The sequence below is a fragment of the Streptomyces sp. NPDC001828 genome (assembly GCF_042892175.1).
Classification (GTDB): Bacteria; Actinomycetota; Actinomycetes; order Streptomycetales; family Streptomycetaceae; genus Streptomyces.
In genome coordinates this window covers 465,599-576,447 of sequence record NZ_JBIATV010000002.1, presented here as the reverse complement: position 1 = coordinate 576,447, position 110,849 = coordinate 465,599, and the positions used below count along the sequence as shown (strand labels likewise).

Here is a 110,849-nt window from a genome sequence, read left to right as displayed (position 1 = left end):
CGTGGTGCAGCGGTCATCGCACACCCGGACGGTCCAGGTCGCAGGATCGGCGACGTCGTGGCGCAGACCGTCGGCCGAGTATGAGGCAGGGCTGCTCATTGGCCGCCCTCCGGTGTGGCTGCGAGTACCGCTTCGCCGGTTGCCGCCAGGAGGGTGTGCATGCAGGCAGACCAGAGGTCCGGGTCTTCGGAGTTGTAGACGGCTTGGTATAGCGCCAAGGCTGTCTCTGGGTCGTTGTTGAGGTTGGCGGCGATGAATCGCGCGGCGAACAGATGGTGCGGTGGGATGCCGTCTTCCGGCCGTGATCCGTCCGGTGTCTTGATCGCCCAGAGGCACGCGTGCTCATGGTGTCCGTGCATCTTGGTCAGGGCGGCTTGGGCCACGGTGGCAATGCCGCAGGCGACGCCGTACATCATTGACGGGTCCTGCTTCTGTACCAGCGTGGCAAGGGTCTGGATGGACTCCTCGTGGCGCCCTTCCACCCAGTGGCTCACGGCGCCCCAGACTTGGGCTGCTATCTCGTCGTGCATGAGCGCGCTCTTCCGTTCGTCGGTATGCCGAGGTTGACGGTGGTCACATCTGTTGAACCGGGCACTGTGCGGTGGGAGGTGTCCGGTCATCTGCTGCTCCGCATTGGGCGCCGCCCCGGAGCCCGGGGCGGCGGCACGGCGAGGTTCAGGAGCGCGGCGTCTTGGGGGCCTTCTTGATGGCGCTGCCTTCTTCGGGCAGCTTCTTGGCACCGTCGACCAAGGCCTTGAACGAGGCGCCGGCGCGGAACTGGACCGCACGGGTGGCCTTCACGCGCATTCGTTCACCGGTCTGGGGGTTACGCGCGAATCGGGCCGGTCGCTCCACTGTGGCTATGGAGCCGAAGCCGGTGACGCGGACCCTGTCGCCGTCGGTGACAGCGCGCACGATGGAGTCGAAGACGGCCTCGACTGCCTGCGCCGCAGTGGCCCGGTTGCCAATCTTGGATGCGACCTCGTCGATCAGAAGGTTTTTGTTCATGGCGTGGTCTTCCTTGTCATTTGGTGATGTGCGGCGGGGTCAGGGCATAGGGGCAACGACTGCGAGGTGCCTAGAACTCACGGTCGGAGGTGCGGCAGTGACGGTGGTGGTGGGGACGTAGGCGACGGCTTCCACAGGGATGTCGGCGTAACTGCCGTACGTGCGACGGCACAGGCTGCCCTGAGGCGTGAGCGTCGGGTTGGTGTGCGAGTCCGGGTCATGGCTGCCGATCAGGGAGGCCCACCGCTCGTACACGCCGTCTGCGGGGTTGTTGATGCGCAGCCGGACTCCAAGGCCGTATTCCTCGCCGTCGTGGAATATGGCGGCGAATTCGATGCCTGGAGCGGGCAGGTCGGGGTTGAGTTGGGCGATGAGCGCCACGGCTGCTACAGGGCCGAGCAGTTCACGCATCGGCCGGTTGTGAGGCATTGCGACGGTCTCCTTATGGTTCAGGCAGCGTCTGGGAGTTCGAGCTGCTCTGCGTGGTTTTCGGTATCGAGCGGATTGGGGCCGGGCGTGTGGAACGGCTCGCATCGCGGGCATTGCTGCTCGACGGCGCGTCGGTGGGCGCGGGATCCGGCAGGAGTGCCGCATGCCTTGCGGATCATTGCGGGAGGCAGTTCGGCGGGGTCGGCGTCCGGCAGGGCCTGGATGATGGCGCCGTTGAGCCAGATGCGGCCGCCGCACACTCCGTCGAACGCGCTTTTCGCTGGCAGGACTTGGCGTATGCAGGCGGCTCGGAGGGAGCAATTGCCGCAGACGTACAGGACGGGTTCGCAGATGGCGACCAGGTCCTGGCCGTTCTCCCACCGGTGGTCGGCCACGGCGAAGTCCGGGTCGCCCCAGCAGGGAGCGTGTGTGGTGACATGGGTGCCGGGCGGGGCTTTGCGTGATCCGGTCACAGGACGGACTCCAATCGCTGGCCTATCCACCGCGCGACGTTGACGGAGACCGCATTGCCCGCCTGCATCGTCTGTTCGGCTTGGTTGCCGTAGACGACGTACTTCTCGGGGAACCGCTGTCCTTGGAGCTGTTCTCGGGGCTTGAGCATGCGGAAGTAGCAGTCGTCGATGTCCGGGGCGGAGCGGACCAGGGCCGCCGAGTCGCGGGTGGAGAGAGTGTGGACTGGTTCGGCGGCCGTCTTCACTGCGGCCTTGCGGTACGGCACGACGAGGGTGTTACGTGCCCGTTCGGGTACCCGGCCGGCGTGGGTGACCAGGCCGTGGTGGTTGCCCTGCGCTGTGACCCCGCTCAACGGGTTGCTTGCGGGGCTGGCGGTGGCGTGGTTGCGGAACTCGACGATGAACGGGTCAACCGTTAGGAGGGCTTCGCTCTCGCGGGTGGTGCGGGTGCGCAGCGGCACGTCGACGGGCACCGCATCGCTGTTCCAGGAGCCGCCGGTCGGCACCAGGAGCGCGTCGCCCTGCTTGGCCGTGCGGGTTGGGAGGGGGCGGTCCTCCACGGCGTACGCCCTGTCGCTGCCCTCCCTGCCGTGCGTGAGGGTGATCGAGCTGGGGCGGTACGGGAACCTGATGAGGCCCGCACGGATGCGATCCATCGTGGTGTCTGAGAGTGGCTTCTTGCGGTCGCCGATGCGTGTGCCGAGATCGTCCCAGTTGATGATGTCGCTGGCCGGGCGGACATACGGCTCGACCATGGCATGACGGCAACGCCCGTTGGGGCAGCGATAGATGTAGTCGCGCCGGTACTTGCCGATCCGCACCCCAGCGACGTTCCAGGACTGAATGGCGTGGACGTCCTCGCCACAGTCCGCGCAGGGTGCGAGGGGCCTCGGCTCCAGGTCCGGCTTGCGCATCGTCTTGAGGGTGAAGACCACGTACATCCGGTCGCGCCACTGCGGGGCTCGCAGGTTGGCGTCGTCGCCGACGTGGGCACTGCTCACGCACACGATCTGGTACTGGTAGCCGAGCAGTTCCATCGCTTCGAGCCACTTCGGGAACAGAATCCAGTCGAGTCCGAACTCAACAACGTTCTCCACGACGATGGCCTTGAACCGCTTGGCCTCGGCTGCCCGTACGACACACCAACCGGTGACACGGGTGCGCTCGAAAGCATCCTTCGTCAAGGCCTCCCAGTCCCCGCCCTCGTCGATCAGGTCGAGCAAGTCCAACTGGTTGGTCTGACGCCGGCGTCCGCCCGCTGGGCTGATTTCGGTGCAGATGACCGATGCCCAAAGGAGGTCGGCGTTGGGCAGGTACTTCATGGGGAAGCCGCTGATGTCGATGCAGGCGTGGTCGGCGTTGCGGTGGTTCGCCGCGTGCGTGTCGATCGCCAGTTGCCAGTGGTTGATGCCGAGGAGGAGTTCGTATCCGGCTTCGACGAGGCCGGTGCTGCTGCCCCCTGCTCCGCACAGCAGGTCGATGAGTGTGGCCATGGTGGTGGTACTTCTCCAAGAGGTTCCAATGGCCCGGCCCCGGGATTCGGGGCCGGGCAAGAGCGGTTCAGCGGTGGCTGGCGTGCCGGTGGTGGCGCTCTCCGCACGTGGTGCAGCGCGTGAGCTGGCTGCGGGTCTCCCACCGGATCTCGCCGACCGCGACGGCGATGAGGACGATCCCCGTGCCGACGGCGAAGATGAGGAGCCCGACAATGGCGGTCATCGCGTCACCGTCTCGGCGCGGGCCGGGCAGGGCTGCATGAGTTGCATGCACGCGACGAACACGGCATGGGCGTCGTTGGTCTTGAGAGCGTTGTCCAGCGATGCCTGAACTCGGATTCGTTCCCCCTCGGTCTGCACGTGGGCGAAAACGCAGTGGCATACGGGCTTGGTGTTGTGGTCCTGGTCCCCTCCCTCGCCTGCCATCAGGCGAGGGCTGTGCCGTCGTGGGCGAGGAAGATGATCGCCAGCTCCCCTTGTGCGTCCCATACGGTGACCGGCCATTCCGTGCTGCCTTGCGCGAGGACGAGGCGCCAGCCGTGCTCATGCATCACGTGGTGAGTGATGCAGCCGAACTCCTGGACGGCCTCGGCTCGTTTGGCGAAGGGGCCCGACAGGTGACGGCTCGTGCTCTGGTGCCTGTTGGTCACCAAGATGATCCGGACCGAGAGCAATTCGATGAGCTGCTTGCAGAGCTGCCGTTCGGCGACGAAGGCGGTGATGGCCTGGATGAGGGGGACGATGTTGTTGGCGTGCTCGGCCTGGGCCCCGTCTGGGGTGGAGTCGTAGACGAGCTCGTCGATCGTCGGGTTGTCGACATGGGCCCGCCGAACGAGGAATCCCTCAGCCTCACTCGGCTTCACGGGCAGCACGTCGCTGGAGGCGATCCACAGGTACGAGCCGTCGGTGAGCTCGGCCGTGATGGCGAACATTCCGCCGGAGATCTCGACGTCGGTGACAAGCGGGATCCGCCGCAGTGCAGTGATGACGGGCTCGTAGGCCTCCCACAGCTTCAGCCACAGCGGGTCCGTGGTGTTGCCGTGTACGGGGGCGGGCGCGAGGTCGTTGATCACGGTGTTCTCCAAGAGGTCTTGTGTCCGACACAGTACAGAGTTGGGATCTATTTCGGAATGGTTCGAGGTGTCCGCCACTGGTGAAGTGGCGCCTAGCAGAAGGGGAGTCGGCGTTTGTCGGCCTTCACTCCGCGCACGATGGCGGTGAGCTTGGCGAGCTCGTGGGCGCGCTCATTGGCGGCCGTAGCGATCCGCTGCGCCTCGAAGGCGAGGCTGCGCGCCTGCATGAGGGCGAAGTGGGTGACGCGAGGGTCGAGGTAGGTCTTCGCGCCGCCGATGTCGCCGAGGAGCTCGGCGACGAGTTCGTCGCGGCAGTGCTCGGCGTGCCCCAGTCCGTCGAGGTCGCGCTCCAGTTCGGCCCGGTCCTTCAGGTCGGCGATCTCGATCAGCATGTCGCCCACCACCTCGGGGCCCTCGCGGTACAGGTCGGCGAGGGCGCGGATGCACTCTTCGAGGCTGTCCCTGGCGTCGAGCACGATGGCGCCCAGGTGTTCGCGGCGCAGTGCGGGCAGGTACTTCATGGTGTCCCTTCGGTTCGAGAGGGGGCTCCCCCTCTTCCTAGTTCTATTCTATATGCTTACTCGATGGTGTCCATATTTTCGGGGAAATATCTTTTGCCTGCCTAAGTTCTTTTCGGCCTGGGCCGCTTGGTGGCTCTGACCGCTTCGCGCGCGGCACTGACGGCACGCTCCACCGAGTCACGGCGTACTTCCGCCTGCTGGAGCCGCTCCGCCCTCTCGTCTCGCCACCCCTCCCAGAAACGTTCCTGCTCCTGGCGCTCCTCCTGCTTCGCCACCTCCTGCTGACGCTGGCGTCCCGCTCGCGGGTTGGTACCGCATCCACGGCAAGAGGCGGCAGGACGGCCTCGGTGCCTCCCGCATCCCTGCGCCCCCGGGTCTGCCCTCCGCGCGTCTTCCGGGGCCCCCGCGGGCTCCCCTGCGGCGCCAGCCGCGGGGGTAGGGGGGAGAGGAAGAACAGAGGAAGGAACAAGGAAGGAAGGGGTTCCACCCGTGAAACCCTGAGGGTTCCCCCCGTGGAACTCCTCGGGTTCCACCCGTGGAACCCGCCCCTCCGGGACCTCCGGGTTCCCCCCGTGGAACCCTGCCTCTTCTCCTGGGTTCCCGGCGTGGAACCCTTCCTCCACCTGCAGTTTTGCGGGCGGCTGCTTTCGCTGCGCCGCACGGCTTTCGATGTCCAGGTACGTCATGGCGGCCTTGGCCGGGGCAGACCGCGCTACGCCAGTGCGGGCCTTGCGGGGGTTCTTGGGAGCAGCCTTGCGGGCCTCGGCAGCCGCTTTGAGTTCGGGAGTGGTCGGCGTGGGCGGCACGCCGAGCGGGAAGACGCGATAGACCGCCGCACGGCCCGCCTTACCGGTCTCGACGCGCTCGACAAGGCCCTTGGCGATCAGTTCCGTGACGATGGTGATGGCGCGCTTGTCGGTGACCCCGACCCAGGCGGCAAGGCGGGTGAGACCGGGGCGCGCAAGACGCGTCTCGTCGTCGGCGCTGTCGGCGATCTTCATGAGGGCGAGCTTCTGGCTCTGGCTGAGCACGTCGGGCGGAAGATACGCCGCTGCGATCATGAGTTGGATGGACACGGGTCCCCTTGGGCGGTGCAGGCGTGACGGCAGGACGGGGCGCCCCGCCCGTGACTCACGGGCGGGGCTAAGGAGTTCGGGTCCGCGTCAGGACGGCGCGACATTGATGACCGGAGCCGTTCTCTTTCCGGTCTTCCGCCGCGGGACGGGCAGCCCGGCCGCCGTGAGGTTCTTGACCATGCGGTCCGCGTCCGGCTTCATCGGCACGGGGATACCGGCGGCCTCGTGCAGGGCAGCCATGGCCCCCACGTCGTCCTTCTCCTCGTCGTTCCCGCCACGCCAGGACAGTCGGTTGGGCCCGTAGATCCCAGCTGGGGAGCCGTCCAGCTTCTTGCGTGCAAGCTTCTTGATCCGGTCGCCGTCGCTGGCGAGTTCGTGCCCCTTCACGTAGTCGATGAGTGCCTGCTCACGGTCGGCGTCGTTGTGAATGAGGGCTGTCTGCTCAGGCGTACCCGGGGCCGTTCCCGGCCAGCACAGGGAGCGGAACGGGCAGTAGTCGCAGATCGCGTCGAGTCCTGGCCCGTCGAAGTCGCGCGGCATCTCTTCGGGGGCGGTGGACTCGCGCACGCGCTCCACCCACCACTGGGCCTCGGCAGCACGCTGGGGATCGAATTCGATCTCCTGGATGTGCTCCGCGCCGCTGTCGCGGTTGATGAAGCGGAAGCGGATACGGCCGATGTCCAGGGGCCCCAGGCGTGACAGGTACCGCTGGCCGGGGACGTCCTCGAACCCCTCCTCGTACAGGGCGCCGGCGTAGAGATATACCTGCCGCAGTTCGGCGGCAGTGGCGCCATAGCGCAGCACCCGGTCCCACAGGTAGGTCGACTTCGTCTTCACGTCCTCCACGGTGAGCACGTCGGCGGATACCACGGGTCTGTGCCGGACAGGCAGACGCTCGGCTGTCGTCGCATCGAGCTGGACGACATCGACGTGCCCCCGGATCAAGTGGTCCTGGACACTGCGCTCAACCAGCCACCCGTACTCCGTGCGCGCCGACTCCAGCAGGCCGTGGTGGATGAATGTGCCGAGGATCGCGGCCCGCTTGTCGGCGTGATCAGTCGGCGTGGTGCCGTGCAGTATGTAGGCGGCACGTCGGCCGCACACGGTGTCGGATGCGCCGAGTTGCGTCTGAAGGGAGCGGGGGCGGCGGGCGTCGACGTCATGAGCGGCGTCCCAGATGGAAGGTGCGACGCCGGCAACGATGGTGGCTACGGACATGCGAGTTCTCCAAGAGATGGGTGCGGGCCGGTCACTGCTCGGCGTCCGCGTCCTGCTCGGCGGCCTTCCGCTTGGCGGCGGCACGGAGCTTGTCGGCATCGCTCAGCGGGCCCTCGCCCATCTCCGGGTTCGGGTTGTCCAGTTCGGCCGCCCGTTGCTCGGCAGCCGCACGCACTGTGGCGATCTCTTCCCGGCCGAGGCGATTGGCAGGGTCGGGAACTGAGCGCCACAGTGCGGCGAGAGCTTCCTTGTCTTTCATGTCGGCGACGCGGGCCAGCCATGGCTGGACCCGGTCACCAGTGAGTGCAGGCATGATGCGCGGCTGGGATTCGACCGAGCAGCCGAGCTTGTTGAAGACCAGGTCCTCGATGCTGAAGTCCCGAAGCGTCAGGGGCTTCTTCTGCTCGACACGGACGCGCAGTGACCGCACCTTGATGACCTGTGGGTCGGCACCACGCTTCATCCGCACCCAGCAGGTCGAGTCGAAGCCCAGGTCCTTCTGAGCCGAGACTTTCCACTCGCTCATGTTCCGGATCGGCTGACCGTTGTCGTCCGTCGCGCTGACCTGCTTGCCGCGAGCCAAGACGATGGAAATGCCCGGCAGGGTGCGCAGCAGGTAGATGATCCTGTTCCACCGCTCCAGCGCGTCGTTCCAAAGGTTCCGGCCGATGTCGTACGCCGCGTCCGGGTCATCGCGCAGCAGTGCGCGGTTCTTCTGCGTCCTACGGCCCCGCTCGTAGGTCCAGTTGGTGAGCATGCGCCACAGAGCGGACCCGGAGTCGATGGTGAGCACCACCGGCGGTTCCCCTGCCGCCGCCGCACGCCGAGCTTCAGCGTGCACGGCCTCAACCTGCTCGAGGATGTCCCGGTAAGTTCCGTCGTGCTCGATGATCAAATAGTTGGTGCCCTCGATGGCCGCGTACTCGTCGGCCGAACCCTCGTCGAGGTCGATCCAGTACATCTGGCCGATGCGGTCGCTGCTGGAGAACTGGGCCGCCGAGTAGGTCTTGCCGGCGCCTTCCTCTCCCTCTATGAGGAGGAGGGGCCATGGGACGATGCCAGTCGGCTTGCGGGTCTTGAGCTTGGCGGCGGGCGGCTTTCCGGCGCCCACGGGTGCGTTCACGGTATGGCTCCAAGAGGTCGTGTCAGTCCGCACGCAGGGCGCGGACTTCGAAGAGCGGGGTCCACTCCGGGTGCTCGGCCAGCAGGAGCCGGACGTACCGGGAGCGGTAGTCGTTGTTCAGCGCGAACTCGTCGCCTCGGGTCGCGGCGCCGTATCGGTAGCGCAGGAGCTCGAAGAGCATCCCGATCCCGATGCGGCTGAACCCCTTCTGCGCGCAGTCCGCCGTCATCCCCGTCAGCTCGCGGAGCACCCAGGGATTGAGGGCGTGGAATGCCTCGAACCGCTGCTGGATGGTCAGGTCACGGACGTTTTCGGGATGGCGTACGAGCTGGATGTCTTCGAGGCCGAACAACGGTTGCTGCTGAGTCGGCAAAGTCCCCCCTCAGAGATAGTACGAACACTCTGGAGTGTTGGAATCTATCTCTGGGTGTGGCGAATGTCGATCGACAACAGCAATCGCGAGCACCGGCGGCCCGCGCGAGCGGCACCATCCCGCAATGCCGACTAGCCGCACGACACCCCCAAGGCAATAGCTACGCACCCCCATCGAGTGCACTTCCATTCTATATGCATAAGGGGGTTGGATCAATATCAACTAGCCATAAAACAACGCTACTTGTCCTGCTTCGCGGCGGGTCCGCGCGGGATGATCCTTGCCCCCGGACCGTCGTAAGTCCCCGCACGAAGAGCCGCAAGAACACCCTCATCGAGCGACCAATCGACAGTACGCGCGCCCTGCTGAAGCGCCGGAGCATCTTCGACCACCGACTCCAGCAGCCAGATCGGCGAACCGGAGAGCGTGTAGTCAGAGGGGCGAAGGCGACCGGTGGTCACAGCCTTCCGGAGCAGCGCAGTCGACGGCAGCCCGAACAGAGCCACCAGCTCCGTCTGCCCTACCAGCGGGGGGAGTTGGTCGACTTCACCAACCCAATATCCCGGATCCTGCTCCTTGACCAGGCGGGCGAGTTCAGCCTCGTTGAGGTGCTTTGGGCGGGGCGTGGTCTCGCCGAAGCCCTTCACGAACTGGAGCAGCCAGTAGGGCGAGCCACTGATGATCTTGGAGTATCGGTAGCCGAGCGTCTGATCCCTGCTGATCCACTGGCTGACCTGAAGCCGCTTCACGTTGTAGAGCGCAGCGAACTCCGCCCCACCAGCCAGATACGGCTTCCTCGCCGCCGCCCTGTCCTCGCCTGCCACTCCATCGCCTCCCGGTCGCCACAGTGGTGCACATAGATTGTAACCAAGGAGAGGTTGGGGGTTCGCACCCCCGGCGGATCCTGTTACGGTGAGTGCTCCAAGAGGTCGAAGGCCCCCCGCTGCGAGGCGGGGGGCCTTCTTCCATGTCACGGTCCTAGGCCGTTTCTTTCGGATCATCGGATCGTTGGTCCGGCGTGCCGTTGACCGACGCGCAGTGGGCGCGGATAGAGCCGTTGCTGCCGGACCGGACGCCGAAGCGGGGCGGCCGGTGACGTGACCACCGCGAGGTGATCGACGCGATCGCGTGGAAGTTCCAGAGCGGCTCCCAGTGGGTCCGTCTGCCGGAGAAGTACGGTTCGTGGAAGGGTGTTTACACGCGGCTGCGGACCTGGGCAATCGACGGGACATGGGAGAAGGTGTTCACCGCCCTGCTCGCCCAGGCAGACGCCGAAGGTGACATCGAGTGGGTGGTCGCGGTCGACTCCACCGTTGTACGTGTGCACCAGCACGCGGCCGGGGCCCGTAAAAAGGGGCCCCGGCCGGTGAACCCGCTCACCATGCGATCGGGCGCTCCCGCGGCGGGCTGAGCACGAAGGTCCACCTTGCCTTGCAGCGGACGGGCGTTGCCGCCCGCTGTGCTTCTACCTCACGCCGGGCCAGGCAGGGGACGCGCCCGCGTTCGAGCACGTCATGGCTCGCATACGGGTGCCTCGCCCGGTCGGTCGGCCACGTACCCGTCCGGACATGGTTCTGGCGGACAAGGCCTATTCGTCGAAGGCGATCCGCGAACACCTGCGTCGGCGTGGGATCCGGGCGGTGATCCCGCAGCCCGCCGACCAGGTCGCCCACCGCAAGCGAAAGGGCCGCAACGGCGGCAGGCCACCTGCCTTTGACCGGTACGCCTACAGGCGGCGCAACACCGTCGAACGGTGCATCAACCGCTTGAAGAACTGGCGTGGTCTCGCGACCCGCTACGAGAAGACCGCCACGGTCTTCCAGGCCGGACTCTACATCGCAGGCATCTTCACCTGGTCCGCCCGCTGATCCCTTAAGAGAAGTTCCTAGCCCAGGGGGGCGATGATGTCCTGCGGGACGAGGGCACCGTCGGGGTAGCGGAACTGGATACGCGGGACACTGCTTCGCGGGGCCGGAGCGACCACGCCCTTCTTGGTGACCTTCAGGGAGGAGATCGTGTCGCTGAACTCGCCGAGCGCGGCGGCATCGGCCGTGAAGGTCTTGCTGTCACCCTTCAGGCCGGCGTCCTTGTAGACCGTCACCTCGTAGCCGTCCGCCACCTTCAGCGAGCTGATGGCGTCGTTGCCGACCGCCCCCGCTTGCAGGTGGTTGACGTCGTAGGAGCCCTCGTCAAGGGTCGCGCTGGCGCCCTTGAAGTCGCGGTCGAGGAAGATCTGAACGGCGCCGGAAGCAGGGGACATGAGTTCCTCCAAAGGATCGTCAGTTAGAGACGATCATGGCATGGCCCCAAACATCGCCGACCCCATACCTACAAAATTTCGCGTCCCGGTCAGCCGCCTGTGCTAGGCCTTCGCCTTCGGATCTGACCGGGTGCCCGACCTTCCTCGCCTACCCGACAAGATCCGAAAGACACGCCCTAGAGCAGGTCTCCTTGATTGACTGGAGAATTGATCGGACGTGTCTGTTCGGTTGGTGATCACGGATGAGATGTGGGTGCGGATAGGTCCGTTGATGCCGGCGGACCCGGTGCGGGGACGTCGATGGACTGACCACCGCCGGACGCTGGAAGCCCTCGCCTGGAAGTGCCGAACGGAGGCCGCCGTGGTGCGACCTGAACGGCGGTGCCAGGGCAGGCGACCCTCCCACTTGACCACGCCCTCCTCCACCGGCAGTGCGGGCCGATGCCTCATGATCTTCACTCGAAACGCGATGCTGAAGTCGCTGCTGGCCTGAGGATCGGTCGCACGCGGCCCACTCAGCCTGCACGCCGCCCAGAATCCGCCGACAAGCATGACCGGTCAAAGCCGCGAGCATGCGCCGAACCGCGGTCGGCGTCACCTCGCCATGCGACCTGCCACCGAGATCGTTCGTGGCGGGCGCCATGGCGCGGAACGGCGCGCTGGATCTCGCACGCACCGGACTCCTCCGTGTGGCCGCAAGGACGGATCAGAGCCGGTGGTAGATGCGCGGATGGCCGGCAGGCGGGCCCTGGCACCGATGCCAGTCACCTGTGGGGGGCGCACTCACCATAAGAGGTGACTCTCAGTATCGGATCTAGTGCAACGAGTGACTGCCCCTCTAGGGTCGAGCCGACGTCAACGCCGTATCCATGGAGGATTCGTGGCCCGCTTCCGTACTCGTCTGGCCCTGCTCGGCTCGGCCGCAGCTCTCGCCGCAGGCGCCGTTGTCCCCGCGCAGTTCGCCGGGGCGCACCCCGCCGCCGCGGCCGAGCAGCAAGCGTGGGTCGCCCTGGGTGACTCATACACCGCCGGGGTCATCCGGGCCGCGGGCGACACCTTCGAGGTACCGCGCGACGGATGTGACCGCACCGACCGGTCCTACCCCCAGGTCATCGACCGCGATCTCGGCGGGCTGTTCGAGCTGACCAACGTCAGCTGCGGCGCCGCCACCATCGCCGATGTCACCGACACTCCCCAGAACCCGATCGGCCGCCACCTGCCGCCCATCTCCGAGGACCCCGACTACCCCTTCCCCGCAGTGCCCCCTCAGTCCGAGGCGGTAAGCGCGGACACGGACGTCATCACCGTCGGCGTGGGCGGCAATACCCTCGGCTTCGCCGAGTTCCTCACCAAGTGCGCGCAGCTCGGCGGCGAACACGAAGGTAAGGGCACCCCGTGCAAGGACGCCCTGGCCGCCGGCGTCCCCGCCCGGCTGAAGACGGTCCGTAAACAATATGACCGGATGCTCACCGTGCTTCACGAGCGCGCCCCGAAGGCGAAGATCCTGGCTGTCGGCTATCCCACGGTCATCCCCCAGGACGCCTCCAAGTGCAACTTCGGCGACCTGACCCAGTTCGGCACGATCGCCCAGGGTGACCTGGCCTGGCTGCGCACCGACGTGCTGGAGCCCCTCAACAAGGCCATCGCCGACTCCACCGGCACCCAGGACTCCGCCAGCTTCGTCGACCTCTACGCCTCCTCCCAGGGCCACAGCGTCTGCGACGACACCAAGTGGGTCGAAGGCTTCGTCACCCTCCCCGACCAGCTGTCCGTCGTGCATCCCAACGCCCGCGGCCACCGCAACGCCGCCGACCACGTCGAAGAAGCGATGCTGAACACTCTCAGCTGACCGGCACCCCGCAGACGATCACGCAGCGGACTGGCCTCCGGCACCAGCCGGAGGCCAGTCCTACGTTCCAGACCCAAGTCGCACCCGGCCTCAGCTCTGGGAGACAGGGCCCTAGTTGTTCTCGACCGCTGCGATCAGACGCGAGGCAGCGGATACGGGGCCGCCTCGTACTTCGGCGGTCGCGCGTATCCCAGAAGCCAGCCGAAGCGCGGCGACAGGTGCTCCTCGGCGAGACGGAAGACCGCGTAGTAAGCGAAGGTGACCATGGGCGTGAGGACGCCGGTCACGGCCGTCTCATCGAGGTCGATTCCATGGCGCAGGGCCACGGCGATGAGCCAGCCGACTGCAGCGGGCACCCCCGTGCGCAGCAGTGAGGCGTACACATTCATGCGGTGCTCCTTGTTCAGGGGGTGGGGTCAGTTGAAGAGTCGGCGCCAGGTTTCCGGGCCGGGGTAGCCGTCGGCGTCGGATCCGGTCCAGCCCTGGGCGCGCTGAAAGTCCTCGGTGTTCTGGCGGTCGGCCTCGCCCCAGTCCCGGGAGGGGCCGACCCTGTAGTGGCGGCCGTATCCCTTGCGTACGAGCTGCTGGCCGAGAAGAAGAATCGAGTCGTTGACCTTGCCGTTCCCGAACGCCGAGGCGCCGGGGAACGCAGGAAGGCTCGGGGTCGGCTTTCCGCCGGAGGAGCCGCCGTTGAGGTAGCGCGCGACGCGGGCGCGGAAGTCGTTCATGGAGAAGGAGGGGTCGGGCTTGCCGGGCTGCCATTCCTTGTGGCCGATCACGGACCGCTCGCTCCAGCCGTGGGCCCGGCACAGCGCGGCGGCCCAGCGGGCCGCTGCGTCCACCTGGGTCTCGGGCCACGGATCGTTGCCGTCACCGGAGTTGATCAGTTCGGTGCCGTAGAAGCGGCTGTTGCCGTCGGTGTTCGCCTCGTTGTCGGCGGGCAGGGCTCGTTCGTCGATGACGGCCTGGAGGACGTCATCGTCGCCGAGGCCGGCGTGGTTGGCGCGGCCCCAGCCGACCATGTGGCAGGTGCCCGACTTGTCGATCACGGTGTGGCACAGCGGGCCCGGCAGGCCGGAGTAGCCCGTGTAGCACAGGTCGACCATCTGGGCCTGGCTGGAGTAGTCGCCGGTGTGATGGATCACGACACCGTTCATCGGACCCCAGGCGCCGTGGCCCGCTCGGTTGTGGTTCTTCCAGTCCCTGACTTCGACGATGTTCAGGCCTGCGGCTCGCAGTGCGGACAGAGCCTGACCGGATGTAAGGGGTGTTGCCATGAGGCGCGTTCCTGCTTCTCCCCCGCGCCATATGGGTAGTTACTACCGAGTGAGCTGGCCCACCAGGACCGCGACGAGCACGCCCACGAGGACGGGCGCGATCAATGCCGTGATGGCCAACCGCCGGTTCGCCCGCGTCTCCAGCCGTTCCCGATCCCGATCCCTGCGGACCTCGGCGACTTCACCTTCCAGCGCCTTGAGCCGCAGATCGTCCGTACGCCGGTCGGCGTCGTACTGGATCTTGGTGACCATCTCCGTCAACCGGTCGGTGAAAACCGCGAAGTCGGCGCGTAGGTCATCACGCATCTGCTGCATGGCACGCAGCAGCTCCCATGGGGTGGGGTCCTGGGTCGGCGCGGACACGGCACTCCTCAACACGGTGGCCCCACGCCACCAGCAGTCTACGACTGTCTGGCACCTCGCCAAGTTGTTGATCGCTCGCCCCTTGCGTTGAGGGCCCCGGTCAGTCGAGGGGGTAGCGGATGCTGAGGTTGACGTACCCATTGCCGCTGGCCAACTGGGTTCCGGCGGCTTGAGAGATGTTGGAGAAGGTGACAGCACCGGTCTTCGGGTTGAGGTTGACGCTCACCAGCGCACTCGCCGTTCCTAGAGCACCTGTAGGCATCACAACGAGGGGGAACTGCTGGGTGTAGCCGTTGGCCGGCCAGGCGTCGGCAGGCACGGTGAACAACTCCTCGCCGTTAACCGCCGCCGACTTGGCCGTGCGCTTGAGAATGCCGCGAACCCCGACCGTACGGTCAGGGTAAATGCGGTATGCCACCCGGTCGAACGAGGCTCCCCAGTGAGCCCAGTTGACACCCAAGGACGGCGCCTTCCAACCCTGGTTGTAGAGGCCGATCCAGCCTTCGGGGTCGACGAAGAATCGGTTGTGGAAGTACACGGCTACAGGCTGGTCTTTCCGGTCTCGCGCGTTGATGGAGCCGCCGCTTTTGATGTCGATGCGGTCGAAGGGCAGGGAACCGAAGAGGGTGGATTGGGCGTTGCTGACGATCTCGGTGGCGCTCATCTCCAGCCTGCCCTTGTTGGGTTCTGACCACATGGACAGCGATGCTCCGGGATATACCGGAGGGCCGCTGAAGGAGACTGCGGCGGCGCCCGGTGGCGTTGGAGCCGTCAGCTCGGCGGACTGAAGTCTCAAGGTGGACTTATTGGTGGCGGCGTCGTAGGCGGAGTACAGGGCGGCGGGTGACACTTCGGTAGCCGCCCCGGACAGCAGTCGGACCTGGCCGGTGGTCGGCTGGGTATCGGACGCTGGGACCTGGGTGATTTCGACGCGGCTGCCGGAGTCACCGGTACGCAGGACCGCGCCGTCGATCTGCACGCCGATGATGTGGACACCCTTGATCGTCTTCCCGTTGACGGCGTCTGCGGTGAGCATGTCCGCAGTGACCGACCCTGCGGTGAACAAGCCCGCGCGCAGGGAGTTGACGTCCATCGAGTCGACGGTGAGCGACCCCGCCTTGATCTCTTTGGCGGTCAGGGTGCCTTCGTACATGTCGGTGGCGACCAAGCGACGCGGCGTTCCCTGAACCGCGATGCTGGCAGGGCCGGGTGTGCCCGAGGTGTTGACGGCGACCAGCCGTACCCAGACTGGGTCGTAGGAGCGGCACAGCACCGGGGTGCTGGCGCCGCTCTGGCTCTCGATGGTCGCGTCCGGGTTCCGCAGGTCGGGCTCGGCGGTGGCCGAGGTCAACAGGTGGACCTGGATGCGTGCCAAGTCTCCGACCGCGTTGGCGGAGGCCCAGCCGCCGTCCCAGGTGACGGTGAGCCCGCCGATGATCGGCGCGACGAGCGGAGGGCTTGGGGCCGGCGGCGGCGGTCCGTTCACGGGGATGGCACCGGTAGTACCGTCCGGTTGCTGGCCGATCACCGCGCGCAGAGAGCCGGTAGCGTCATACACCTGGATGGCGCCGTTCTCGATGGAGGAGGAGCCGAGTTGGGTAGAGCGGGTGAGCTGGTCGAGCCGCCTCTTGAGATCGGCGATCTCGGCACCCAGCCGGTGCAGGTCATCGGGCACAGGAGGCTCCTTTCGGGGAGATGGGGTCAGGCTGCGGCGGAGCCGTAGTGGTAGCTGTCGGCGCGCGCCAGGTCGACGGTGACGGTCTCGCCGTCGCTGCCGCCGGTGCGGACGGTCCATCCGGTGATGCGGCACCACCCGGTCCAGTCGGTCCACGCGTTGTGCACGGTGACCATGACGTCGTCGCCAACCTGGAACGAGCCGAGCGGGGCGGCGGGGTGGGCGGGGCGGATGCGGATCTGGTCGACGCTGCCGCGGGTCTGGCGGCGGGTCCGCTCGGCGCGTGCCCGCTGCGCGAGGATGTCGCTGCCCTTGACGTCGGGGAGGTCCATGACGTGCTCGAGGCGCAGGCGCCCGTCGCGGACCGAGTCGATGACCCGCCCTTTGGCCCTGCCCTCCCCCGCGCCGGTGGCGATGACGGTGTTGGCGTACTCGTCGGCGCTGCGCGCCACCGCTGGGGCGTCAAGGATGTTGATGCCGCTGGCGAAGGAGACGTCACTGCGGCGGGCGCCGAGTCGGGGGTAGGCCAGTCGCAGGCGGCGCACGATCGCGCCGTCGGGGCCCCAGGCGGTGTCGCAGGTGTAGTCCGGGGAGTCGTCAGCTTGGACCAGGTCATCGAGTGCGTTGCCGAGGACGGGGTCCTCCCACCAGGAGAAGTGCAAGGGCTCGGCCGGAGTGCCGACCTTCGCAGGTGACGTAGCCGGATCGACGGTCACGCCGAGGTCGCCGTCCGGGATCGACTGTGCGTAGGCCCAGATGTCGCGGACCACCCGGCAGGGGTCGGCATTTACGTATGGTCCGCGGCCGCCGAGTTCGCCGTGGATGTCGTGGCGGTGCTGAAGGTAGGAGGACCAGCCGGCCGCCTCCAAGGACAGGCTGCGGTCTTGAGGGGTGGCCTGCCACAGGATGCCGCCCCAGCGCAGAACACCACCCTGCTCGACGTAGAGCGCGGTGTTGCCCTCGTCCACCGCCTCCGGCAGCGATCGGGCGAAGCGTGGCGACAATTTCCCGGTGAATGAGCCGGGACCGTTCAGTTCAGGTCCGAACTCCACATCGGACAAAGGCAGATCGGAGGCGAGGATCTCGCCGGTCAGTAGATGTTGGGCGAAGTAGCGGTAGTCGGAAGCAGGCATCAGTAGATGCCCTCCTCGAATTCGACGCGCGCGATCGCCGTGGTGGCGACGTCGGCTTGGAGCACGCCGGCGTTGTTCTGGTCGAGAGACACCAGGGCCTGGAGGGACTGGGTGGTGCCGCGCATCGCTGCGGGCACGGCCACCGTGTCGGCGCTGATCAGGTGAATCCGGGATGCGCTTCCGGTCTCGAACCACACGGACTGGGCTTGCAGGGAGCCCACTTTGGCGGCGCTACCGCCCCACACGCTGCCCTTCATCACCTGGACGCCCGCGATGGTCATCTCCACGCGCAGGGTGACGGCCCACGGCGGGACCTGGATGTCCCAGCGGGCGGTGGGCGGCCAGGCCACCCACTGGCCCTGCGGGTTGCCGGGCCAGTCCTGGTCTGCACCCGGGCTGGCGGTGTAGACCCGGCTGGTCCGGCGCGGATTGGCGACCTGCCGCATGTCGCGGATCATCGACGCCGACACTGTGCCGGTGTTGGCCGGGAGGTTGATCAGCGCAAGCGGGATGGCGGAGTACCCCGCCGGCACGGATGCGAAGACCGGGGGCACACCGGAGATGACGTCGAAGAAGACGACCGCGTCCTTGGCCGGGTCGCGGCCGCCCTCGTACTGCGGGTCGAGGACCCGCAACACGACCAAGTCATTACGGGCGTTGGCACCTGTGGGAGCGATCTGCACCGTCGCGCTGCCGATGTTGTAGGCGGAGTAGTGGCCCTGCCAGGGCGAGGCGCGGCCCTGGATGATGGCGGAGCCGTCACCGATCTGGACGCCGCCCGCGGGGACGGCCAGGGGGCTGACCTTGAGGTCGCCTCCTTGGGTGACGCCCTCGCCGCCGCGCGCCAGGTCCCGGATCATCATCCGGAACGACTGGGCGCTGTGGGTGGCTCCGTTGGTGAGCAGGGGGGCCGGGGAAAGGGTCATGATGCCGCTCCTCAGAGGGTGGGCCAGGCCGGCCGCCAGGTGACGGTCAGTCGGGCTTGGTTGGATGGGTCGGTGGCCTGCCAGCGGATCTCGCTCCGCCCCGGCGGCAGGCTGAACACGTCGAGGCGGCCTCCGGTCAGGGGCACGCTGCCGCCGTCCCGGCGGAGCACGGAGCGCCAGGTGGGCCGAGTGTCGATCTCCACCCAGTCATCGCGTCCGATGACGGTGTCCAGACGCAGCGCATGGCCGGTCTCGACGTGGGTGATGACGGGATTGGCGCACGGTCCGTCGATCCGCAGAACAGGCCAGGTGGATGCCGTTCCCTCGACGGTGATCCAGCCCGGCCGCGCAGCGTCACCCGGGGCCGGAGTGACGACAATGGGTGCGACGACGGGAGCGGTGAACCCACCGCCGACGACCGTCCTGAGCGGCAGCACCAACTGGTCCTGTCGGTCTGCGTAGAAGAGCTGGTCCGCTGTCAGGACCTCGATGTCGAGCGGGACCCAGCCGTGGACCAGGCGCTCGAAGTCGGCGTCGACCTTGCGCAGCCGCCCGTAGACGACGCGGACCTCGCGCCCAGGAAGCTTGAGGCGCAGCGCGGTGGTCGCGCCCCCTGTCAGGCGCAGCGCCGGATCGTCGTGAAGCCGCTCCAGCATGGCGAGGATGTCGAGGGCTGCCGCAGGATCACCGGGAGTCTTGATCGCCGCGTCGATCCGGATGGTGCGGCCGCTGTAGTAGTCGGCACCCAGCCAAGTCCCGTCCTCGTGCGGCGGATCCACGTCCCCGGTTCGCACCGGCGCCCGGCCCAGTCCCTCGACGTTGGCGATCGAAATCGGCGTGCCGGCTCCGATCAGGAGGCCGCCGAGGTCGTGCTGGAAGTCCGAAAGCGAAGCAGTCATCAGCGGCGCACCCCGCCCCTCTGCGCGCGGCGTATCTGGTATCCGATCGCTTCCGCGATCTGATGCTCGGTGGCACCAGGGCGGTCAACGTTGATGGTCTGGGTGCCGATCAGTGCGGCAGGTGACTGAACGACAACAACCCGCACCCCTTGCGACGGCTGGGCGTCGGTGAGCCGCACAGGGCCTGTCACGCCAGCCGCTGTGAGCTGATAGCCGAAACGACCCGCCACGTCCGTGAGCACGTCCGTGGCCGAGCGGCGCTGTGCGGCCCCGAGCGGGATGAACGCCTCGCCCCCCGTGCTGGGCTCGGCAAAGCGGACGATGCCGCCGCTGGTCGCGTACAGGCCTGGTGTGAGGATGCCTCCTCTCTCGTACGACAGCCCCTGCTGGGCGCGGGAGAGGTCGGCCAGGAGCTTCGTGCCACGACCGCCGAGAACTTCCCGAATTTGCCTGCCGGCCTTCGCGAGGACCCGGATGATCTCGTCCTCGCCGAGCCCTGTGGTGTCTGCCGCTTGGTGGATACCGACCTTGTCGGAGGTCACGGCGGCGACGATCTGGACGACCGTGCTGGTCTCCTCCGCCGTGAGCTGGGCGCCCGACACTTTCGCTTGCTCGTTGGCCCGGGATGCTTTGCCACGGTCGGCCACCGCCTGGGCGGCGAGCTGCTGGGCAGCCTCGTCGTTCTGCCCGGCCAGCTGCGAGGCGAGATCACCGAATCCGAGTCCCGCCAGCTTGATCAGATTTCGCTGAAAGGCGGCGTTAGCGGTGTTCGCGGAACCCAGCTCCCGGGTGTAGTCCGCCAGCGACGCTTTCGCCGTCTCTGCAAGACGGCGAAGGTCACCTGCCATCGCGTCCACGTACTTCCTGGAGCCGATGGCCATCTTGTGGACCAGGTCGACGCCATCCTCCCCCATCGCCTCCAGTGCACGGGCAACATCGACGCCGGCACGGGACGCCACGGTGGCCAAGTCCCGACGCCACCGGGCAGCCACGCCGACGCTGTCGTGCAGCTTGCGTGCGAAGACGGAAAGGTCGAACTTGCCGTCCTTGTCCCTGGAATCACTCGCAAGACCCGTCACCGACAGCAGGCTCGGCGCCTTGTAACTCCAGTTGCTTGCACCACCGTTGGCGTTCCATTGAATGCCGGACGGATCGCCGCCAAGACGCCGCACGATCTCTTCGGTGATCGCTCTCGACCGGGGCCGCTTGCTCGGGTTGAAAGGGACGTACCCCTCCCCCATCGTCTCCGGCTCTCCCCACACCCTCCAGGAACCCGCGGGCGCGATCTGCGCAACGTGATTCTCCTTCCGGCCGCGAACTCCTCCGTCGGCGTAGAAGTCCAGGAGCCCGCCGTTCGCCTGCTTCTTCGGCGCCTGCACGTAGTCGGAGATCCCGTTGCCGTCAGCATCGTTGGGGAGGGGTTCACGTCGGTAGAGGATCGAGATGACCACCGGCGGGGGCTGGTTCGTGGTCACGTTGACCGTGACCTGCTTGGTGTCGGGAATGGTGGAGACGGAGATCCCGATGGCGTCCAGCAGGTTCTTCACTGCCTGCATGTCACCGGACAGCAGTGCCGACGTGAGAGCGGAAGCAGCGGCGGGGCCCTTCTCCGCAGCAGCCCGCAGAATGAGTTCGAGCATTCCCGACCATTCATGCTGTGCCTGGTTTCCCGCTGTCCGGAACGCCGTCACCACGTTCGACAGATCAGGTGCACTGATGGGCCGGTCCGGACCCCAGATCGCGGTCAGAGCGTCCTGCGCCTGCCTGATGTCACCGGACATGAGTGCGGTGCGGAACCGCTCGGCCGCTTCCTTGCCGCCCGTCTGCGCGGTTTCAGCGATCAGGCGCATGCCGCGTTGAAGATCCTCGCGGGCCCCCGCAGTGGATTTCTTGACCGCCTTCCCCAGGTCGATGAGCGCCATCTGCTGCATGACCGGAGCGAACTTGCCGGCGTCGTTCGTCGCCGATGCCTCAGCCCAGGCGTTCGCGGTCTCTTTCCCATACCGGGAAGCGATCTCGGGGAGCATCTCCAGGCCACGCCGGTATGTCGCCTGGGCGCGCTCAGTGTCCTGCTCAACGATCTTCAGCAGTTCGTCGGCGGTCTTCCGCTGGCCCTTGCCGAGCTGCTGCACCAGCTCATCGAGAACCCCTGCGCCCTCACGACCCAGAGTGGCGAAATGGTCGACGAGGCCCTGATAAGCACCGCCATCAGCCATGGCGAGCTTCCCCATGTTCTGCTGGAAGGCGATCTGCGCTTGGGACTGTTTGCGCATCTCATCCATATAGCCGGACAGAGAAGCTTTCGCGTCGTCCGCGTTCTTGCCAGCCTTCCGCAGCGAGTCGGCCACTTGCTGCTGGGCATCCTTCAACGCCCGGGACGGGTCGACCGCGTCATCGACGGCTTTCGCGAGGGCCTTCATCTCATCCGAGTACTGAGGTCGTCCCTGGTTGTCGGTGGCGATGAGCTTGTCGAGGGCCCATGCCCCGTTGTAGTTCGACTGAGCGTCGCGGATCTTCGCCGACATGGCGTCCATGGCAGCCGTGATCTCGGCGTCCTTCTTGGAGGCGGCAGCCCACCACTTACCCCGGTCCTCGAGGACCTTCATGGCCTGTGTGTGTTGCTTGTCGACGGTGTAGCTGCCTCCGGTGCCCGGGTCTCCGAAGAAGGTTGACCCCTTGGCCGCGAGGTCGTCCTGAAGATCCTTCAGCTTCTTCCCGCCGGTCTTGATGGCCTCGACAGCCTGCTCGACGGTGACGCCGACCTTCTCCAGTTTGTCCAGGTCGCCGGAGCTGACGAGCTGTTCCGCTAGCTTGCGCATGCCGGCCCCGGCCACCCCCTCCTGCCCTCGCTCGGATTGCAGAGCCGCGACGAGCTCCTCCGTCGCGTCCTTCGCCTGCTGCTTGGACGCCGCGTACGCCGCGTACGCGAGGGTGCCGATCGTCAGCAGTGCTGTCAGCCCGGACACAGCAAGGCCCATGCCGGACAGGGCGACTGGCAGGGCTGACCTGCCGGCGCGCATCGCGGTCAGGTTCTGTCTGAATGTCGCAAGCTGAAGACCCACCTTTTCGACGCCCGCCCGTGCGATCAGTGCCGCCGCCCCCAGCGCGATCAGCCAGGCAGCCGTCGTCTTCAGACCCGACGGAGCATCGTTGGCGACTGAAGCGAAAACCTTCAGTGCGGTGCCGATCGACTGCAAGGCAGGCAGCATGGCCCGTCCCAGGTCGATGCCGAGTGCGGAGGCCTGGTTCTTGAAGAGCGCCCATTGTCCGGCCGTGGTGTCCATCTGGATGTCGAAGGCCTTCTGGGTGGCCTTGGCCCTGTTCGTCTCGACGGAGATCGCGGAGAACGTCGACGCGTAGTTGCGGCCATCTGCCGAGCCGAGTGCGAGAGCGGCTCGGACCGCTCTGATGTCCTTCAGGAGCGGCACGATTTCGGCTGCGGTGCCGCCGGTCTTCGCCCTGATCTTCTCCATGACGACGTACAGGCCGTCTTGTTGGAGCGCGGTCGACGCCGACTCGTAGCCGAGTTCCTTGAACATGTTCCGCAGCTCGGCTGTCGGTTTCATCATCCGCGTGAGCAGCATGTTGAGCGCCGTCGCTGTCTCCGCCGCAGGGATGCCGGTGAGGGTGACGGCGGCGAATGCGCTGGAAAGGTCTTCGAAGGTGACGCCGGCGGCGGCGGCCATGGGCACCACATCGCCGAGCTGCTGGGCCAGTTCCTCGAAGGAGACGACGCCGACGTTCACCGTCTGGAACATGGTGTCCATGACGTTGGAGGCCTGTGAGGCGTCCAGCCCGTACGCCTTCAGGACACCGAGCAGAGCGCGTGCGCTCGTCTCGGTGGTGGTCAGGCCGGCGCTGGCGCCCTTGGCGGCGACGTCCAGGATGCTCATGGCCTGCGCGCCGTCGAAGCCCGTAGAGACCACCTGGTACAGGCCTTCGGCGAGCTGGGATGCGGTCTGCGGTAGCCGCGTCGACATCTCGACGATCTGGTCCGTGTACTGCTGAACATTGTCGGCGGTGATCTGCTTGGAGATCGTCATGACGTTCGCCATGTGCTTCTCCAGCTCAATCGCCGCGTGCACGCCGACGCCGAGGACGGCACCCAGGGCAAGGCCCCCCTGGAGAGAGCGGCCGATGCTCGCCTGACGGGCTCCTGCCAGAGCCGCCGCAGCGTCGGCTTCGGCCCGCTGAGCTGCGCGGGCCGTACGCGCGGCCTGCTGCATGGCGCCGTCTCGGGCGGCGACGGCGTTCACTGCGCGTGCTTCCGCGTCGGCGAGCCGCCCGGCAGACGAGGTGGCCAGCCGGGTGGCCCGCTCCGCTTCCCGTGTCGCTTGGGCCGCTCGCAGTTGCGTAGCCGCCGTGCCCTGCGTGTAGCGGTCGGCCACAGTCTGGGCGCGTGCCGCTCGCTCCCCCAACGCGGCGGCGTTCGCCGCGCCTCGCGCCTGCGCGGCCTGGGCTGCAGCAGCGGTGCGTGCCGCCGTCGCCTGGGCTGCGCCCGCACTCGAAGCCGCAGCGGCCTGTGCTTGTTGGGCACGGGCGGTGAGATTCGTTGCCAGCTGCTGCGCCCTCTGTATTCGCGTCACCTCGCGCTGAGCCTGGGCAGCCTGCTGCGTGGCCCGCGCTACACGGCCCTGTGAGGCGACCATCTGCGCCGACGCTTCCTGTTGGGCGCGGGCAAGGCGCTGCGTGGCTGCCTGTACCTGGTTCAGGCGCGAGGTAGTTGACGAGAGTCGGCCGTCGAACTGTCGTAGCTGGGCAGCTCCTTGGCGCAGGCCGCCGGTCAGTCCACCAGTAGTGGCGAGCAGGTTGACGTACAGGTTGTAGCCCGGGGCCATGTCACGCCGTCTTTCTGGGCTTCAGCCCGATTTTGACCCCACGCCCTTCGGCCCCGTCGGGGACCTGCTCCCGCTCCATTTCGATCAGTTCGCACCCCGGGCACCGAGACGTGTCGGTGACGTAGGCGAACCGGTCTCCGCCGGCCTCCGGCTCCCACTCGGCCGCCCGTGTGCCGCACCCGGAACACACCACCCTCGAATAGGCCAGGTATGCGAGGGCCTTGGCCCGGTCGGCCGCAGTCCACATTCCGCTGCCGATGCCGAGGAACTGGCTGTGCGGAATGCCGTGGGTGTGGCACAGCTCCAGCTCGGCGCGGAATCCGGGGTCGGAGATCAGCCTTTTCCCAGGTCTGCCCGAAGCTGATGGTTGACCATGAGCGCGGTCGTGAACAGGGCCTTGGCCTCCGAGTCGGCCCATGCGTCAAGGAGTTCCTGTGCCTCCTCGACCGTCATGCCGTCGACGCTCGAAGCGGAGATCAACGCGGCCGGATACGTCTCGACGTCGTACTCCATGCCCTGCTCGGCCTGCTGCTCCGACGGCGGATGCTCGCGAAGCAGCTGCTCCCACACCGGACGAGGCAGTGCCCTGAACGTCAGCGTCACCGTGGCGGCGTCCAGCCTTGCCTCAGCGGACTGCAACGCCAGCTCGGCAGCAACCACCCCCGGCTCCGCGCCCACCCACCGGTCACGGTCTGCCTCGGGCACCTCTTGGTCGTCGGCGGCCGTCTCTGCCTGGGCTCGCGCAGCCGCCAACTTCAACGCGGCCTCGTTCCGAGCGATCTTCAGCTGGTTGTCGTCGACGAAGGAGATGACGCGTTCCGGGAGCTGCCGGGAGCGCAACTTGGCCATCTTGGCGGCCCAGTGGGCGTCGGCGGCAATGGCCTGGGCCGGCGGCTCATGCAAGGTCGTGGACATGCGGAACCTCGCCCCGTCAGGCCGCGGCCGGGACAGCGGCGTCGAGAACCGGCACACCCGTGATGGAGAACCCGACCTTGAACTTCGCGGGCTCTGCACCGGTCGAGTAGGTGGCCGCTCGAGAGCCCACCCGCACCGGAAAGATGTCCATCGACCGGCTGGCCGCCACATCGCCCTTGCGGAGGATCACCACGAACCCGGTGGTGCCCTTCGACAGGAGCTGCTCCACGTTGTCCCCGGCCTGATCTTCGTAGAACGTGAAGCTGCTGTTGTCGGCCTTGTCCTCACCGGGGATGCTGCTGGCGAAGCTGGTCGCCATATCGGGGGTGTCGATCGGCGTGTTCTCCAACGCCCAGCCCTCGACATCCGAGATGAACGGTGAAAGGTCCGTGCCGTTCGCTGCGCCGAGCTCGGTGCGGACGGGAATGCTGCTGGGTGCGGCGATCGCCTTCAGGAAGAAGAACTTCGTGACGCCACGGCGCATGAACCTCTGCTGAGACACAGGGAATCTCGCTCTCCGGGAACCACCACCGGAGATACACGCCCGACGGCCGGTCCCCAACAGGGGATTCGGCCCGTACCGTGTGGCCGGGCGTCCGCGCTTGCCTCCGCGGTGAGGTGGGCTCAGCCGACGGTGGTGACCGTCAAAGCGAACCGCTGTACGTAACTGTAGACGCTACCCGCAACACTGGTTCCGTCCTCCCGGTCCAGGTCCCGGTCCACGACTACACCGCCGATCAAGGTGATGGGGAACGCCCAACCGCCGGCGGTGCGCCCCAGAAAGCCTGCCCGGACCTTGTCAGCAAGCGCGGACGCCAGCTCGGCCGACGAGGCCGCGCTGGTGACCTGAATCAGAACTCGCGCATCACCGTGCATGTCACCGAATGCTGGGCCACTGCTGTCCTGACCCAGCTCGTACAGCACCGAGTAGGGCAAGTTCGCCCCGGTGGGCTGAGCGGTCTGCACAGGCACAGAGCCGTATCCACAGGACCGTCCGGTTGCAGTGGCGAGCATCGTCTGTGCTGCGAGCGCCACGAGGCGGCCGTTGACCGTCACGACTGCCCCTCGGCGATCTCTCTCATGCCCGCCAGGAATCGGGGCTGAATCTCCGCCACCGCTGGCCCGACGTGCGGATAGGGCCGCTGGTTGTAGATCCGCCCCAGGGAGTCAGCACCGACGAAACCGAACTCCAAGCGCCTGGCCTGGGGCTTGTTCGTGCCGACCGTTCCGATGACGGTCTCTCCAGATGTCTGCACCGTGTGTGTCCATGAGCGCCGGTAGTCACCTGTCGGTGCGTTCGGTCCCGGGCGTCCAGAGGCGTGGGCCTTGATTCGTGTCTCCAGCAGCATCGTGTAGTGCCGTACCACGGACAGAGCTGCGGGCAAGGTGAGTGCAGCCCGGCGGTCTAACTGGGCCGCTATCTGCGCGCCGTTGCTGTAGACGCCGGCGTCAGGGTGCGCATTCGGGTGTGGGTTCAGTGGCGAAGGCATCGGCAGGCTCCCATCCAGCCCATTCCCCGCGCGCCCATTCGGTCAACAACCGCAGCATTCCTCGGCCGAGTTCGTGCGGTTCGCCGTCCAGTAGATCATGGCGCGCGAGCACTGCCCGCTCGAGTTCGCGGCCGTCCAAGGAGCTGAGGAACTGGGCAGCCGCCGGTCCCGGATCCGGGGGCACCCCGACTTCAACACGGGCCAGACCATCGACAGCTCTGCCCGCATACTCGCTGAGGTGGAGGATGACGTGAGCGGGTTCGCCTGCGATCTGCTGGACGGTGTACGCGGACACGTCCCGCGAGATGTCGACACCGTCGAGCTCGACAGACGCCGTAACGCCCCGCCCGTCGATCCGCACCTGCCGCAGCTCGGGGCCATTCTCCGTCGCCTTCACAGCGCGCCGACACCTCCGCCCTGCTCATCCAGCCTGGTGACACGGACCACTTCCCAGGTAGAGCCCTGGGTTCGCGCCTCGCAATACCAAGTACGCCCGGCAACAACAGAGTTCGGGTCCTTGGACGCGACCACCTCGACCCGGTCGCCGGGCTCAGCGGCCGGTGCCGTGAGCGGAGTCAAGAGCTGATACCAAGCAGTCGACTCCCCTGCCCAATCCAGGCCGACCATCTGCGCGAACACGATCTGCCCATGCGTGGACAACAATGCTCCGGGCCCCTCGTACACAACACTGGGCTCCGCGTTCCGGGTAATACGAACGGTGTCGGTGAGCCACGCCTCCAGCTCGGCGCGCTTGGCCGCGATGTCGAACGGCATGGTCAACTCCCTCCGTTGGCGGTCGTCTCGTATCCCAGCCACGTCGTGCGGACCACCGGATGACTAGACCTCTCCACCCCAAGAACGGACCAGACACGACCAGCCGCATCCGGGTCCCTGCCAGCAAGGACCGTGACACGGTGCTGCGGCGTTGCCGTCGGCGCCGAGACAGGGGTGAGTAGCTTGTACCGGCCGGCGGCGCCGACAGGCGTGAACTGCTGATCGGCAAGATGCAGAGTGATATCGGGGTTGCGGTCAGGTAAGAGCGCCCCTGGCCCCTCCCACAGCACCACATCCGGGTCGTGGACCTCTTTCATCGTGTCGGGGTCCACATGCACCGCGCCCGGAATGTAGATCCTCACGCGGTCGACAAGGACCTTCGCTTCGATGATCGCGGTGACTGCCGCGAGAGCCAGCCCGTCCGAAAGTGAAACGTTCATGCTTTCGACTCTAGGGCTTCCAGAAGACTGACTGAGCGCAAGCAAACTTGAATGAGCAGTGGACTGCACAACGCCCGCCAGCACAATGCGAATTGGGCGCTCCGCACCTCATATGGCAGGCTCCGCTACGACGTAAAATCAGCGAGCTGCACGGGCGCTCCGCTTCCGCTACGCCAGTCTTGTCCACGCCGCACTCGGGCATGCCTCGGGTCCTGAGGTTGGGAGCTAATCCATGAGCAGTGACGCCCTGATCGACCGTCTTCCGTTCGGCCCGGAACGCGGTTTTCGCCTGATCGTCACGGGCGGCGGGACTGGCGGCCACACGTACCCGGCGCTAACTGCGGTGCGTGCGCTCAAGGCACGGCTGGCGGCGGCTGGAAGGACGCTCGACGTGCTGTGGGTGGGGCAGGAGGAAAGCCTGGAATCCCGTGTGGCGGCAGCCGAGGGAATCGCATTCGCCTCCGTCGCCGTCGGCAAGATCCGCCGCTCCAGCAACCCGCTCAAGATGATCTCCCCCGCCAACATGGCGGACATGGGCCGTGTGCCCGTGGGTGTCCTTCAGGCCCGCAAGATCATCTCGCGCTTCGCCCCCGACGTGGTCCTCGCCACCGGTGGTTACGTCGCCGTCCCGGTGGGCGTCGCAGCCACTCGCCTCTGTCATCGCCCTCTCGTGGTACACGAGCAGACCGTCCGCCTCGGTCTGGCCAACAAGACGCTCGCCGGTGCCGCCCGGGGGGTGGCCGTGTCGTCGGAGTCGACGCTCACGCTGCTACCCGCATCCGTGCGCGAGGTGGCCGTCGTCACGGGGAACCCTGTCAGGCCGGAGGTCTTGACCGGACATGCGGAAAAGGCCGTCGAGACACTCGGCCTGGCAGGATTCGACGGCCGCTTTCCCACGGTCTACGTCACGGGTGGTGCGCAGGGTTCTCAGCAGATCAACACTCTGGTCGCTGAGCTGCTGCCGTGGCTCCTGGGTCATGCCAACGTGATTCACCAGTGCGGACCCGACAATTTGAAGGGCCTGCGCCAGCAAACAGCGGCGCTCCCCCGGGAGCTGGCGGGTCGCTACCACTTGACGGCCTATGTCGGCGCGGAGCTACCCGATGTGCTCGCTCTGGCCGACGTCGTCATCTCCCGCAGCGGGGCTGGGACGATCGCCGAGCTGACAGCCTTGGGGAAGGCGGCTGTATTCGTGCCGCTGGCCACCTCGGCCGGCAACGAACAGGCCCACAACGCACAGCACCTGGAGCAGGCCGGCGCGGCCATCGCCCTCCTCGGCGAAGTGACGGTTGACCGGCTGCGAGAGGCGGTGAGCCCGCTGCTCACGAACCCGCAGACAAGGGGGGCCATGGCCGAGCGGGCTCGGTCACATGGGCGTCCGGATGCTGCTGAGCGGCTGGTGGATGTCGTACTCTCCTCCGCGGCCGGTCGCTGAGGACGCCTACACGCCGTCCCTCAGATACTGTCCCGCTCCCTCGTCGAACGTAACGTGCAGTAGTCGACTCATGCATGCATGGCGGGAGTGGCTGCGGTACCAGAGGGGTCGGTCTGAGCCTGTGCGTGCGCGGTGTTCAGGCTGCGGAGTGGGCGGCGGACTTGCTGTGCTCTGTGCCGTTGTCGCCGCTGGTGAGTTGTGCGGCGAGTTCGGTGAGACCTCGTGTCAGGGCGCGGCGTTGGGCTGCGGGCATGTTGTGGATGGCTTCGTGGAGCATGGTTTCGCGCTGCTCGCGGATGCGCTGGAGGTGCTTTTTGCCGGCGGGGCTGAGGCGGAGGGTGATTTCGCGTCCGCTGTCGGGGCAGGGGAGGCGTTCGAGGAAGCCGATGGCCTGGAGGCGGTCGCACATGCGGCTGATGTTGGGGGGTGAGGAGGCCAGCAGATGGCAGACGGTCCGCATGCGTATGCCGTCCTGCCGGTCGACGACATACATCAGCCGCAGTTGGGAGGCGGAGGCGGGCGCGGTGTCCTGTGCGGTGGTGGCCTTGGCGCGTTCCCACATGACGTCTAGGAGCTCGGTGATGGTGCTGGCGGCCTCGGTGGCGTGGGTGCAGAGGCTGCTGGGGGTGGCGTCTGGTGCGGTCATGACTTCCCCGGTCGGTGCTTCTGCCCGGGGGGTGGCCGGGCAGTGGCTCAGGTGGTGCTGTCCGGTCCGGTGGGGCGGGCCGCTTGCGCTGTCCCCGTGGTCGGCGGGGTCTGTGTGGTGCTGTGCTGTGAGGCCGCGCCACGGGTGGGGGCCGTCGCGGTGAGGTAGTCGAGCGTACCGGTGATGTCGAGCAGCCGGTTCAGGCTCGGTGGTCGGTCGTCCAGGTGCAGACGGGTCCCGGCCGCGATGGTGCGGCGGTGGACCATCAGCAGGACGGACAGGCCCATGGAGTCGACGCTGCCGACCTCCGCGAAATGCAGGTGCAGGTCCTTGAGGCCCGGCCGGGCTTCCAGCTGGTCGGTGACCTCGCCCAGGAGGAGGTCCACGGTCTGGTAGTCGAGATCGCCGGTGATCTCTATGCGGACCGTGTCCTGGGTGTCGATGGTGGCCAGGTGAAGGCCGGGCAGCGTCGTCATGCGGATGTTCCGTTGGCGGTCGAGCGGTCGGTGGTCAGGGCCCGGACGCCGCGTTGCAGGGTGCTCACTGCCCGGGGGAAGTCCCGGAGTTCACGGGCGAACAGGTCGAGCGCCGGCGGCAGGGACCGCGCCGGCACCCCGCGCGCTTCGAGGATCTGGGCGGTCCAGGTGATGAACCAGGTGAAGAGATCCTCGTCGTCGAGGTAGAGCGCGGTGGCCAGGAACTCGACGATGTGCGCGAGGTCCTCCGCTGTGCGTTCGCGCTGCGTGTCGTCGTAGCCGCGCATCGCGGGGAACGCGTCCTCCAAAGCCCCGAACACCGTCCGCACCAGGCCGGCGCTGCTGCGGGCGACCATCGTGTACTCCTGGTCGGCCAGGTGCGGCAGATCGTCGATCTGCTGATGGTCGACCAGCGGGCGCGGCAGTGGTCCTTCGGCGAGCCGGTCGGCGGCCGCGCGGGCGTCGGGCGCCCACACCTGGGCGCCGAGCAGCTTGGCGTACTGGCCGTCGGGGCCGAAGGCCGCGCCGCCGACCAGGACGGGCACCCCGACCGCCTGGCACGCCGTGATCGCGGCGTGGGCGGTGGGAAGCCGGGTCGCGATCGAGCTGGACAGCGCGACCGCGTCGGCCCGCGTGGTGTGCAGGTGGGAGATGAGGTGCGGGGCGGGGACCTGCGCGCCGAGGTAGTCGACCTGCCAGCCGCGCAGCTTCAGGACCTCGGCGACCAGCCGGGCCGGCAGGGCGTGCCATTCGCCGTCCACGCACGCCACCGTGATCCGCCCCCGGGAGGGCGCGGTGCGCGCTGCGGGGTGCAGGGCGAGGGCTGCGACGGCGCGCTCGTTGATGGAGGTGGCGGCGTGTTCCTGGGCGACGGTGAGGCGGTTGGCGGCCCATTCCTCACCGACTCTGCCCTGGACCGTGGCGATCACGTCCAGCAGCACGGCCTCCGGGTCGACGCCGTCGTCCAAGGCGCGCACCACGATGTCGGTGGCCGTGTATTCGTCGCCGTCCTCGACCGCGTTCCACAGGCGGTCGGCGAGGTCTGCCAGGTGGGCGCTGCCCGTGTGGCGGGGCGGGGTGCTGGTGCTCATGCGGTGTACCTGCCCCGGGTGTGGCCGTCGACGGCGCTCAGGTGGTGGGTGCGGGGCGCGGAGATCGCGACGACGGCCATGTCGTCGTGACGGCGCCCGCCGAGCCACTGGGAGGCCAGCATCTGGATGTGCTCGACGATGCCCTCGGCGGGCATGCCCGCGCATCCGGCCAGGGCGCGCTTGAGGCGTTCCTCGCCGAACTGGCTGTCGCCCAGCGGGCCGCCCCTGGCCTCGGTGATTCCGTCGGTGAACAGGATGCACGACTCGCCAGGGCCGAGCTGGACGGCCGTGGTGCGGGCGCGGACCTCCGGCAGTACCCCGACGAGAGTCCCGCGGGTGTCTGCCTCCTCGACCGTGCCGTCCCTCCGGATGATCAGCGGAGCGGGATGGCCGGCACTGGTCAGCCGCACCCGCACCCCACTGCCCTCACGGACGGCGGACGCCAGGACCAGCGTCACGAACCGCGTGTGGTGCGAGTTCACCAGCGCGGTGTTCAGCAGCGTCAGCATCCGCTGATGGTCATCCGCCATCGGCAGCAGCGCGTGCAGGGTGTTGCGGATCTTGCCCGTCAGGACGGCCGCCTCCAAGCCCTTCCCGCACACATCGCCCAGCGTCACCAGCGACGGATCGCCCTCCACGGTCGAGGGATGCACGTCGTAGAAGTCCCCGCCGATCCGCTCGTGGTCGGCCGAGGGCCGGTAGCTGCCGGCGAAATCCACCCCGGAGATCTGATGCAGGGCCGGCGGCAGGAGCTCCCGCATCAAAACCTCGGTGATCTGCGTCTGCTCCGCATACAGGCGGGCAGCCGACATCGCCGCCCCCGACCTGGCGGCGAACAGCCGGGCGAAGACCTCTTCCTCCTCGGTGAACGCCGCACTGCCCTCCTTGCGGAGCAGCACCAGCGCACCGGCCGGAACGCCGTGCCCGGGCAGCGGAGTGATCACTATGGCCCCGATCGGGCCGAAGCCCTCCGGGATCATCCACGCCGGCGCCGAGGCCGGGTCGAGCCAGCGGGACGGCACCGGCGGGAACCCGCGCAGAGCCTCGCCGAGACCGGGGACATCGTCGGGGTCGACCGTCTCCTGCGACGTGACGGGCTTGCCGCCGCGCAGGCACGTCACCACCGGCAGCCGCTCACCCCGGGCCGGCGCGATGGCCAGGGCCGCGTCGGCCAGGTTCTCGGCCGCCATCTGCGCGGTCACGTCCATGCAACGCCCCAGATTGAGGGAGGACAGCAGAGTGCTCGACGCCTTCGCCAGGAACGCCGTGCGCTCCCGCTCCATGCGCAGGGCCTCACGCACCAGCTGGTGATCGGTGTCATCCACCAGCCACCACGCGACCGTGCCGTCGTCCCCCACGCTCGGATGCGCCTCGAAACGCCGCTCCGCGATCACACCGGACAGCGGCACATCCGACTCACACGCTGCCCGCGGGGCCGGCAGCCGCATCGACCGGTGGGCCGCCGCCAGCCACGCCGGAACCACATCAGCCAGACGCGCACCGGGCCGGGCCGCGGGCAGAAGCGCCTGCGCGGCATCATTGCGCTGCACGAGCAGGCCCGCCGCGTCGGCGACCAGGACGGGGTAGGGGGCACGGCCCCACGGAAAGTCGTCGGGCTTCGTGCCTGCTGCGGTCTGCGCTCGGGTGGAGACCAAAGTTATGAGGACCCGCTGGGCGAATCCCTCACCTCACCAACTCAAAAAGGAATCATTTCCTTCGGGCAACAATCCCGCACCCGGCACCCTCCTGGCAACCCGCCCCCTCCCCAGGGTGTCCATCTGCACACCCGTGAAGGAAATGTGCCCGTACACGGCCCGCCTAGGCCCTCCCGCTGAACCGACGGCACGCGCCAACTCCTCCCCACACGGACTCGGCCTTCACAAAAACGACAGACGATGTCTGCGCAGCACTGCGGTGCGAAGCGGACGGTCCAGGGACACAGCCTGATCCGCAGAGACCCGGCAGACGGGATGGAGGTTGGGCCCCATCCACTCGGCTACAAGTCTCGTCAGTCGGCGCGCCATCGACGCTACGACGGTCCAGGCCAGATGAGCCCACTTCAGACCCGTCAACTGCCAAAGCAGACAACGACTGCTGGGTCCTCGGTGGACGCAGGAGCGGGACCGCTTCTCACGGTAGGTAGGGCACGGCTCCGGCTTCGATGATCGCGGCGCAGTCGGCGAAGTCCTGTGCGCGTTTGCCCATGGGGTCGGGGACGTCCCGGTCGTCGTTGAGGTAGAGCCGTAGTTTGGCGGTGTTGTTCTGGCCCGCGATGTCGTGGAGTTGGTTGAGGACGGAGCGGTCCATCGCCAGGACAAGATCAGCCCAGTCAATGAGCTCTCTGCCGACTCGGGCGGGATGGTGGCTGGTGAGGTCGTAGCCGCGTTGGAGAGCTGCTTTGATCATGTTCGGGTGTGCGGTGCCGCCGACCCACTTGTCGATCAGCCCTGCCGATCGGGCCTCCAGCGCATCGCCTCCCCGGACTTGGAGGACGAGGCCTGCGAATGGGCTGCGGCAGTAGTTGCCCAGGCACACCGTCAGGATGCGGTGTGGGGCGTGGTCTGCGGTCATGGGCGGGCTCCGGTTGCGTCCAGGGCTTGCTGGAGGGTGGAGACGACGTAGCGGATGTCGTCGCTGGTCAGGTGCGGGTGGAACGGGAGCGTCATGATCTGCTGCCCGAGGCGTTCCGTATCCGGGAGGGGCCGGTGCCAGCGGGCGAAGGCGGGTTGGGTGTGGTTGGGCGGGTAGTGCACGCCGACCCCAACGCCGTTCTCCCGCATGAACGTCCAAACGCGTTCGCGGTCGGGGACTTTGACGACGACAAGGTGCGGGACGCTGTGGTCGATGTCGACATCCACCAGAGCAGCGGCCGGGACGCTCGCCAGTGCGCTCTGGTAGGTGCGCCACAGGTGCTTTCGGGTGCTCTCGGCGGTGGTGAAGTGGGCGAGCTGGGCGGTACCGATTGCCGCGTTGATCGCGGACATCTGGTAGCGGAAGGCGCCCGGGGTGGTGACCTGGTAGGTGGTGGAGGCAGCCCGTTGGGATGCTGATTCGACGACGCCGAGTAGGCGCAGGTTCCTGATGTGGTGCGCTTCCTCGCGGGTGCGGGGGATGATCATGCCGCCTTGGCCGCAGGTGAGGTTCTTGATGGGGCCGAAGCTGAAGCAGGTCAGTTGCCCGGTGGCGCCGACGCGTTGAAGACCCTGGTGGGAACCGAAGGCGTGGGCCGCGTCCTCGATGACGGTGATACCGCGCTCGGCGAGCAGCTCGTGGATGGGGCGCAGGTCGACGGCGCGCCCTGCGTACAGGACGGGTATGACGGCGGTGGTGGTGGCGGTGAGGGCGTCCAGGACGGCGGGGACGTCCATGCACAGGGTGTCGGGGTTCACTTCGGCGAATCGGGGCCGGGCGCCGCAGTGGAGGATGGCCTGGATCGTCGCGCAGAACGTGAGCGAGGGGACGATCACGTCCATGCCCGCGGTGACGCCGGCGGCCACGAGTGCGGTGTGGAGGGCGGCCGTGCCGGAAGATACGGCGACGGCGTCCGGGACGTCCAGGAGACGGGCGACGGCTTCCTCGAACTCGTCGACGACGTGGGTGTGGCCGTAGTGGCCGCTGGCCAGGACCCGCGCCACGGCGTCTTGCTCGCTCCCGTACAGATAGGGGCTGGCGTTGCGTCCGGCGCCCGGCCGCACTGAGGGTGGCATGGTCACGGTGTCACCTCGTGGCGGGGCAGCAGGGACTGGTCGCCGAAGGCGAGCGTCTCCGTGTAGTGGGTGAGGAAGATGCCGGGCTTGTAGGCGAGCCGGTCGTGGTCGACGGGCCGGTGGAACAGGCCGTTGACGGTCTGGCCGATCAGGTCGGCTCCAGCCGCTTCGGCGAGGGCGAACCCGCCCGCGACCCGGACGTTGAGCTCGGTGATCACCACGGCCTCGGGCCCACCGTCGGTGATGAAGCCCTGCACGCAGCACAGGCCAGCCGCGTCGACGGCCATCAGGGTCTGCCGCACCTGCTCCTCCACGCCGTCGTCGTGGAACGTGGTGGAGACCGCGGCGAGGCCGCCCTTGACGAGATCACGGCGGCGCAGGATCACCGAGGCGCGGCTCGCGCGGTCCACCAGGCAGTCGGCGGTGAACTCCTGGCCGTGGATCCGCCTCTGGATCAGTGGATCGGGGACCAGCTCGCACAGCACGCGGGCCTGCTCGCGCGTCGAGCAGTAGTAGACGTTCTGTGCCCCGTGGCCGCGACGCGGTTTGACCATCAGACCCGCCTCATCTGCCGCTAAGTCGTCGAGCTGGTGCGGCATGACGCTGTGCGGGGTGGGGATGCCGTGTGCGGTGAGGACCTGATGGAAGCGGGCCTTGTCCAGGCACGTCTCCAGGGAGTGGGCGCTGGGGAGCCACATGCGGACGCCGCTGCGGGCGAGTGCGCGCTGGGCCTTGAGCAGGGGCACCAGGTCGTTCTCGATACCGGCCATGATCGCGTGGGGTCGCGTGTCGCGGCACAGCTTGATCATGGTGGCGGCGTAGGCGGTGTGGTCGGCGCGCGGGGTGACACGGGCGACGGTGTCGGGGAGCAGGAGGCCGGGCGCCAGCGGCTCGGCGTCGGTGCAGATGACGTGATGGCCCAGGCGTTGAAGGGCGCGGGCCAGGCCGAAGCCGGGGTTGGCGCCGACGCCCGTGACCAGGATGCGCCGGGCCGGTGGGGTCTGCTCGTTGGGCATGGCTCAGGCCCCCGCGAGGGTGGTGACGGCGAGTTCGGCCTTCGGGGCTTCGGGATTGCGGTGGACGGGGGGCCAGCGGTCGGGGTGACGGCGGTACCAGTCGACAGTCTCGGCGAGACCGTCTTCCAGTGTCCGCTGCGGTTCGAAGCCGAGCGCACGGATCTTGGACCAGTCCATCGCGTAGCGGATGTCGTTGGAGCGACGGTCGGGCACGTATCTGACCGAGCCCCAGTCCGCACCGCACTCCGCCAGGAGGCGCCCGGTGAGCGCCTTGTTGGTCAGGTCGGTGCCGCCGCCGATGTTGTAGATCTCGCCGGACACGCCCTTGCGCAGGACCAGCTCCAGCGCGCGGCAGTTGTCCTCGACGTGGAGCCAGTTGCGGATGTGCTCGCCCTGACCGTGCAAGGTGACCTGTTCGCCTCGGAGGAGGTTCGTGACGAACAGCGGGATGATCTTCTCGGCGTGCTGGCAGGGCCCGTAGTTGTTGGACGAGCGTGTTACGCACACCGGGACGCCGAAGGTCTGGTGGTAGGACAGAGCGATGAGGTCGCTCGCCGCCTTCGAAGCGGCGTAGGGAACGGTCGGCCGGAGAGGGTCGCCCTCCGTCGCGACGCCGGAGGACAGCGGTCCGTAGACCTCGTCGGTGGAGACGTGCACGAACCGTTCGGTGCCGAACCGCTGCGCCGCGTTGAGGAGGATCTGTGTGCCGAGCACGTTCGTCATGACGAACGTGCTGGCCGCGTAGAAGGAGCGGTCGACATGCGATTCGGCAGCCAGGTGCACGATGACCGTGTTCCGCTGCACGTAGTAGTCCACCAGGTCCTTGTCGAGAATTGTGCCCTTCACGAAGGTCAGCCGCGAAGAGTGCAGCTCCTCGCTGAGGTTCTCGATGTGTCCCGCATAGGTGATGGCGTCGAGCACCGTCACCGTAGATACGTCGTCCGCGCGGATCAGCTGCTTGACGAGGTGCGAGCCGATGAAGCCGGCGCCACCGGTCACCAGTACGTCCATGTCCCATAGCCTGTCTGTGGATTGGGTGGGGAAGCCCGGCGACCAGCGCATTGACCTGCCGGGAAGAGGCCTTGCGGCCGCATGGGGCGCGGTCGGGCCGTTTACGGTTCTGCGAGCAGGGCGCCGCCGGCGCCGGGGAGTGCGCAGCGCGGCGCCCAGATGACACACGGCCCGTGCAGATCCTGCGCGTCAGCTTGCGGTCGAGAAGTCGGCCTGGAGCTGCCTCAGTCGTTCGAGGCTCTGCGGCTGAGGCAGGGCGTCAGCGATCAGCGCCTCCATGAGGTCCCGCCGCCTGGCGCGCGCCGTCAGGCCGGTGCTGTACATGGTGTAGTCGATGGCTTCTGTGGTGAAGATCGAGCCGCCTCCTGCGAGGAGGAGGTGCCCGAGCGTTTCAGACGGCATCAATGTCGGGGAATTGAGCGGCACGATGAGCACCGTGGTGGTGTGCGTTTCAACTTGCTCAATGAGGTGCCCGATCTGGTCGGCCATGGTCGCCGCGCCGCCGACGTGCCGGCGCAGGATCGCCTCGTCGAGCAGGGCCGCGACTTGTCGACCTGGGACAGGCAGTGTCCGGTCGAGGGGTGCATCTAGTTCCGTCCAGTGCTCCGGCCAGCCAGCCTGGCGGATGGCGTGCGCGTAACCACGGGTCCGCAGGAGGGCGGGGATGGTCTGCCCTGCGGACAGCAGGTAAGAGGTGGCCGTCCGCTCGCACAGCGCGAGCCTCGATCGCCACCCCGGCAGGCAATCCACCAGCCGGTCGCGGGCAGTGGACAGCAGGTAGGCCAGGCCCTCCAAGTGCCGCATGTCCACCGCCCGACAAGCGTCCGGCCTCATGACAACTCCCGGTCAGCGTGGGTGAGAGCGTCAGCAAGCAGGCCCACGTCCCTGCTTGCTGAGCCTCGAAAACTGGATCTCTGGCGTTCTGAATGCGATGCGCTCATAGCGCGGACTGAAAAGCGGACGCCGACGGCACAGAGACGGCCGCCGTGGTGACACGGCCGACGCAGACAGGGGTCCGTCCGGCGTGCTGGGCGGCCGCGCGCTCGGCGAGCGGTACCCGACGCCTCGACGCGGGCGGAGTGAAGGAGCGGACGGCAGCGGACACAAGGGCGTCGTTCATCGGTGGTTCCTATCTCCCTGATGCAGGACGAACGGACTCGGCGCAGCGCGGCCGCCAACAGGGTGGGCCGACTGCCGTGCTGCGCCGAGGGTGATCCGTCCTCCATCCGGGCCTCGTCACGGGCACCGGCCCCAGCTCACCGGACGGAAGACGGACGTCTCTTGGGTGGTTCAGTAGTGCGTGTGCTCGTTGCCGTGTTCCTGGGCAAGGTGCGGAGCAAGGACGAAGTCGATGAATCCGCCGCGCTCCCCGAACCAGTCGAGCGTCGTCTCAAAGATGCAGTCGTCCGAGGTGATGTCGGACTGGCCGATGACGACGACTCCGTGCGCCTCGCCGCCGGACACGCGGGCGCAGAGCTGTGACCAGCCAGGGCGCTGGGTGGGATCGGGAGAGGAGTACGGGTCGCTGAATTCTCGTCCCACCCTCCAGCCACGGGTCTGAGCATGGGATCGGGCCCGGGTAAAGGAGTTGGTGGGCTCGATGCCCAGGGCGTAGAGGTCGGCGGTGACCTGCCTCCCGGCGCGTCGCGTGAGCGCCTCGTCCATGGTCATCCGGCGGAGCGGGACGAGTCGGCGCAGCGGACTCGGACGGAAGACACGCTGCTGCGCGGACCTCCATCGCCCGTCCCAGATGCTCTCGTCATCCCTCCAGTGGATGTTGTCGTACATGAGCAGCCGCCTACTGAGCGGAGCCTGCGGGCTCGTCCGGAGCCTGGGATCGCTCAGTGTCGGTATCGGTCTGGGGCTCCTCCGTTTTGGAGGCAGTCCAGTCCGGGGAGGGCGGCTCAATAGCGAACATTGCTTTCTCCTGGGGTAGTTGAGGTGTGCTCGGTGGGGAGGGAGCGTGTGCCGAGCAGTCCGGCCTGGCGGGCCCGGGTCATGAGGTGCGGACGGTTGCGCGCGTCGAGACGTTGTCGCAGCGCACGGGTCCGCTCACGAACCCAGCCCTCTCGTTTGCCCAGCTCAGACGCAATTTTTTCGTAGCAGCAGCCGAGGGACATGAGCTGGAGTACCTGTTGCTCAATCCCAGAGACGGCCACCGGCCGGCCGAGCCGGTCCGGCTCGGCAATCAGCCCGGTCTCGTACGCGCGGTGGACCAACTCCGCCGCAGCGCCGACGCCGAGCTTCTTCCGGGCCGCCCGAAGATGCGTCTTGACGGTGTACTCGGTGAGGAAGCAGCGCCTGCCGATCGAGACGGCCGATTCACCGTGCGCGATGTAGGTCACCACCTCCCGCTGACGGTCTGAAAACGTAACCTGTGCCGCCTGCGAACCCACGGCCTTCACGCCGCACCTACCGCGCGGGTCAAGTCATCGACGCAGGCCAGTCGGACGCCGCGGCGCAGACACGACTGCCGGAGCTCCCAATGGGCCTCTCTGCGCGCCCCGGGCGGGACGCGGAGGCCTGGCGTCGGGATCAGTTCATCGAGCGTGACCAGGACGAGAATCTGGATGCTGCGCGCGGACACCAGACGCTCGATCCGGCGCCAGCCCGGCCGATCCTCCAGCGACCAAGCCCTCAGGCCCTTGTCGTGGTGGTAGTGGTCGAGGCGGCCGCCGAGCAGCGCGGCAGCGCCTTGGAGCTGGCTCTGTACCGTGCGCGGATCGCCGCGCTCAGGCAGGCAGGTATAGGCCGCTGCGGCGGCGGTACCTGTCACCGGCACGGGCGGGCAGTGTTCGCGGAGCTCGCGCACCACTGCCTCCAGGCCGCCGATGAAGAGGTGGGTCGGACACTCGGCCTTACGCGGCTGCATGATCAACCAAGAGTGTGCCGTCTCCACCGCCCGACACGCGCTGTGCGACTCCGGTGCCGGCCCGATGAGACCGAGCAGCCGACGGATCTCCGTGCGCAGATCCTCGACCTGCTCCGGCGGCAGTCGATGGGAACGCAGCCCCTGGACAAGCCGCACGATCGTGTCCGTCTCGCTGGAGAAACCTCCGGGTAAGGGCGTGTCCTGTCCGTACCGGCTCACCGTGTCCCCTCCTGCATCACTGCGAAGAAGGCCCACGTCCACTCGCCCGGCGCGCCACGTCGGCCGCACACCGTTTTCGGCTCCGCTCGCTTCGATGACCCTTTGCTGATTCATCGGCTGCCCCTCGCCACTCAGGACCTGCCGCGAGTCCATCGGCAGGCACCGCTCAGTGGTACTGGGCGGCAAATCGAGATTGCCGCAGATGAGTTGGCCCGACAAAGGACACGTGGGTTACCCAACTTGGGTAACATCCAACGGAGTTGTCGGCCTGCTCGCGGCGTCCGCTCGCCAGGGAGGACCATTGGGCAAGCGCCCTGAACCTCAGGAATTACCTGCTGCGCTCTTGCAAGATCCCGTGATGTTGCAGGCCTGCCAGCAACGAGACTTCGCCACGATCTTCAGCATCGTCCGGCGAGCAGGCATCTACCCGTCACGGATCGCAGCCTTGTGCGGAATGACTCCCAGCAGGGTGGGCGAGATCGTCTCGGGGCAACGACGCCTCGCTCACATTGATGTCATCGAGAGAGTGTCGGACGGGCTCAGAATCCCCGGTGCGCTCCTAGGACTCGCGCAGCGCCCTTGGGAGGTACCCCCACACACCGGAGTGCCGGATCCCGAACCCGTCCGCCAAACCACCCCAACGCCTCCCAGGCGCGATCTAGACAGCGTGCTCCAGCAGGTCGAGGAGACGCGGCCTTCCCGCTCCACCGTTGCGGCCCTCAAGTCGACCGTTCAGGACTTCTGGCGGCGCGATGACGAAAGCGGAGGATCATCACTACGTCCGGCTATCGTTGGCCAGTTGCGTTACGCACAGGGGTTGATCCGGAACGCTCCACCCGGGGTGGTCGGTGACCTACGAACCCTGTCAGCAGAGCTTGCCCGTCTGGCCGGCTGGGCACATTTCGACGCCCGCCAATACAGCCTGGCCCAGATGTACTTCACCCAGGCTCTCGACCTGGCTGGCGACAACGGTGATCGCCAGTTCCTTGCGAACGTTTTGTCGTCCATGAGCCTTCAGGCCACATACGAAGACGACCCGCTGGAGGCTGTACGACTCGCCAGCGCAGCACAGGACGCTGTGAGGGACACAACACAGAGCTCGCGCATCATGTCGATGCTGCACATAAGAGAGGCATTCGCGCACGCCACTCTTCACGACTCGACCTCCTGCCATCGCGCAATCAGCAAAGCGCACACTCACTTCGACAGGTCGCAAGATGATGAGTCGCTGCCTGAATGGATTAGATATTTCGACGAGACAAAGCTGACCGTCGACACTGGCATCGCCCTCGCCCAACTAGGGAACTACCAGCGGGCTGTCCCCTTGATCGCGGAAGGGCTACGCCGGGAGAATCACGAACAGCGGCGTGGAAGAGCTTTCCACGCCGTCTGGTTGGCCACTGCCCAGCTCCGCACCGGTGCCCTGGCCGAAGCCTGCACCAGTGCGGGGCTCGCCCTGGACCTCACGAGCACTGTCGACTCGCCGCGAGTGACGCGCCACTTGGCGGACTTTCACCGACAGCTCGCTCCACACGCCCGCCAAGCGGCCGTTGTCGGCTTCGAGGCCAAGTTCAGGTCAGCCATAAGTTAGTGGCGCGTCGCATCGTCCATCAGCAGGTACAGCACACCGATGAGAGAACCGCTGCTCACGATCTCGCGACGGTCGATCATTCCCCGGATCTCCGAAAGGGGAATCCACTCAATTCGGTCGGCCTCGTTCACTTCGGTCGGCGGTCCCGCATACTCGGAAGCTTCTGCCCGGAAGACGAAGTGCTCCGAATCTGTGATGCCGTTGGCAGGCTGCCCGTAGACGAGAGGCTTGACGCTCTTGACCCGCCATCCCGTCTCCTCCTCGACCTCTCGCACCGCAGCTTGCTCTGGAGACTCATCCGCTTCGATCAACCCCATGGGCAGCTCCCAGGCCCAAGAGTCGGTGATGAACCGGTGCCGCCACATCATCAGCACCCGGTTCTGCTCGTCCATGACCGCAGCGACCGCCAGGTGGCGCATACGCACGACGTGGTGCTCCCAGCGTCGCCCATCTGGTTGCTGCACATCGACCAGCCACAGGTTCACCCACGGGTTCTCGTAGATCGGCCGTTCACCGTGGACGTGCCACTGCATCTACCCATCCCCTCTCGGTTACTGCCCCCAGCATCTCAGTTCCGTTCCGCTGCAAGGAACTTAGAGCGCCGATCCGCTAGGTATGAGGTCTGGCCGGGGACCAAACGCTCGCCTGCATCGTGGATGGCTGATCGGCCACTCGGCCGCTTCCTCGACAGTCCGTAGCGTGCGCGCTGCCTTGTCCGGGTCCTGATGCGAGGTCCATCCGCAGTCGAACCCGTCGAAGACCTCAACAATGCCGACGCCGGCCTCACGGGCCTGGTTCAAGGTTCCGGCGTTGTAGGCGACCGCACTCTTCGTGAGGGTCGCCGCCTCAGCCCACGCCCTCACCGGTATGCGGGCACCGTTGCGATAGACGACGTAGGCGAGTTGATGCTCAGCCGTCAGGCGGTCGGCAAGGTTCTTGGCGGCCTGCTTCGCCGTCATGTTCCCGGTGGTGAGCAGCGGCACTTCTCGGCGGGCTGTATCACGGGCCGCGCGGTAGAACTTGCTGGCCATCCGTTCGGCTTCTTCGGAGCGGCGCAGGAAGTCGGCGTAGCTGTCGGCGGCCAGGGCTTGGAGCGCATCGCGGTGGATCATGGACCAGGTGAACGAGGTGCCGAGGGTGTCGGCTGCGGCCTGGGCGCCGTTCGCGTAGAGGTGGGGAAGCTGGATCTGGACGAATGACTGCGCTTCCTCATCGACGCGCCTGCGGAACTCGCGGATGGCTTGCTTGAACTCTTCCAACGCGGCCAGCACGTGCGGCCGTCGTGCGTTCCCCGCGAGAGCGATGATCGCCGCCCGCTGTCCGTCGGCAAGCCGTTTCCACGCCTCGTCGAGAACGGCCGCGACTCTGCGGGCGATCTCGTCGGGGTCACCCGGAACCAAGGGCGGCCACGCGTACGGCATGGCCGCTCACCGGGTCCGGTGGGCGTGGATGATCGGCGCCGTCACCAGGTCAACGCCTGGCTCCCCCGAGACCGGATCGTCCGGGGCAACGAGTTCTTCGATCGTTGCAAGCTGGCGTTCCAGGCCGGCGAGATTGTTGCTCTGGTCGAGAGTGACCACCCCGTCGACGGTCAGGCGCAGCGGTTCGGCCAGAAGCTTGGAACGCCGCTCGGCCAAGACCTCGCCGACCACGGCCCGTGCGGTGCCGAGCCGCGCGTAGCGCCGCGTGAGGTCGGCTTGATCGGTGGTGACGCCGAGCTGGGCCAACAGCCAGGGCATGACGAGAGGATCCATCAGCTACCTCCTCCGTCCGAGGAAAGCCCGCCCGCTTCCCTCGCGGGACAGCGGACGGGTCTCTCGGCTCTCAGTGGTGAATAGTCCAGCGGCAGACGGCGCGGGCTCCCGATTCGCCGCTGCGGTCAGCGGCCCGGTCGGTGGAGCGCCTACGCATCGCTGTCGCCCACCACCGCCGTCTTGCGCCTGCGCCGAGAAGCAGGCGCAGGCGCCTCCGATTCGGGCTCGGGCTCGGGCTCGGAGACAGGCTCCGGTGTCCCGGTGAACCCGAAGGGAGTCTCCACCGCCTCCTGCACAGGCTCTCCCTGACTGGCGGCAAGACTGCCGTCCTCCCAGGCATCAGGGTTGGTGATCTGCGCAGCTACTTCCGGCGCCGGTTCGTCACCGGGCTCCAGCAGGATCCACTCCCGGGTGGCGGGGTGCTGGACATGGACCGCGGTCGAAAGGCGTGCCATCAGATCACCTTCGCCACGATGTGCGCGTCGGGCGTGTGCAGCACGGGCATACCGACGGCGGCTCCCTTGGTCCAGATCTGGACCGGGTCGTCCTGGGCACCGCGGGTGATGATGATGCCCGGCCGGTCCTCCCTGGTGATCTCCGGGTTGGTGCCACGCGACAGGGCCAGTCCTTCGGCGGTCACGCCGAAGATGGTCTGCCCCCACTTCGTGCGGTCCGGGGGAAGCATGATCCACCGGTCTTCCGGAAGCACCTTGGTCTGCACACCGTCGACGCGGACCTGCCCCTTGTAGAAGGTGATCGGGGGCAGCTCGTAGTTGTCGCGGACCACGTTGATCTGCTGCGGGGTCAGCGTGGACGTCGGCGTGTTCGAGGGGTTCACCGAGCCGTAGTAGGCCGCCCGGTAGGCGGCGTTGGCGGCAAGGAAGCTGAACGCCTTCCGGCTGGTGACCACCAGCTCGGGGTAGGGCGCGCCACGGTCATCCAGGTACTGGATCCACGCCAGCTCGTCGCGGATCGGGTCGGAGGTGGGGTCCGACCACAGCTTCGGCACGGTGGGCAGGTTGCCCGCAGGGACGCCCCAGTCGACCTCGATGGTGAGCCCGTTCTCGGCAACGAGCGAGAACTTGCCGTCCACCAGGACATCGCCCCAGGCGAGTTCGACGCGGGAGCGAAGGGCCTCGACGTGGCGCTCGGCGTCGTCGTACAGCAGCTCGATCAGCCGGTCCTCGTCGGCCCCGCGGGAGGTTTCCAGGAGGATCTGTTCCTGCTCGCCGACGAGAAGCTTCTGGCCCAGCGGTGGCAGCATGCCCTCGCGGGTGGTCTGCCACGCCTCACGGGAAGCGAACGGCACGGAGGCGTCGAATGCGCGGTACTTCGCCGCATTCACGTAGCGCCCGTTGTCCTTGACCCGCCACTTCACCTCGTCCTGGACCAGCGTCGGGATGATCCCGCCCTCCTTGGTCAGCAGGTGGTCGGCACGGGACGGGATGGCGCGCGCGAACGTCGTCAGGTCACGAGCCGCGACGTTCTTGATCAGGTCCTGAATGGTCATCGTCGGCTGCCTCTCACACGTACCGGATCTGCGGGCCGGTCACCGACGGGGTGACCTTGGTGGGGTCGATGCCGCCGGGGACCTTCGCGGCGATGACGACGCCGTGCCACAGCAGAGCGGCTGGCACCTTCGTGGCGGCCGGCGCGAACAGGGTCTCGGCGAAGACGTGCCCGGCGAGGGTCTGGCGGCCGTCGGTCGCTGCCGGGTCGAACGCCCCGTACAGGCCGGAGGCGGTGATCTTGCCGACGGGAACGCCGGACAGGACGCGGCTGTAGGGCTGGGTCGTGTCGGTCGACGCGGCGTAGTGCGTCCCGGCGGTGAGCTTGGAGACGTCGAGGGTGATGGTCTCCGTGGAGTTGGTGCCATGCAGGCTGGCGAGCCAGGCTCGGTCAGCGGTGTACGTCATCGACGTGACGATGGGCTGGAGTGTCACAGCCGTCCTCCGTGGACGTGAAGCGAGTCGGATCGCACGCTCACCAGGCGGTGGCGTCGTCCACGGAGGAGATGGGGCGTGGTCCCCGATCCGGCCTGCCCGCCGGTGGGTTGAGCAGTGAATCAGTCGATGACGAAGCCCCGGCGCCGCGCCATCTCCAGACCGGCCGCACCGGGCTTCGGCGGAATCCCGACGCGTGACGGAGGGCCGCCGGCGGGAGACCCTCCCGGCGCAGGCGGCACCGTGCCGAGGGACTGGCCGAACAGCTCGGGCCTGCGCTCCTTCAGCTGCTCGGCCGCCGACATCACCGTGCCCTCGTCGGCATCCGCCTGATCCGTCAAGGCCCGGTTGATGAGCAGCTCCGCGTCGGCCAGGTCCTCGCCGGATGCGCCGAGTTCAGCGAGCACAGAGCGCCGGATCGCAGCTCGTTCACGCACCACGGCCTGCGCCTCAAGAGCCTGGGCCGCCCGCAGCTTCTCCTCGGCGGCCTGTTCGCGCCGCTCGACCTCCGAGAGCGCGGCCTGCTCGGCTTCCCGCTTGGCATTGACGAAGTCAGCGAGCGCCTCAGAGTTCTCGAAGCCGAGATCACCGAGCAGCTTCTTCACTGCGGTCCGGCCGCCCTGGGTCTTCTCGCGGGCCAGCAGCCGCGACAGGTCCTCCTGCGTCACGCCGGTCTGTGGAGCCCCGTCGTCCACGGGATTGTTTGAGCCGTCATCAGGCGAGGCCCCGAGCATCGGAAAGATCGGCCGCCCGTCCCGTCGGTAGCCAACCGGTACCAGCGGGTGAGGAAGCGAAGGGCGCGTCATATGTAAACCATCCACAGGTCTCCAGCGCCCCCGCACCGATGATCAGCCTAACCGTTCCGTTGGAGCGAGGAATTCGGTGACGGAGTGCGCATCGGCCTCGCGCCGGTGCGCCAGGCTCATAACGGCCACCTCCGATTGTCAGTAACCGTCGCACGGGTCATCACGCGGAAACGCGGAGCGGGGCTTTCGGGGGCATGGGGGCTCACCTCCAGCCCATTAGGTTCGTTTCGCGCCATGCTGTCGAGTACCAGCCATTTAGCCACGTGTTTCCGTTTGATAACGCTGTGCACTGCGAGGCTGTGACCGGGTCGGCGTCGCGCTGATCCGGAAGGGACATACATGCCCGAGAACGCACCCAACTCAAAAGGCCCGGCACCGGCGCAGTACCAGCCCGCAGCAACCCAAGCCGACCCCGTGCGCGTGCCCCTGTCGGACGTCAAAGCCGAAGACATCACCCCGCTGGCCATCGAATACCGCGATGGGAAGCCAGTGATCGTGGTTACCAACGGAACCGTCCTCCCCGCAGGTCTTGCCGCCGTGGGCCAGGATGGGAAGACGCTCGCCGTCTACACCGCAGGCCAGGCAACTTCCAAGGCGAGGGAAGAGCTCAATTTTGGGTGGCAGGTCAACGTTTGGGGAGTGGGCGACAACTCGTGGACCTACGACCCGATGAGGCCCCCTCGCGACAGGTAGCCAAGAAAGGGCCGCCATCTCACTAAGGCCACTCGGGTTCGTGTCGCGGTGACCGAACCCGAGCCCCATCGTTTCCACGGCATGCTCCCGCGCCGCACCGTCACCGCGCTCGCCGTAGCCGCAGCAACCATCGGGACCGGGCTCGCAGCAGCGGCCCCCGCGGCAGCGGGAGGAATCATCGTCGTCGCGTCCCCGTCGCACGACAATTCATGCTTCAACACCGACGCTGCGCAGAGCCGCGATGCCACAAGGAACGGCAGTGCAGCCGCAGCAGGGTTGCTAGCCGCACTCCCCATCGAAACCCCGCTCAATCACTGCGACGGGGCAGACCTGCCCGGTAGTCGCGGCCCCATCAACGTGGAAGACGTGAACCAGAACAATGCGGCTGGTGAGGGCAGCGCGGACGCACAGTATTAGAGCTCTCCTGCCGCCCCGAACTCCGTGCGCGTCCTCGGCCCATGGCGGCCGCGACACAGCGCCTGAACGTTGCTGTCTATGTCCTTTCCACCGAGGGACAGCGGGCGCACACGTCCACCGCGGGGAAGTCCCCTAGGCACTAGTCGCACCATGCGTTGCCCGGCTCCTGCACTCGCCGAGACAGCCGTGCCGCAGCATCACCACCGGTTCACCCGGCGCTGTCCCCGTGCCTGCCGAGAGCCGACGGAGCCCTCTGGGCCTGAACGCTTTGCGAGGAGGGCACCAAGGGTGCAGGCGGGATCTCCGGGCCAGCAGCTGGGAGACCGAGGAATTTGCGGACCGCGGCATTGTCCCCGGTGGCGTCCGCAAGGCGTGCGGCTGCTTCGAAGGCGCGTTGCTGGATGCGCTCGATCTCCTGCTGGGCGTCCTCAATGGGGTACCCGACGTCGATCAGCATGCGGATACCGGTCTCCACGGACAGGACTCCGGCACCGACGCCCTTGACCACTTCGTCGAGCACTGCGGCCCTGTCGGTCGGGGTGTGCGGGCCCCACATCAGCCGTGCGGGTAGCGACTCCCCCGCGGGCCAGCCTTCGGCCTGTCCGGCCTGATGGAGGCGTTGCACCATGCGGAGCAGGACCGCGTATTTGTGGGTGCGGGCCAGCCGCATGGCGGCGACAAGTGAGTCCAGTGGGCCGAGGGCGAGTTGGAGGGCGTAGCCGGAGGGCAGGGCTGTTGGGTCGAGGGTGCCGAGGCCGGCGGCGGTGAGACGGGAGTTCGCGGCGATGCGGTCGAGGAGGTGGTCGACGCGGGCGCGGAGTTCGGCGAGCTGGGCGGAGGTGTCGAGGGCGTCCATGCGGCCGTTGTCGTTGAGCTGCCATACCGTCCCGGCCCGGACTTTGACGGGGAGGGGTTGGCCGGTGGCGCGGTCGATGGGGAGGCGTGCTCCGGCGAGGCCGATGATCGGGGATCCGGTGGTGGCGCTGGCGCCGGAGCTGTCGGTGTCGGTGGCCGAGAGTTCGTCGAGGGCCTGGAGGACGGTGGCGATGGTGGGCTTGCCCCAGTGGTCGCCGCTCGTCGGGATGCTGTTGGTGATGTGGACGACGGGAAGGAAGTCGGCCATCAAGTCGAGCCGGTCAAGGACTTCGCCGTCGGCACGAACTCGGTAGGTGGCTTTGTGGAGCGGCAGGTCGTAGAGGATGTCGCTGCGGTTGAGGTCGTCCAGCTCCCATTCGGCGTCGGTGAGGTAGCACGTCCAGGGTGTCGGTTTGCCGGGCGCCCACGGGTAGGTGCGGGTGATGGCCCCGGTGTCGGGATGAAGAGTGTCGCCCGGGATGAGGATCGGTTCGCCGGTGTCGGTGTAGAGGTATTCGCGGGCTGCGGCTCCGTCCTTGGCCTCGCCGCGGCGGCTCGCGGGGCCGATGGGCGCGAGTTCGTAGGTGATGCGCCGTAGCCGTGCCTTCAGTCCGCGCCGTTCGTCCTCGGGGATGTCCCAGGCGAGGTGTACGCGCAGCGGGAAGTCGGCACCGTTGTGTTCGCCGTCTTCCGACCACTCCGGGAAGAACAGGCCTGGGTCCCAAGTCCGCAGCAGGACACGGCCTTTCGTCGGATCCCAGGCGAGGGTGTAGACGGCGTCGCCCAGCAGGATCGCGGTGCGCTCGGCCTGCTGCACGCGTAGTGGGAGGAGTTCCTTCTCCGCCCAGGACCGCAGCCTGTCCTGTACTGCCAGCGCCATGGTGGCTTCGGCGGTGGGTTCGTCGTCGGCATGCTCCGCACCCGCCACCGTGATGGTCTGGTCCGCGCCCAGGAGGTAGCCAAGGGCGGTGTCGACGAGCTTGGAAGGGTCACCGAGTTCCCGGCGTTCGGTGCCGTCCTTGTCGTCACCGGTCACCTCGGCGACCTGCCCGGCCTGGTTGGAGTCGTAGGCGGCCAGCAGCCGGTACGCGGCGAGTCGACGGAGATCCTCGTCCGGCACCCACGACGACGTCAGCTCTGCCCAGGCGTTACGGCCAGGCCGGCGCGGGTCGGCCATGGCTGGCTTGTAGTCCAGCCAGCTCCATACGTCAGTGATCAGTGCGCGCAGGCCCACAATGCCCCTCCAGGCAGTCGGCCCCGCGCCGCAAGATCAGGTTACGGCGTTGCGCTCACACCGGTCGCTTCGGCCACCGCCTGCTCGTAACCGGGAGTGCCCGGCGTCGGGAACTCGGAGCACGCCGCGACGAAGCTCGCCTGATCCCCCAGCGTCTTCTCCTGCTGCCCGAGCTCGCTCCACCGCGTGGCGCACTCGTCCTTGCTCGGCGCCGAGTGGGTGGGCGCAGCGCCTTGCCGCAGCTTCTGGCGCTGAAGCGACAGCCCCTCCTTCCGGCCGAGCTGATACACCTCCCGAACCCGAGACAGATTCGCGGCCTTCTGCCCCTCGACCCCCAGAGTGCTCCTCGTCTCAGAGCAACCGCTTATGGCCCCCAACGCAAGCAACCCGATGGCGACAAAAGCGAGCCAACTTCCCCTAGTTGTCACAGCGTTGACGCTATCAGCAGCGCGGCAACAGCCTCCCGCCAGGAGAGTCCCCGCAGCACTCATCCACAGATCAGGGAAAGCGGCATCACAGCAGGCAGCCAATGGCTAGGGTCGTGGGCGGACGGCTACAACTGCCCCGCCTTGCCCGCTCGTTCACATGTTCGTGTACGAGCTCCTACAGCTCTTGACTGTGGAGGGAGGGCGAGATGGGGAAGCATGGATCTTCGAGGAATCGGCGGCGCCTTACTGGCCGCCAAGCATGGCTTCTCATCCAGATCATGATCTGGATGTGCAGTCACCTCGGCGACCAGTAGGCCGCACCTGTGGGCATCGGCCGTCAGCGACGGCAACGCATTCGGCGGCCGGTGCTCACTCAACAAAAGGGCTGGAGGGGTGCCCCTCCAACCCTGACGATAGCGGTACGACGCAGGACTGGCGACTGGTTCCCAACATGTGTCCAACAGTTCAACTGTTGATCGGCACAGGGCGTCGCGCGCCCCCCTCCCACTGTGCTGGCCCGCCGAGCCGGCTGAGCACACCTCAAGTTGAAGGGTGCTAGGCCAGCATCACCTACTAGTGACTAGTAGGTCCTGGGAACGTTCCCAGGATGGCGGCTTGACTGTCGGGGAGACGGCGAGCTCTCGGACCTGACGCGGGGGGCCGTTTACTCTTCGGGCAGTTTCTCAGGAGCACCCCCAGGCCGGTCACCGGTACAGCACCTACCGATATCGGTAGGTGCCCAGGGCGTTCGAGCGCGAGTGGTCTAGTCCAAATTCGTTTCAACGGCGTCCGTCGAAGCGGCCGTCATCAACTTCGCCAGGCAGGGTATCGAGTTGATCGGGGTCAGCAAGCTCTGTCAGTCCATGTACTGCGGCGTCCATGCGGTCGGGGCTGTCCGTACCTTCGACCCACGTGGCCATCTGGTCTTCCAGGTCGGTGTAGTCGCCCACGTGATGGACGAGCTGTTGTTCGTAGAGCTGGGCGACGGGGGCGGCACGCAGCCGCTTACCAACCTTCGCGGTGACTTCCAGGATCATGGGCATGAGGAGCCCCTGTGTCACCCCTTCTCTGCGTAGTTGCTCCCAGGCCTGGGTGACGATCTGGCGGGCCATGTCGCCGCCGTAGTTCTTCTCGACGACGATCGCGTCTGCCTTCAGCTCCAGGGCGAGGCGGCATGCAGCCAGGCCCCAGTCGTTGGCTCCCATGGAGCCCGAGCGGTCAGCCAGGACGTACAGGTGGCGGTCGAAGTCGCGGCCCAGGCCGACGATCCCGGTCTCGTCACCGACCGTGGACTCTCCGCCCGCGGGGTCGACGGCTACGACGATGCGCGCCATGTCGACGCCCGAGAACTGAACGGCGTTGATTCTGGCTGTGTCGATCCATTCGCGCTTCCACACGCCGCCCTCGGGGGGCCGAGGCTTCTGCATGTAGAGGGCGCCCCAGACTCGTTCCCCGACACGCTTGCGGGTTCGGGCGTGGTGGGCGGCGTCGAATCGCTGTGGCCACAGAGCCTCACCGGGTGCTCGTCCCAGGGGATCGTCTGGGCTGTCTGCGAGGGCGGGAAGGTCGATGACGCGCCATTCATCGCGCTCGGTGGCGAGGATCCGGCCAGCGAGGTCATCCTCGTGCCAGCGGGTTTGGATCAGACAGATGGCGCCGGCGGGTTCGAGGCGGGTCTGGATGACGGAGGTCCACCAGTCCCAGGCGCGTTTGCGCATGGTCGGCGAGTCGGCGTCCGCCATGTCCTTGACTGGGTCGTCGACGATGGCGATGTGCGCGCCTCGTCCGGTGAGGCCGCCGACGAGGCCGGCGGCGAGCAGACCGCCTTCACCGCCGACGATGTCGAATCGATTGGCGGCCTGGCTGCCCGGCTTGAGATGCATGCCGAGGTCGTCGCCCCAGGTGTGGATGGCGTCCCTGATCCATCGACCGTGGTCGTCGGCCAGGTCGGCAGAGTAGGAGGCGATCATCATGCGGTGGCCGGGATTGCGCCGGAGGTACCAGAGCGGTGCCCACCGTGAGGCTCTGCGGCTTTTGCCGTGCCGCGGGGGCATGGTGAGCATGACGCGGTCGCACCGGCCTTCGGCCATGTCGATGAACGCTTGGTCGATCAGGTCGAGGTGCGGCGCCTGCATCTCCCGCCCGCCGGTGAGGACGGCGGCGAGGGCTCCCGGCGAGCGGTCCATGGCCAACTGCCGTTCCGCTCGTGCCAGCTCGGCTCGCAACGTTGGGGAAGCGGAGCGAGCGATGGCGCGGCGTTGGGCCGGCGGGAGCGTCTTGTAGTGGGCTACGGCGCTCGCGTTGTCGCGGGGCCTCACTCGGTGTCCGGGTCGGTGAGGGCGATCAGTGCGTCGAGTTCGTCGGCGGTGACATTCTCGATCTGTACTGGCCCGCCGTCGGGGCCGGACAGCTCAGCGCGGGCGGGCATGTCTAGGCCGAGGAGCCGGGCGCGGCGTTCCATGATCCGCAGGGTTCGGTCGATGGCCGCGAGGTCCTGGTCCCGGACCGCTTTCTTGTACGCCACGAAGAACAGCCGGTCGAGCCGGTCGGCCTCCAGCGCGCGCAGCTCGTCGACGTCGTCGTTCAGCTCGGCGCGGCGGTCGGCGAGTGCCGCCCGTACGTCCCGGCAGGCGGCGTGGATCAGGGCCTCGTCGGTGGGCGGGTCCTGGTTCTTGCGGTACCGCTCGATGCCATAGCCCTGGGGGTAGGCGATGCCGTCGGAGTTGGCTGCCGGGTCGGCGGCGAGCTTGCGCGCGATGGTCAGCCAGTCGACGCCGGCGAGGCGTAGGTCGATAGCGTCCGAGCGGCGGCGGGCGATGGCCGCACGCGCGGCTTTGTCGGGGCGTCCCACGGCGGGGTTCCTCTACAGCTCGGGTGCGCCCCCGCGCCCGGGTCCATGATCGCACCGTCGACGGAATCGGCGGCCCGCTACGTCACCTGTTCCGCAGACAGGGACTCTGCGCCCCACTAGCATGTCGGCTGGAAGTCCGGGCAGTGCCCCCACAGTTGAGGGCGCGCAGTCCCGGGTGCTCCGAAAGTCCGGGCGGATCCAGCGACCTGCCCGACGCTACGGTGCACGGACAGGAGCGAACCACTTTCGACACATGCTCTGAAACCCAGAAAGGTCCTGAGTTTCTATCGCTGGTACGGAACTCAGTTCAGCCACGAGTTGTGGCCGAGCTGAGTATGCGTGCCCGCGTTCAGTTCGGCCCTGTATAGAAAGGGACCGAACGGTGGACTCCTCTGCGGTTCTTTGGATTCTTGCTTGGTCGGGCGTGATCTCGGTTTTGATCTTTGTCCTGACTGGAATCCTGGGGCAGATCATCCCCTTGATCAGGGCATGGCGCGAGCTGCGCAGCACTCTTCGGGAAGACAGCGAGCGGAACTGTTCGGCAGGCGGCGGGACGCCGCCTGCGCAGGAGGGTGTAGGTGCGCCGACCGCCGACCTGGTGCAGTGCGAACCTGCTCGATCAGCGATCGGCGTGGAGCGGCGTGGCGAGGCGGATTCGGCCGCGCCAGCGCCGCCGTCACATCAGTGACATTTGCTCGCCCTCACCTGGCTTCCTGGGCGGGATGAAATCCGGCGGCGCATCCGGCGCATTGCGGTGAGCCCGCAGCCACCAAGCGAACTGGTAGTTCCGGCAGGTGCGGTAGCGCACAGAGTTCCGGCGCGGTTCCGTTCGCGGGATGTTGTGCTCGCCCCATCCGGTAATGGGGCGAGCATTGTCGAGGTGGACGATGAGGCCGGGCACGAGGGCAGGGCCTTCCCACTCGTCGCCCGGGGCGCCCTCGAATGCCAGGTGGGCGTTCTGGCTCCAGTTCCATGGGTTGGGCAGGGCGCACAGGTACCAGGCCAGCGGAGGGTTGTCCTGCGGGAGTTCGAGGGTCTGGTGCCGTCGGCGAGCGTCGACGCGGGGACGGTCGGGCTGGCCAAAGCTGCGCAGGCAGTGCTGGTCGAGGGCGACGTGCCGAACGCCGGCCAGCCACATGATGTGATACCGACTTCGCGATTCAATTCTGATCTGTATTCGCTGCGACATGCGCTCCCCAACGGCTTCTCTAATTGGCGAGAGATTCGTTTCTCTCTACTACCAATTTTATCAAATTTCCCACCAATTCCAGATGCCTGTCGTGTCGAAAACCGTTCGGGTAGGGCATGTTGAATTCTTCTTCGAAAGCCTTCTCGTATTCCTCTTTTGGTAGCGCGATGGGGCGGCGGCACGTTGCCTTGAGGTTGGACCCGCTGAGGTCGGTTACCTTCACGTCTTTGAAGTAGCGTCGGAGCATGGGTTCCAGCGTTTCCGGCGTGTGGAAACGCAGCTTCTGCCACTTCCCCTTGACGAAGTTCATTTCCACGTTGTCGTCGTCGAGAAAGCTCATCTTCGTGGTCGCGGTTTGCGAGGTGACGCGTTTGGCCTGCTCATCTCGCAGTTCGCGAGCGAGGCTTCGCGTCCCGAGGCACACGACTCCGTCGGCCGCGCACAGGGCGTTGACGGTGGTCATCACCCAGTGCTGGTAGTCGAGGGAGGTGGTGGCGTTGATGACGGAGTCCAGGACTACGACGTCGTAGAGACCGTTGGCCCGAATGTCCGTGGCAATGTCGCGGATCATGCCGACGACGGCCCGGATGTCGACGGCGTACGAGCCGTCCCGGCACCGGTAGGGCTCGTAGTCATGGATGGTGAAGCCCTTGGCGCGCAGGTGCTTGGCGTAGTCGCCGTACCCGGCGCCGAAGTCCACGACTCGCTGTGTGGGCTTGAGCCAGGGCGTGACGAGCTGGTCCCAGGTCTCGGAGCCGTAGGCGAGCTTTCCGGCCTTGGCCTTGGAGGAGAACTTACGCAGCCGCTTGGGTTGGACGATGTGCTGATTCCAGACCGGGGCCTTGTCCTCGATGGCGCTCCAGTCGTAGACGCCGTATTCCCCGGTCAGGTCGGCGTGGAGCTGAGCGGCGTCGGCTGAGGACACGGTCCAGGCGAGGAGGTCGAAGCGCGAGAACGAGGCGACGGCGGCGTACTCGGCGTTGAGGACGATGCGCCCTTGGTCGTCGATGACGACGCTGCCCCACGGGCCGTGGCCGGCGGTCATGTGGCCGATGGCGTTGATGAAGCTGAGGTTCTTCCGTTCGGCCACGCGGATGGACTGCCACGGAATCCAGGACCACGAGCCGATCTCGCCGGGTTCGGCGTAGACGACGCTGGCCTCGGTCTCGACCCGGTTGTGCAGGAGGTTGAATTGGATCTCGTCCTGGAGCCGGACCTTTGTTCCGAGCATCACCGCGGGCGTGTGGGTCAGTCCGATGGCCTGGAGGCCTTTGGTCCTCTGGTGGCCCGCGACCAGCGTGCCGTCCGCGTTGAGGATGACCGGCTTGACGACGCCGTGGCGGCGGAGTGATGCCTGGAGCCGCACGAAGGCAGTTTCGCTGAGGCGGCGCGGGTTGTAGTCGGCGGGGCGCAGTTGGTCGAGCGGGTACGACTCGTGGAAGGTGGTGGTGGGTGCCTTGCTCATGCCGCGTCGCCCTCCTGGTGGGCTTCCTGGAGGACGTGCCAGCCGAACCCGAGGTCGCTGTTGGTGTCGTCTACGAACTTCGTGTAGATGGCGTTGAGGGCTTCGACCTCCTCGGAGGTGATGCGTACGCGCTTGGACTCCCATTGGAGGTAGCCCCACTGGAGGTAGTCCACGGTGGCCGCTGCTCCGGTGCCCGCTCCGTCGGAGGTCAGCTCCAGCGTCTCGGGCAGCGACGTGTCATCCAGGAGCCGGTCGACGCTCTCGCGGTCGTAGCCGGTGCCGACGAGATCCGGGATCTCGGAGAGGACTTCGGCGAGCAGGGCGGTGTCGTATCCCGCGAGGTCGTTGGTCCGGTTGTCGACGATGACGATGCGGGCCGCCGCGTCGTCATCAACGTCGATCCAGGTGGCCGCGATGTGTTCCCAGCCGAGCTGCTGGGCTGCGGCCACGGTGTGGTTGCCTGCCAGGATCTCGTTGGGCCGCCCCGTGTGGGTGCCCACGTTGACCACAACGGGCCGGTACTGGCCGTTGATCGTCAGCGACTCGGCGATGGCTGGGAGGTCGCCGGTGCGGGGGTTGCGGTGGTACGGGGTCAGTCCGCCGATGGGGACGGCGAGCGGCAGGAGCTGTTCGGGGATGTTGGCGAGCGCGGTCACGGGCGTCCCTTGTGTAGGCCGTTCCCCGCGCCCTACGCACGCCAACACTAGAGGATCGCGGGTGTGTTCGGCCTGGTCTCAAGAGCCGGCGGGCCTCTGTGGGGATTCGTTCTCCGCGAGCCGGGGAGTTTCTGAGGGCGCCTCCGCGTGGGTGCGGTAGTGCGTGAGTTCCGCTCGGATGCGGTCGAGTTGGTCGTCGTTGATGTTGCTGGCGGTGAGCTGGTCGATGTCGACGGGCTCACCGCCAGGGCGCTGCGCGATGCTCATGTCGCCTGACGCTAGCGGTTGTTGCAGCGGCAGATACCGGAGGGCAGGCACCAGGAGTCGCAGGCCTTGCACCACACCGCTCCTGCTATGGGCGGGATGCGTTCGCTGTCGTCTCGTCCTGTGGGGTTGTGCTCGTTCATGCGCTGGCCTTCTTCGGGGGGCGTACGTATAGGGCTTCGACGAGTTCTGCGTAATGCTTCGCGGCGTCCGGATCTGGTGTGGAGTTCTGTACCGCGTGTCGGCCTCGGCCTGTTCTTGCTGGACTAGGTCGTGTGAGCTCGGACAGCAGGTCCGGGAGTGGCCCGTACCGTTCGCGGAGCAGCTGGACGTAGAGGGTGGGGTCTGCGGCGTTGTCACCTGAGTACTGGGCGGGCATGTCGCTCCTGGTTGCACGGGGACCCGCTCCCGGGTGTATCGGGAGCGGGTCCGGTCGTGGTTGTGGATCGTGGCGGCGCTTGTTGGCTTCGCTTCGGTGCGAGCCGGTGTCTGGCGGGTAGGGCGCGGGGGATTGGCCACCCGCCAGACACCGAAGGCGCCGCATGCCACGGCTCGTTGGGAGGTGCGGTTACTCGGCTGTGGCCGCCCCTTCCAACAAAATAGACCGTACCACTGACTAGTGTTGGGATCTATTTAGCTCGATGAGTGATCTCTTCCGTCGTGCGGTGTGCCATACCCGTATCCGTCAAGTGGCGCCGTGTCGTGGCCAGTTGGCCGGTCCGTGAAGAACAGGTCCTGTTGCACTGCGCTCGGGCGATCGGTGAAGTCCTCGGGCCGCATCGCGATCTGCCGCATGCCGCGAAGGGGGGCAGCGTCGCGGACCGGGATGACCACGATCACCGTGCCGACCCCCACCGCGGGGAACGCGTCCGGGGGCAGCTCCCACATGGCTCCGCGCGCCTCCCATATGCGAGCGAGGAAGTCCTTGGTTCTGCTGTCGGTGCGGTAGGTGAGGCTGCCATACATGATCGAGACGAGGAGGCCGCCAGGCTGGACGAAGCGCAGCGCCCGCTCCACGTGCCGGATGTCCTGGCGCCCGGCGAACGGCGGGTTCATGACGACTCGCTGGTAGCGCCGCTCCACCGGCACAGTGAAGAAGTCGGCGGTCGTGACCTGGCGGGCGTAAGCGCCGGCGCGGATGTGCTCGGCGCGGGCGGCGTCGAGTTCGATGCAGTCCACGACGGCCCCGCGGGCGGCCACAGCCTCAGCGATGGCGCCATGCCCCGCCGATGGTTCCAGCACCTCGCAGGCCGGTTCGAGTTCGGCGAGGTCCAGGAGGCGTTCGACCGTGGGTGCGGGCGTCGGGAAGTACCCGCGGTCCACGTCGGTGATCGCCTCGCCGGTGGAGAGCAGCCCGGCGATGGCGTCGGCGGCATCGCCGGGGAAGATGTGAGCCTTCCGGTAGCGGTGCCAGACGCCGCCCACGGCGTGGAGGGCGAGGTTCACCCGCTCGTACAGCTTGCGGTCGAGCAGGCCATTGAGACGGAGAGCCGGGCCGTCGACCGTGGCCGCGCGGATGACGTCTAGAACGTCGGGATCTATCTTCATGGTGGAGGCTCCCAGGATCAGGCGTATTCGGTGCAGTTGGCGGCAAGCGGGTCGCCCTTGTGGTCGGCGCAGACGGCATCTCCGGTGGCCGGGTCTGTGCCGCCGTCGCACAGCTCACAGACCCAGTAGCCGCAGACGACGCAGATGGCCGAGGCGAGCTGGTTGCTGGCGGCATCCAGGTCGGCGTCACAGAGTCGGCAGACCGCGGTCGGCAGCGTGCCGTCGTCGGGCCACGTCTTGAGCCCGTTGATGCGCTCCGGCCGCTTCACGCTTCCGGCCTCTCCGTCTCGCCGGGGCCCTGAGCGCCGACGGCGAGGAGGGCCGCTTCGAGTTCGACCAGGCGCGCCGCGACCATGATGGGGAACCGGACGTAGACGGAACTGCCGCCTTGGCTGGCGAGTATGCCCGCCGCGAGGAAGGTCGCGTCGCTGGCCTTGTTCAGGGCTTCGGGGTCGTCGTCACGGCGGGCCTTGACGAGGTGCAGCGCGGCCTCCCGGATGCTCCGGGCCGCGTCGGAGTCGTACTCCTCAAGGGCGTTGGCCGTGACTGGTACTCCTTCGAAGAGGTTGCGGTTGATGTTCCGCATGGCGTGGATGTCGTTCATCACTGGGGCTCCTGGGGTGAATAGGGGCGGCCCGGGAGGGGCCGCCCCGTGTGGATGAGTCAGGCCGCGAGGGCGACGGGCTCGGGCTCGGTCTCCGCCTGGTCCTGTGCGGTCTGCTGCTCCGCGTCGCCGGCGGCCTCGGCCTGCGGGGCAGGGACGGGCCCGGTGTTCGTCACGGCACCGTCCGCCTCGGCCTCGTCGTCGGCGGCGGGCTCCAGGCGGGCCAGGGCGGCATCGGCCTCCGCGACCAGGTCGGGGGCAGCCGCCGCAGGGTTGACCATGATCTCGCTGGCGTCGGCGTGCGCCTTGGCCTGCCTCAGGTTGAAGCGGGCCTTCTGGACGAAGCCAGCGACCCTGTCCATCTGCTCCAGCCGCTTGCCCACCTGGCCCTCAAGCGCGCGGGCCAGGTCCATCGGGTCGGCCTTGCCGATGCTGTCCAGCAGCTCGCACATGCGCTCGATCTCATCCAGGTCGCTCTTGGTCTTGGCCTGAGCGCGGGTGCGCTGTGTCTTCTCCTCGGGCGTCATCTCCTCGACGTCGACCATGGAGTCCTGCTGGGCCGCCTTCTCCTGCTTGCGCATGGCGTAGGCGATGTGGACGAGCTGGTTGTCGCTCTTGTCGCCCTTCTTCCAGTCCTCGAAGACGGCCTTCTGGTTACCCTGGGACAGGGCAGCTATCTGGACGGCGGCCTGGGTGCCGATGTGCCCGAGGTCGACGGCCGTCTGGATCTCGGGCCGCAGCGCGAGGAGGGCCAGGCGCTGGTTGACGTACTGGACCGACTTGGAGAAGGTCTTCGCCACGCTGGCAGGCGTCGCGTCCTCCTCTGCATCCAGGAGCTTCTTGAAGCCGCGCGCCTCCTCCAGCGGGAGCATGTCTTGGCGGTTGAGGTTCTCGGCCATGGCCTTCGTGAAGGATTCCATGTCGCTGATCTCGACGTCCCCCTCGGTGAGGAGGATCTTCGCCTCGATGGTGATGTTGCCCGCCAGCTTGTTGGCGCGGAAGCGGCGTTCACCGGCGACCAACTCGTAACCGATGGTCGAGGACTTGCCGTTCGGCAGGGGCATCTCGTGCCTGCGGACGACGACCGGCTGGAGGAGACCGTGCTCCTTGATGGAGTTGGCCAGTTCGGTGAGCGCCTCCTCGTCGAAGACCTCGCGAGGCTGGCGGGGGTTGGGGGCGATCTGGCGCATCTTCAGGGTTGCGTACTTGTGCGGCATTTCGGACTCCAAGAGGTCGGTGGGGGCTTCTCTTTCCCCCTCCTTCTTGGTTCTATTCTATATGCATTCAGCTTGGGCGTCCACATTTTGGTGAAGTTTTCCCAGGTCAAGCAGATGGCGCGGACCCCGAGGTCCGCGCCAGTCACTTTCCTGCGATCAGTCAGCGGCCACGGCCGGGCCGCCCTCACCCTTCACCCGACGCGGGTCGACGACGGCCAGAGCCCCTAGCGCCTCGAAGGCGGCATCCTCATCGAGGGTGACCTTCTCGGCGCCCCCCGATTCCCTCAACCGGGCCAGCACGCGCTCCAGTTCGATCCCCACCCGCTCCCCTCCCACCTTGCAGTGAGTCGCCGCAGCAAACGAGCGGCGACAGCACTTAGATCCCAACACCTTCGAGCCAGTGGCACACATTGCGGGCAACCGCCACCGGCCACACCCTCGACACCCGGAGGGCGGTGGAGAGTTGGCACACTGCATGCTGGTCCAACGATCTACGCCCTACCGTTACAGATCTTGCGTCGACTGGTGACCTATTGTCAACGAACATGGACAATGCACGAGGCTGGGCCTTTCCCCAACCAGCCTTGTATGGCCAATATTCGACCCAGCCCATCTCAATCGATCAGCAGGCACGAGCCGGAGGCTCGGCCACGGAGGAAACCAGCCCATGCCGTCCGGCCTCGACGTTCCCCTCTCCAGCAAGCTGGCCTTGCTGCTTCGCAGGAAGCGCGACAGAGACGGAAAGGCCCCCAGTACGCGCGCCATCGCTGCGGCCACTGCTGCAACACCTGGCGGAAAACCGGCCCTGACGCATCAAGTTGTCAACGACCTCCTGAACGGCGCCAAGGACAATCCGAGTGTGAGCCAACTAGAAGGCCTCGCACGCGCGTTCGACGCTCCGGTAGCGTACCTACTGCCTGAGTACAACGGTCTGACCTCACTGGGGGTCTACGAGAAGCAGCCCGATGCCCGCGAGGCACTGCGTCTCATCCATGACCTAGGAGAGGCCGGCGCCGCCGAGCTCCGACAGGCAGCACGGGCGATCCGACTCCGTCACAACAAGAGCGACCTCGACATCCCCGAGGTCCCGACACTGCCGGAGACAGCGGAACCACCGCGGCCAGGTCGGCGTCGTCGCTTGAGCTTCACTGAGGCTGCCGAACGGGCTGTCTCTGATCTGGAAGGAACCTGAAAGAAATGGACGGCATCGTCTTCGGCTTGTGCGCGCTATTCGGCATAGCGGGCACCGTGCTTTCAGCACGGGAAGCCTGGCGTCAGCGCGCCCGTCAGGAGTACCGCATCGCCCGCTTCACGCGAGCAGTAGCGTTCGGCGTATGCACCATCGGCGTCATGCTCGCCGTGCCTGCTGTCGAAGACCTCTTCGAGTCTGCGACCGGCATGAACAACGCAGCCAAGCTCGGCGCCCACATCTGCGCAGTCCTGTGGTGCGGCAGCCTTCAACTGATGCTCGTCGACTGGTCGTACAACCAGGATGTACTGAAGGCCAGCCTCTACGCGCGGATCGCTCTAGCCGCGTGTGTGCTCGTCGCGATGCTGCCTCTGTTCATCGCCACCACCAGCGACAACCTCGAATTCACCACCGAGTTCGCCCAAGAACCCGGTGTCACCGTGTACCTGCTGGTTTACCTCGGATACGTCGCGATCACCTGCGGCGAGATCGCCTTCCTGTGCTTCGGAATGGGCTTGTCCACACGCAAGCGCGGCCACTCCTGGTCAGCCCGAGGCCTCACCGTGTCTGCCGTGGCCGCAGCTCTCGGCGTCGCCTATGCAGCCAGCAAGGGCTCCTACCTGGTGACGCACTACCTGCGACACCCATGGCCACTCAAGGCCGAAGAGATCATCTCGCCACTCCTGGCGGGCCTGGCCGTCGTCGCTCTCATCACCGGCCTCACGATGGCGATGGTCGGCCGGCGGATCGCCAACCGCAAGGCACTGACCTCAAGCGCCGCTTGAGGGCGCGCCGAGCTTCCGCCAGTGCAGCACAACCCGTCCGGGCTCAACAGTACGGACACCGCGAGCACTGGCGGGGAACACCTGGATCCGCTCCAAGAGCAACAGTACGAGAGCCCGCTTCGAAGCCTGCGGAGCCCTGTTCCACCACCTGACCAAATCCTTGGCACTACCCAAGGAGAAGTTGGCCATCTGCTCCGCGTAACGGAGCTTTGCGCGGGCTTCCTTGAGGTTCGTCACGATCTCTGCGTCAGCCGTCACGAACGCCGTCTTGCTGATCTGACGGCTGCCGTAGAGCTTCGCCGACTCCTTCTGCCGCTGCTCCAGGCCCGCAATCGCTGTCTTCAGCTCCTCGACCTGCCGCGTGACTGCCGCCTGAGCCTTCAGGATCTGCGCTCGGACGCCGGGCTTGAGAAGTTCAGCCACGACATACTCACCCACGTGGTTCTCAAGAAGCTCCGCATCAATGCGGACCTCCCCGCATCCACCGCGCCCCAGTTTGTCCTTGGGGCGGCACCGGTACCCAGGGGACCCGGCGTTGGTCCGCGCGCCACTCAGGTACTGCTTGCACCCCCCGCACTCGCAGGCACCGTCGTTCAGCAGGTAGTCGAAAGCCGGGACAGCATCAGCTGTCCTGCGGCCCTGCTCGCGCTCGGCCAGGGCAACGAACTCTTCCGGGGTGATGGCGCCTGGATGCCCCGCATCCACCAGTTCCCCGTTCTCGTCGTGCATCAGCCCGGCGATCGCAGGATTGCGGAACAACCGTCCAACGGACGCGTCCTTCCACTCTCCACCCAGAGTGCCCCGATACCCCTGCTCGTTCGCCCAAATGGCGACATCCGCGTTGGACTGATCCGCCAGGGCCCGGCTCACCATCTCCCGAAGCGGGCCGACTTCATCGTCACGTAGCCGACGACGCGACTGGTCGTCGAAACCGTAGAGCCGTGGCATGCGGTCCCGTCCGTTCTCTCTCAGGTGCTCCGTAGCCTGCCCGATCCTAAGCGCGCCCGACATGCGGCCATGCCCGGTTCGGCCAGATCTCCCAGGAGCTGACCAGCTACGACGTCGGAGGAGCCACCTCCAGCACCCGCCACAGTGCAGCGGTAGGGATCTTCACCGTGCCACCCAACGTGAGCGGCTGCACAGGGAAGGCCCCCGTCTTGATCAAGCCGTAAGCCTTGTGCACGCCAATGCCCAAGGCTCGCGCTGCCGTCGACACGTTCACCGTCGGCGGTAGCGCCAGGAGTTCCTCCAGGGTCATCGCTGCGGCCCTGTCAGTAGCTACAGATGCTTCGTTCACAGTCATCCCGTTGTCGCGATCTCCCCCGCGCCAACATGCTTTAAGGATACGCCAACACTGGAGTGTTGGGGCAAGATGGAGCATCGGTTCGACAAAGAACGACACACAAGTTCCACAGCCGAGACCATGAAGGGGATGTTCGTGTTCAACCCCAGCTACTACCGGCAATGCGCCTGCCGCGAGCCCGTGATCGGAGACAACGGTGTCCCGATGCTCAACAGCAACGGCACCCCGAAGCGGCGCCTGCTCGGTGCTCGCTGCCCCAAGCTCCAACGGAAGGGCCACGGCCGCTGGTACTTCTACTTCGAGCTCGAGGCGGGCGAGGGTGGCGAGCGTCAGCGCGTGCGCCGCGGCGGCTTCCCGACGAAGGACGCAGCGAAAGACAAGGCGGCCGAGATCTACCGCGACGCCGTCAAGGGCACGGACGTGCTCAGCAACGCCACCGTGAAGGAAGACCTGGACGCCTGGCTCAAGAGAAAGCGGAGCCTGGCTCGCACGACCTTCCATGGGTACGAGGAGCACGTCCGGCTATACCTAGAACCCCACCTGGGACATATCAAGCGACGAGACCTCAAACTGCGGCACATAGAAGCGATGTTCGACGCGATCGAGCGGGAGAACGCCGAGCGGCTGATCCACCACGCTCGAATAGTCGAGTTGCGGGAGGCTCGCGACACCGCCCACACGGCATGGGTCCGCGTAGCCGGGAAGGCGGCAGCGCGCCGAGCTGCACGCCGCGCCTACCTCGACGCCAACGCCGCCCTGCGTGAGGGCCGCAGGGGCAAGCGAAAGATCACCAGCGCCGCCACGATGCACCGCATCAACGCCACCCTCAGCTCGTTCCTGGGGACTGGCATCAAGCGCGGCGACTACACAACCAACTGGGCCCGAATGGTCGAGTTGCCGCCTATCAAGCGGCCTAAGGCACTCGTCTGGACACCGGAACGAGTCGCAGAGTGGAAGCGCACCGGCCTAAAGCCCAGCCCCGTAATGGTCTGGACGCCGGAGCAGACCGGCGAGTTCTTGGACTTCGTCGCCGACGACAGGTTGTGCGGCATGTGGCACGGTTTCATCTTCCGGGGCCCTCGTCGCGGTGAGATGTGCGCACTGCCTTGGACTGAGGTCAGCCTGACCGGCTCCTGGTTCCGTATCTCTGCACAGATCGTCGAGATCGCCTATCGGATGTACGACGAGGCTCCGAAGCAGGACAGCGTACGCACGGTCATGCTCGACGCTCTGACACTCGCTCTGTGGGTCGCATGGCACGAGACCCAGGAACGCGAACGTCAGCTGTGGTCCGGCGAGAAGGCCTGGGTTGAAAGCAATCGGGTCTGGACCCACGAGAACGGCGAACCACTCCACCCCGACTGGGTCAGCCGGCGTTTCAACCGTCTCGTCGAACTCTCTGGGCTTCCTCCGGTCCGCCTGCACGACACCCGGCATCTGTCAGCGACGCTGGCTCTGCTCGGTGGAGCGGACATCAAGGTCGTCCAGGAGCGGCTGGGGCACAGCTCCCGCCAGATCACTTCAGACACCTACACCAGCGTCCTACCGCAGCTCCTGACCGCCGAGGCGGAGACCACGAGCGCGGTTGTACCCCGCTCGAAGAAGGACAGTGCCCGGCCGGAAAAGCCGAAGCAGTCGGAGAAGCTGGGCGAGGCGCCGGCGACTCGTGTGGACGCCGAGGGCGATGAGCCGGACGGGGGATGTCGTCACGCCTCATGACCTGCGTCCCAGCTTTGTCCCAACACACGTGATTGCATGATCACGGTAGGCCGCCATGTTCCTCGCGACCTGACGCCTGACCAGACAAACACCTGGTCAGAACGTTTCTGCTTTGCCACCTACTGGTGGGGCGGGTGGGACTCGAACCCACGGCCGACGGATTATGAGTCCGCTGCTCTAACCGGCTGAGCTACCGCCCCTAACGGCGCGTCGCGCACATTTGTGCGCGCCGTCTGCCGCAGCATAGCCGCTCATACGATCTCCTGCCTCGGATGGTCGGCATCGCATGCCCATGAGGACTTCGCGGGGATGTCCGTGGTTCCACCGGATACGAAAAAGGACCCCGTAGGGTCCGTTTCCGCTGCTCTCCCGACTGGACTCGAACCAGTAACCTGCCGGTTAACAGCCGGCTGCTCTGCCAATTGAGCTACAGGAGATCGAGCTCCCCCGACTGGACTCGAACCAGTAACCTGCCGATTAACAGTCGGCTGCTCTGCCAATTGAGCTACAGGGGAATGCCTCGTTGCGTCGAACGTACCCACCTGGGGTGGTCCCGGGCGGCGTGCGTTCGCTGCGACACATACATTAGCGCAAGCAGGGGGGTGCTCCGCCAATCGGTTCCGCCCCGGGTGATCAGGGGCCTGCGCGGGTAGGCGCGGCACACACGCTAGGGAAGGGTGACCACCATGCGATACCGGCTCACGTTCGCCGTCGGACTGGCTCTTGGATACGTGCTCGGGACCCGGGCCGGCCGCGAGCGCTACGAGCAGTTGAAGAAGTCCGCACGTCAGGTGGCCCAGAACCCCGCGGTGCGGAACACCGCCGAGTCGGCCGCGCAGACCTCGCGCCAGGTCGCGGGCAAGGCCTTCCACGCGGTGAGCGACAAGGTCGGCGACCGGGTGCCCGCCTCCGTGGCCGACCGGGTGCGCTCCCTGCGCGAGCGCGGCCAGGGCACCGAGGACGACTGGGGCACCAGCAACACCTGACCCACGGGCCACCCCTGCCCCAGCCCGAACAGGGCCCGGCCGCACGGGACCCGGCCGCGCAGGACCCGGCCACGCGGGGCCCAGCCGAGCCGGGCCGAGCCGGGCCCGGCTGAGCCCCCGGCCCGGCGGTCCGACACCGTTGTCCTGACCACCGCCGTCCCAGGAGTCCCGCGCGTGCGGCAGAATCGTCAACCATGGGGATAGTCGCCGGGCTGGACAGCTCTTCCGCCTTCACTCGCATCGTCGTCTGCGACACCGACACGGGTGCCGTGCTGCGGCAGGGGTACGCCCCGCATCCGGTCGAACCCAAGGCGACGGAGGTCGATCCGCAGGCCTGGCTGCTCTCGCTCGGCGAGGCCGCGACCGGCGGCCTCCTCGAGGGCGTCCAGGCCATCGGCGTCTCGGCCCAGCAGCACGGGCTCATACCGCTGGACGGCCAGGGCAACCTGGTGCGGGCCGCGTTGACCGGCAACGACAAGCGGGCGCAGGTCGCCGCCGCCGATCTCATCGACGGACTCGGCAGCCGCGAGGCCTGGGCGCAGGCCGTCGGATGCGTACCGCAGGCCGCGCAGGCGGTGTCCAAACTGCGCTGGATCGCACGGCACGAGCCGGAGGCCGCCCAGCGCACCGCGGGTGTTCTGCAGGCCCACGACTGGCTGGTCTGGCAGTTGCTCGGCCGGCCCGCCCGACGGACCACCGACCGCGGCGCCGCCTCCGGCACCGGGTACTGGTCCGCCGCCACCGGCTTCTACCGCCCCGACCTGGTCGAGCTGGCGCTCGGCCACCAGGTGGCGCTGCCCGAGGTGCTCGGCCCCTCCGACGCGGCCGGCACCACCCCCGAGGGGCTGCTCATCTCGGCCGGTACCGGCGAGACGATGGCGGCCGCGTTCGGGCTCGGCGTCGGCGCGGGCGACGCGGTCGTCTCGCTCGGCGCCTCGGGCTCGGTCATGGCCGTGCATCACGAGGCGCTGGCCGATCCGAGCGGGATGATTACGTCCTTCGCCGACGCGACCGGGATGCATCTGCCGGTCATCCATACGAGCAATGCCGTCCGGGCCCTGCGCGGTACGGCCGAGATGCTCGGCGCCGAGGATCTGGCCGAACTCAGCGAGCTGGCCCTGAAGTCCACCCCCGGCGCCAGCGGTCTCGTCCTGCTGCCGTACCTGGAGGGCGAGCGCACCCCGCGCCTTCCGCACGCCGCCGGGACCCTGGCCGGTCTTCGCCGTGAGTCGATGAAGCCCGAGCACCTGGCGCGGGCCGCCTTCGAGGGAATGATCTGCTCGCTCGGCGACGCCCTGGACGTGCTGCGCGGGCGCGGGGTCGAGGTGCGGCGGGTGTTCCTGCTCGGCGCCGCCGCCGAACTGCCCGCCGTGCAGGCGGCCGCGCCCGGCATCTTCGGCACCCAGGTCGTGGTGCCACAGCCCGCCGAGTACGCGGCGCTCGGCGCGGCCCGGCAGGCGGCCTGGGCGCTCGGCGTCTCCCAGGGCACGCTCGCCGCGCACACCCCGCCGGCCTGGCAGGGCGCGTCCGCGCAGGTCTTCGAGCCGGGCGAGGAGCTGGCGGTCGGACAGGCGGTGCGTCAGCAGTACGTCGCCACGCGTGACGAGATCCACCCCGGGGCCTTCGGCCAGGGCGCTTGACGTAGGCCGCGCGTACGCTCTTTGCTATTCCTTTTGACTCCAGCCCGATAATCGCTTGAGCTTCCAGGGGTGGAGTGTCGCAAGATGGGGGGTCGAACCCCCGATCTTGCCGACCCGGAGAGCCTGCGCGTGCTCATACGACTCCTGCGGTCCCACCTAGGGCCGTACAAGAAACCGATTGCCCTGCTGGTGCTGCTGCAACTGCTGCAGACCAGCGCCACCCTTTACCTGCCCACCCTGAACGCGAACATCATTGACAACGGTGTCGTGAACGGGGACACGGGCTACATCCTGGGACACGGCGGCATCATGATCGCCGTCAGCCTCGTCCAGGTGTTCTGCAACATCGGTGCCGTCTTCTACGGTGCCAGGACCGCGGCGGCCCTCGGGCGCGACGTCCGGGCCGGCGTCTTCGCGCGGGTGCAGTCCTTCTCGGCCCGCGAGGTCGGCCACTTCGGGGCGCCGTCCCTGATCACCCGCACCACCAATGACGTCCAGCAGGTCCAGATGCTGGTCCTGATGGCGTTCACCCTGATGGTGTCCGCGCCGATCATGTGCGTCGGCGGCATCATCATGGCGCTCGGCCAGGACGTGCCGCTGTCCGGCGTGCTCCTCGCCGTCGTTCCGGTGCTCGGCATCGCGGTCTCGCTGATCGTGCGCAAGATGCGGCCGCTGTTCCGCACCATGCAGACCCGACTCGACACCGTGAACCGGGTGCTGCGCGAGCAGATCACCGGCAACCGCGTGATCCGAGCCTTCGTGCGCGACGAGTACGAGCAGGAGCGCTTCAGGGGCGCCAACACCGAGCTCACCGAGGTCTCGCTGGCCACCGGCCGGCTGATGGCACTGATGTTCCCGACCGTCATGACCGTCGTGAACGTGTCCTCGGTGGCCGTGGTCTGGTTCGGCGCGCACCGCATCGACAGCGGCCACATGCAGATCGGCCAGCTCACCGCGTTCCTCGCGTACCTCATGCAGATCGTGATGGCCGTCATGATGGCCACCTTCATGTTCATGATGGTGCCGCGCGCCGAGGTCTGCGCCGAGCGCATCGAGGAGGTGCTCGGCACCGACACCAGCGTCGTGCCGCCCAAGGCCCCGGTGCTCGAACTGCGCCGGCACGGCCATCTGGAGGTGCGCGGCGCCGACTTCAAGTACCCCGGCGCCGAGGCCTCCGTGCTGCGCGGCGTGGACCTTGTGGCCCGCCCCGGCGAGATCACCGCGATCATCGGCTCGACGGGCAGCGGCAAGTCCACGCTGCTCAGCCTGGTGCCCCGGCTGATCGACACCACCGACGGGCAGGTCCTGGTCGACGGCGAGGACGTCCGCACCCTGGACCCCGTGCTGCTCGCCAAGACCGTGTCCCTCGTCCCGCAGAAGCCGTACCTCTTCTCCGGGACCGTGGCGACGAACCTGCGGTACGGCAACCCCGACGCGAGCGACGAGGACCTCTGGCACGCCCTTGAGGTGGCCCAGGCCAAGGAGTTCGTCGGCAAGCTGGAGGGCGGCCTGGACGCGCCGATCGCGCAGGGCGGCACGAACGTGTCCGGCGGTCAGCGTCAGCGGCTCGCGATCGCGCGGACGCTGGTGCAGCGCCCGGAGATCTACCTCTTCGACGACTCCTTCTCGGCGCTCGACTACGCCACCGACGCGGCGCTGCGCTCCGCGCTCGGCCGCGAGACCGCCGAGGCGACGGTCGTGATCGTCGCCCAGCGGGTCTCCACCATTCGGGACGCCGACCGGATCGTCGTCCTCGACGAGGGACGGGTCGTCGGCACCGGCCGCCATCACGAACTGATGGCGGACAACGAGACGTACCGGGAGATCGTGCTCTCCCAGCTGACGGAGGCTGAGGCGGCATGAGCGGGCCCGGTGGACGCATGATGATGGGCGGCGGCCCCGATCAGCGGTCCCTGAACTTCAAGGACTCCGGAAAGCGGCTGGTCAAACGGCTCGCCCCGGAGAAGGCGCTCCTGAGCGTGATGCTGCTCGCGGTCGTCGTCAGCGTCGGCCTCTCGGTGGTCGGCCCGAAGATACTCGGCCGGGCGACCGACCTGGTCTTCGCCGGTGTCATCGGCAAGACCCCGCAGATGCCGGCCGGGATCAGCAAGGCGCAGGCCATCCAGGGCCTGCGCGACCGCGGCCAGGGCGGACTCGCCGACATGCTCTCCGGGGTCGACTTCACCCCGGGCAAGGGCATCGACTTCGGCGCGGTCGGCAGCATCCTGCTCGTGGCCCTCGCCGTGTACGTGGGCGCGGGGCTGATGATGCTGGTGGCCACCCGGCTCTCCAACCGGGCCATCAACAAGACCGTGTTCCGGATGCGCGAGGACATCCAGACCAAGCTGTCGCGGCTGCCGCTGTCGTACTTCGACAAGGCCAAGCGCGGTGAGGTGCTCAGCCGCGCCACCAACGACATCGACAACATCTCGCAGACGATGCAGCAGACGATGGGCCAGCTCATCAACTCGCTGCTCACCATCGTCGGCGTCCTGGTGATGATGTTCTGGATCTCGCCGCTGCTCGCGCTCGTGGCGCTGATCACGGTGCCGCTGTCGATCGTGGTGGCCACGAAGGTCGGCAAGCGCTCGCAGCCGCAGTTCGTCCAGCAGTGGAAGTCCACGGGCAAGCTGAACGCGCACATCGAGGAGATGTACACCGGACACGCCCTGGTGAAGGTGTTCGGGCGGCAGAACGAGTCGGCCGAGGCGTTCGCCGAGCAGAACGACGCGCTGTACGAGGCGTCGTTCCGGGCGCAGTTCAACAGCGGCATCATGCAGCCCCTGATGATGTTCGTGTCCAACCTGAACTACGTGCTGGTGGCGGTCGTCGGCGGTCTGCGGGTCGCGACGGGCTCGCTGTCCATCGGTGACGTGCAGGCGTTCATCCAGTACTCGCGGCAGTTCTCGATGCCGCTGACGCAGGTCGCCTCGATGGCGAACCTGGTGCAGTCCGGAGTCGCGTCGGCCGAGCGGATCTTCGAGCTGCTCGACGCCGAGGAGCAGGACCCCGACACGGCGTCCCCGGAGCGCCCCGAGGTGCTGCGCGGCGCGGTCGCGCTGGAGAACGTGTCGTTCCGGTACGAGCCGGAGAAGCCGCTCATCGAGGACCTCTCGCTGACGGTGGAGCCCGGTCACACGGTCGCGATCGTCGGCCCGACGGGCGCGGGCAAGACCACCCTGGTCAACCTGCTCATGCGGTTCTACGAGGTCACCGGCGGCCGGATCACCCTCGACGGGGTGGACGCGGCGCGGATGACCCGCGAGGAACTGCGCTCCTCCATCGGCATGGTGCTCCAGGACACCTGGCTGTTCGGCGGCTCCATCGCGGACAACATCGCGTACGGCGCCACGAAGGAAGTCACCCGCGAGGAGATCGAGGAGGCGGCGAGGGCGGCGCACGCGGACCGCTTCATCCGTACGCTCCCCGAGGGCTACGACACCGTCATCGACGACGAGGGCACGGGCGTCAGCGCCGGCGAGAAGCAGCTCATCACCATCGCGCGGGCGTTCCTGTCCGACCCGGTGATCCTGGTCCTCGACGAGGCGACGAGCTCGGTCGACACCCGTACCGAGGTGCTGATCCAGAAGGCGATGGCCCGGCTCGCGCACGGGCGCACGTCGTTCGTCATCGCGCACCGGCTCTCCACGATCCGGGACGCGGACGTGATCCTGGTGATGGAGAACGGCTCGATCGTCGAACAGGGCACGCACGACGAACTGTTGGCGGCCCAGGGCGCCTACGCCCGTCTGTACGCGGCCCAGTTCGCCCAGGCGGTCGCGGAAGTCGACTGATTCGCCGGGCAGTTGGGGCCGGTGCGCATCGTGCGCACCGGCCCCTTGCCGTTCAGTCCAGGTAACCCCGCAGCTGGTCCGCGAAGGCGTGGTCGCGCAGCTTGTTCAGCGTCTTCGACTCGATCTGCCGGATGCGTTCCCGGGTCACCCCGAAGATCCGGCCTATCTCCTCGAGTGTGCGCGGCCGGCCGTCCGCGAGCCCGTACCGCAGCTGCACCACCTTGCGTTCGCGCTCGCCGAGCGTGGAGAGCACGGCCTCCAGGTGCTCGCGGAGCAGCAGGAACGCGGCGGACTCGACGGGGGACGCGGCGTCGCCGTCCTCGATGAGGTCGCCGAGCGCGACATCGTCCTCCTCCCCCACCGGCGCGTGCAGCGAGACCGGTTCCTGCGCCAGGCGCAGCACTTCGCCGACCCGCTCGGGGGTCAGGTCGAGGTGGGCGGCGACCTCCTCGGCGGTCGGCTCGTAGCCGCGCTCCTGGAGCATCCGGCGCTGGACGCGCACCACGCGGTTGATGAGCTCGACGACGTGGACGGGGACGCGGATGGTGCGGGCCTGGTCGGCGAGCGCCCGCGACATGGCCTGACGGATCCACCAGGTCGCGTACGTCGAGAACTTGTAGCCCCGCGCGTAGTCGAACTTCTCGACCGCCCTGATCAGTCCGAGGTTTCCCTCCTGGACGAGGTCGAGCATGGTGAGCCCGCGACCCACGTACCGCTTGGCGACGGAGACCACCAGGCGCAGGTTGGCCTCGATGAGGCGCCGCTTGGCCATCCGGCCCATCACGACCAACTTGTCGAGATCAAGGGCGAGTTGGGAGTCGAGGTCGGGGGCGTTGCCCAGCCTCTCCTCGGCGAACAGGCCCGCTTCGACGCGCCGGGCCAGCTCGACCTCCTCGGCCGCCGTGAGCAGCGGGATGCGGCCGATCTCGCGCAGGTACTGGCGGAAGAGGTCGGAGGACGGCCCGCCGGTGTCCGCCCGGCCCGGCCGCGGCTCCGGGGGCTCGGGGGCCTCCTCCTCGGGGGCCGGTCCGGCCGCCGGGCCCGCCGACTGCCCGGCAGGCTCCGCCTCGGGGTGATGTTCGGCCCGGGACTGCGGCGGTACGGCCGTGACGACGTCGTTGTCGGTCAGGGTCTGGGTCTGCACGGGGGCGACCTCCAGGGTGATCGCTGCCGGATCGGGGGCGTGCGGCAGCGGGACGGGGGCGGCCGGGCCGCTTTCCGTCCCGTACACGATGAGCGGATCCGCGGGGGTGAGGTGCCCACCTCCGGGGGTGGGCCGGCCGCGCTCCGAGGACTCAGGCACCGCCACCCAGTGTGGGGTACGACACAGCATCGCCGCGACGGGCGTGCGACCACTTTTTGAAGCCGGTGCGTGACCGGGTGGTTACCCGGACGGATATGCCGTCGCGGGCCGCCGGATCGCCCGAGGGGGCCCTAGAGGGCGGCCGCGCCCTTGTTGCGCAGGGCCTGGCCGTACTGCTGGAGGACCCACAACTCGTTCTGGACGGCGGCCAGTTGGGCCGGGTCGCCGTGCTGGCCCAGGCGCGCCAGGGTGCCCTGGATGTCGAGGAGGCGGCGGTCGACGGCCCGGCGGCGCACCGCCACCAGCTGCTCGCCCGCGTACGCCTCGTCGACCGTGCGGGCGTGGATGGCCTCCACGGCGAGCTCGGTGACCAGGGCGCGGACCACGTCGTTGGGCGCCGAGTCCATGACGGCCGGCAGATAGTCGGAGGGGGCGTCGGTGGCGCCGCCCGCCTCCTGGATGCACTGGCGGACCGCCGCGTAGGGCGGGGCGGTGAACTCGTCGATGCCGTACGCGTCGAACGCCGGGGAGACCAGGTGCGGGTGCTGCAACGCCAGCTTGAGGAGCTCGCGTTCGGTCCGGTGGGCGGGGCTGCGCAGGTTCAGGGCGGGGCCCGGGGCTCCGGCGGGGCGCGGGGCCACGTCCTCGTACTGCTGACGGCGGTGCTGGGCGGGCGCGGGGCCCTTGCCGCCGCGGTCGCGGGCCCAGCGGGCGAGCTGGGCAACGCGCTTCACCACGAACTGGGTGTCCAGAATGCCGAGGATTCCCGCGAGTTGGACCGCGACCTCGTGCTGGGACGCCACGTTCTTGATGCGGGCGACGATGGGGGCCGCCTCGTCGAGGGCCGCGGCCCGGCCCGCCGGGGTCTCCAGGTCGTAGCGGCCGACGATCTGGCGGATCGCGAACTCGAAGAGCGGGGTGCGGGGTTGGACCAGGTCCGCGACCGCCTCGTCGCCCTTGGCGAGCCGCAGATCGCACGGGTCCATGTTGTCGGGCGCGATCGCGATGTACGTCTCGGCGGCGAACTTCTGGTCGTCCTCGAAGGCGCGCAGGGCCGCCTTCTGGCCCGCCGCGTCCCCGTCGAAGGTGAAGATCACGCGGGCCGAGCCGTTGTCCATCAGGAGGCGGCGCAGGATCTTGATGTGGTCGACGCCGAAGGCCGTGCCGCAGGTCGCGATCGCCGTGGTGACCCCGGCCAGGTGGCAGGCCATGACGTCGGTGTAGCCCTCGACGACCACCGCGCGGCTGGACTTGGCGATGTCCTTCTTGGCGAGGTCGATCCCGTACAGGACCTGCGACTTCTTGTAGATCGGCGTCTCGGGAGTGTTCAGATACTTGGGGCCGTTGTCGTCGTCGCGGAGCTTGCGGGCGCCGAAGCCGACGACCTCGCCCGACACGTCGCGGATCGGCCACATCAGCCGGCCGCGGAAGCGGTCGATGGGGTTGCGCCGGCTCTCCTGGGCGAGGCCCGAGGTCAGCAGCTCCTTGTCGGAGAATCCCTTGCCGCGCAGGAAGCGCGTCAGATGGTCCCAGCCGGCCGGGCTGTAGCCCACGCCGAAGTGGGCGGCGGCCGCCTGGTCGAAGCCGCGCTCGGCGAGGAACTTGCGCCCGATCTCCGCCTCGGGGCTGCCCAGCTGCTCGATGTAGAACTGGGCGGCCGCCTTGTGCGCCTCGACGAGGCGGATGCGCTCACCGCGCTGGTTCGACGGGTTGTAGCCGCCCTCCTCGTAGCGCAGCGTGATGCCCGCGGTGGCGGCGAGCCGCTCGACCGCCTCGGAGAACGACAGGTGGTCGATCTTCCGGACGAAGGCGATCGTGTCGCCGCCCTCCTGGCAGCCGAAGCAGTGGAAGAGACCCTTGCTCGGGCTGACCTGGAAGGACGGGGACTTCTCGTCGTGGAAGGGGCACAGGCCCTTGAGGTTGCCGCCCCCCGCGTTGCGCAGCTGGAGGTACTCGGACACGACGGCGTCGATCGGGACCGCGTCCCGTACCGCCTTCACGTCGTCATCGTTGATCCTGCCTGCCACGCATGAAGTCTACGGGGACGCTACGACAGTCAGGGTGCGAGGGAGCCGAGTGCGACGGAGGGATCGGCGAGTGCCTCGGTGTCCACCTGGGCGCCGCCCCGGATCAGGGCCTGGATCGGCTCTGTGACATCCCACACGTTCACGTTCATCCCCGCCAGGACGCGGCGGTCCTTGAGCCAGAACGCGATGAACTCGCGCTTGCCCGTGTCGCCCCGGATCACCACCTGGTCGTAGGAGCCCGGCGGCGCCCAGCCCGAATATTCGAGCCCGAGGTCGTACTGGTCGGAGAAGAAGTACGGCACGCGGTCGTACGTCACGTGCTGGTCCAGCATCGCGCGAGCGGCGGCCGGTCCCCCGTTGAGCGCGTTGGCCCAGTGTTCGACGCGAAGGCGGGTGTCGAGCAGCGGGTGGTGGACGGCGGCCACGTCGCCGGCCGCGAAGATGTCGGGGTCCGAGGTGCGCAGCGAGGCGTCCACGGCGATGCCGCCGCCGTGTGCCCGGTCGGCCAGGGCGAGCCCGGCGTTCTCGGCGAGCGAGGTGCGCGGGGCGGCGCCGATCGCGGCGAGCACGTCGTGCGCCAGGTGTTCCTCGCCGTCGTCGGTGCGGGCGGCCAGGACCAGGCCGTCCTGGCCGACGATCTCGGTGAGGCGGGCGCCGAAGTGGAAGCGGACGCCGTGCTCGGCGTGCAGGTCCGCAAAGAGCTGGCCGAGCTCGGGGCCGATCACGTTGTGCAGCGGGGTGGCCTCCGGCTCGACGACGGTGACCTCCGCGCCGTAGCCCCGGGCGGCGGCCGCGACCTCCAGGCCGATCCAGCCGGCGCCCGAGATGACGAGGTGCCCGTTGTCGCGGCCGAGCGCCTTCAGGACGTGCCGCAGCCGCTCGGCGTGGGCCAGGCGCCGCAGATGGTGGACGCCCGCCAGGTCGGTGCCGGGAATGTCCAGGCGGCGCGGCTCGGCGCCGGTGGCCAGGAGCAGCCGGTCGTACTGGATGAGGGTGCCGTCACCGAGGCGGACCGTCTTGGCCGCGCGGTCGATCGTGGTGACGGTCTGGCCGAGGTGCAGCTCGATGTCGTGCTGCGCGTACCAGGCGTGCTCGTGCACGAAGACGCTGTCGCGCTCCTCCTTGCCGGACAGGAACCCCTTGGACAGGGGCGGCCGTTCATAGGGGTGCTCGCGCTCGTCGCCGATGAGGATCACCCGCCCGTTGAAACCCTCGGACCGGAGCGCCTCGGCGGCTTTCGCCCCCGCGAGTCCGCCTCCGACAATGACGAATGTCCGATCTGCGTCGACCACTTGATGCCTCCTCGGTGCTTGCTGCGCGGCGCCGCCATCAGCGAGCGTCCCGCACGGAGCGTGATGGGGGAAGAGGGCTTGCTCCGTTGGGACGCGGGGGCGGCCGGGATTACCGGTGGTGCACGACGAGTCTGGAGTGCAGCGAGCGGGCCGCCGCGTCGGTGAGCGAGGCGATCTGATCGACGATCACACGCTTCCTCGTCCGCTCGTCGTCCGCCTCGTCGTACAGCGCCCGGAACTGCGGGTCGAGCCCCTCGGCGGGGGCCCGGGCGGTGAGCGCGTCGGCGAGCTCGGCCAGCACCACGCGCTGGTCGGCGCGGAGCCTTTCCTGCTCGTCGCGCTGCATCACATAGCGGTCGGCCACCGCCTTCAGCACGGCGCATTCGTTGCGGGCCGCGCGCGGCACCACCAGCTCCGCGCCGTAGCGCGTCAGGTGCCCGGTGCCGAACGCGGCGCGCGTCGCGCTCTCGGCGGCCAGGCAGAACCGGCCGATGAGCTGGCTGGTGGCGTCTTTGAGGCCGGCCTGCGAGACCGCCGAACCGTCGTAGCCGTGCGGCCACCAGTCCTGTGCGATGAGCCGCTCCAGGGCCTCGGTCAGCTCCTGCGGATCGGTGTCGGCGGGCACGTACCGGCCGATCGCCACGCGCCAGATGTCGGCCCGCTCGGCGTCGGACACCAGGGCGCCCGGGTCGATGTGCCCGGCGTGCAGACCGTCCTCGAAGTCGTGGACCGAGTACGCCACATCGTCCGACCAGTCCATGACCTGGGCCTCGAAGCACTTGCTGTAGGGCGTGGCGCCCTCCCTGACCCAGGCGAAGACCGGCAGGTCGTCCTCGTACACGCCGAACTTCACCGACGCCGGGTCGGTGGGGTGCCCGCCGCGCGCCCAGGGGTACTTGGTGGCCGCGTCGAGCGCGGCGCGGGTGAGGTTGAGACCGACGCTCACGGGCTCCCCGGTCCCCGACGAGCGCACGAAGCGCTTCGGTTCGAGCCGGGTCAGCAGGCGCAGCGACTGGGCGTTGCCCTCGAAGCCGCCGATGTCCTTGGCGAAGTCGTTCAGCGCCTGCTCGCCGTTGTGGCCGAACGGCGGGTGTCCCATGTCGTGGGCGAGGCAGGCCGCTTCGACGAGATCGGGGTCGCAGCCGAGGGCGGCGCCCAGCTCGCGGCCGACCTGGGCGCACTCCAGGGAGTGCGTGAGCCGGGTGCGGGGGCTGGCGTCCCAGGCCTGACTCCGCGAGCCCGGCGTGACCACCTGCGTCTTGCCGGACAGGCGGCGCAGCGCCCCCGAGTGCAGCACGCGCGCGCGGTCGCGCTGGAAGGCGGTGCGGCCGGGCCGCTTGTCGGGCTCGGCGGCCCAGCGTTCTGTGTCGGCCTCGGCGTAGAACTCCATGCACCGACAGTAAACGGAGTCGCTGACAAGTGGGCTCAAGGGTGGGTCGAGGATCGCCTCAGGCGGAGACGAGTGCGGAGGTCACGCCCTGGTCCGTGAGCGTCGGCGCCGCCTCACCCAGCCATCCCCCCGGGTACGTCAACGCCTCTTCGTAGCGGTGCAGTACGAGCCGGGCCAGGGCCGGATGCGCGCCCATGGGTGCCGCGGCGATCCACGGCGCCTTGGCCGCGCTCTGGGCCGCGAAACGTCCCGGGGCGGTGAAGTACGAGGCGATCGCGATCCGGTGCCTGCCGCGCGCGGCGAGCGCGCGCAGCGCCTCGGGCACGGTCGGCGAGGCGGCCGAGGCGTAGGCGGGCAGGACCGGCACCCCGAGCCGCTCGCTGAGCAGACGCGCGGTCCGGCGGGTGTCGGCGGCCGACTCCGGATCACGGGAGCCGGCCGCGGCGAGCACGACGCCGGTGCCGTGCGCACTGCGCGCGCCGAGCTCCCAGCCCGCTTCGACGAGCCGCCCGTACAGCGCCTCGACGAGCAGCGGATGCGGTCCGAGCGGGGCCGCGACCAGAGCCCGCAGATGCCGGCCCGCGGTGGCGAGGGTGCGGGGGATGTCGTGCTTGACGTGGTGGCCCCGGCCCAGCAGCAGCGGTACGAGGACGGCCTCGCCCCGCGGTTCGAGTTCGGCGAGGGTGTCGGCGAGGGCCGGCCGGTCGATCTCGATGTGCCCGAGCCGCACGTCGAGCCCCGGCCGCAGCTCGCGGACCCGCTCCAGGAGCGCGGTGACCGCCCGCAGCGCGCCGGGGTCACGACTGCCGTGCGCGACGGCGACGAGTGCGGGGCGGGCGGCGGGCGTCATCGGGGTGCGGGTTCCGTCCAGTCGTACGCGGCTGAGCTGACTGCTCAGTTGGACCGTAATGCGGCTGACGAGCTGCGCGGTGCTGTCGAGCTGCGCGGTGCCGAGGAGCTGCGCGGTGCCGTCCGGCTGCGCGGTGCCGTCGAGCGGAGGGGGGAGGTCCGGCGCGGGTGGCGAGGGCGGCCGGTGGTACGCCGACGCCTGGCTCGGCAGAAGGGGCTTGCTCGGTTCCGGCTCCGTCATGAACCGATACTGGCGGGCGCGCGTTGCCGCGGCGTTGCGCGGGGGTGACGGGTGGTTTCCGGGGGCTCACGGGGGTGGTCGCCTGCGGCGGGGGGGGTGGGTGAGGTGCGGGTCGCCTGCGGCGGGCGGGTGAGGGTGCGGGTCGCCTGCGGCGGGCGGGGGCTTTCGGTGCGGCCGAGGTGTGGAGACTTCGGCTGTCCGCCGTGCGTGGCTTGTCGCGCAGTTCCCCGCGCCCCCAGCGGGGTTGCCCCGGGCCAGCCCGACTTGCGTCGGCCCGCCCAGGCGCGGGCACTTCGGCCGTCTACCGTGCGTGGCTTGTCGCGCCGTTCCCCGCGCCCCCGGCGGGTTGGTGACGGGGCGGACCGGTGTGCGGGAGGCTCTGGGGGACTCGAAGTTCCCTCGCTCTGGGCGGAGGCAGGCCATGGATTCTCTGGACCCCGGCGTCCGTGGCGCGTTCGCGGTCGCGCTTCTCCGCGCTCTGCGCGGCGGCTGTCCCGGCTCGGGTGCCGGTCTGCGGGGGTCGCTGGCGCGGGGGAACGCGGACGCGTACAGCGACATCGACGTGGCCTGGACCGTGCCGGACGCGGAGTTCGGCGCGGCCTTGGGGCGGGTCCCGGCGATCCTGGGCGGGGTCCGGCCGCTCGCCTCGTTGCGGGTCGATCCCGAGTTCCGGGGCTCGCCCGACCGGCGTCTGTTCTTCGCCTCCTTCACCGGGTTGCCCCTCTTCTGGCGGCTCGACCTGGAGGTGCGGGCCGCTTCGGCGGCAGAGCCCGACGATCCGGGCGGACAACACCCTGCCGCGGCCCCCGACCCCGACTGGTCGCTCGCCGCGAGCGCCCTCGCCAACGGCGTGGCCGCGGTCAAAGCCGTACTGCGGGGGCGCCCGGACACCGCGCGCGGCCTCCTTGAACGGGGCTTCGCGCGCATCGGCGCGCCGGCGCTCCTCACCGGCCCCTGGCCCGCCGACATCGCACGGCTCGCGGACGCGGCGGCCCGCGCGGAACCGGATCAGCGCGCCCTGGCCGAGCAGGTGCGCACCCTGGCGTACGAGCACCTCGCGGAAGGCACCGGCTGAGTCGGGACGGGTCGGGCCGCGCCGTGTCACAGAGCTGTACGCGGGCGCCCTCCGGCGAACCGGCGCGCACGCCCCCGCGTCCATCTCCTCGTACACCGACGGAGATCACCAGGGGGACCACGTGCCGCGCATCCGACTGAAACGACCGCGCCTGCCCCGCACCCGCGCGGGCCGGCGTCGCCTGGTGCAGGGCCTCGTCGCCGGATGCGTACTCGCGCTCGCCCCCGCCACCTGGATGTACGCGAGCACGAGCGACCGCGTCGGCACGGTCGCCGACGCCCCCGAGGCCGGAGTCGCCGTGGTGTTCGGGGCCGGCCTGTGGGACGGCAAGCCCTCCCCCTACTTGGCCGGCCGCCTGGACGCGGCCGTGCGCCTGTACCGGGCGGGCACGGTGAAGGCGGTCCTGGTCACCGGCGACAACAGCCGCCCCGCCTACGACGAACCCGACGCGATGCGCGGCTACCTCGTCCAGCACGGCGTGCCGGACAGGAGCGTGGTCAGCGACTTCGCCGGCTTCGACACCTGGGACTCGTGCGTACGGGCCAAGAAGATCTTCGGCGTCGACCGGGCCGTCCTGGTCAGCCAGGGCTTCCACATCCGGCGGGCGGTGGCGCTGTGCGAGGCGGCGGGGGTGCGCTCCTTCGGCGTCGGCGTCGCCGCCCCGCACGACGTGACCTGGTACTACGGCGGCACCCGCGAGATCTTCGCGGCCGGCAAGGCCCTGCTGGACGCCGTGTTCAAGCCGGACCCCACCTTCCTCGGCCCGAAGGAGCCGGGGGTGGCCCGAGCACTCCAAGGTGCCTGAGTTGATTAGGAGTTGATTGAGTCCCTTCAGTTCCGTCGGTTCCCTCAGCTCCCTCAGTTCCCTCAGCTCCCTGCGTGCCCTGCGTGCCCTGCGTTCACGGCATCGGCGGCACCGGCGGAGTGGGCCGGACCGTGCGCGTGAGCCAGTCGCCGCCGGGGATCGGGGTGCCGCCGGCCAGCAGCTCGCGGGCCAGGCGGGGCGCGGCCAGATAGACCCAGCACCGTATGAGGTGCCCGTCGACGAGCGCCTCGCGCACCAGCCGGTCGTAGAGGTTGCGGGGGTGGCCGGGCCCCACGTACTCCTCCAACTCGTCCAGCGCGGCGAGGAGTTCGGGGTGGGCGGCCGGGCCGAGCTCGATCAGGGTGCCGGTGATCGTGCCGTCGCCGGGTATGGCGTACGGGTATCCGGGGCCGTCGTACAGGAGGGCGCCGGTGAGCAGCGCGGGGCGCTCGGCGAGCGTGCGGCCGCGCAGGAAGCGCCGGTGGTAGCGCTCGCCGGGGCGGAGGGTGCCGTAGACGAAGAGGGGCAGCGGCGGTTCTGCGGGGGTCATCGGGCGACCGTCTCGGACGTGATCCAGGACAGGTACGCGGGGCTTCCGGCCACCACCGGGGTCGCGATGATCTCGGGGGTCTCGTAGTCGTGGGCGGCCAGGAGGTGGCGTTCGAGCGCCTGGTATCGCGCGGCCGTGGTCTTGAAGAGCACCTGCCACTCCTGGGTCGTCTCGATGCCGCCCGCCCAGTGGTAGACGGACGTGACGGGTCCCGCGATCTGCGCGCACGCGGCGAGGCGCGCCTCCACGGCGCCCCGGGCGAGCGCCGTCGCCTTGTCGGCGCTGTCGGTCGTGGTCAGCACGGTCAGCGTTTCGGCCGATGCCACGGCTTCCTCCCTCGGTGATCCGGCCGGGTGCGGCCGGGACTTCTGGTGCCGTCCGGCAGGGTCCTACGTCCCGAACCCGCCGGCCGGTGGGGAGCGTACGCACGGCTGTTACCTGTTGTCCCGAATTCCGTGATGGTCCGCTCCTAGTGTCGACGGTCGCGGCCGGCGTCCCGGCCGCCTCCCCCGACCCCGGCACTCCACCATGATCCAGACCTTCCGGACGGTCCGCGCCGTCGCCATCGCGGCCATCGTCGCCGTCGGCATCGCCGCGGTGGTGCTCGTCCTTTCCGGGTGCGGTTCGCGCTCGGGCCTGGTGGAGGGCGGCCGGGCCTCGCCGGTCGCGCTCCAGCCCGGACCGCAGGAGCTGTGGCCCGCCTGGTACGAGAGCGAGTCGAGGCGCGAGGGCGTCATGGCCTCCGGCCGGGGGGACGCGCCGGCGCCGCTCGACCGTGCGCCGAAGGTGCCGAAGGAGGGGCTGCGCGGCATGGACCCGACGGCGGTCCTGAAAGCTGATCCGCGCGGCAAGTCGCTCCTCCGGCTCCCCCTGATCGAGCGTCCGGGGCGGCCGGGCATCCGGCCGCCGGTCTTCCACGATCTGACCGGAAACGCCGGGAGCTCGCCCGAGCTGATCATCGCGGCGGACCTGGAGAACCGCCGCACCGCCGTCATCGTCTACTCGCTCCGCGACGGCAAGGTCGTGCCGATCCTGTACACGGTGGGCACCCGGCTCGCGGTGGAGGCCGTCGGCACCGACCTCGTGACGCGCGGCGCCGCCGACGACGGCGCCGAACAGGTCGTCCGCTACCGCTGGGACGGGGTCCGGCTGTCCCCGGTGCGTGACGACAAGACGTACAAGGACATCACGCCGGGAAAGCCGGGAAAGCAAGGAAAGCCGGGAACGCAGGGAACGCAGAAAGAGCAGGAAAAGCAGGGCGATCCGGGAGCCCCGGGGGCGCCCGGCTCCCGCCCGACACCCGGGCCCGCCAGCACGGCCGGGGGTCTCCCGTGACCGCCGCCCAGAGCCGCCGCCCGACCGCCCGGCCCGGCAGCCCTACCACCCGGCGCCCCCGCCCGACAGCCCTGCCGCACCGCCTGGCTGCCTTGTGCGGCCGGGCCCGCGGGGTGACCCGGGGGCTGAGCCTGCGGGTCAAGATCGCCGTGCTGCTCGCGGCGGGCTGCGCCCTGGTGGCCGTCGCCATCGGGCTGCTCATCCACCAGTCCCGGGCCGCCCAGGTCGCCTCGACGGCCCGCGAGTCCGCGACCGCCCAGCTCGTGCGCGTACGGCAGCTGTACGAGCTGACCGGGCAGGTGGACCACGCCGACACGGACGCCGCGCTCGACCACCCCGCGCTCCCCGAGCCGCTGCGGAAGTCCGCCCTGGACGGCAGGCGCAGCACCTATCTGAACCTCGACGGCCCGCATCCGGCCGTGTGGGCCGCCCGGCCCGTCGGCGACCGGGTCCTCTCGGTGCGCAAGCCCCTGGACACGGCGGTGGACCAACTCGACGAACTGGACAGCCAGTTGGTGGCCTGGGGCGCGGTCGTGGTCGGGCTCGCGGCGCTCGGCGGGGCCGGGCTCGCCAGCAGGCTGAGCCGCCAGCTGCGCACCGCCGCCGCCACCGCGCGCCGGATCAGCCTCGGCGACCTCGACGCCAGGATCGGCCGGACACCGGCAGGCCGCCAGGACGAGGTGGCCGAACTGGCCTGCGCCGTCGACACGATGGCGGCCTCGCTGCAGAGCCGCCTGGAGGCCGAGCAGCGCTTCACCGCGGACGTGGCGCACGAGCTGCGCACCCCGCTGACCGGCCTGCACACGGCCGCCGAACTGCTGCCGCCGAGCCGCCCGACCGAACTCGTACGGGACCGGGTCGCGGCCCTGCGCACCTTGACCGAGGACCTCCTGGAGGTCGCCCGGCTCGACGCGAACGCCGAGGAGCCCCATCTGGAGGTGCTCCCGCTGGACCGCACCCTGGAGAGGATCCTCCAACGGTGCGGACTGGCGGTGGAGTTGGACCGGTCCAACGGCCGCGCTCCGGATCCCGACGGCACGGACCTCAGGGCCCCCGCAGGCCCCCCGGGCTCCGTGGACCCCACGGACCCCACGGACCCCACGAACTCCACGGGCCTCTCCGCCCCTTCGAACCTGCCCGACCTCCCCGACCTCCCCGACCTCCCCGATCTACCCGACCTCCCTGGTCTGCCCGACCCCTCCGACACCTCCGACACCCCCGACACCCTCGTACGCACCGACGCCCGGCGCCTTGAGCGGATCCTCGCCAACCTCATCGCCAACGCCCGACGGCATGGCGCCGAGCCCGTCGAGGTGACCGTGGACGGCACCTCGATCGGCGTCCGCGACCACGGGCCCGGCTTCCCCGAACACCTCCTGGAGAACGGCCCCCGGCGTTTCGTGACCGGAGCGAAGGAACGCGGCAAGGGCACGGGGCTCGGCCTGACCATCGCCCTGGGCCAGGCTCAGGTCATCGGCGCGCGGGTGACGCTGAGCAACGCGGAGGGCGGCGGCGCGCTGGCGGTGGTGAGCCTGCCCGGCGCGTGAGGTGTGCGGCCGCCCCGGCCGGGTCAACCCCCTTACGGGCGCACCTTCTTGGCGTCCCGCAGGGCCTGCGCCCACCAGGCCACCTGGTCGAGCATCTTCTTGACGGCCGCGTCCGCCTGCGAGGGCTCGCGGTGCTCGCCGTCCTCGTCGAAGAGCCCGTGCACATGGGGGAAGCTGACCGTGTCCCGCACGGTGACGGCGTGCAGCTCGGCGAAGACCTGACGCAGCTGCTCGACGGCCCGCAGGCCCCCGGAGATCCCGCCGTACGAGACGAAGCCGACGGGCTTGGCCTGCCACTGCGCGAAGTGCCAGTCGATCAGGTTCTTCAGCGAGGCCGGGAAGGAGTGGTTGTACTCGGGGGTGATCACGACGAAGGCGTCCGCCTGTTCCAACTTGGGCGTGATGAAGGCCAGTTGGGCCGCGACGGCCGGCGAGGGGTCGCGGGAGAGGGCGGTCGTCAGTTCGGTCTCGGCGAGATCGAGCACCTCGATGTCGAGGCCGTGGTGTTCACGGGCCCGGGCGAGGAACCAGTCGGCGACGACCGGAGCGAACCGGCCCTCGCGGTTGGAACCGATGACGACGGTGAGCTTCAGAGCGGCTTGTTCGGCCGTGGTGATGTCCATGCCGAGAAGGATTCAACCTCAAGCAGACTTGAGGTCAAGCCCGTCCGGACGGCGAACTATCTTGAGGCCCATGACACTTCCGTACGTCGAGATCGACGGCCGCCCCGCCGATGCCGAGAACCTGCTCGTCCCCGCGCTGACCGGCGGATACGGACACTTCACCGCCATGCAGGTGCGCGACGGACGCGTCCGCGGTCTCGCCCACCATCTGACCCGCCTCGACCGGGCCACCCGCGAGCTGTTCGGGCCCGGCATGGACGGGGAGCGGGTCCGGTCGCTGACAGCGCGCGCCCTCGCCGCCTGCGGCCGGTCCGACGTGTCGGTGCGGGTCTATGTGTACGGGCCGGCCGAGGCACCCACCCCGATGGTCGTCGTGCGCGACCCCGTCGACATGCCGTCCACCGCGCAGTCCCTGCTCTCCGTGCCGTACGAGCGCCCGGTCGCCCACATCAAGCACCTCGGCGGCTTCGCGCAGGCCCATTACGGCCGGCTCGCCGAGCGCCAGGGCTTCACCGAGGCCCTGCTGACCGGGCCCGGCGGCGCCGTCGCGGAGGGCGCGATCACCAACATCGCGTTCTGGGACGGCACTTCGGTGGTGTGGCCGGACCGTCCCGCGCTGCTCGGCGTCACCAAGACCATCCTGGACGCGCGGCTCGCCTCGTACGGCCTGAAGTCGGTGCACCGCGAGGTGACCCTGGCCGGCCTCGACGCCTACAGCGCGGCGTTCGTCACGAACTCGCGCGGGATCGCCCCGGTCGGCCGGATCGACGAGCGTGCGTTCGCGGTCGACGCGGAACTGATGAAAATGGTGTGGCGGGCGTTCGAGGAGACCCCCTGGGACGTGATCGACCCGGGGTGAGGCGTCACCCGTACGGCCCGCCCGCCGTCACTCGTTCGTCCCCCGCCGACGGGCGCCGCGGCCGGTGGCCCTCTTAGGTCGAAGGCAGAAGCTCTGCCGCGTCCCCGGAGGATCCATGCGTACAGCCCGACTCCTGACCAGTGCCCTGCTGGCGTCCGCCGCCGCGCTGGGTCCGGCGGCGTCGCTCGCGTACGCCAACAACGATCCGGGCGGACCGGGGTCCCTCGAACTGTGGCCGGCCAGCGCGTCGCCGGGCGCCACGGTGACCGCGAACACCACGGCCTGCGGACCCTCGGCGCGCGCCACGGGCGATGCGAACACGGTGGGCGCGGGCGACTTCCAGCTGACGGCCTCCACTCACAAGGAAGTGCTCGCCGGCCAGTTCCAGGTCGCATCCCACACCAAGCCGGGCAGCTTCCGCATCAAGGTGAGCTGCGAGAACGGCAAGACCGTCGAGGCGCAGCTCACGGTCGCGGCGGGCGGCGGCGACCGGGACCGGTGGGGCAAGGACGGCCAGGGCAACAAGGACCCGTGGGCCAAGGACAAGCCGTGGGGCAAGGACAAGCCGTGGGACGGCGGCGGCCAGTGGACCAAGGACAAGTCCTGGGACGCCGACGACCAGTGGGGCCGTGACAAGTCGTGGGAGGGCAACGACCCGCACGGCCATGTGAAGACCGGCGTCGGCGGCAGCCTCGGCCCCGACACCACCTTGATCGCGGCGGGCGCGGCGGTACTGACCGCGGCCGCCGTGGGCGGCACCTGGCTGCTGCGTCGCCGGGCGAGCGGCACGCAGGGCCGGGGCTGACCGCCCTTGTCAGCCCCGACCGAACGGCGCAACGCGGCCTGGCTGATGGTGGTCGCCGCGTTCGTCGGACTCTGGCTGGTGGAGCGGGGCTTCGACTCCGTGGAACCCCCGCGGCCGTCGGCGGCCGAGGCCTTCGCGGCGGGCCCCGCCTCGCACCGCGGCGGGCCACCGGCCCACTCCCCGACCGGCCCCACCGCGCGGGGCCCGGTCGAACTCCCGCCTCCCGCAGGCCTGTTGGCCTCCGAACCCGTACGCGTCAGGATTCCCTCGATCCGCGTGGACGCGCCCGTGACGCGGCTGGGGCTGGGCCCCGACCACAGCCTGGAGGTGCCGCCGCCGGGGAACACGAACGTGGCCGGCTGGTACAAGGACGGCACTCCCCCGGGCGTCCGGGGCACCGCCGTGATGGCCGGCCACGTCGACGACGCGCGCGGCCCCGCTGTCTTCTACTCGCTGGGTGCCCTGAAGAAGGGAGCCCAGGTCGAGGTGACCCGCAAGGACGGCGTGACCGCGGTCTTCGCCGTCGACGCGGTCGAGGTGTACGAGAACAACGCGTTCCCGGACGCCAAGGTGTACGGCCCCGCCACGCGCCCGGAGCTACGCCTGATCACCTGCGGCGGAGGCTTCTCCCCACAGACCGGCTACCAGGCCAACGTGGTCGCCTTCGCCCACCTGACAGGCGTAACCCAGCCCCCCACACCCACCCGCCTCTAACCCACGCGAGAGCGAGGCGCGCGCAAAGGGGCGCGAGGAACGGCGCGACCAGCCACACACGACCCGCAGCCGAAAGCCGGTCAGGTTAAAGGGGCGCGGGGAACGGCGCGACAGGCAGCGGCCCGCACCCACATCCCCACCCCCGAAGCGGAGCGCCTACGCGTTCCACTGGTCGAACGCGAGCTTCGCCACCAGCGAGAAGACCACCACCAGCAGCACCCCCCGCACGAACTCACTGCCCTTGCGCAGGGCCATGCGCGCCCCGAGCATGCCGCCCGCGAGGTTGAACACCGCCATGATCGCGGCCAGTTGCCACATGACGTTGCCCTGGTAGGCGAACATCGCCAGCGCGCCCGCGTTGGTGCAGACGTTCACGATCTTGGCCGTGGCACTCGCGGTCACCAGATCGAGGTGGAGCACCGCCGTGAGCGCGAGGACCAGGAACGTACCGGTGCCGGGCCCGAACAGCCCGTCGTAGAGGCCGATGCCCCCGCCGACGAGCACGATCGCCGTGACGGTACGGGCCCGGGTGACCGGCTGCCCGCCGGCCCCCGTACCGAACGCGGGCCTGAACATGACGAACCCGGCGACGCCGAGCAGCACCACCAGGATCACCGGGCGCAGCACCGCGCTGCTGATGCCGGCCGCGAAGAACGCCCCGGTCATGGACCCCGCGAGCGCCGCGAGCCCGATCCGTACCGCCGTCCTCACCCGCACCGGCGCCCTGCGCACATAGGTCACGGCGGCACCGGACGTACCCACGATGGCGACGGCCTTGTTGGTGCCGAGGACGTGGGCGGCGGGAACGTGCGGCAGGCCGATGAGGAGCGCGGGCAGCATCAGCAGTCCGCCACCGCCGACCACCGCGTCGATCCACCCGGCCGCCCCCGCGGCCAGGCACAGCACGATGAGCACGGTCAGCGATATGTCGGGCATGATCGCGACTTTAAGGAGCGGCGGCCCGGGGCGTCCATTACTTTCCGGATGCTTGAGCGAGATCTGAGCCGACGGCGGTCGCGGCCCGGTCGGGCGCGGGCGGCGCGGCGGGGGTGACGGCGGCGGCCAGGAAAGTCGCCGCGAGGGCACTGGCGGCGGTGAGCCCCGCGGCGAGCCGGCGCCGGGCGCGGTCGAGGGGGACGGGGGTGGCGCACTTGCGGTGACGGGCCATGGCTGGGCGGTTCCTCGGGGCTCGGGTCCGGAGGCGGAGACGGAGACGGAGACGGAGACAGGGTTGGAGACGGGGGCGGAGCGAGGGCAGGGACACGGGGCGCGGGGCGCGGGCGGGGACAGGGCGGGGCGAGGACCACCGGGCGGGCGTCAGAAGCTGAACTGCTCGGTGTGGATGTGCTGTTCGGGCACCCCCGCCTTGATGAGCGAGGCGGTCGCCACGGCCGCCATCGGGCCGGGCCCGCACAGATAGACGTCGTGCTCGGCCAGATCGGGCACGAGGTTGCGCAGGGCCTGCGGCGCGAGCGGGTCGAAGGACGCGTCGGAGGGGCCGAGCAGATAGTGCAGCGCCGCCCCGCGCGCCACGGCGATGGCCTCCAGTTCGTCGCGCAGCACCAACTGGGCGGCGTTGCTGGCCCGGTAGAGCAGGGTGAGGTCACCGGGCGCGGCGGGCAGCGTCTCGAACAGCACCCGCATGGGCGTGATGCCGACCCCGCCCGCGAGGAGCAGCACCTTGCGGCGGGTGCGGCGGTGCGCGGTCATCGCGCCGAAGGGACCGGTGGCCAGGACCCGCGTGCCCGGCCGCAGCCGGCGCATCCGCCGGCTGTGCACCCCGAGCGCCTTGACGGTGATCCGTACCGTGTCGTCCCTGACCGGCGCCGACAGCGAGAACGGCAGCGAGGTGTGCCACAGCCTTCGCCGCACGAACCGCCAGCGCAGGAACTGCCCGGGTTCCGCGCGCAGCGCGTCGAGCCCGGTGCCGCGCATCACGACGGAGACGACATCGGGGCTCTCGTCACGCACCTCGACGACGCGCAGACCGTGCCGCAGGGCCTGCCGCACGGGGACGACCCCCCGGTACCAGACGATCAGCACGGCGACCGTGGCGTGCAGCATCGCCCAGGCCCACACGGTGAGCGGGCTCCCGGCCACATCGGGGCCGACGAGTTGATGGGCGAAGGCGAGCGCCGCCCCGAGGTAGGTGAGGAAGTGCAGGGCGCGCCAGGTCTCCTGGGAGATCCGCGCCCGCGCGGCCCGCACCGAACTGACCCCGGCGGCGCCGAGCGCCAGCGTGCCGAACGCTGCCGCCAGAACACCTCCGTAGCCGAGCAGTTCACCGGTCGCCCGCAGCAGATCGGTGCCGGTGTACGCGGCGTACCCGCACAGCGCGAGCACCACGTGCGCCCCGACGAGGCTCAGGACATAGCGGCCGCCGAGCGAGTGCCAGCGGGCGAGCCGGTCGGCGCCGACGCCGTGCTCGACGGCCGGGACCCGGGCCATGAGCAGCAGCATCACCAGGATCCCGTATCCGGCGAGCAGCCCGGACAGATGGGCCGCGCCGGCGAACAGGGCGTCCAGGCGCGCGGACGGTTCGGCCTGGCTGCCCCAGAGCAGGCTCACCGCCCCGGCCCCCGCGACCATCCCGCGCCGCATGACCCGTGGCGGGATCCGAAGCGCTTGCACCGGGGCGGGTCCGGGCGCTTCGGTCCGCTCCTCGAAGACCTCGCGGGTCGGCCCGCTGTGGTCCGGACTCGGCCGCAACGGGTCCCACTGCGGTACCTGTTGGCTCGGGTCGGCCGGCTGGGTCTGCTGGGACTGGTGCGCGAGATAGGCGGACAGTGCTGGGTACGCGGCAAGCTGCGGGTCGGTGGCCTCGATCGTCACGCCCGGCAGCCTAGGTCGGCCGGGCCGCCGAAATACCCTGGTCAGAGCCGGATCCAGGATCCTTAAGGCCCCCTTGAGGATGGGCTGACCACCGATTAAGCCGAGCCCCTTCCCCACCCTCTCCCGGCCCGCCTCCGCCCCTTCCTCCGAACCCGCCCCCGGCCCGGGTCAGCCCCCGGCCCGGTCCAGATAGCGCAGCACCGCGAGCACCCGGCGGTGCCCCGACTCGGAGGGCGGCAGGTCCAGCTTGCTGAAGATGTTGGCGATGTGTTTCTCCACCGCCCGCTCCGACACCCCGAACCCCTCGGCGATGGCGTGGTTGGTACGGCCCTCCGCCATCAGCCCGAGCACCTCCCGCTCGCGCGGGGTGAGCGCGTCGAGCGCGGCGGCCCGTCGGCTCGCCCCGAACAACTGGGCCACCACCTCCGGGTCCAGTGCGGTACCGCCCGCCGCCACCCGCTCCAGGGCGTTCACGAACTCGCCGATGTCCACGACGCGTTCCTTCAGCAGATAGCCGACCCCCGCCCCGCCGTCCCCGACCAGCTGCTCCGCGTACTTGGTCTCCACGTACTGCGAGAAGATCAACACCCCGGTGCCCGGCGCCGTCCGACGGATCTGCACGGCCGCCCTCAGCCCCTCGTCCGTCTGCGTCGGCGGCAGCCGGATGTCCACCACCGCCGCGTCCGGCCGGTGCTCGGCGACCGCGGCGAGCAGCGCCTCGGCGTCCTGGACCGCGGCCGCCACCTCCACGCCCCGCATCTCCAGAAGCTGCACGAGCCCGTCGCGCAGGATCGAGGAGTCCTCGGCGATGACGACCCGCATGGATAACCCGCCCCGTTCCCGGTGTTCGCTCTGTTCTCACTCTTCGCGCCACACATCTGCCGGGTGCCCGCGCCGCCCGTCGGCCGGCGTTCGCACCCCTCATCGCAAGGGCAGCAGCACACTCACCACCGTAGGTCCTCCGGGCGGGCTGTCGCAGTTCAGCGAGCCGTCCACGGTACGCACCCGGGCCCGCAGCCCGGCGAGGCCGCTGCCCGCGCCGACCACCGCTCCCCCGCGCCCGTCGTCCTCGACGGTGAGCAGCAGGATCTTCGCGTCGCCGTGCACCGTGACCCACACCTGCGAAGCCCCGCTGTGCTTGGCCGCGTTGGCCAGCAGCTCCGCCGTGCAGAAGTAGGCGATGGACTCGATCGCCGGACTCGGCCTGTGCTCCATCCCGCAGAACACCCGCACCGGCAGCGCGCTGTCCGCCGCGAGGGTGGCGAGCGCGGTGTCGAGGCCCTGGTCGAGCACCGGCGGATGGATGCCCTTGACCAGATGCCGCAGGTCGGCGACGGCCTGCTTGGCGTTTCCCTGCGCCGTCTCGACGACCTTGAGGATCTGGTCCCGTTCGGCTCCTCCCTTCACCAGCTCGCGGATCATCGTGAGGTGCATGCCCAGGCCGACCAGCCGGGCCTGGGTCCCGTCGTGGAGGTCGCGTTCTATCCGGCGCAGGGTGGCCGCCGCGTCGTCGACGGCCTGGGCCCGGGTCTCCTCCAGGGTGCGGATGCGCTGGTCCGCCCGGTCCGGACCGAGCAGCCCGGCCAGCAGCAGCCGGTGCGGGGCAAGAGCGTGGCGGAGCAGCCACGGTGCCGCGTACAGGAGCAGCAGGCCGACGGCGAAGGGCAGCAGCCACCGCGGCCAGCTGTCGAACTCCACTCCCCCCACCTCCAGTCCCACATGCCGTACGGAACCGTCGGGCTCCGTGATGGTGAAGTAGTTCCAGCGCTTGAGCAGGGGATGCAGGGTCAGCAGCACCCCGTTCACCCAGCCGATGTAGACGGCGCCGAGCGGCAGCACGGCGGTCAGCGGGGCCGCCAGGGCGCAGCCCACCGCCCGCCAGCCGGAACGCCCGCCGAGCACCGACCGCCGCCAGTCGAACACCCCACTCGTCTCCGGCTGCGTCGGCGAGTCGATGTCGAGCCCCAACAGGCTTTTGGCCAGGGCCCGTTGGAGGTCGCCGAGCGCGAGCGCCGCCCGGACCCCGGCGGCGATGAGCCAGAGCCCCAGGGCCGTCCAGGACAGCACCGCTCCGATCAGCAGGACCACGACGACCAGGACCAGGCCGGTCAGGGCGAGCGGCAGCGCGATGATCGAGTAGAGCGCGGCGCGGGCGACCGGGCCACGCCGGCCCCGACGGTAGGGGAACTCCAGGGAGCCCGGAAGGCGCAGGCGGTGCATGAACGACAACCCTAGGGCGAGCCGGTCAGAGCTGGTGGATCACGGGTATGGACAGGAGCGCGCAGAGCGCGGCCACGGCCAGCGCGATCCAGGTGGCCTTGAGCAGACCGGCCCGGTCGCCACCGAGGAAGCCCTTGACCAGGCGGGCCTGGAGCAGCGTGAACCCCTTCATCACCCAGGGCGTGATGAGCAGGAAGGACACACCTCCGCCTATGCCGTGCACCGCCCATGCCCCGGCCATGGTGGGGCCGCCCCATGCCTGGCTCGGGTCGCTGTCGGGCCGCAGTGGGTAGGCCAGGTTGATGACGACGACCGTCCAGAAGTAGGCCGACACCGTAAGGGCCACCAGGTTCAGCGGCAGGCTGATCACGGCATGCGCCAGGGCGAGCGGGCCGGTGCGCCGGGGGTCCTTCACCTCCACGCCGAGCAGTCGCCGGGCGAGCCCGCGCTGTATCCGGCCGGCCGGACCGCCGACCAGGGCTATGGGGACGCACAGGATGCCGACGGGCAGAGCGAGCAGGAGATAGGCGAGACGCAGCCAGGTCGCGGCCCTGAACGGCTCTCTGAGGATCCCCTTCCATCCGACCCGGCCGGCAGCGGCCTGGTTTGCCGTAGGGCGGGGCGGTGCCTGGTCGGGGGCGGGGTGTCGCTGCGCGAGGTCCATGCGTCAAGGCTCCCGCCCGGGGCCCGCCGTTTCGATCGTGCCAGCACGGATCTTCATGGTTCGGTTTACCCCACCCCAGGGCCCACGCCCGGCCCCGCCGCCCCGGCCCCGCCGCCCCGGCCCCGCCGCCCCGGCCCTGCCGTCCGGCTCCGAGCCCCGACCCCAGCCCCCCACCCCGCTCCCACCCCCGGAGCACGCCTCACACCCCGCACCCCGCCGTGCTGAGCGCAAGGTTCCCCCGTGGAAATCGGCGGGATGCGGACGGGTAACAGCCGCCGCGCACGCTGGGCGCATGAGTACGGACATCGTGGTCGTGGGCCACGGCATGGTCGGCCAGCGCTTCCTGGAGGCACTCGCCGAGCGCGGTGCGACCGGCCGCGCACGGGTGGTCGTGCTGTGCGAGGAGCCCCGCCCCGCCTACGACCGGGTGCACCTCACCTCGTACTTCGAGGGCAGGACACCCGATGAGCTCACCCTCGTACCGGACGACTTCATGCGTCAGCACGGGATCGAGCTGTACGTCGACGACCCCGCCGAGTCGATCGACCGGGCCGCGCGGACCGTCACCGCCCGCTCCGGGCGCACCTTCGCGTACGACACGCTCGTCCTGGCCACCGGCTCGTCCCCCTTCGTGCCGCCGGTGCCCGGCAGGGACCTGCCCGGTTGCTTCGTCTACCGGACGATCGAGGACCTGCTCGCCATCGAAACGTACGCCAGGACCGCCACGACGGGCGCGGTGGTGGGCGGCGGGCTGCTCGGCCTGGAGGCGGCCGGTGCGCTGAGCGGGCTCGGACTCGCCACGCACATCGTGGAGTTCGCGCCCAGGCTGATGCCGGTGCAGGTCGACGAGGGCGGCGGCGCGGCGCTCCTTCGCACCATCGAGAACATGGGGCTCACCGTGCACACGGGAGTCGGCACCCAGGAGATCACCGCCGACGACCGGGGTCGCGTCAGTGGAATGACACTTTCTGACAGCTCTCATCTGTCAACCGACCTGGTGGTCTTCTCCGCCGGAGTCCGCCCCCGCGACCAGCTCGCCCGCGACTGCGGCCTCGCGGTCGGCGAGCGCGGCGGCATCGTCGTCGACGAGCAGTGCCGCACCGACGACCCCGCGGTGTTCGCGATCGGCGAGTGCGCGCTGGCCGCGGACGGCCGGGTGTACGGCCTGGTGGCGCCCGGCTACGACATGGCCCAGACGGCGGCCGACGCGATCGTCAACGCCACCGGACGCACCTTCGCCGGGGCCGACCTGTCGACGAAGCTGAAGCTGCTCGGCGTCGACGTGGCCTCCTTCGGCGACGCGCACGGCACGGCCGACGGCTGCCTCGACGTCGTCTACTCCGACTCCCGCTCCGGGGTCTACAAGAAGCTGGTCGTGTCCGGCGAGGGCGTCCTCCTCGGCGGCGTCCTGGTCGGCGACGCGGACGCGTACGGCATGCTGCGACCACTCATCGGGCACGTGCCGCCGGTCGCCCCCGAGCGGCTGGTCCTGCCGGCCGGGCTCGGCGCGCCGGCCGCGATCGGCCCGGAGTCGCTGCCGGACGACGCCGTCATCTGCTCCTGCCACAATGTCACCAAGGGCACGATCACCGCCTGCTCCTCTCTGTCCGAGGTCGGGAAGTGCACCAAAGCCGGTACGGGGTGCGGGAGTTGCTTCAAAACCATTGGAGCGCTGCTGCCGAAGTCCGGCGACGGCGGCCTGTGCGGCTGCTTCGCCCAGACCCGCCAGGAGCTGTACGAGATCGCACTCGCGCTGCGCATCGCCACGTTCACCGGACTCCTCGACGGGCACGGCCGGCCATGGGCGCGCGGAGGCGAGGGCTGCGAGATCTGCAAGCCGGCCGTCGCCTCGATCCTGGCGGGCCTGGGTCACGGGCACATCCTGGACGGCGAGCAGGCCGCCCTCCAGGACACCAACGACCACTTCCTCGCCAACCTGCAGCGCAACGGCTCCTATTCGATCGTGCCGCGCATCCCCGGTGGCGAGATCACCCCGGACAAGCTCATCGTGATCGGCGAGGTGGCCCGGGACTTCGGGCTCTACACCAAGATCACCGGCGGTCAGCGCATCGACCTCTTCGGCGCCCGCGTCGATCAACTGCCCTCCATCTGGGCCAAGTTGGTGGCGGCCGGATTCGAGTCCGGGCACGCGTACGGGAAGTCGCTGCGCACGGTCAAGTCCTGTGTGGGGCAGACCTGGTGCCGCTACGGGGTGCAGGACTCGGTGCGGATGGCGATCGACCTGGAGCTGCGCTACCGCGGCCTGCGCTCGCCGCACAAGCTGAAGTCGGCGGTCTCGGGCTGCGCCCGCGAGTGCGCCGAGGCCCAGTCGAAGGACTTCGGCGTGATCGCCACGGCCAACGGCTGGAACCTGTACGTCGGCGGCAACGGCGGAGCGACCCCGCGCCACGCCGACCTGCTGGCGCAGGACCTGACGGATCATCAACTCGTGCGCCTGATCGACCGGTTCCTGATGTTCTACATCCGTACCGCTGACCGCCTGGAGCGCACTTCGGTCTGGCTGGAGCGGATCGAGGGCGGACTCGCCCATGTCAGGGACGTGGTGGTGAACGACTCGCTCGGCATCTGCGCCGAGCTGGAGGCCCTGATGGACACACACGTGGCGGGCTACCGCGACGAGTGGGCCGAGACCCTCGACGACCCCGAGCGGCTCGCCCGCTTCGTGTCCTTCGTGAACGCGCCCGGCGCCCCCGACCCCTCGGTCCGCTTCGTCCCCGAGCGCGACCAGATCAAGCCCGAACTCCCCCTCCTCACCCTGGGAGCCACCCGATGACGATGGTCCAACTCAAGCTGGACGAAGGCTGGTTCGCAGTCTGCGAGGCCGCCCGCCTCACGCCCGGACGCGGCGTCGCCGCCCTCCTCCCGGACGGCCGCCAGGCCGCCGTCTTCTGCGACCGGCGCGGGCGCACGTACGCGATCGACAACCGCGACCCGTTCACCGGCGCCTACGTCCTGTCGCGCGGACTGCTCGGCTCCACACCCGAGGGCCGCCCCTACGTCGCGTCCCCGCTCCTCAAGCACCGCTTCGACCTGGAGACCGGCGCCTGCCTCGACGACGAGGCGCGGACCGTCCGGACTTACTTGACCGGGCGTTCCAGTCGGTTCTAGTCTTCCGGCGTGGCCAGGACCAAGGAATTCGACCCGGACGCCGCGCTGCAGTCGGCTCTTGAGCTGTTCTGGCGACGCGGCTACGAGGCGACGTCGATGGCGGACCTCGTCGAGCATCTCGGCATCGGCCGCGCCAGCATCTACGCGACGTTCGGCAAGAAGCACGAGCTGTACCTCAAGGCCCTCGACCGCTACGCCGAGCACCACGACCCCGCGCTGCTCACCGAACTGTCCGGGCCCGGCCCCGCACTGCCCGCCGTACGCGGCGTGGTGCGGCGCTTCGCCACCGAGTCGATGGCCGACGGTTCCCGCCTGTCCGGCTGTTTCGTCACCAACACCGCGGCCGAACTGGCCCCGCACGACAACGCCGCGGCCCGCCGGGTCGAGCTCAGCTGGGGGCACGTCGAAACCCTGCTGCACTCCGCGCTCGTACGCGCCCAGGCGCAGGGCGAGCTGGCGGCGGACCGCGATCCACGGGGTCTCGCCCGGATGCTGCTCGTCTTCCTCCAGGGGGTACGAGTCGTCGGCAAGGCCTCGGGAGAGCCGGGTCGGGTACGGGACGCGGCCGAGCAGATCCTGACCTTGCTCGACTGATCCCCGGAGGCCGGCACCGGCCGCCCGGTATCGGTCATCCGGTATCCGTCAGCTGTCATCTGTCATCAGACATCCGACACCCGCCGTTCGGTAGCTGCCGTTCGCTGTCCGACATCGCGTTGACACTTTTCCCCTTTCCAATCCCCAACCTTCCGACGACATTCCGACTTCCACCTCGCACCCTCCGCACATCCTCATAACAGAACGATTGGTCAAGAATATGTCTGCTCGTTTCGCCCACAAGACCGTCCTCGTCACCGGCGCCGGATCCGGCCTGGGCCGCGCCGTCGCGCTGGCCTTCGGCGCGGAGGGGGCCCGGGTCGCCGTCGCCGGGCGTACGGCCGCGTCCCTCGACGCGACGGTCGCCCTGATCACGGAGGCGGGCGGCACCGCCGCCGCGTTCACCGCCGACGTGTCCCACGCCCCCGCCGTGCGCACCCTCGTGGCCGATGTCGTCGAGCGGTTCGGCTCGCTCGATGTCGCGGTCAACAACGCCGGGGTGTTCCGTGGCGGCGCGCCCGTTGTCGAGCTGTCGGAAAGTGACTGGCAGACGTTGATATCTGTCAACGTCACCGGCGTGTTCCACGCCCTCCAGGCCGAGATCGCCCACATGCGCACCCAGGAGTCGGGCGGCGCCATCGTCAACATCGCCTCCAACCTGGGCGCCCACCACCGCGCCCCCGGAGTCGCCGCCTACGCCGCGTCCAAGGCCGCCGTCAGCGCGCTGACCAGGGGCGCCGCCCTCGACCATATCCAGGACGGGGTGCGGATCAACGCGGTGAGCCCCGGCCCCCTCGACACCAGCATGTCGCTGCGGTCCGGCGAGAGCGAGGAGGAGCGGGCGGTCCGCATGAAGGACACCCAGCCCCTCGGCCGGGTGTCGACGACCGCGGAGGCGGCCGCTGCCGTGCTGTATCTGGCCTCCGACGACGCCGCGTCGGTCGTCGGCGCGGATCTCGTCATCGACGGTGGCGCCTCCGCCTGAGCCACTTCGCATACCCACCGGTACGGTGGGGGCATGACTCAGGGCTGGAGTGCTCAGGACATCCCCGATCAGAGTGGCCGCACGGCCGTCGTCACGGGGGCGAACAGCGGCATCGGTCTCGTCACGGCGCGGGAGTTGGCCCGCCGTGGCGCGCGAGTGGTGCTCGCCTGCCGCAGCGAGGCGCGCGGCAAGGAGGCCGAGGAGCGCGTCCGGAGCGAAGTCCCGGGCGCGCGGGCCGAGTTCCGCCGCCTCGATCTGGCCGATCTCGCCTCGGTGCGGGAATTCGCGGCGCAACTTCCGTACGAGCGGCTCGATCTGCTGATCAACAACGCGGGGGTGATGGCGCTTCCGTACGGGCGGACGGCGGACGGGTTCGAGACGCAGTTCGGCGTGAACCACCTCGGGCACTTCGCGCTGACGGGGCTGTTGCTGCCGCGGTTGCGGGCGGCCGGTGCGGCGCGGGTGGTGTGCGTGTCCAGTGGGATGCACGTGCTGGGCAACGTCGATCTCCGTGATCTCAACAGCGAGCGCCACTACCGGCGTTGGGTCGCGTACGGGCGGTCCAAGTCGGCGAATCTGCTGTTCGTTCATGAGCTGGCGCGGCGGCTCGGGGCGGTGGGCTCGGACGTCGTGGCCGCGGCCGCGCACCCGGGTTACGCCGCGACCAACTTGCAGACCCAGGCGGTGCGGATGGAGGGCCGGCGCCGGACGGAGCGGCTCGTGGAGCTCGGCAACCGGGTCATGGCCCAGCCCGCCGAGTCCGGTGCGCTGCCCACGCTGTTCGCGGCGACGGCGCCGGGGGTGCGGCCCGATTCGTTCACGGGGCCGTCCGTGATGATGTGGCGCGGCTCCCCCGCAAGGTCCTGGCGGGCCGGCTGGACGGTGAACGACGTGGCCGGTGAGCGGCTTTGGGCGGCTTCGGAGCGGCTCACCGGCGTGACGTACGGGGCTCTGTGACGTCCGAGGGCGGTGACGTGCGGAGCCCCGGCCCCTTGTAGTACGGGACGGCGTGCGGGTTGTCAGGCGTTGACCGGGGCGTTCTCAGGCGTTGACCGCGGCCGGGTCCATGTACATGACCTCCCAGTGGTGCCCGTCCGGGTCCAGGAAGGAGCGGCCGTACATGGGGCCCTGGTCCATGGTCTCCTGGGCGGGGGCGCCGCCGGAGGCGAGGGCGGTGTCGACGAGGCGGTCCACCTCCTCGCGGCTGTCGGCGCTCAGGCAGACGATCGACTCGACGGTCGTGGCGGTGTCGGCGATCTGCCGGGTGGTGAAGCCCTTGAAGAAGGGCTCGGTGAGCAGCATGGCGTAGATCGTGTCGCTGATGACCAGGCAGCCCGCGTTCTCGTCGGTGAACTGGGGGTTGAAGGAGTAGCCCAGCTTGCCGAAGAAGTTCTTCGAGCGTTCCAGGTCCTTCACCGGCAGGTTGACGAAGATCATGGTGGGCATGTCGTGCTCCCTCGTGGGTGGTGGCGTTGCTTTCGAGGGGTAGACGGCCGCTCTCACCGAAACTCATCGCCCTGCCGGGTGTGTTTTTCCGCCGGGCGGGATGGGCTGTGCGGGCCGTCCCGTTCGCCCGGTCCGCTCGCCCGCCTCGCGGCGTCCCGGGCCTTCCCGTCAAGGGCGCGTATGGATGCGCGTCTCGTTCGACAAGGGGGCGCCAAGGGGGGCGGGGTGGCGGCCGTGCGGGTCGCAGGCTTGGCGCATGCTCACCACGTCGAAGGCCGTCGTCAGGGACGCGGCCCCCGAAGAACCTCCCGGAGCGGTCGACCGGCACCGGCTCACCGCGACCCAGGGGCTTGCCGCGCTCTCCCTGGACGCGATGGCGTCGGTGGCGTACGGCCCCGAGGCGGTCGTCCTGGTCCTGGCGGCCGCCGGTGCGTACGGGCTCGGCTTCACGCTGCCGGTGACGCTCGCCATCGCCGGTCTGCTCGCGGTGCTCGTGGCCTCGTACCGGCAGGTCATCGCGGCGTTCCCGAACGGCGGGGGCTCCTATGCGGTGGCCCGCCGGCATCTGGGGGCCCGTGCGAGCCTGGTGGCGGCGGCCTCGCTGATCCTGGACTACGTCCTGAATGTGGCGGTCTCGGTGACGGCGGGTGTGGCGGCGCTGACGTCGGCTTTTCCGGGTCTGTACGGGGACCGGCTGGTGATCTGTCTGGGTGTGCTGGTTCTGGTCACGGCCGTCAATCTGCGGGGGATCGTCGATTCGGCGAAGGCGTTCATCGTGCCGACGGGGGTGTTCGTCGCGGCGATTCTCGCGATCGTCGTGGTCGGGCTCTTCCGTTCCGCGCCCGTGTCGACCTCTGCCGCCGACGGCCATGTCTCGGTGCTGGCCGGCAACGCGACGGGGGTGGGTGCGCTGTTGCTGCTGAAGGCGTTCGCGGCCGGCTGTTCGGCGCTGACGGGGGTGGAGGCGGTCGCGAACGCGGTGCCGTCGTTCCGGGCGCCGGCCGCCCGGCGTGCCCAGCGCACGGAGGTGGCGCTGGGCGGGCTGCTGGGGGTGATGCTGATCGGTCTTGCGGTTCTGATCGGCCGGTTCCATCTTCAGCCGGTCGAGGGGGTGACGGTGCTCGCTCAGCTCGCGGACGCGTCGCTGGGTCACAACTGGGCTTTCTATATGGTGCAGTTCGCGACGGTGGTGTTGCTCGCGCTCGCCGCGAACACGTCGTTCGGCGGGTTGCCGGTCCTGATGTCGCTGCTGGCCCGGGACAACTATCTGCCGCATGTCTTCGGTCTGAAGGCCGATCGGCAGGTGCACCGGCACGGGGTGCTCGCGCTGGCCGCGGTCTCGGCGGTGCTGCTGGTGTTCTCCGGTGGTGACACGAACACGCTGGTGCCGCTGTTCGCGATCGGGGTGTTCGTCGGCTTCACGATCTGCCAGACGGGCATGGTGATCCACTGGCGTGGGGAGGGTTCTCCGGGCCGGCGCTGGAAGGCGCTCCTGAACGGGTTCGGCGCGGTCCTGACGGGTGTGGCGGCGGTCGTGGTGACGGCCACCAAGTTCGCCGAGGGTGCCTGGCTGATCGTGATCGCGCTGCCGTTGCTCGTGCTCTCCTTCGAGGCGGTGCACCGGGCGTACGGGCGGATCGCGGAGCGGCTGAGTCTGGGGCGGGTGCCTGAACCGCCGCGCCGGGACCGGTCGTTGGTGATCGTGCCGGTGTCGCATCTGTCCCGGCTGACGTGCGAGGCGTTGAACGCGGCCGTGTCGCTGGGCGATGAGGTGCGGGCGGTGACGGTGAGCCATCCCGACGAGGAGGACCGGCGGGACACGGAGGCGTTGCGCCGTGACTGGGAGCTGTGGAATCCGGGGGTGGAGCTGGTGGAGCTGGCCTCCGCGCATCGCAGTCTGGGCCGTCCGGTCGCCGACTATGTGAGCCGTGTCCACAGCTATCATCCGCGCACCCGGGTCACCGTGCTGATACCGGAGGTGGAGCCGGCGCACATCTGGCAGCGGGTGCTGCAGAACCAGCGTGGCGCGGTTCTCGCCCATGCCGTGCGCAGGGACACGGACGCGGTGATCTGCCGGTTGCGTTTCCGGCTCGGGCCGCCTCTCGCGCGCCACGACGTCTGAGGGCGGGGTCCGGCACTGGCGGGACGGGTGGCCGGGCGGTGGTGCCGTGGGCCCGGTGAGGCCGACACACCGCTGCAATACCCCTGTCGTAATCCCCCTGCATGGTTGATCGTTGAGCCGTACAGCGGGATGACGAACAGGGGGCGTACGCCATGACGATCAGCCGCCGGACACTGCTCGGCAGCGGGGCCGCACTGGGTCTGCTGACGGCTTGCGGCTCCAACACCGGCCGGGACAAGGGTGGTTCGGCCGACGGGAAGGTGGCGCTCGGCCACTGGTACCACCAGTACGGGGAGGCCGGGACCGAGGCGGCCGTGCGCCGTTACGCGGCCGCGTACGACAGGGCGAAGGTCAACGTCCAGTGGCGGCCGGGCAATTACGACCAGCAGACGGCGGCGGCGCTGCTCACGGACTCGGGTCCGGATGTCTTCGAGGTCAACGGGCCGACCCTGGACCAGATTCGGGGCGGTCAGGTCGTCGATCTGAGCGCGCTGCTCGACGGGGTGAGGGACGACTTCAACCCGGCGGTGCTGGCGCCGAAGACGTACGACGGGAAGATCTGGGGCATTCCCCAGGTGGTCGACACGCAGTTCCTCTACTACCGCAAGAGTCTGCTCGGTGCGGCGGGGGTGCAGCCGCCGGCCACGCTGGATCAACTCGTGTACGCGGCGCGGGCGTTGACGCGTGACAAGGTGAAGGGTCTGTTCCTCGGCAATGACGGCGGGGCGGGGGTGCTGGGCGGTACGCCGCTGTACGCGGCGGGGCTGAGCCTGGTCACCGCCGACGGCGCGGTGGGGTTCGACGATCCGGCGGCCGCCCGTACCCTCGGCAAGCTCCATCAGCTGTACGCCGACAAGTCGTTGTTGCTCGGGGCGCCGTCGGACTGGTCGGATCCGGCCGCGTTCGTGCAGGGCCTCACCGCGATGCAGTGGTCGGGCCTGTGGGCGCTGCCCGCGGTCCAGAAGGCGCTGGGCGACGACTTCGGGGTGTTGCCGTTCCCCAAGGACGGCCCGAACGGGAAGCCGTCGGTGCCGGTGGGCGCGTACTCCGCCGCCGTGTCAGCCCGTTCCGGGCACCAGGCGCAGGCGAAGGCGTATGTGAAGTGGCTGTGGGTCGAACGCACCGATTTCCAGGAGGACTTCGCGCTGTCCTACGGCTTCCACATTCCGGCCCGGCTGTCGCTCGCGAGGAAGGCGGCCAAGTTGCGGCAGGGCGCGGCGGCCGAGGTCGTGACGTTCGCGGCGGAGCACGGCTACGCGCAGCCGCTGCTGTGGACGCCGGCGCTTCAGAGCGCCTATCAGGACGCGCTGAACCGGATCATCAAGGACGGGGCGAGCCCGGCCGGTGAGCTGAGGGCGGTCGTGCGCAGGGCGAGTGACGAGCTGGGTCGGGTGAAGAAGCGCTGAGCGCCGTGCGACGACGTGTTTCGGACAGCACCCTGTGGTTCTGGGTCTTCGTGGGGCCCTTCGCCGCGGGTCTTGCCCTGTTCACCTATGTCCCGCTCCTGTGGAGCGTCTACCTCAGCTTCTTCGACGCCCACAACACGGTCTCGCCGACGGACTTCGTGGGGTTCGGCAACTATGCGGCGATGCTGCGGGACGGGGCGTTCACGTCGAGTCTGGGCACGTTCGCGGTGTTCTCGCTGTTCATCGTGCCGGCGACGTACGCGTTGTCGCTGGGGCTTGCGCTGATGGTGAACCGGGTCCGCCGTTTTCAGGCCTTCTTCCGTTCGGTGTTCTTCCTGCCGGCGGCCTGCTCGTATGTGGTGGCGGCGCTGATCTGGAAGATGTCGCTGTTCAGCGGGGTGCGGTTCGGGCTGGCCAATACGGTGCTCGGCTGGTTCGGGGTGGATCAGACGGCGTGGCTGTCGACGACGCATCCGCCCTGGTACTGGCTGGTGATCGTGACGGTGCGGCTGTGGCTGCAGGCCGGGTTCTACATGATCCTGTTTCTGGCCGGGCTTCAGCGGATCAGTCCGCGGCTGTACGAGGCGGCGGCGGTGGACGGGGCGCGGCCGGGCTGGCAGGTGTTCCGGCACATCACGTTCCCGCAGTTGCGCGCCACGTCGGTCGCGGTGGTGCTGCTGCTGGTGATCAACGCGTTCCAGGCGTTCGACGAGTTCTACAACTTGCTGTCGGATGCCCGTGGTTATCCGCCGTATGCCCGTCCGCCGCTGGTCTACCTGTATTACACGGCGCTCGGGCAGGGGCAGAACCTGGGGATGGGCAGCGCGGGTGCGGTGATCCTGGCGTTGATCATCGCGGTGGTGACGGTGTTCCAGGCCGGTTGGTTCGGTCTGGGCCGGAAGGAGGCGGACTGATGGGCGCGTCCCGGGCGGGCGGTGGCCGGCGCGGGGGGCGGCCGGAGGATCCGCTGGTGCGGGTCGGTCGGGCTCTGCGCTGGACGGTCCTGGTGGCGCTCGCGCTGCTGTTCCTGGTGCCGTTCTATCTGCTGGTCCGCAACGGTCTGTCGGCCGAGGCGGACATCACGTCGCCGACGTGGACGTTCTTCCCGTCGAGTCTGCACTGGTCGAATGTGCGGGAGCTGTTCGACGACCCGGCCGTGCCGATGGCGCGCTCGTTGCTGAACTCGGCGCTGATCGCGGTGGCGACGACGCTGGGGACGCTGCTGTTCGCCTCGCTCGCGGGGTACGGTCTCGCGCGGATCCCGTACCGGTTCGCCAACCTGGTCTTCTATGCGGTGATCGGGACGCTGATGGTTCCGGCGGCGGTCACGTTCGTACCAAGTTTCGTTCTCGTTTCGTCCCTGGGCTGGGTGTCGAGCTTGCGCGGCCTGATCGTCCCCACTCTGTTCTCCGGGTTCGCGTGCTTCGTCTTTCGCCAGTTCTTCACGGGATTTCCACGGGAGTTGGAGGATGCGGCCCGCGTGGACGGTCTTGGATATTGGCGTACGTACTGGAGGATCGTCGTGCCCAATGCGCGTCCGGTCTTCGCGGCTGTCGGCACCATTGTGTTCATTGGTGCCTGGAATTCCTTTCTGTGGCCGCTGGTCATCGGCCAGGACCGGGACGCCTGGACGGTGCAGGTGGCGCTGTCCACCTTCACCACGGCCCAAGTGGTCAACCTGCACGAGCTGTTCGTGGCGGCCGCCGTGTCCATCGTCCCGCTGGTCCTGGTCTTCCTGCTGCTCCAGCGCTACATCGTGGCCGGCGTGGAGCGTTCGGGGATCGACGACTGAGCGGGCCGGCGCGGCCGCGGCACGCGCGGGGTCCCGCCGCTCAGCAGGGCGGAGCCGAGCGGGGTCAGCGTATGCAATACGGAGTTGCCGTGCCGCAGGGTGACCAGGAGTCCGGCGTCGCGCAGGACGCCGGCGTGCTGGCTGGCGGAGGCGAGCGACACGCCTGCCCTGCGGGCGAGTTCACTGGTGGTGCAGCCGTTGCCGATGGCCTTCAGCACGCTGGAGCGGGTGTGTCCGACGAGCCGGCCGAGCGAGGTGGTGCGGTCGGGGCCGGGCGGGGACTCGTAGGGGGCCTGGGTGTGCGTGACCGGGTAGACGAGCACCGGCGCGAGCTTCGGGTCCTGGAGGGCGACCGGGGTGCGGCGGCAGAAGAACGAGGGCTGGAGCAGTAACCCCCGCCCGTTCAGGTGGAGTTCGCGTTCCACCGGATAGTCGGCCTCCAGGACGGGGGCGCGCCAGCGCAGCATCGGCGGCAGTGAGGCGAGGAGTTCGCTCGCCCCGCCGTCGAGCAGGGCCCGGCCGCGGGCGGCGCGGTCGGCGTCGACGCGGGTCTGTATGTGGGCCCAGTACGGGGAGACGGCCGCCTGGTGGTAGTCGGCCAACGCGTCGGCCAGGCGGCCGAGTTGGGTGGTGCAGCCGTCGGCGAGGGCGGCCGCCCAGCCGGTGGTGGGGCGGCCGCCGGGCAGGCGGGAGAGTTCCGCGTCGAGCCGCTCGGGGCCGGTCTCGCGAATTCGCATCAGACCGGCGTCGAGGGAATGCGGGCCGTGTGGCGGGGTGAGAAAGTCGGGGAAATATCCCCGACACGGAACGATTGCGGAGAGCAATCGCGTCTCTCCGCTCAACCGGCCGCGAGTTTCCTGTCGCCATTCACCGAATACGGAGGCGCCCCGCCGGTCCCTTAAGCGGTGAAAGCTGAGAATCGTTTCCCACAGCGTGTCAGGACCCGGCGCCATACGGAGCCGGGCCAGATCCTCGCCGGTGAAATGAATGCGCAGCACCGAAACCCCACCTGTCCACTGTCTGCAACCTGTTGCCTTGTTGTTGCATCCGCAATTGATCCCCCGACCGACTCGACTGAGTATGCCTCCCGTCACTGCCCGTGACCACGGGCCTTTCAGCCACAGTTGAAAGGCCTCGCGGAAGGGGTGCCCGGGGCGAAAGGCTGTACCACGTCGGGCACGACACCGGGCCAACCGGAAAGATTCTGCGAAGACCGTGGGGGGCTTCACAGGGTCTGGCGGCGGTGGGCGTAGGTGGCGGCTCCGTGCTCGGCGTGGTTGACAGAGTGCGGTTCACGGGTGGGGATCCGTGAACCGCACTCTGTATTTCCGGCCATGACCTCGTTAAATGTCCGCCATTCAACAGGAATTAAGCGCTCGCACACCCGGGACGTGTAGCGCGTTGCCTCCGAGGCAAACGCTTACTTCCCCCCTCGGGGGCCGCGAAGGCAAAAGGGGCAGCACCCCCGCACAGGGTTGCTGCCCCTTCTTGGTGTTCCGGAGCCGCCGCCGGATCGGTATGAGGGTCGGGGACCCGGCGGCGGCTCCGGGGCTCTATCGCGAGTCGCTGCCCTTCGACTCGGCGGCCGCGCGGCCCGCTTCGAGGCGGGCTACGGGGATGCGGAACGGCGAGCAGGACACGTAGTCCAGGCCCACCTCGTGGAAGAAGTGCACCGACTCGGGGTCGCCGCCGTGCTCGCCGCAGACGCCGAGCTTCAGGTCGGGGCGGGTGGCCCGGCCGGCCTCGACGGCGGAGCGCACGAGCGAGCCGACGCCGTCCTTGTCGATGGTCTCGAACGGGGAGACCCCGAAGATGCCCTTCTCCAGGTACGCGGTGAAGAAGCTGGCCTCGACGTCGTCGCGGGAGAAGCCCCAGACGGTCTGCGTGAGGTCGTTGGTGCCGAAGCTGAAGAACTGGGCGGCTTCGGCGATCTGACCGGCCGTCAGGGCGGCGCGGGGCAGCTCGATCATGGTGCCGATGGTCAGCTTGAGCTCGGTGCCGGTGGCGGCCTCGACCTCGGCGATGACGGCGTCGGCCTCCTCGCGGACGATCTCCAGCTCCTGGACGGTGCCGACCAGCGGGATCATGATCTCGGGGCGCGGGTCGCCCTTGGCGTTCTTGCGCTCGGCGGCCGCCTCGGCGATCGCCCGTACCTGCATGGCGAACAGGCCGGGGATGACCAGGCCCAGGCGTACGCCGCGCAGCCCCAGCATCGGGTTCTGCTCGTGCAGCTTGTGCACGGCCTGGAGCAGGCGCAGGTCGTTCTCGTTGGCGTCCTTGCGGGACTCGGCGAGCGCGACGCGGACCGACAACTCCGTGATGTCGGGCAGGAATTCGTGCAGCGGCGGGTCCAGCAGGCGCACGGTGACGGGGAGTCCGTCCATCGCCTCGAAGAGCTCGACGAAGTCCTTCTTCTGGAGCGGGAGCAGGGCACTGAGTGCCCCTTCGCGCTCGTCGTCGGTGTCGGCGAGGATGAGCCGCTCGACCATCTCGCGCCGCTCGCCGAGGAACATGTGCTCGGTGCGGCACAGGCCGATGCCCTGGGCGCCGAACCGCCGCGCCCGCAGGGCGTCCTCGGCGTTGTCGGCGTTGGCCCGTACGCGCAGCCGGCGCACTCGGTCCGCGTACGCCATGACCCGGTGGACGGCGCCGACCAGCTCGTCGGCGTCGTCGGCGCCCGCGTGCATGCGGCCCTCGAAGTACTCGACGACCGGGGACGGCACGACCGGGACCTCGCCGAGGTAGACCTTGCCGGTGGAGCCGTCGATGGAGACGACGTCGCCCTCTTCGATGACGGTGCCCGCCGACGTCGTCATGCGGCGGCGCTTGGTGTCGACCTCCAGCTCCTCGGCGCCGCAGACACAGGTCTTGCCCATGCCGCGGGCGACGACGGCGGCGTGCGAGGTCTTGCCGCCGCGCGAGGTCAGGATGCCCTCGGAGGCGATCATGCCGTCCAGGTCGTCGGGGTTGGTCTCGCGGCGGATCAGGATGACCTTCTCGCCGGAGCGCGACCACTTGACGGCGGTGTAGGAGTCGAAGACCGCCTTGCCGACCGCGGCGCCGGGCGAGGCGGCGATGCCCCGGCCGATGAGGTCGCTCTTGGCCCCGTCGTCGAAGCGGGGGAACATCAGCTGGGCGAGCTGGGCGCCGTTGACGCGCTGGAGCGCCTCGGCCTCGTCGATGAGGCCCTGGTCCACGAGCTGGGTGGCGATGCGGAAGGCGGCACCGGCGGTGCGCTTGCCGACCCGGGTCTGGAGCATCCAGAGCTGGCCGCGCTCGATGGTGAACTCGATGTCGCAGAGATCCTTGTAGTGGGTCTCCAGGGTCTCCATGATCTGCATGAGCTGGTCGTACGACTTCTTGTCGATCGCCTCCAGCTCGGCGAGGGCCACGGTGTTGCGGATGCCGGCGACGACGTCCTCGCCCTGGGCGTTCTGCAGGTAGTCGCCGTACACGCCCTGGTGGCCGGAGGCCGGGTCGCGGGTGAAGGCGACGCCGGTGCCGGAGTCGGGGCCGAGGTTGCCGAAGACCATCGAGCAGATGTTGACCGCGGTGCCGAGGTCGCCCGGGATGCGCTCCTGGCGGCGGTAGAGCTTGGCGCGGTCGGTGTTCCACGACTCGAAGACCGAGCGGATCGCGAGGTCCATCTGCTCGCGCGGGTCCTGCGGGAAGTCGCGCCCGGCCTCGGCCTTGACGATCTTCTTGAACTGCTTGACCAGCTTCTTCAGGTCGCCCGCGTCGAGGTCGGTGTCGACGGTGACCTTCTTGGCGGCCTTGGCGTCCTCCAGGGCCTCCTCGAAGAGCTCGCCGTCCACGCCGAGCACGGTCTTGCCGAACATCTGGATCAGGCGGCGGTAGGAGTCCCAGGCGAAGCGCTCGTCGCCGGCCTGGACGGCGAGGCCGGCGACCGACTCGTCGGAGAGCCCGATGTTGAGGACGGTGTCCATCATGCCGGGCATCGAGAACTTGGCGCCGGAGCGGACGGAGACGAGCAGCGGGTCGTCGGCCTGGCCGAGCTTCTTGCCCATCGTCTGCTGGAGGGCGTCGAGGTGCGCACTGACCTCGTCGCGCAGCTCGGCGGGCTCGTCGCCGCTGTCGAGGTAGACCTTGCACGCCTCGGTGGTGATCGTGAACCCGGGCGGGACCGGGAGGCCGAGGTTGGTCATCTCGGCGAGGTTCGCGCCCTTCCCGCCGAGAAGGTCCTTGAGGTCCCTGTTGCCCTCGGTGAAGTCGTAGACGAACTTCTGGGTGTGCTGGAGGTCTTTGTCTTCCGACACGGGTCTCGACTCCTCGAATCCGCGGTGGCTGCCCTGACGGCGAGGAACATACCCAGATCGAAGGTGTCTGGGTACGTCCACTTGCGCGTCACGGGGTCGTAACCACTCGTCCGCCACCAGATCGAAAGTGACTGACGCGTAACGAAGGGGATCGCGATGCCTTCATCACTTGAACGGAGTAGGTCAAGAAAGCGTCTGGATTTGCTCACATGAGCAGCATGCCCGTCAGGTGAGTTCACTACTTGAACACCGAAGGGGTGGCACTGAGTGCCACCCCTTTCAGAGATGCAGCCACCCGAAAAGCGCTCATGTGAGCGCAACCCCTATCAGGGGTGGCGAGAATCACGCGCTCGATCGAGCGGAATTCCAGCCTTCGGACGGCTCTTTGGACGGATCCGGGCCCGTCCGGGGCGGCGCGGATCAGCCGCCGGAGGTGTCCAGCTCGGCTTCCATGCTGATGCCGGAGCAGTCGTAGGGGTCCTTCAGCCAGCCGTCCGGCAGGACGACCCGGTTGTTTCCGGACGTTCTGCCGCGCGGGCCGTCGGCGCCGTCGGGCCACGACTGGTCCAGATCCAGCTCGCTCAACTGAGCGGCCAGTTCGTCCAGCGAGGAGGTGACCGCCAGGCTCTTGCGCATCTCGGAACCGACCGCGAAGCCCTTCAGATACCAGGCCACGTGCTTGCGGAAGTCGATCACACCGCGCGTCTCGTCGCCGATCCACTCGCCGAGCAGCGTCGCGTGCCGCAGCATCACCTCGGAGACCGTGCGCAGCGTGGGCCGCGCGAAGGAGTCGCTGCCCTCGAAGGCGGCCACGAGGTCGCCGAACAGCCAGGGCCGCCCCAGGCAGCCGCGGCCGACGACGACGCCGTCGCAGCCGGTCTCCTTGACCATGCGCAGGGCGTCCTCGGCGGACCAGATGTCGCCGTTGCCCAGCACCGGGATCTCCGGGACGTGGTCCTTGAGGCGGGCGATGGCGTCCCAGTCGGCGGTGCCGCCGTAGTGCTGGGCGGCGGTGCGGCCGTGCAGGGCGATCGCGGTGACGCCCTCCTCGACGGCGATGCGGCCGGCGTCGAGGAAGGTGATGTGGTCGTCGTCGATGCCCTTGCGCATCTTCATGGTGACGGGTAGGTCCCCGGCGCCCGAGACGGCCTCGCGCAGGATCGCGCGCAGCAGCGGCCGCTTGTAGGGCAGGGCCGAGCCGCCGCCCTTGCGGGTCACCTTGGGCACCGGGCAGCCGAAGTTGAGGTCGATGTGGTCGGCGAGGTCCTCGGCGACGATCATGCGGACGGCCTTGCCGACGGTGACCGGGTCCACTCCGTACAGCTGGATCGAGCGCGGGGTCTCGGTCTCGTCGAAGTGGATGAGCTGCATGGTCTTCTCGTTGCGCTCGACCAGCGCCCGCGTCGTGATCATCTCGCTGACGAACAGGCCCTTGCCGCCGCTGAACTCGCGGCACAGGGTGCGGAACGGAGCGTTGGTGATGCCGGCCATGGGTGCGAGCACCACGGGCGGCTGCACGGTGTGCGGGCCGATGGAGAGCGTGGTCATCTGTTCATTGTCGCGCATGCCGGCGGTGGCCCACCCGGGCCTGTGGACAACCCGGCGGCGACACCCGGTAGCGCCGGTACCGGGACCGCCGCCACCTGGGTCGCAGCGACCGGGGGTCATTAGTTAGGCGTACTATCGAAGCCATGTCCGAGCCCACCCACCGCCGACGGATGCTCATCCTGGCGATCTGCTGCATGAGCCTGCTGATCGTCAGCCTCGACAACACCGTCCTCAATGTCGCCCTCCCCTCCATGCAGAAGGAGCTGCACGCCGACGTCTCCGGCATGCAGTGGACGATCGACGCCTACACCCTCGTCCTTGCCTCGCTCCTGATGCTGTCGGGCTCCACCGCCGACCGGATCGGGCGGCGCCGGGTGTTCAAGGCGGGCCTGGTCCTGTTCACCATCGGCTCGGTGCTCTGCTCGCTCGCGCCCAACCTGGAATCCCTGGTGGCCTTCCGGATGGTGCAGGCGGTCGGCGGCTCGATGCTCAACCCCGTCGCGATGTCGATCATCACCAACACCTTCACCGACCCGCGCGAACGCGCCCGGGCCATCGGTGTCTGGGGCGGCGTCGTCGGCATCTCCATGGCCGCGGGCCCCATCGTCGGCGGCGTCCTCGTCGAGACGGTCGGCTGGCGCTCGATCTTCTGGCTCAACCTGCCCGTCGGCCTGCTCGCCCTCTTCCTGACCTGGCGCTACATCCCCGAATCCCGCGCCCCCAAGCCACGCCGCCCCGACCCGATCGGCCAGCTCCTGATCATCGCGCTGCTCGGCTCGCTGACGTACGCGATCATCGAGGTGCCCAGCGCCGGATGGAACTCGCCGCAGATCCTCGGCTTCGGCGCGATCGCCGTCGCCTCGCTCGCGGCCCTCCTGGTGTACGAGCCCCGGCGCGCCGAACCCCTCATCGACCTGCGGTTCTTCCGCAGCGCCCCGTTCAGCGGCGCGACCGTCATCGCGGTCTCCGCCTTCGCCGCGCTCAGCGGGTTCCTCTTCCTCAACACCCTGTACCTGCAGAACGCGCGGGGCCTGAGCGCCCTGAACGCCGGGCTCTACATGCTGCCGATGGCCGCGCTCACCTTCGTCTGCGCGCCCCTGTCGGGCCGCCTCGTCGGCAGCCGGGGGCCGCGCCTCTCACTGCTCGTCGCGGGGCTCGCGATGGCCGCGAGCGGGCTCCTGTTCGCGGTCTTCGACGCCGAGCGGACCACGGCACTGCTGTTCACCGGATACGTCCTGTTCGGCCTCGGCTTCGGCATGGTGAACGCGCCCATCACCAACACCGCCGTCTCCGGCATGCCCCGCTCCCAGGCGGGGGTGGCCGCCGCCGTCGCCTCCACCAGCCGCCAGATCGGCCAGACCCTCGGGGTGGCGGTGATCGGCGCGGTGC

At 68.9% G+C, this 110,849-nt stretch carries 109 protein-coding genes, 3 tRNA genes and 3 pseudogenes (1 of these 115 cut by a window edge); 31 read left to right on the top strand and 84 right to left on the bottom strand.

Features of this window, described 5'->3' with window-relative positions; genetic code table 11:
• Positions 1-95 precede the first annotated feature (95 nt).
• The 13 genes and pseudogenes from ACFYZA_RS09530 to ACFYZA_RS09470 all read right to left on the bottom strand — a co-directional run bounded on the left by ACFYZA_RS09530 (position 96) and on the right by ACFYZA_RS09470 (position 9,611).
• Positions 96-530, bottom strand: a complete 435-nt coding sequence (locus ACFYZA_RS09530; protein ID WP_388488844.1) for a hypothetical protein — start codon at positions 528-530, stop codon at positions 96-98.
• Positions 531-690: 160 nt separating this feature from the next.
• Positions 691-1,008 (bottom strand): annotated as a pseudogene (locus tag ACFYZA_RS09525) (HU family DNA-binding protein); the annotation flags it as partial.
• A gap of 39 nt (positions 1,009-1,047) precedes the next feature.
• The gene (locus ACFYZA_RS09520) at positions 1,048-1,437 is read right to left on the bottom strand and encodes a hypothetical protein (protein ID WP_388488843.1); all 390 of its coding nucleotides are present in this window, start codon (positions 1,435-1,437) and stop codon (positions 1,048-1,050) included.
• Positions 1,438-1,457: 20 nt separating this feature from the next.
• Entirely contained in the window at positions 1,458-1,910 is a 453-nt protein-coding gene (locus tag ACFYZA_RS09515; RefSeq protein ID WP_388488840.1) for a hypothetical protein, read from the bottom strand.
• Positions 1,907-3,403 carry a DNA cytosine methyltransferase gene (locus ACFYZA_RS09510; RefSeq protein WP_388488838.1) on the bottom strand — a complete coding sequence of 499 codons (1,497 nt, stop codon included), beginning with the start codon at positions 3,401-3,403 and terminating at the stop codon, positions 1,907-1,909. The genes ACFYZA_RS09515 and ACFYZA_RS09510 overlap by 4 nt, the downstream gene beginning before the upstream one ends.
• 67 nt (positions 3,404-3,470) lie before the next feature.
• On the bottom strand, positions 3,471-3,626 hold the full coding sequence (locus tag ACFYZA_RS09505; protein WP_388488835.1) for a hypothetical protein: 156 nt from the start codon (positions 3,624-3,626) through the stop codon (positions 3,471-3,473).
• A 202-nt stretch (positions 3,627-3,828) separates the two neighbouring features.
• Positions 3,829-4,488, bottom strand: a complete 660-nt coding sequence (locus ACFYZA_RS09500) for a hypothetical protein (protein WP_388488832.1) — start codon at positions 4,486-4,488, stop codon at positions 3,829-3,831.
• Between the two features lie 80 nt (positions 4,489-4,568).
• Positions 4,569-4,997: a hypothetical protein gene (locus ACFYZA_RS09495; RefSeq protein ID WP_388488829.1), complete on the bottom strand. Its 429-nt coding sequence runs from the start codon at positions 4,995-4,997 to the stop codon at positions 4,569-4,571.
• A 101-nt stretch (positions 4,998-5,098) separates the two neighbouring features.
• Positions 5,099-6,073: a helix-turn-helix domain-containing protein gene (locus ACFYZA_RS09490; RefSeq protein ID WP_388488826.1), complete on the bottom strand. Its 975-nt coding sequence runs from the start codon at positions 6,071-6,073 to the stop codon at positions 5,099-5,101.
• 87 nt (positions 6,074-6,160) lie between these two features.
• A complete protein-coding gene (locus ACFYZA_RS09485; RefSeq protein WP_388488824.1) occupies positions 6,161-7,291 on the bottom strand; it encodes a PD-(D/E)XK nuclease family protein in 1,131 nt (376 codons plus the stop codon).
• A gap of 31 nt (positions 7,292-7,322) precedes the next feature.
• Positions 7,323-8,414 (bottom strand): AAA family ATPase, encoded by a 1,092-nt coding sequence (locus ACFYZA_RS09480; protein ID WP_388488822.1) that lies wholly within the window; start codon positions 8,412-8,414, stop codon positions 7,323-7,325.
• 22 nt (positions 8,415-8,436) lie between these two features.
• A complete protein-coding gene (locus tag ACFYZA_RS09475) occupies positions 8,437-8,787 on the bottom strand; it encodes a hypothetical protein (RefSeq protein ID WP_388488820.1) in 351 nt (116 codons plus the stop codon).
• Positions 8,788-9,026: 239 nt separating this feature from the next.
• Entirely contained in the window at positions 9,027-9,611 is a 585-nt protein-coding gene (locus ACFYZA_RS09470; RefSeq protein WP_388488817.1) for a hypothetical protein, read from the bottom strand.
• 194 nt (positions 9,612-9,805) lie between these two features.
• On the opposite strand from ACFYZA_RS09470, the pseudogene ACFYZA_RS09465 reads away from it, so the two are divergent.
• Positions 9,806-10,655, top strand: a pseudogene (locus ACFYZA_RS09465) (IS5 family transposase).
• 17 nt (positions 10,656-10,672) lie between these two features.
• Here ACFYZA_RS09465 and ACFYZA_RS09460 read toward each other — a convergent pair.
• The gene (locus ACFYZA_RS09460; protein ID WP_388488814.1) at positions 10,673-11,047 is read right to left on the bottom strand and encodes a hypothetical protein; all 375 of its coding nucleotides are present in this window, start codon (positions 11,045-11,047) and stop codon (positions 10,673-10,675) included.
• 217 nt (positions 11,048-11,264) lie between these two features.
• On the opposite strand from ACFYZA_RS09460, the pseudogene ACFYZA_RS09455 reads away from it, so the two are divergent.
• Both ACFYZA_RS09455 and ACFYZA_RS09450 read left to right on the top strand, forming a co-directional pair.
• Positions 11,265-11,399, top strand: a pseudogene (locus ACFYZA_RS09455) (transposase); the annotation flags it as partial.
• Positions 11,400-11,927: 528 nt separating this feature from the next.
• Complete coding sequence (locus ACFYZA_RS09450) at positions 11,928-12,896, top strand: SGNH/GDSL hydrolase family protein (RefSeq protein ID WP_388488812.1); 969 nt, start codon at positions 11,928-11,930, stop codon at positions 12,894-12,896.
• A gap of 134 nt (positions 12,897-13,030) precedes the next feature.
• Here the strand turns inward: ACFYZA_RS09450 and ACFYZA_RS09445 are convergent, their stop codons facing one another.
• The 15 genes from ACFYZA_RS09445 to ACFYZA_RS09375 form a co-directional block, all read right to left on the bottom strand.
• Positions 13,031-13,285, bottom strand: a complete 255-nt coding sequence (locus tag ACFYZA_RS09445) for a hypothetical protein (protein ID WP_388488809.1) — start codon at positions 13,283-13,285, stop codon at positions 13,031-13,033.
• Positions 13,286-13,312: 27 nt separating this feature from the next.
• The gene (locus ACFYZA_RS09440) at positions 13,313-14,173 is read right to left on the bottom strand and encodes a peptidoglycan-binding protein (protein WP_388488808.1); all 861 of its coding nucleotides are present in this window, start codon (positions 14,171-14,173) and stop codon (positions 13,313-13,315) included.
• Between the two features lie 42 nt (positions 14,174-14,215).
• Positions 14,216-14,536, bottom strand: a complete 321-nt coding sequence (locus ACFYZA_RS09435; RefSeq protein WP_388488806.1) for a hypothetical protein — start codon at positions 14,534-14,536, stop codon at positions 14,216-14,218.
• A 100-nt stretch (positions 14,537-14,636) separates the two neighbouring features.
• Positions 14,637-16,211: a hypothetical protein gene (locus ACFYZA_RS09430; protein ID WP_388488804.1), complete on the bottom strand. Its 1,575-nt coding sequence runs from the start codon at positions 16,209-16,211 to the stop codon at positions 14,637-14,639.
• Between the two features lie 26 nt (positions 16,212-16,237).
• Positions 16,238-17,344 (bottom strand): hypothetical protein, encoded by a 1,107-nt coding sequence (locus ACFYZA_RS09425; RefSeq protein WP_388488802.1) that lies wholly within the window; start codon positions 17,342-17,344, stop codon positions 16,238-16,240.
• A complete protein-coding gene (locus ACFYZA_RS09420; protein ID WP_388488799.1) occupies positions 17,344-18,270 on the bottom strand; it encodes a hypothetical protein in 927 nt (308 codons plus the stop codon). Before ACFYZA_RS09420 ends, ACFYZA_RS09425 begins: the two co-directional genes overlap by 1 nt.
• Before the next feature lie 11 nt (positions 18,271-18,281).
• Positions 18,282-19,169, bottom strand: coding sequence for a phage distal tail protein (locus tag ACFYZA_RS09415; RefSeq protein ID WP_388488797.1), 888 nt, complete (start codon positions 19,167-19,169; stop codon positions 18,282-18,284).
• Positions 19,169-24,007, bottom strand: a complete 4,839-nt coding sequence (locus ACFYZA_RS09410; RefSeq protein WP_388488795.1) for a phage tail tape measure protein — start codon at positions 24,005-24,007, stop codon at positions 19,169-19,171. The genes ACFYZA_RS09415 and ACFYZA_RS09410 overlap by 1 nt, the downstream gene beginning before the upstream one ends.
• A 333-nt stretch (positions 24,008-24,340) precedes the next feature.
• The gene (locus tag ACFYZA_RS09405) at positions 24,341-24,922 is read right to left on the bottom strand and encodes a hypothetical protein (protein ID WP_388488793.1); all 582 of its coding nucleotides are present in this window, start codon (positions 24,920-24,922) and stop codon (positions 24,341-24,343) included.
• A gap of 16 nt (positions 24,923-24,938) precedes the next feature.
• Positions 24,939-25,406: a hypothetical protein gene (locus ACFYZA_RS09400; RefSeq protein WP_388488791.1), complete on the bottom strand. Its 468-nt coding sequence runs from the start codon at positions 25,404-25,406 to the stop codon at positions 24,939-24,941.
• 140 nt (positions 25,407-25,546) lie between these two features.
• On the bottom strand, positions 25,547-25,978 hold the full coding sequence (locus ACFYZA_RS09395; RefSeq protein ID WP_388488788.1) for a hypothetical protein: 432 nt from the start codon (positions 25,976-25,978) through the stop codon (positions 25,547-25,549).
• The gene (locus tag ACFYZA_RS09390) at positions 25,975-26,412 is read right to left on the bottom strand and encodes an HK97 gp10 family phage protein (protein ID WP_388488786.1); all 438 of its coding nucleotides are present in this window, start codon (positions 26,410-26,412) and stop codon (positions 25,975-25,977) included. The genes ACFYZA_RS09395 and ACFYZA_RS09390 overlap by 4 nt, the downstream gene beginning before the upstream one ends.
• Positions 26,372-26,809 carry a hypothetical protein gene (locus tag ACFYZA_RS09385; protein WP_388488784.1) on the bottom strand — a complete coding sequence of 146 codons (438 nt, stop codon included), beginning with the start codon at positions 26,807-26,809 and terminating at the stop codon, positions 26,372-26,374. Before ACFYZA_RS09385 ends, ACFYZA_RS09390 begins: the two co-directional genes overlap by 41 nt.
• Positions 26,806-27,186: a DUF6093 family protein gene (locus ACFYZA_RS09380; protein WP_388488781.1), complete on the bottom strand. Its 381-nt coding sequence runs from the start codon at positions 27,184-27,186 to the stop codon at positions 26,806-26,808. Before ACFYZA_RS09380 ends, ACFYZA_RS09385 begins: the two co-directional genes overlap by 4 nt.
• Positions 27,187-27,188: 2 nt before the next feature.
• The gene (locus tag ACFYZA_RS09375; protein WP_388488778.1) at positions 27,189-27,626 is read right to left on the bottom strand and encodes a DUF6093 family protein; all 438 of its coding nucleotides are present in this window, start codon (positions 27,624-27,626) and stop codon (positions 27,189-27,191) included.
• 232 nt (positions 27,627-27,858) lie between these two features.
• On the opposite strand from ACFYZA_RS09375, the gene ACFYZA_RS09370 reads away from it, so the two are divergent.
• Positions 27,859-29,061, top strand: coding sequence for a glycosyltransferase (locus ACFYZA_RS09370; RefSeq protein WP_388488776.1), 1,203 nt, complete (start codon positions 27,859-27,861; stop codon positions 29,059-29,061).
• Between the two features lie 136 nt (positions 29,062-29,197).
• On the opposite strand, the gene ACFYZA_RS09365 is transcribed toward ACFYZA_RS09370, so the two are convergent.
• From ACFYZA_RS09365 to ACFYZA_RS09310, 12 genes are all read right to left on the bottom strand, one after another.
• The gene (locus tag ACFYZA_RS09365) at positions 29,198-29,707 is read right to left on the bottom strand and encodes a MarR family winged helix-turn-helix transcriptional regulator (RefSeq protein WP_388488773.1); all 510 of its coding nucleotides are present in this window, start codon (positions 29,705-29,707) and stop codon (positions 29,198-29,200) included.
• 47 nt (positions 29,708-29,754) lie between these two features.
• On the bottom strand, positions 29,755-30,183 hold the full coding sequence (locus ACFYZA_RS09360; RefSeq protein WP_388488770.1) for an STAS domain-containing protein: 429 nt from the start codon (positions 30,181-30,183) through the stop codon (positions 29,755-29,757).
• Positions 30,180-31,274, bottom strand: a complete 1,095-nt coding sequence (locus tag ACFYZA_RS09355) for a B12-binding domain-containing protein (protein WP_388488767.1) — start codon at positions 31,272-31,274, stop codon at positions 30,180-30,182. The genes ACFYZA_RS09360 and ACFYZA_RS09355 overlap by 4 nt, the downstream gene beginning before the upstream one ends.
• Positions 31,271-32,929, bottom strand: coding sequence for a PP2C family protein-serine/threonine phosphatase (locus ACFYZA_RS09350; protein WP_388488765.1), 1,659 nt, complete (start codon positions 32,927-32,929; stop codon positions 31,271-31,273). Before ACFYZA_RS09350 ends, ACFYZA_RS09355 begins: the two co-directional genes overlap by 4 nt.
• Before the next feature lie 475 nt (positions 32,930-33,404).
• Positions 33,405-33,845 carry a low molecular weight phosphotyrosine protein phosphatase gene (locus tag ACFYZA_RS09345; RefSeq protein WP_388488762.1) on the bottom strand — a complete coding sequence of 147 codons (441 nt, stop codon included), beginning with the start codon at positions 33,843-33,845 and terminating at the stop codon, positions 33,405-33,407.
• The gene (locus tag ACFYZA_RS09340) at positions 33,842-34,981 is read right to left on the bottom strand and encodes a DegT/DnrJ/EryC1/StrS family aminotransferase (RefSeq protein ID WP_388488760.1); all 1,140 of its coding nucleotides are present in this window, start codon (positions 34,979-34,981) and stop codon (positions 33,842-33,844) included. Before ACFYZA_RS09340 ends, ACFYZA_RS09345 begins: the two co-directional genes overlap by 4 nt.
• A gap of 2 nt (positions 34,982-34,983) precedes the next feature.
• Positions 34,984-35,997, bottom strand: coding sequence for an ATP-grasp domain-containing protein (locus ACFYZA_RS09335; protein ID WP_388488758.1), 1,014 nt, complete (start codon positions 35,995-35,997; stop codon positions 34,984-34,986).
• Positions 35,998-36,000: 3 nt separating this feature from the next.
• Positions 36,001-37,008, bottom strand: coding sequence for a dTDP-glucose 4,6-dehydratase (rfbB, locus tag ACFYZA_RS09330; protein WP_388488755.1), 1,008 nt, complete (start codon positions 37,006-37,008; stop codon positions 36,001-36,003).
• Positions 37,009-37,197: 189 nt separating this feature from the next.
• The gene (locus tag ACFYZA_RS09325; RefSeq protein ID WP_388489414.1) at positions 37,198-37,812 is read right to left on the bottom strand and encodes a Scr1 family TA system antitoxin-like transcriptional regulator; all 615 of its coding nucleotides are present in this window, start codon (positions 37,810-37,812) and stop codon (positions 37,198-37,200) included.
• Positions 37,813-38,298: 486 nt separating this feature from the next.
• On the bottom strand, positions 38,299-38,796 hold the full coding sequence (locus ACFYZA_RS09320) for a hypothetical protein (RefSeq protein WP_388488752.1): 498 nt from the start codon (positions 38,794-38,796) through the stop codon (positions 38,299-38,301).
• Between the two features lie 116 nt (positions 38,797-38,912).
• Positions 38,913-39,404 carry a LuxR C-terminal-related transcriptional regulator gene (locus ACFYZA_RS09315; protein WP_388489411.1) on the bottom strand — a complete coding sequence of 164 codons (492 nt, stop codon included), beginning with the start codon at positions 39,402-39,404 and terminating at the stop codon, positions 38,913-38,915.
• A gap of 5 nt (positions 39,405-39,409) precedes the next feature.
• On the bottom strand, positions 39,410-40,213 hold the full coding sequence (locus ACFYZA_RS09310; protein ID WP_388488750.1) for a hypothetical protein: 804 nt from the start codon (positions 40,211-40,213) through the stop codon (positions 39,410-39,412).
• Positions 40,214-40,766: 553 nt separating this feature from the next.
• Between ACFYZA_RS09310 and ACFYZA_RS09305 the strand changes: the two genes are divergently transcribed.
• Positions 40,767-41,690: a hypothetical protein gene (locus ACFYZA_RS09305; RefSeq protein WP_388488749.1), complete on the top strand. Its 924-nt coding sequence runs from the start codon at positions 40,767-40,769 to the stop codon at positions 41,688-41,690.
• Here the strand turns inward: ACFYZA_RS09305 and ACFYZA_RS09300 are convergent.
• From ACFYZA_RS09300 to ACFYZA_RS09270, 7 genes are all read right to left on the bottom strand, one after another.
• Positions 41,687-42,223, bottom strand: coding sequence for an NUDIX hydrolase (locus ACFYZA_RS09300; protein WP_388488748.1), 537 nt, complete (start codon positions 42,221-42,223; stop codon positions 41,687-41,689). The two genes, ACFYZA_RS09305 and ACFYZA_RS09300, sit on opposite strands and share 4 nt — an antisense overlap.
• Before the next feature lie 60 nt (positions 42,224-42,283).
• Entirely contained in the window at positions 42,284-43,111 is an 828-nt protein-coding gene (locus tag ACFYZA_RS09295) for a phage minor capsid protein (RefSeq protein ID WP_388488745.1), read from the bottom strand.
• Positions 43,112-43,117: 6 nt separating this feature from the next.
• Complete coding sequence (locus ACFYZA_RS09290; protein ID WP_388488742.1) at positions 43,118-43,444, bottom strand: hypothetical protein; 327 nt, start codon at positions 43,442-43,444, stop codon at positions 43,118-43,120.
• Between the two features lie 149 nt (positions 43,445-43,593).
• The gene (locus ACFYZA_RS09285) at positions 43,594-43,899 is read right to left on the bottom strand and encodes a hypothetical protein (protein WP_388488740.1); all 306 of its coding nucleotides are present in this window, start codon (positions 43,897-43,899) and stop codon (positions 43,594-43,596) included.
• The gene (locus tag ACFYZA_RS09280) at positions 43,899-44,954 is read right to left on the bottom strand and encodes a major capsid protein (RefSeq protein WP_388488738.1); all 1,056 of its coding nucleotides are present in this window, start codon (positions 44,952-44,954) and stop codon (positions 43,899-43,901) included. The genes ACFYZA_RS09285 and ACFYZA_RS09280 overlap by 1 nt, the downstream gene beginning before the upstream one ends.
• A 13-nt stretch (positions 44,955-44,967) precedes the next feature.
• Positions 44,968-45,387, bottom strand: a complete 420-nt coding sequence (locus tag ACFYZA_RS09275; RefSeq protein WP_388488736.1) for a head decoration protein — start codon at positions 45,385-45,387, stop codon at positions 44,968-44,970.
• Positions 45,388-45,509: 122 nt separating this feature from the next.
• Entirely contained in the window at positions 45,510-46,055 is a 546-nt protein-coding gene (locus ACFYZA_RS09270; protein WP_388488733.1) for a hypothetical protein, read from the bottom strand.
• Positions 46,056-46,532: 477 nt separating this feature from the next.
• Between ACFYZA_RS09270 and ACFYZA_RS09265 the strand changes: the two genes are divergently transcribed.
• Together ACFYZA_RS09265 and ACFYZA_RS09260 are read left to right on the top strand one after the other, a co-directional pair.
• On the top strand, positions 46,533-46,886 hold the full coding sequence (locus tag ACFYZA_RS09265) for a hypothetical protein (protein WP_388488731.1): 354 nt from the start codon (positions 46,533-46,535) through the stop codon (positions 46,884-46,886).
• 48 nt (positions 46,887-46,934) lie between these two features.
• Positions 46,935-47,303, top strand: a complete 369-nt coding sequence (locus tag ACFYZA_RS09260; RefSeq protein WP_388488729.1) for a hypothetical protein — start codon at positions 46,935-46,937, stop codon at positions 47,301-47,303.
• 208 nt (positions 47,304-47,511) lie between these two features.
• On the opposite strand, the gene ACFYZA_RS09255 is transcribed toward ACFYZA_RS09260, so the two are convergent.
• From ACFYZA_RS09255 to ACFYZA_RS09190, 14 genes are all read right to left on the bottom strand, one after another.
• Positions 47,512-49,335 (bottom strand): hypothetical protein, encoded by a 1,824-nt coding sequence (locus ACFYZA_RS09255; RefSeq protein ID WP_388488727.1) that lies wholly within the window; start codon positions 49,333-49,335, stop codon positions 47,512-47,514.
• 98 nt (positions 49,336-49,433) lie between these two features.
• The gene (locus tag ACFYZA_RS09250; RefSeq protein ID WP_388488724.1) at positions 49,434-49,682 is read right to left on the bottom strand and encodes a hypothetical protein; all 249 of its coding nucleotides are present in this window, start codon (positions 49,680-49,682) and stop codon (positions 49,434-49,436) included.
• A 917-nt stretch (positions 49,683-50,599) separates the two neighbouring features.
• Positions 50,600-52,006: a terminase large subunit domain-containing protein gene (locus ACFYZA_RS09245; protein ID WP_388489409.1), complete on the bottom strand. Its 1,407-nt coding sequence runs from the start codon at positions 52,004-52,006 to the stop codon at positions 50,600-50,602.
• Between the two features lie 128 nt (positions 52,007-52,134).
• A complete protein-coding gene (locus ACFYZA_RS09240; RefSeq protein WP_388488723.1) occupies positions 52,135-52,671 on the bottom strand; it encodes a hypothetical protein in 537 nt (178 codons plus the stop codon).
• A gap of 676 nt (positions 52,672-53,347) precedes the next feature.
• Positions 53,348-53,860 carry a hypothetical protein gene (locus ACFYZA_RS09235; protein ID WP_388488720.1) on the bottom strand — a complete coding sequence of 171 codons (513 nt, stop codon included), beginning with the start codon at positions 53,858-53,860 and terminating at the stop codon, positions 53,348-53,350.
• A 19-nt stretch (positions 53,861-53,879) separates the two neighbouring features.
• Entirely contained in the window at positions 53,880-55,325 is a 1,446-nt protein-coding gene (locus ACFYZA_RS09230) for a ParB N-terminal domain-containing protein (protein WP_388488718.1), read from the bottom strand.
• On the bottom strand, positions 55,322-55,981 hold the full coding sequence (locus ACFYZA_RS09225; protein ID WP_388488715.1) for a ParB/RepB/Spo0J family partition protein: 660 nt from the start codon (positions 55,979-55,981) through the stop codon (positions 55,322-55,324). Before ACFYZA_RS09225 ends, ACFYZA_RS09230 begins: the two co-directional genes overlap by 4 nt.
• 78 nt (positions 55,982-56,059) lie before the next feature.
• Positions 56,060-56,248, bottom strand: coding sequence for a hypothetical protein (locus tag ACFYZA_RS09220; RefSeq protein WP_388488713.1), 189 nt, complete (start codon positions 56,246-56,248; stop codon positions 56,060-56,062).
• 11 nt (positions 56,249-56,259) lie between these two features.
• Complete coding sequence (locus tag ACFYZA_RS09215; protein ID WP_376495034.1) at positions 56,260-56,388, bottom strand: hypothetical protein; 129 nt, start codon at positions 56,386-56,388, stop codon at positions 56,260-56,262.
• A gap of 490 nt (positions 56,389-56,878) precedes the next feature.
• Positions 56,879-57,793: a hypothetical protein gene (locus ACFYZA_RS09210; protein WP_388488710.1), complete on the bottom strand. Its 915-nt coding sequence runs from the start codon at positions 57,791-57,793 to the stop codon at positions 56,879-56,881.
• Positions 57,794-57,810: 17 nt separating this feature from the next.
• Positions 57,811-58,062 (bottom strand): hypothetical protein, encoded by a 252-nt coding sequence (locus tag ACFYZA_RS09205; protein ID WP_388488709.1) that lies wholly within the window; start codon positions 58,060-58,062, stop codon positions 57,811-57,813.
• Positions 58,059-58,397, bottom strand: a complete 339-nt coding sequence (locus tag ACFYZA_RS09200; protein WP_388488708.1) for a hypothetical protein — start codon at positions 58,395-58,397, stop codon at positions 58,059-58,061. The genes ACFYZA_RS09205 and ACFYZA_RS09200 overlap by 4 nt, the downstream gene beginning before the upstream one ends.
• Before the next feature lie 59 nt (positions 58,398-58,456).
• Positions 58,457-59,614, bottom strand: coding sequence for a ParB/RepB/Spo0J family partition protein (locus ACFYZA_RS09195; RefSeq protein ID WP_388488705.1), 1,158 nt, complete (start codon positions 59,612-59,614; stop codon positions 58,457-58,459).
• Between the two features lie 156 nt (positions 59,615-59,770).
• Positions 59,771-59,935, bottom strand: a complete 165-nt coding sequence (locus ACFYZA_RS09190) for a hypothetical protein (RefSeq protein WP_388488703.1) — start codon at positions 59,933-59,935, stop codon at positions 59,771-59,773.
• A 346-nt stretch (positions 59,936-60,281) separates the two neighbouring features.
• On the opposite strand from ACFYZA_RS09190, the gene ACFYZA_RS09185 reads away from it, so the two are divergent.
• Complete coding sequence (locus ACFYZA_RS09185; protein ID WP_388488701.1) at positions 60,282-60,806, top strand: hypothetical protein; 525 nt, start codon at positions 60,282-60,284, stop codon at positions 60,804-60,806.
• A 5-nt stretch (positions 60,807-60,811) separates the two neighbouring features.
• Positions 60,812-61,588, top strand: a complete 777-nt coding sequence (locus ACFYZA_RS09180; RefSeq protein ID WP_388488699.1) for a hypothetical protein — start codon at positions 60,812-60,814, stop codon at positions 61,586-61,588.
• On the opposite strand, the gene ACFYZA_RS09175 is transcribed toward ACFYZA_RS09180, so the two are convergent.
• On the bottom strand, positions 61,574-62,536 hold the full coding sequence (locus ACFYZA_RS09175; RefSeq protein WP_388488696.1) for a recombinase family protein: 963 nt from the start codon (positions 62,534-62,536) through the stop codon (positions 61,574-61,576). The two genes, ACFYZA_RS09180 and ACFYZA_RS09175, sit on opposite strands and share 15 nt — an antisense overlap.
• 484 nt (positions 62,537-63,020) lie before the next feature.
• Between ACFYZA_RS09175 and ACFYZA_RS09170 the strand changes: the two genes are divergently transcribed.
• The gene (locus ACFYZA_RS09170; RefSeq protein WP_388488694.1) at positions 63,021-64,610 is read left to right on the top strand and encodes a tyrosine-type recombinase/integrase; all 1,590 of its coding nucleotides are present in this window, start codon (positions 63,021-63,023) and stop codon (positions 64,608-64,610) included.
• A gap of 123 nt (positions 64,611-64,733) precedes the next feature.
• Here the strand turns inward: ACFYZA_RS09170 and ACFYZA_RS09165 are convergent.
• The 3 genes from ACFYZA_RS09165 to ACFYZA_RS09155 all read right to left on the bottom strand — a co-directional run bounded on the left by ACFYZA_RS09165 (position 64,734) and on the right by ACFYZA_RS09155 (position 65,125).
• Positions 64,734-64,810, bottom strand: a tRNA-Ile gene (locus tag ACFYZA_RS09165).
• 164 nt (positions 64,811-64,974) lie between these two features.
• Positions 64,975-65,047: transfer RNA gene (locus ACFYZA_RS09160), tRNA-Asn, on the bottom strand.
• Positions 65,048-65,052: 5 nt separating this feature from the next.
• Positions 65,053-65,125 (bottom strand) — tRNA-Asn (locus ACFYZA_RS09155).
• 171 nt (positions 65,126-65,296) lie between these two features.
• Here ACFYZA_RS09155 and ACFYZA_RS09150 point away from each other — a divergent pair.
• The 4 genes from ACFYZA_RS09150 (at position 65,297) to ACFYZA_RS09135 (ending at position 71,030) form a co-directional block, all read left to right on the top strand.
• Positions 65,297-65,596: a YtxH domain-containing protein gene (locus ACFYZA_RS09150; RefSeq protein ID WP_382597784.1), complete on the top strand. Its 300-nt coding sequence runs from the start codon at positions 65,297-65,299 to the stop codon at positions 65,594-65,596.
• Between the two features lie 194 nt (positions 65,597-65,790).
• Positions 65,791-67,236 carry an FGGY family carbohydrate kinase gene (locus ACFYZA_RS09145; protein WP_388488692.1) on the top strand — a complete coding sequence of 482 codons (1,446 nt, stop codon included), beginning with the start codon at positions 65,791-65,793 and terminating at the stop codon, positions 67,234-67,236.
• A 129-nt stretch (positions 67,237-67,365) separates the two neighbouring features.
• Positions 67,366-69,099: an ABC transporter ATP-binding protein gene (locus ACFYZA_RS09140; protein ID WP_382597782.1), complete on the top strand. Its 1,734-nt coding sequence runs from the start codon at positions 67,366-67,368 to the stop codon at positions 69,097-69,099.
• A complete protein-coding gene (locus tag ACFYZA_RS09135) occupies positions 69,096-71,030 on the top strand; it encodes an ABC transporter ATP-binding protein (protein ID WP_382597762.1) in 1,935 nt (644 codons plus the stop codon). The genes ACFYZA_RS09140 and ACFYZA_RS09135 overlap by 4 nt, the downstream gene beginning before the upstream one ends.
• A 52-nt stretch (positions 71,031-71,082) precedes the next feature.
• On the opposite strand, the gene ACFYZA_RS09130 is transcribed toward ACFYZA_RS09135, so the two are convergent.
• From ACFYZA_RS09130 to ACFYZA_RS09110, 5 genes are all read right to left on the bottom strand, one after another.
• Positions 71,083-72,333: an RNA polymerase sigma factor gene (locus tag ACFYZA_RS09130; RefSeq protein WP_382597760.1), complete on the bottom strand. Its 1,251-nt coding sequence runs from the start codon at positions 72,331-72,333 to the stop codon at positions 71,083-71,085.
• 131 nt (positions 72,334-72,464) lie between these two features.
• Entirely contained in the window at positions 72,465-74,360 is a 1,896-nt protein-coding gene (dnaG, locus tag ACFYZA_RS09125) for a DNA primase (protein WP_382597758.1), read from the bottom strand.
• A gap of 29 nt (positions 74,361-74,389) precedes the next feature.
• Positions 74,390-75,652 (bottom strand): NAD(P)/FAD-dependent oxidoreductase, encoded by a 1,263-nt coding sequence (locus ACFYZA_RS09120; RefSeq protein ID WP_388488689.1) that lies wholly within the window; start codon positions 75,650-75,652, stop codon positions 74,390-74,392.
• Positions 75,653-75,761: 109 nt separating this feature from the next.
• Complete coding sequence (locus tag ACFYZA_RS09115) at positions 75,762-77,042, bottom strand: deoxyguanosinetriphosphate triphosphohydrolase (RefSeq protein WP_382597754.1); 1,281 nt, start codon at positions 77,040-77,042, stop codon at positions 75,762-75,764.
• 58 nt (positions 77,043-77,100) lie between these two features.
• Positions 77,101-78,132, bottom strand: coding sequence for a sirohydrochlorin chelatase (locus ACFYZA_RS09110; RefSeq protein WP_388488687.1), 1,032 nt, complete (start codon positions 78,130-78,132; stop codon positions 77,101-77,103).
• Positions 78,133-78,553: 421 nt separating this feature from the next.
• Between ACFYZA_RS09110 and ACFYZA_RS09105 the strand changes: the two genes are divergently transcribed.
• Positions 78,554-79,207 (top strand): hypothetical protein, encoded by a 654-nt coding sequence (locus ACFYZA_RS09105; protein WP_388488685.1) that lies wholly within the window; start codon positions 78,554-78,556, stop codon positions 79,205-79,207.
• Between the two features lie 121 nt (positions 79,208-79,328).
• Positions 79,329-80,012 carry a vancomycin high temperature exclusion protein gene (locus ACFYZA_RS09100; protein WP_388488682.1) on the top strand — a complete coding sequence of 228 codons (684 nt, stop codon included), beginning with the start codon at positions 79,329-79,331 and terminating at the stop codon, positions 80,010-80,012.
• 94 nt (positions 80,013-80,106) lie between these two features.
• Here ACFYZA_RS09100 and ACFYZA_RS09095 read toward each other — a convergent pair whose 3' ends face one another.
• Together ACFYZA_RS09095 and cutA are read right to left on the bottom strand one after the other, a co-directional pair.
• The gene (locus ACFYZA_RS09095) at positions 80,107-80,562 is read right to left on the bottom strand and encodes a gamma-glutamylcyclotransferase family protein (RefSeq protein WP_388488679.1); all 456 of its coding nucleotides are present in this window, start codon (positions 80,560-80,562) and stop codon (positions 80,107-80,109) included.
• Positions 80,559-80,888 (bottom strand): divalent-cation tolerance protein CutA, encoded by a 330-nt coding sequence (gene cutA / locus ACFYZA_RS09090; RefSeq protein WP_382597744.1) that lies wholly within the window; start codon positions 80,886-80,888, stop codon positions 80,559-80,561. The genes ACFYZA_RS09095 and cutA overlap by 4 nt, the downstream gene beginning before the upstream one ends.
• 202 nt (positions 80,889-81,090) lie before the next feature.
• On the opposite strand from cutA, the gene ACFYZA_RS09085 reads away from it, so the two are divergent.
• Positions 81,091-81,897 (top strand): hypothetical protein, encoded by an 807-nt coding sequence (locus ACFYZA_RS09085; protein WP_382597742.1) that lies wholly within the window; start codon positions 81,091-81,093, stop codon positions 81,895-81,897.
• A complete protein-coding gene (locus ACFYZA_RS09080) occupies positions 81,894-83,444 on the top strand; it encodes a sensor histidine kinase (RefSeq protein ID WP_388488676.1) in 1,551 nt (516 codons plus the stop codon). The genes ACFYZA_RS09085 and ACFYZA_RS09080 overlap by 4 nt, the downstream gene beginning before the upstream one ends.
• A gap of 32 nt (positions 83,445-83,476) precedes the next feature.
• On the opposite strand, the gene ACFYZA_RS09075 is transcribed toward ACFYZA_RS09080, so the two are convergent.
• Entirely contained in the window at positions 83,477-84,067 is a 591-nt protein-coding gene (locus ACFYZA_RS09075) for an NADPH-dependent FMN reductase (protein WP_388488673.1), read from the bottom strand.
• A gap of 70 nt (positions 84,068-84,137) precedes the next feature.
• Here ACFYZA_RS09075 and ACFYZA_RS09070 point away from each other — a divergent pair, with 70 nt between their 5' ends.
• From ACFYZA_RS09070 to ACFYZA_RS09060, 3 genes are all read left to right on the top strand, one after another.
• Complete coding sequence (locus tag ACFYZA_RS09070) at positions 84,138-84,926, top strand: aminotransferase class IV (protein ID WP_382597736.1); 789 nt, start codon at positions 84,138-84,140, stop codon at positions 84,924-84,926.
• A 115-nt stretch (positions 84,927-85,041) separates the two neighbouring features.
• Complete coding sequence (locus tag ACFYZA_RS09065) at positions 85,042-85,731, top strand: hypothetical protein (protein WP_388488671.1); 690 nt, start codon at positions 85,042-85,044, stop codon at positions 85,729-85,731.
• A gap of 45 nt (positions 85,732-85,776) precedes the next feature.
• Positions 85,777-86,445 (top strand): class F sortase, encoded by a 669-nt coding sequence (locus ACFYZA_RS09060; RefSeq protein WP_388489407.1) that lies wholly within the window; start codon positions 85,777-85,779, stop codon positions 86,443-86,445.
• Positions 86,446-86,601: 156 nt separating this feature from the next.
• Here the strand turns inward: ACFYZA_RS09060 and ACFYZA_RS09055 are convergent, their stop codons facing one another.
• From ACFYZA_RS09055 to ACFYZA_RS09030, 6 genes are all read right to left on the bottom strand, one after another.
• Complete coding sequence (locus tag ACFYZA_RS09055; protein WP_382597732.1) at positions 86,602-87,381, bottom strand: TSUP family transporter; 780 nt, start codon at positions 87,379-87,381, stop codon at positions 86,602-86,604.
• Between the two features lie 37 nt (positions 87,382-87,418).
• Entirely contained in the window at positions 87,419-87,613 is a 195-nt protein-coding gene (locus tag ACFYZA_RS09050) for a hypothetical protein (RefSeq protein WP_382597730.1), read from the bottom strand.
• Positions 87,614-87,762: 149 nt separating this feature from the next.
• On the bottom strand, positions 87,763-89,277 hold the full coding sequence (locus tag ACFYZA_RS09045; protein ID WP_388488669.1) for a ferric reductase-like transmembrane domain-containing protein: 1,515 nt from the start codon (positions 89,275-89,277) through the stop codon (positions 87,763-87,765).
• Positions 89,278-89,445: 168 nt separating this feature from the next.
• Positions 89,446-90,099: a response regulator gene (locus ACFYZA_RS09040; protein ID WP_382597726.1), complete on the bottom strand. Its 654-nt coding sequence runs from the start codon at positions 90,097-90,099 to the stop codon at positions 89,446-89,448.
• A 99-nt stretch (positions 90,100-90,198) separates the two neighbouring features.
• On the bottom strand, positions 90,199-91,497 hold the full coding sequence (locus ACFYZA_RS09035; protein WP_388488667.1) for a sensor histidine kinase: 1,299 nt from the start codon (positions 91,495-91,497) through the stop codon (positions 90,199-90,201).
• 25 nt (positions 91,498-91,522) lie between these two features.
• The gene (locus ACFYZA_RS09030) at positions 91,523-92,161 is read right to left on the bottom strand and encodes a hypothetical protein (RefSeq protein ID WP_388488666.1); all 639 of its coding nucleotides are present in this window, start codon (positions 92,159-92,161) and stop codon (positions 91,523-91,525) included.
• A 292-nt stretch (positions 92,162-92,453) separates the two neighbouring features.
• On the opposite strand from ACFYZA_RS09030, the gene nirB reads away from it, so the two are divergent.
• The 5 genes from nirB (at position 92,454) to ACFYZA_RS09005 (ending at position 97,826) form a co-directional block, all read left to right on the top strand.
• Complete coding sequence (nirB, locus tag ACFYZA_RS09025; RefSeq protein WP_388488663.1) at positions 92,454-94,955, top strand: nitrite reductase large subunit NirB; 2,502 nt, start codon at positions 92,454-92,456, stop codon at positions 94,953-94,955.
• Complete coding sequence (gene nirD / locus ACFYZA_RS09020) at positions 94,952-95,290, top strand: nitrite reductase small subunit NirD (protein WP_388488660.1); 339 nt, start codon at positions 94,952-94,954, stop codon at positions 95,288-95,290. Before nirB ends, nirD begins: the two co-directional genes overlap by 4 nt.
• A 9-nt stretch (positions 95,291-95,299) precedes the next feature.
• Positions 95,300-95,884 carry a TetR/AcrR family transcriptional regulator gene (locus tag ACFYZA_RS09015; protein WP_388488657.1) on the top strand — a complete coding sequence of 195 codons (585 nt, stop codon included), beginning with the start codon at positions 95,300-95,302 and terminating at the stop codon, positions 95,882-95,884.
• A 220-nt stretch (positions 95,885-96,104) separates the two neighbouring features.
• A complete protein-coding gene (locus tag ACFYZA_RS09010; protein ID WP_388488654.1) occupies positions 96,105-96,869 on the top strand; it encodes an SDR family NAD(P)-dependent oxidoreductase in 765 nt (254 codons plus the stop codon).
• 33 nt (positions 96,870-96,902) lie between these two features.
• Entirely contained in the window at positions 96,903-97,826 is a 924-nt protein-coding gene (locus ACFYZA_RS09005) for an oxidoreductase (RefSeq protein ID WP_388488651.1), read from the top strand.
• An 84-nt stretch (positions 97,827-97,910) separates the two neighbouring features.
• Here ACFYZA_RS09005 and ACFYZA_RS09000 read toward each other — a convergent pair whose 3' ends face one another.
• Positions 97,911-98,315: a VOC family protein gene (locus ACFYZA_RS09000; protein WP_382597711.1), complete on the bottom strand. Its 405-nt coding sequence runs from the start codon at positions 98,313-98,315 to the stop codon at positions 97,911-97,913.
• 256 nt (positions 98,316-98,571) lie between these two features.
• On the opposite strand from ACFYZA_RS09000, the gene ACFYZA_RS08995 reads away from it, so the two are divergent.
• The 4 genes from ACFYZA_RS08995 (at position 98,572) to ACFYZA_RS08980 (ending at position 103,635) form a co-directional block, all read left to right on the top strand.
• Positions 98,572-100,437: an APC family permease gene (locus ACFYZA_RS08995; protein WP_388488647.1), complete on the top strand. Its 1,866-nt coding sequence runs from the start codon at positions 98,572-98,574 to the stop codon at positions 100,435-100,437.
• Between the two features lie 152 nt (positions 100,438-100,589).
• Positions 100,590-101,843 (top strand): ABC transporter substrate-binding protein, encoded by a 1,254-nt coding sequence (locus ACFYZA_RS08990; protein ID WP_388488644.1) that lies wholly within the window; start codon positions 100,590-100,592, stop codon positions 101,841-101,843.
• 5 nt (positions 101,844-101,848) lie between these two features.
• A complete protein-coding gene (locus ACFYZA_RS08985; protein WP_388488641.1) occupies positions 101,849-102,757 on the top strand; it encodes a carbohydrate ABC transporter permease in 909 nt (302 codons plus the stop codon).
• Complete coding sequence (locus tag ACFYZA_RS08980) at positions 102,757-103,635, top strand: carbohydrate ABC transporter permease (protein ID WP_382597705.1); 879 nt, start codon at positions 102,757-102,759, stop codon at positions 103,633-103,635. The genes ACFYZA_RS08985 and ACFYZA_RS08980 overlap by 1 nt, the downstream gene beginning before the upstream one ends.
• On the opposite strand, the gene ACFYZA_RS08975 is transcribed toward ACFYZA_RS08980, so the two are convergent.
• The 3 genes from ACFYZA_RS08975 to dusB form a co-directional block, all read right to left on the bottom strand.
• On the bottom strand, positions 103,593-104,633 hold the full coding sequence (locus ACFYZA_RS08975) for an ArsR/SmtB family transcription factor (protein ID WP_382597703.1): 1,041 nt from the start codon (positions 104,631-104,633) through the stop codon (positions 103,593-103,595). The two genes, ACFYZA_RS08980 and ACFYZA_RS08975, sit on opposite strands and share 43 nt — an antisense overlap.
• A gap of 555 nt (positions 104,634-105,188) precedes the next feature.
• The gene (gene ppdK / locus ACFYZA_RS08970; protein WP_388488638.1) at positions 105,189-107,912 is read right to left on the bottom strand and encodes a pyruvate, phosphate dikinase; all 2,724 of its coding nucleotides are present in this window, start codon (positions 107,910-107,912) and stop codon (positions 105,189-105,191) included.
• Positions 107,913-108,332: 420 nt separating this feature from the next.
• Positions 108,333-109,478, bottom strand: a complete 1,146-nt coding sequence (gene dusB / locus ACFYZA_RS08965; protein WP_382597699.1) for a tRNA dihydrouridine synthase DusB — start codon at positions 109,476-109,478, stop codon at positions 108,333-108,335.
• 125 nt (positions 109,479-109,603) lie between these two features.
• On the opposite strand from dusB, the gene ACFYZA_RS08960 reads away from it, so the two are divergent.
• Positions 109,604-110,849, top strand: the 5' portion of a protein-coding gene (locus ACFYZA_RS08960; protein WP_388488634.1) for an MFS transporter. Its footprint extends 215 nt past the window's final position; only the first 1,246 of its 1,461 coding nucleotides appear in the window; its start codon is at positions 109,604-109,606; the stop codon falls past the right edge of the window.

What these genes read in the sequence shown, in the direction of transcription:
- ACFYZA_RS09390 (WP_388488786.1), bottom strand. Translation starts at nt 26,412, where the DNA reads ATGCCTTCGCCACTGAACCCACACCCGAATGCGCACCCTGACGCCGGC.
- ACFYZA_RS09050 (WP_382597730.1), bottom strand. Translation starts at nt 87,613, where the DNA reads ATGGCCCGTCACCGCAAGTGCGCCACCCCCGTCCCCCTCGACCGCGCC.
- ACFYZA_RS09210 (WP_388488710.1), bottom strand. Translation starts at nt 57,793, where the DNA reads ATGAAGATAGATCCCGACGTTCTAGACGTCATCCGCGCGGCCACGGTC.
- ACFYZA_RS09005 (WP_388488651.1), top strand. Translation starts at nt 96,903, where the DNA reads ATGACTCAGGGCTGGAGTGCTCAGGACATCCCCGATCAGAGTGGCCGC.
- ACFYZA_RS09280 (WP_388488738.1), bottom strand. Translation starts at nt 44,954, where the DNA reads ATGACCATTCAGGACCTGATCAAGAACGTCGCGGCTCGTGACCTGACG.
- ACFYZA_RS09235 (WP_388488720.1), bottom strand. Translation starts at nt 53,860, where the DNA reads ATGTCGCAGCGAATACAGATCAGAATTGAATCGCGAAGTCGGTATCAC.
- ACFYZA_RS09215 (WP_376495034.1), bottom strand. Translation starts at nt 56,388, where the DNA reads ATGAACGAGCACAACCCCACAGGACGAGACGACAGCGAACGCATCCCG.
- ACFYZA_RS09325 (WP_388489414.1), bottom strand. Translation starts at nt 37,812, where the DNA reads ATGCGGCACTTGGAGGGCCTGGCCTACCTGCTGTCCACTGCCCGCGAC.
- ACFYZA_RS09040 (WP_382597726.1), bottom strand. Translation starts at nt 90,099, where the DNA reads ATGCGGGTCGTCATCGCCGAGGACTCCTCGATCCTGCGCGACGGGCTC.
- ACFYZA_RS09295 (WP_388488745.1), bottom strand. Translation starts at nt 43,111, where the DNA reads ATGCCGTACGCGTGGCCGCCCTTGGTTCCGGGTGACCCCGACGAGATC.
- ACFYZA_RS09495 (WP_388488829.1), bottom strand. Translation starts at nt 4,997, where the DNA reads ATGAAGTACCTGCCCGCACTGCGCCGCGAACACCTGGGCGCCATCGTG.
- ACFYZA_RS09150 (WP_382597784.1), top strand. Translation starts at nt 65,297, where the DNA reads ATGCGATACCGGCTCACGTTCGCCGTCGGACTGGCTCTTGGATACGTG.
- ACFYZA_RS09035 (WP_388488667.1), bottom strand. Translation starts at nt 91,497, where the DNA reads ATGCACCGCCTGCGCCTTCCGGGCTCCCTGGAGTTCCCCTACCGTCGG.
- ACFYZA_RS09255 (WP_388488727.1), bottom strand. Translation starts at nt 49,335, where the DNA reads ATGGCCGACCCGCGCCGGCCTGGCCGTAACGCCTGGGCAGAGCTGACG.
- ACFYZA_RS09360 (WP_388488770.1), bottom strand. Translation starts at nt 30,183, where the DNA reads ATGACGACGCTGCCCGGCCTTCACCTGGCCACCATCGACACCCAGGAC.
- ACFYZA_RS09265 (WP_388488731.1), top strand. Translation starts at nt 46,533, where the DNA reads ATGCCCGAGAACGCACCCAACTCAAAAGGCCCGGCACCGGCGCAGTAC.
- ACFYZA_RS09370 (WP_388488776.1), top strand. Translation starts at nt 27,859, where the DNA reads ATGAGCAGTGACGCCCTGATCGACCGTCTTCCGTTCGGCCCGGAACGC.
- ACFYZA_RS09355 (WP_388488767.1), bottom strand. Translation starts at nt 31,274, where the DNA reads ATGAGCACCAGCACCCCGCCCCGCCACACGGGCAGCGCCCACCTGGCA.
- ACFYZA_RS09460 (WP_388488814.1), bottom strand. Translation starts at nt 11,047, where the DNA reads ATGTCCCCTGCTTCCGGCGCCGTTCAGATCTTCCTCGACCGCGACTTC.
- ACFYZA_RS09485 (WP_388488824.1), bottom strand. Translation starts at nt 7,291, where the DNA reads ATGTCCGTAGCCACCATCGTTGCCGGCGTCGCACCTTCCATCTGGGAC.
- ACFYZA_RS09290 (WP_388488742.1), bottom strand. Translation starts at nt 43,444, where the DNA reads ATGGATCCTCTCGTCATGCCCTGGCTGTTGGCCCAGCTCGGCGTCACC.
- ACFYZA_RS09060 (WP_388489407.1), top strand. Translation starts at nt 85,777, where the DNA reads ATGGTGGTCGCCGCGTTCGTCGGACTCTGGCTGGTGGAGCGGGGCTTC.
- ACFYZA_RS09065 (WP_388488671.1), top strand. Translation starts at nt 85,042, where the DNA reads ATGCGTACAGCCCGACTCCTGACCAGTGCCCTGCTGGCGTCCGCCGCC.
- ACFYZA_RS09135 (WP_382597762.1), top strand. Translation starts at nt 69,096, where the DNA reads ATGAGCGGGCCCGGTGGACGCATGATGATGGGCGGCGGCCCCGATCAG.
- ACFYZA_RS09070 (WP_382597736.1), top strand. Translation starts at nt 84,138, where the DNA reads ATGACACTTCCGTACGTCGAGATCGACGGCCGCCCCGCCGATGCCGAG.
- ACFYZA_RS09110 (WP_388488687.1), bottom strand. Translation starts at nt 78,132, where the DNA reads ATGACGGAGCCGGAACCGAGCAAGCCCCTTCTGCCGAGCCAGGCGTCG.
- ACFYZA_RS09145 (WP_388488692.1), top strand. Translation starts at nt 65,791, where the DNA reads ATGGGGATAGTCGCCGGGCTGGACAGCTCTTCCGCCTTCACTCGCATC.
- ACFYZA_RS09170 (WP_388488694.1), top strand. Translation starts at nt 63,021, where the DNA reads ATGTTCGTGTTCAACCCCAGCTACTACCGGCAATGCGCCTGCCGCGAG.
- ACFYZA_RS09410 (WP_388488795.1), bottom strand. Translation starts at nt 24,007, where the DNA reads ATGGCCCCGGGCTACAACCTGTACGTCAACCTGCTCGCCACTACTGGT.
- ACFYZA_RS09415 (WP_388488797.1), bottom strand. Translation starts at nt 19,169, where the DNA reads ATGACTGCTTCGCTTTCGGACTTCCAGCACGACCTCGGCGGCCTCCTG.
- ACFYZA_RS09425 (WP_388488802.1), bottom strand. Translation starts at nt 17,344, where the DNA reads ATGCCTGCTTCCGACTACCGCTACTTCGCCCAACATCTACTGACCGGC.
- ACFYZA_RS09510 (WP_388488838.1), bottom strand. Translation starts at nt 3,403, where the DNA reads ATGGCCACACTCATCGACCTGCTGTGCGGAGCAGGGGGCAGCAGCACC.
- ACFYZA_RS09310 (WP_388488750.1), bottom strand. Translation starts at nt 40,213, where the DNA reads ATGAATCAGCAAAGGGTCATCGAAGCGAGCGGAGCCGAAAACGGTGTG.
- dusB (WP_382597699.1), bottom strand. Translation starts at nt 109,478, where the DNA reads ATGCGCGACAATGAACAGATGACCACGCTCTCCATCGGCCCGCACACC.
- ACFYZA_RS09300 (WP_388488748.1), bottom strand. Translation starts at nt 42,223, where the DNA reads ATGCAGTGGCACGTCCACGGTGAACGGCCGATCTACGAGAACCCGTGG.
- ACFYZA_RS09095 (WP_388488679.1), bottom strand. Translation starts at nt 80,562, where the DNA reads ATGACCCCCGCAGAACCGCCGCTGCCCCTCTTCGTCTACGGCACCCTC.
- ACFYZA_RS09400 (WP_388488791.1), bottom strand. Translation starts at nt 25,406, where the DNA reads ATGCGCCGTGGCGTCACGAAGTTCTTCTTCCTGAAGGCGATCGCCGCA.
- ACFYZA_RS09335 (WP_388488758.1), bottom strand. Translation starts at nt 35,997, where the DNA reads ATGCCCAACGAGCAGACCCCACCGGCCCGGCGCATCCTGGTCACGGGC.
- ACFYZA_RS09000 (WP_382597711.1), bottom strand. Translation starts at nt 98,315, where the DNA reads ATGCCCACCATGATCTTCGTCAACCTGCCGGTGAAGGACCTGGAACGC.
- ACFYZA_RS09345 (WP_388488762.1), bottom strand. Translation starts at nt 33,845, where the DNA reads ATGACCGCAGACCACGCCCCACACCGCATCCTGACGGTGTGCCTGGGC.
- ACFYZA_RS09375 (WP_388488778.1), bottom strand. Translation starts at nt 27,626, where the DNA reads ATGAACGTTTCACTTTCGGACGGGCTGGCTCTCGCGGCAGTCACCGCG.
- ACFYZA_RS09085 (WP_382597742.1), top strand. Translation starts at nt 81,091, where the DNA reads ATGATCCAGACCTTCCGGACGGTCCGCGCCGTCGCCATCGCGGCCATC.
- ACFYZA_RS08980 (WP_382597705.1), top strand. Translation starts at nt 102,757, where the DNA reads ATGGGCGCGTCCCGGGCGGGCGGTGGCCGGCGCGGGGGGCGGCCGGAG.
- ACFYZA_RS09180 (WP_388488699.1), top strand. Translation starts at nt 60,812, where the DNA reads ATGGACGGCATCGTCTTCGGCTTGTGCGCGCTATTCGGCATAGCGGGC.
- ACFYZA_RS08990 (WP_388488644.1), top strand. Translation starts at nt 100,590, where the DNA reads ATGACGATCAGCCGCCGGACACTGCTCGGCAGCGGGGCCGCACTGGGT.
- ACFYZA_RS09115 (WP_382597754.1), bottom strand. Translation starts at nt 77,042, where the DNA reads ATGGAGTTCTACGCCGAGGCCGACACAGAACGCTGGGCCGCCGAGCCC.
- nirB (WP_388488663.1), top strand. Translation starts at nt 92,454, where the DNA reads ATGAGTACGGACATCGTGGTCGTGGGCCACGGCATGGTCGGCCAGCGC.
- ACFYZA_RS09010 (WP_388488654.1), top strand. Translation starts at nt 96,105, where the DNA reads ATGTCTGCTCGTTTCGCCCACAAGACCGTCCTCGTCACCGGCGCCGGA.
- ACFYZA_RS09075 (WP_388488673.1), bottom strand. Translation starts at nt 84,067, where the DNA reads ATGGACATCACCACGGCCGAACAAGCCGCTCTGAAGCTCACCGTCGTC.
- ACFYZA_RS09175 (WP_388488696.1), bottom strand. Translation starts at nt 62,536, where the DNA reads ATGCCACGGCTCTACGGTTTCGACGACCAGTCGCGTCGTCGGCTACGT.
- ACFYZA_RS09245 (WP_388489409.1), bottom strand. Translation starts at nt 52,006, where the DNA reads ATGGACCGCTCGCCGGGAGCCCTCGCCGCCGTCCTCACCGGCGGGCGG.
- ACFYZA_RS08995 (WP_388488647.1), top strand. Translation starts at nt 98,572, where the DNA reads ATGCTCACCACGTCGAAGGCCGTCGTCAGGGACGCGGCCCCCGAAGAA.
- ACFYZA_RS09220 (WP_388488713.1), bottom strand. Translation starts at nt 56,248, where the DNA reads ATGAGCATCGCGCAGCGCCCTGGCGGTGAGCCCGTCGACATCGACCAG.
- ACFYZA_RS09030 (WP_388488666.1), bottom strand. Translation starts at nt 92,161, where the DNA reads ATGGACCTCGCGCAGCGACACCCCGCCCCCGACCAGGCACCGCCCCGC.
- ACFYZA_RS09230 (WP_388488718.1), bottom strand. Translation starts at nt 55,325, where the DNA reads ATGAGCAAGGCACCCACCACCACCTTCCACGAGTCGTACCCGCTCGAC.
- ACFYZA_RS09285 (WP_388488740.1), bottom strand. Translation starts at nt 43,899, where the DNA reads ATGGCACGCCTTTCGACCGCGGTCCATGTCCAGCACCCCGCCACCCGG.
- ACFYZA_RS09445 (WP_388488809.1), bottom strand. Translation starts at nt 13,285, where the DNA reads ATGAATGTGTACGCCTCACTGCTGCGCACGGGGGTGCCCGCTGCAGTC.
- ACFYZA_RS09320 (WP_388488752.1), bottom strand. Translation starts at nt 38,796, where the DNA reads ATGTACGACAACATCCACTGGAGGGATGACGAGAGCATCTGGGACGGG.
- nirD (WP_388488660.1), top strand. Translation starts at nt 94,952, where the DNA reads ATGACGATGGTCCAACTCAAGCTGGACGAAGGCTGGTTCGCAGTCTGC.
- ACFYZA_RS09405 (WP_388488793.1), bottom strand. Translation starts at nt 24,922, where the DNA reads ATGTCCACGACCTTGCATGAGCCGCCGGCCCAGGCCATTGCCGCCGAC.
- ACFYZA_RS09185 (WP_388488701.1), top strand. Translation starts at nt 60,282, where the DNA reads ATGCCGTCCGGCCTCGACGTTCCCCTCTCCAGCAAGCTGGCCTTGCTG.
- rfbB (WP_388488755.1), bottom strand. Translation starts at nt 37,008, where the DNA reads ATGGACGTACTGGTGACCGGTGGCGCCGGCTTCATCGGCTCGCACCTC.
- ACFYZA_RS09520 (WP_388488843.1), bottom strand. Translation starts at nt 1,437, where the DNA reads ATGCCTCACAACCGGCCGATGCGTGAACTGCTCGGCCCTGTAGCAGCC.
- ACFYZA_RS09505 (WP_388488835.1), bottom strand. Translation starts at nt 3,626, where the DNA reads ATGACCGCCATTGTCGGGCTCCTCATCTTCGCCGTCGGCACGGGGATC.
- ACFYZA_RS09200 (WP_388488708.1), bottom strand. Translation starts at nt 58,397, where the DNA reads ATGAACGACATCCACGCCATGCGGAACATCAACCGCAACCTCTTCGAA.
- ACFYZA_RS09365 (WP_388488773.1), bottom strand. Translation starts at nt 29,707, where the DNA reads ATGACCGCACCAGACGCCACCCCCAGCAGCCTCTGCACCCACGCCACC.
- ACFYZA_RS09055 (WP_382597732.1), bottom strand. Translation starts at nt 87,381, where the DNA reads ATGCCCGACATATCGCTGACCGTGCTCATCGTGCTGTGCCTGGCCGCG.
- ACFYZA_RS09420 (WP_388488799.1), bottom strand. Translation starts at nt 18,270, where the DNA reads ATGACCCTTTCCCCGGCCCCCCTGCTCACCAACGGAGCCACCCACAGC.
- ACFYZA_RS09105 (WP_388488685.1), top strand. Translation starts at nt 78,554, where the DNA reads ATGGATTCTCTGGACCCCGGCGTCCGTGGCGCGTTCGCGGTCGCGCTT.
- ACFYZA_RS09340 (WP_388488760.1), bottom strand. Translation starts at nt 34,981, where the DNA reads ATGCCACCCTCAGTGCGGCCGGGCGCCGGACGCAACGCCAGCCCCTAT.
- ACFYZA_RS09380 (WP_388488781.1), bottom strand. Translation starts at nt 27,186, where the DNA reads ATGCCGTTCGACATCGCGGCCAAGCGCGCCGAGCTGGAGGCGTGGCTC.
- ACFYZA_RS09530 (WP_388488844.1), bottom strand. Translation starts at nt 530, where the DNA reads ATGCACGACGAGATAGCAGCCCAAGTCTGGGGCGCCGTGAGCCACTGG.
- ACFYZA_RS09440 (WP_388488808.1), bottom strand. Translation starts at nt 14,173, where the DNA reads ATGGCAACACCCCTTACATCCGGTCAGGCTCTGTCCGCACTGCGAGCC.
- ACFYZA_RS09195 (WP_388488705.1), bottom strand. Translation starts at nt 59,614, where the DNA reads ATGCCGCACAAGTACGCAACCCTGAAGATGCGCCAGATCGCCCCCAAC.